Here is a 115,343-nt window from a genome sequence, read left to right as displayed (position 1 = left end):
TTGGCTTCGTCTTCGGTGATCGTGTGTTGCTGCGCGAGGGTGTAGTAGCGGTTGACGATGTGGTTCGCCTGGTCGATCAGTGAAGTAAGTTGATCGCGGCGGTCGGAGATCATCGCGGCGCGGTTTTGCCACGCGCCGAAGCCGCCGATCAGGATCAGGCCGGTCCAGAGGACGGCGATCATTGAGGCCAGTTTTTTGTTCAGAGTCATAGGCGGGGATTTGTTCCAGGTGGTCGGTCTGAGACTTTGTGATTCGCTTGCAGCAACGGGCCTGTCGATGACTGTGTTTACGGCTTTGATGCGCGATGGGTAGAGGGCGGGGAAACCCTTGTGTATTTGTCTGATTTTTTGCCTGCGCGGCGCGCGGCGCTCGCGCAAGCGGCGAGCCGCACGTATTACCTGGATCTCGGGACGGCGTGTCGTATCCGCAGTTGCACGACGCATTGAAGGCGCGCGGTTTCGTCATTTATGCCGGTCAGGGCGGCCTGTCGGCCGAACTGTTCCGTATCTCGACAATGGGCAACATTCACGCGGCCGATATCGACCGCCTTCTCAAGGCTTTACCGAACTCACGCGCTGATCGTCGGACCGGCGTTCATGACGGTGTTCAAGACAATGCTCATGAACGCGCGGCTCTCACACCGGATCCTTGTCCGGCGGTCCCTCCGGCCGCTGCGGTTCCTCGGTGTGATGACCGGGCGACGGCGGCACCAGCGGATCGCCTTCCGGGTCGCGGGTCGGGTCGGCGTGCGGATCGGGAATCGGACTGGTATGCATGTCGTAGCTCATTGCATCACCTTGAAGTAGAGAAGTGGGCCAATACTGCGGGCGGCGGTTGAGTACGTGCCTGCCGTTCTTTTCAAGCGTAGGCGATTCGACACGCGCCGGGCGGCTACTTTTTCGGCCGGCGGCAGACGCTGAGTTGCCAGTAACGTTCGGCGGCGAAAACGTCCTCGTAGTTGCCCGCGCCGAAGGCGCGCAGCTGGCTTTCGTACGCGTTGACGGCTTCGCGTTTGAGCAGCGCCTGGCGCTCCGGATCGATCGTGTGATGCGCGCCCGGATGCGCCGGCGTCGCGACGATGCCGCGCCGCGCCAGATCGGCGAGCCGCGCTTGCACGACGCCGGGCGTGCGCCGGCGGATCGCCTCCTCGTAGCCGAACCACTTGAGATGCGACAGGCGCGGCAGGATTTCGCAGCAGGCTTCGTACACCCGCTCGTGGTCGGCGTGATTCAGGCCGAGCGGCATCAGCAGCGTGTTGGCGGTCGAGCGGTAAATGATTTCTTCGAGCGCCGCCGCCAGCGTGGCGATCGACGGCGAGTCGAGGTACTGGCCGTCGCGAAACGGCATGCGCAGCGGAATTGCGTCGAGCACCTCGAGCGCGCGGTTGTCTTCGAGCGTGCGTGCGTGGACTGCCTGATGGGCGTCTTTGAACCCCGACTTTTCATCCCATTCGGTATGCATTGCCTGCTCGGGCGGGGCGGCGAATACCGTGCAGACCGCGGCATCGGGATGCGCGGCGAGTAGTGCGCCGCAACTGAACACGGCGTCGTCGAAATGGGGCGAGACGATGAAAAGGCGCGGGCTGGTTTCGCTCATGGATAGTGTGGTGGGGTGGGCGCGCAGGCCGCATTCGACGCTTGGGCGTTGCGCTCGAAATCGCGGTGTCACATCAGCTTAGGCGGAATCGGAACGGCTTGCGTGACAGTCTTGGCGCGCAAGCGGCATGCCCGGCCGCAGCGATCCGGCACTTGCCTCCGCAGACGCTCACCGTTGCGGTTTTGAGGTCTCCCGAACTTCCTCACCTTCGAGCGGCGTACGGCGTTCGGCAAATTGTTGCCTGGGACGCAACGCTGTCGGGTTCGCTGAGTTCGCTGGCTGTTCGTTCTGGCTGTTCGTTCCGCCTGTTCGTTGTTTGGCTGGCCGGTTGGTCGTTAGCGCGGGCTAAAGAAGCTTTTACGCGGCTCTTTTACGCGGGGCTCGCCATTCCGGGTTGGCGGGCGCGTGGCGCGCAGGTTCGTTCGCGCGGTTCATGTGGCTTCGGGCGGCTTCGGGCGCGGTGCTCTCAGCCGTCCGCCAGTTTCGCCGCGCGGCTGAAAGCCGTCACGATCGTCGCCTCGATGTCGGCGCGCAAGCGGGCGTCGGCGGTTCGCAGCGCATACGCCGGGTGATAGGTCGGCACGACCAGGCGCCCGCCGTGAAAGATCGTCTGACCGAGGTATTCGGACAGATTGACGTGCGCGCCGGTCAGCGCCTTCAGCGCGGTCGCGCCAAGCGTGACGACGACGCGCGGCGCGATCCGCGTAAGTTCTCTTTCGAGCCAATACTGGCAAGCTTCGACCTCGCGCCGCGCAGGCGTACGGTGGACGCGCTGCTGGTCGATCAATTCCCACTTGTAATGCTTGACGGCATAGGTCAGATACAGCGTCGCGCGTTCGACGCCCGCGCGCGCGAGCATGGTGTCCAGCAGCTGGCCGGCCGGTCCGGTGAAGGGTTCGCCTTGCCGGTCTTCGTGCTCGCCGGGCTGTTCACCGACCACCATGATCGCCGCATCCGCCGCCCCGGCGCCCGCAACCGCGTGCGTCGCATTGCGCCATAAAGCGCACCGCCTGCAGGCGGCGAGCGGCCCGCGAGGCTCGAGCAACGGCGGCGTCAGCGCCGAATACTCGACCGGCGGCGCGTCCGGTACCGTAATAGGGGCGCTTTGTGCGCCAAGACGGCTGCGCGCCCGTGCGAGATGCGCGGGTAACGGCGGACCAGCCGGCGGCGTTCGCCAGTAGCGCAGCGGCACCGGGGATGGCGCCGCATTGAAAGCGCTTGCGTAATACGCGAGCCAGAGCGCTTCAGTGGGCTCGCTGGTGATGGCTTCGCCGGTCATGGCGCTCGCGGCCGACGCCTGAGTGGGGGCCTGATCTGACACCGGAGCAGACGCCTGAGCAGACGCCTGAGCAGACGCCGGAGCAGACGCCGGAGCAGACGCCGGAGCAGACGCCGGAGCAGACGCCGGAGCAGACGCCGGAGCAGACGCCGGGGCGGCGTATTCGGCCTCGTCTGGGAGCGGCCGCCCGATGCGCAGCAGTATTCCATTCCAGAATGCCGCGCCGTGCGGGGTGACCAGCGTCCACGTGGAAGCGCCCATGCGGGGGGCGAACCGCGCGGCGGCGCGCTCCAGCAAATCATGATGCGGTTCGTACCAGCCGACGAACTCAGGCGGACCCATCGACGGATCGCGCCGTCTGAACAGCGTAAGCGTGAGCAGATCGTCCGTTTCGTGCTCGATGGCCCGGATGCGCTGATCGAGCAGCGCGCCGTCGGCGTCGTTGAGATCGAGGACGTTGCGCTCGCCGTGCGTCCAACGCCACAGGACGCGATACAGCAGCGCCCAGCGGTCCGGCGCCCGAAAGCAGCCAGCCGTTTTCAGCCAGGCGAGCAGTTCGCGAGGAATCGCGGGGACGGCCGCGGCAGTGGTGGCGGTGCCCGAAGTGTTCTGTTCGGGCGCCGCCGCGCCGTCAGATTCGATCCACTCGATCTGCCCAGGCTCGACACCTTGCCGCAACAGCGTTCGCGCGGCGCGCCGCCACGCGGCAAAAGACGGTTCGATCGGAATGCGTTTCATGCTGATGCGCCGTGGATGTGCGCACCGCGTTATGCGCCGATCCATACGGCCAAAATACTGTATGGATATACAGTGTGCGCCTAAACGTACGCCTGGAGCAAGCGTGCCGTCCGGGAGCCCGCGTCGACCGCGCTAGACATGACGCAAGTCCTCCGGTGTATCCACGTCGCGCAGAATCCCCGGGTCGTCGACATCCAGCCGTGTCACATGCTGCGACATCAGCAGCGAGCGCGCACCGGTGTCGCCGTCGAGCGTCATCAACGCTTCGCGATGTTCGACGCCGAAGCCAACCGGATGGCCGCGCTGTCCCTGATAAAACGGTGCGACCAGCGAAGCGCCGCCATCGAGCGCGCGAGCCACGGCTTCGATCGTCGTGACGGCGATGCGCGGCATGTCGGCGAGCGCGACGATCCAGCCTTCGGCGTCCTCGCTGGCCTCGATGCCGGCGGCGAGGCTCGCGCCCATGCCGCGCTCCGCTTCGGCGGCAAACATCACGTCGCAGCCGGCGTCGTTCAGCAAGCGCGCGAGTGCGTCCGAGCCCGGCCGCACCACGGCCAGCACCCGCGTGACGACCTTCAGCAGCCGATGCGCGGCTTCGTGGGCGACCGGCGTGCCGTCGGGCATTCGCGCAAGCAGTTTGTTGTGCAGGCCGTCCGGGTCGAAGCGCGACCCTGAGCCTGCGGCGAGCAGCACGCCTGTGGCGAGCGAGGCGTAGGCCATGGGCGGGCACCGGTAGAAAGGATGGGGTCGATTGTGCGATGCAACGCAGTTGCAGGCAAGCGCGAATGCATGGGCTAACGTGTGCCGCGATGCGCGCCCGTGCTCGTACAATGAGCCGCTTACCTCACATCAAAGCGGACCTTCCTCGCCATGAAGCGCCTCGACGACAACGCCGCGCTGATCCTGATCGATCTGCAAAAAGGCATTCAGCATCCGAAGCTCGGCCGCCGCAACAACCCGGACGCCGAGCGTAATCTCGCGGCCTTGCTCGCACATTGGCGCGAGACCGCGCGGCCGATAGTCCACGTGCGCCACATTTCCCGCGAGCCGGAATCGGTGTTCTGGCCGGGGCAGAGCGGAGTCGGGTTTCAGGCGGCGTTCGCGCCGGGCGGCCACGAGCATGTTGTCGAAAAGAACGTGCCGGATGCGTTCATCGCGACCGCCCTCGAACGTTGGCTGCGGGTGCGGCAGATCGCCGAAGTGGTGATTGCGGGTGTCATCACGAACAACTCGGTTGAATCGACCGCGCGCACGGCTGGCAACCTGGGCTTCAAGACGCTAGTGGCAAGCGACGCGGCCTTCACGTTCGACATGCACGACCTGAACGGCCGCATGTGGGCAGCCGAAGACGTGCATGCGCTTTCACTTGCCAATCTCGCGGCGGATTACGCGGAGATCGTCACGACGGTCGAGATCGTGAGCCGCGCTGCCGGCGCTTAACGGCCCACTCAGCGGCCCACTCAGCGGCCCACTCAGCGCGCCCACTCAGCGCGCCCGTCTCAAACCCGCACCGCGCCCATCACCTTATCGAGCGTTATCGGCAGATCGCGTACGCGCACGCCGGTCGCGTGATACACCGCGTTCGCAATCGCCGCCGGCACGCCGGTGATGCCGATCTCGCCGATGCCGCGTACGCCGAGCGAGTTGATATGCGGATCGGGCTGATCGAGGAAGGTGATATCGAGCGAGCCGATATCCGCATTCACCGGCACGTGATATTCAGCGAGATTCGCGTTGGTGAAGCGCCCAAAGCGCACATCGAGCGAGGTTTCTTCCTGCAACGCCGCGCCCACGCCCCATACGATGCCGCCCATCAACTGACTGCGCGCGGTTTTCTGATTCAGCACGCGCCCCACGTCATACACGCCGACCACGCGCGGCACGCGGATCGTGCCGAGTTCCGCATCGACGTGGACCTCGACGAACACCGCGCCGAACGAGTGGAACGAGTACTTCTGCTTCTCGTCGCCTGGCTTGACGCTCGCGCTGGCTTCGATCGGCTTGCCTCCCGCGCGCGCGATGATCGCCGCCGCCGGATCGCGCCGTGCCGGTTGCGAGCGGCTCATGACCCAGCCGTTTTCGACGCTGATGTCGTCGGGCACGATACCGTGCACGGGCGACGCAGTATCGGCGAGCGCCAGCGCGATCAGCTGATTGCGCGCTTGCGTCGCGGCATCGCGCACGGCCGGCGCGACGCTCGCCGCCGATTGCGAGCCGCCCGACACCGGCGCCCTCGGTAGCGACGAATCGCCGAGCGCGAAGTGGATGTTTTCCGGCGCGAAGCCGAGCGCATCGGCGGCGACCTGGGTCATCACGGTGTACGTGCCGGTGCCGATATCCTGCGTGCCGGAGGCGACCAGCGCGGTGCCATCCGGCAGAATCCGCGCGATGGCCGCGGCTTCGCTGCGATTGGCCGGATAGGTCGCGCTCGCCATGCCCATGCCGATCAAGGTGTTGCCGCTGCGCATCGAACGCGGCGCGCTCGTGCGCCGCGCCCAGCCGAATTTTTCGGCGCCGATCTGATAGCACTCGCGCAAGGCCTTGTTCGACCACGGCTTGTTTTCCTGCGGATCGGCGTCGGCGTAATTCTTCATACGCAGCGCGAGCGGATCCATCTTCAACGCGGCCGCGAGTTCGTCCATCGCCGATTCGAGCGCGAACGAGCCGGTCACTTCGCCGGGCGCGCGCATGAAGGTCGGCGTGCCGACATTGAGCGGCACGATCCGATGCGTGGTCGCCTGATTCGGCACTGCGTACAGCATGCGCGTGACCATGCAGCAGGTCTCGGTCCAGTCTTCGATCATCGACGTGTTCGAGATGCTGTCGTGGCGGATCGCGGTCAACGTGCCGTCGCGGCGCGCCGCGAGTACGAGATGCTGCTCGGTGAGCGGACGTCCGCCGACCGGGCCGAACATCTGCGGCCGCTCCAATACGAGCCGCACCGGACGTCCGGTCTGTTTCGCCGCCATCGCGCACAACGACACATGCGACCACGACGAGCCCTTGCAACCAAAACCGCCGCCTACGAACGGCGAAATCACGCGCACGTCGCCGGGTGAGATGCCGAGCGTTCTGGCGACGGCCTGCGCCGCGCTGCTGACACCTTGCGTCGAGTCGTAGAGCGTCAGTTGCGGACCGTCCCAGTGCGCCATCGTCGCGTGCGGCTCCAGCGGATTGTGGTGCTCCATTGGCGTCGTGTAAGTGGCGTCGACGTGCACCGCGCCGCTGCGCAAGCCGTCCTCGAAGCTGCCGCGCTGCGTGTCGGTTTGCCGGCCTTGCGGTCTGTCCGGCGCATGTCCGTTCGGCTTGGCCTGCGCGAAATCCAGCGTTGCGGCCGTGCTTTGATAGGTGATGCGCAGTTGTCGCGCTGCGTCGGTGGCATGTTCCAGCGTATCGGCGACCACCACCGCGACCGGTTCGTTGCTGTAGTGGATCTGGTTGTCCTGCAACAGCGACAAACGGCGGCCGGCCGGCGACGCCACAGCGGGCTGGCCGCCATTCGGCAGGCGCAGCGCGTTCTGATATGTCATCACCAGCAGCACGCCGGGCAGCGCCTGCGCACGGCTCGCATCGATCGACGCAATGGTGCCGCGCGCAATCGTGCTGGTGACGAGCACCGCGTGCGCGAGCCGCGCTTCGGGAAATTCGGCGGCATAACGGGCTTCACCAGTGACCTTTAGCAGACCGTCGGTGCGGTCGAACGGTTGACCGATCAGATTCATGCGACATCTCCCGCGCGGCCCGTGGCCAGGTTGACGGCGCGCACGATCGCGCGTTGCGCGAGCTGCACCTTGAAGCGGTTGTCGTGCTGCGGCCGCGCATCGCTTAACGCAGCCGCGGCGGCGCTTTGCAGCGTCGCGTGCGTGAGCGGCCGGCCCTCGAGCATCTGCTCTGCAACGCTCGCGCGCCACGGTTTGTGCGCGACGCCGCCTAGCGCGATGCGTGCCGTCTTCACGCGCTCGCCGTCGAGTTGCAAGGCGGCGGCGACCGACACCAACGCGAATGCGTAACTGGCGCGGTCACGCACCTTCAGATAGTGAGAATGCGCGCTGAATAGCGGCGGCGGCAGATCGACGGCGGTAATCAGTTCGCCGGGCTGCAAGGTGGTATCGACGTCGGGCCGATCGCCGGCCAGGCGATGAAACTCCGCGAACGGAATCGCCCGCTCGCCGCCGGGGCCGTTCACGCGCACGATGGCATCGAGCGCCGCCAGCGCCACACTCATGTCCGACGGATTGACGGCGATGCACTGCGGACTCGCGCCGAGAATCGCGTGTGTGCGGTTGTGGCCGTCGAGCGCCGCGCAGCCGCTGCCGGGCAGGCGCTTGTTGCATTGCGTGAAGGCGGTATCGTAAAAGTAACCGCAACGGGTACGCTGCAACAGATTGCCGCCAACGGTCGCCATATTGCGCAACTGCGCCGACGCGCCTGACAACAATGCTTGCGACAACAACGGGTATGGCTCGCGCACGAGCGCGTGATTGGCCGCATCGCTATTGCGCACCAGGGCGCCGATGCGCACGCCGCCGTCGGGTAGCGTCGTGACCGTATCGAGTCCGCCGATGTGCGTGATATCGATCAGCCGCATTGGCCGCGCTATGCCGCCCTTCATCAGATCGAGCAGATTGGTGCCGCCGCCGATGAACACGGCGCCGGGTTGCTGCGCGGCGCGCAGTGCGCCGGCAATGTCGCCGGCGCGTTCGTAAGAAATCGCATCCATGCCGGTCGCTCCGTCAGGCGTTGCCGTTGTTGCCGCTGCCTTCATGTACCGCGCGCACGGCAGCGACGATGTTCGCGTATGCGCCGCAGCGGCAAATATTGCCGCTCATGCGCTCGCGGATCTCGGCGTCGGAAAGTTGTGGCGGGCGGCTGCGGACATCGGCGGTCACGGTGCTGGCCGCGCCATTGCGAAACTCGCTCAACAGGGCGGTCGCGGAACACAACTGCCCGGGCGTACAGTAGCCGCACTGGAACGCGTCGAGTTCGATGAACGCGCGCTGTATCGGACTCAGCGTGCCGTTGGCGGCGAGTCCTTCGACCGTGGTGATCGACTCGTCTTCATGCATCACGGCGAGCGTCAGACACGAGTTGATACGGCGGCCATCGATCAGCACCGTGCACGCGCCGCATTGCCCGCGGTCGCAGCCTTTCTTGGTGCCCATCAAGCCTGCGTATTCACGCAGCGCATCGAGCAAGGTCACACGCGGCTCGAGTTGCAGCGTATAAGCGCGGCCATTGACGGTCAACGTGACCGGACGCGGCGGCACCGGTACATGAACTTCGGCGGGCGGCGCGGAGGGTGTTTGAAGCGGCGCTTGCGTCTGCACTTGAGTCTGCGCCCGCAGATGCGGTGCGGCGCCGACGGTGGCCGCGGCAGCGGCCGATTGCAGAAAGCGGCGGCGCGATGGCCGGCGTGGAGTGGCGGCGGTCCCGTCGCCTGAGCCCTGACGATCGTTATTCGTTGACATGACGTTCTGCTTGCTCCATGAAAGGTTCATGCAGGCTGGCGACATGCGGGTAACCGACGTGCGGGTATCCGACGTGCGGGTACCCGATGCGTCGGTATCCGAAGCGGTGCGATCCAGCGAATGACAATGACGCTCAGCAATTTCGATGCCGCGGCAAACGCAACGGCATTTGAACGCGGCGCGTCAATTCATCGTGAATTGGAAGTGAGTCAGTTCGAATCGTGGAGAGCGCAACCCATTCCGCGACGACGCGCGCCGACTACGGAAATTGCGCTTAACGACCTGGAAAGTAAAGACGCTGAAGCGCCTTCTTTCTGGCTGCGAAAAGAAAGACTGTTTTGCGCGGGATGAGGAGTCCGCCGTTTCAGCTCACTTCACGCATCAGCCCAGCGGCGCAGCAGATTGTGATAAATGCCGGTGAGACTGACCACCGTTGCATCGTTTGAACCTTTCTCCGCGGCAAGGCGCTGCACGTCGTTGTCGAGTTGGAACAGCAGCGCGCGCTCGCCGTCGTCGCGCACCATGCTCTGAATCCAGAAGAACGACGCGATCCGCACGCCGCGCGTCACCGGACTCACGTGATGCAGACTCGAAGCGGGGTAGAGCACCATGTCGCCGGCCGGCAGTTTCGCGCGATGCACGCCGTAGGTGTCTTCGATGCAAAGCTCGCCGCCGTCGTAGGTGTCCGGCTCGGCGAGAAACAGCGTGGCCGACAGATCGCTGCGAATCCGAAAGTCGGTGCCGCGCAACTGACGGATCGCGTTGTCGACATGGGTGCCGAAGCCGTTGCCGCCTGCGTAGCGGTTAAAGAGCGGCGGAAACACCTTGAGCGGCAACGCCGCGGAAAAGAAGCGCGGATTGCGGCCCAGCGCGTCCTGGATCGCGTCGCCCACCGCGCGCGCGGCGGGCGATCCTTCGGGCAACTGCTGGTTGCGCTTGGCCTGCGCCGACTGTTCGCCGGAGGTCGCATTGCCGTCGATCCATTGCGCCGCGTCGAGGACTTCACGGCATTGCGCGACCTGCTGTTTGCTGAGCACGCCCTGCAGATGCAGCATCATGCGCGCGACTCCTGCGCCGTGGTGATGGCCGAGCTGATATCGTCAGCCAGCGCGCGAAACGCGCTGACCGGCGACGCGGCGAGCCACGCCTGCATCTTCGCGACGAAGGCCGCGGTTGCCGTATGCGGCACGCGCCGCAACCATCCGAGCGCGGCCTCGATCTCGCCGCGCTCGGCGAGCAGGCGCGCATAGTTGAATTGACCGCGAAAATCGCCGCCTTGCGCCGCACGCCGGTAATAGTCGAGTGCGATGTTTGCATTCGCATCGACTTCCCAGCCGTCCTCGTAGAAGCTGCCAATGAAATTGATCGACTTCACGTGACCCAGATCGGCGGCGCGCCGAAACCATTGCAGCGCCTCTGCGCGATCGCACTCGATGCCGTTGCCGAGCGCCAGCGCCGACGCATAGTTGTACATGCCCCAATCGAGCCCGGCCTGCGCCGCGAGCCGATACCAGTACACGGCCACCGGCGCGCATGCGGCAGTGCCCCAGCCGTGTTCGTAGCAACGGCCCAGCATGTTCATCGCCATCGGATGATCCCGCCGAGCCGCGTGCCTGAACCATGTCAGCGCCTCTGCGGCATCGCGTTCGACACCGTGACCGTCGAGCAGATACTGGCCATATACCGCCTGCGCTTCGACGATGCCGTGATGCGCAGCCGCCGTCACCCATGCGGCGGCTTGGGCGGGCGGACCGGCAAGAATCGCGGCGAGTTCGTCATGCGATACGCTCGCCAGCGCTTTCACGCTTACGTGTTCCATTTCGCCGTGCTCAGTAGTGCGCGTTGAGCGTCAGGAACGCGGAACGTCCCGGCGCGATCGACGCGTAATGCGCCGGATACGCCTGGTCGTAATACGTGCGGTTGAAGATGTTCTGCACGTTCAGTTGCAGATCGACCTTCTTGTTGATCCGGTACGTCGCCATGCCGTCGAAGCGCCAGTACGACGGCACCGCGCGCAGATTCGCCGTGTCGCCGTACACCTGCGACATGTAGAACGCGCCGGCGCCGAGCGTGAACTTCGGCAGCACGTCGTAGTGGGTCCACAGGCTGATGCTGTTCTTCGGCGTGTTCGGGAACTGGTGGCCGTTGTCCGAGGTGGTCTTGCCGTTGTCGCGCAACTCGCTCTTCATGTATGTGTAGCCGCCGAACACTTGCCACTTGCTGGTCAGCTGGCCGGCCACGCCGAATTCGAAACCCTGCACGCGCTTGTTGCCGACCATCGCGTATTCGTTGTTCGGCAGCGTGACGCGCGCGTTGGTCGTGTCGATCTGGAACAGGGCGCCCGTCAGCGACAGGTGGTTGTTCAGCACATTCCATTTGGTGCCGATTTCATAGCTGCGGTTCTTTTCCGGCGCGAGCTGATCGGCATTGGCGCCGACGCCGCCACGGCCCGGCGTCAGCGACTGGGTTTCGCTGCCTTGACCGAGGAGCGATCCGGCCGGCGTCGACGAGGTCGCGATCGACGCATAGATGCTGCCGTTCGAAGCCGGTTTGAAGACGAGGCCGAACTGGTAGTTGAACAGCGTGTCGTCGCGCGAGACGCGCTTGCCGCCGTTGGCCACCGTGTTGCGGAAGTCCGTCGAGTAATCGTCGACGCGCAGGCCGACGTTGGCTTGCCAGCGCCTGGTGAACTCGATCGTGTCGAACGCGTACAGCGATTTGGTGACGGTGCGCTGCTCGCCCGGATCGTTCGCCTGGCTAACCGAACCGGCCCACGGGTCGTTGGGATTCGGCGACCACAAGCTTGTGCAGTTGTAGCCCGATGCCGGGCCGATGCCCTTGGTCTTGCAGATCGCGCCGGTCGCGGCGGCCACGTTGTACGTATCGTTCACGCTGGTTTCGCGTGACAGCTCCAGCCCGGTGGTGAAGCTGTGCTTCAGGAAGCCGGTCTTGAACTCGCCAAACAGTTCGGTCTGGTTCGCCAGACTGTAGACGTCGCTCGCCCGCGTATTCGCGCGGCGCCACACCATGCCGTTGACCACGTTGCCCTGGCTGTCGTCCGGCTGGGTCCAGATGTAGTCCTGTGTCGATTTCGTATAGCGCGTGGTATTGCGAATCGTCAGGTTGCTGTTGATGTCGTGCTCGATGCGCACCGTGCCCACGTCCGAGGCCGTCTTGCGGAAGTCGCGGTCGATCAGGCCGTAGAAGTTGTGACGGTCCACGTTGGCCGGATAGATCGTGCTGACGTTGGCCGGCTTGTTGGTGGTCGTGTAGAAATACGGAATGCCGCTGTCGGGCAAGTCGTCGGTCGACAGGTGGTAGTAGCTGGCCGTCACGCGAGTCGGCGTGCCGAGGCCGTACGTGAACGACGGCGCGATGCCCCAGCGCTCGTTGTTGAGCGCGTCGCGGCCGGCCACGTCGTTGTTGTGGCTCATCACGTTCAGGCGGAAGGCCGCGTGATCGGCCATTTGCCAGTTGCCGTCGGCGGTGAAGCGGCGGTAACGGTCGGTGCCGAGGCCTGCGCTGCCGGCGGCGGAGTTGCCCAGATGCGGCGTCTTGCTGATCAGGTTGACGCTGCCGCCCGCGCCGCCGCGGCCGCCGTATGCACCGTCGGAACCCTTGGTCACCTCGACGCTTTCGATGTTGAACACCTCGCGGGTGGTCGCGCCGATGTCGCGCAGGCCGTCGACAAAGGTGCTGCCCTGCGCGTCGTAGCCGCGGATGAACGGCCGGTCGCCGAGCGGATTGCCGCCTTCGCCGGCGCCGAAGGTAATGCCCGGCACGGTGCGCAGCGCTTCGGTCAGCGTCGAGGCGCCGGTGCTCTGGATCAACTCCTGCGGAATCACGGTCACCGATTTCGGCGTATCGACCAGCGGCGCGGTGAATTTGACCGACGCCGAATGGTCGGTCTTGAAGCCGTCATCGGCCTGGCCTTGCACGGCGATCGGCGCCAGCTGGCCCTCCTTGTCGGGTGGCGGCGTGCCGGCGGTGCCCTGGGCGAGGGCGGGGCCGGCAGCCAACATGCTGCACAGCGTCGTGCTGATTTTGCCGAACCTGGGTTCGTCGGATCGCAACTTCATCTTTATCCCTCGTCGTGAATTTGATGACCGGGCGGACAGTGCAATCCTTACCCGGATATTTCATGTGTATTACAAAGTGTTTGCGGCGTGCATTCTATGCAATCCAAGTGTAATTGAGAAGCGTTCTCAATAAGCGGGTTTAAGGCGGAACGGGAGTTTTACGAGGCTTTGGGGTGAAATTTCCGATAAATCGCCGAACTTATCAGGATAAAGAGCGACTTTGACGACTGAGTCGGATTGCGGCGAGTGGCTTTCGATCCCGGCTAGCGGGACCCTTTACGACGTTTTGGGCGTGAGTTTTCCGCTAAAAGCCTGAACCGCGGGCTGCCGGCTTCTCGTCGTCTCGTCGGCTTCTCGTCGGCTTCTCGTCGGCTTCTCGCCGATTCCTTACAGTTCGGCCAACTCCGCCAGCGTGTCGCGCAACCACACGAGCGCCGGATCCGCCTGATTGCGCGGGTGCCAACCCGCATACAGCGTGAAGCCGCGCGCTTCGAACGGCAGCGCAAAAGCGTCGAGCCGGTCGAGATAACGCGCGGCGAAGCGCGACGGCAGCGTCGACACGTAGTCGGTTTTCGACAGCAACTCGGGCACCAGCGTGAAATGCTGAACCGATAGCGCGACGCGCCGTTCGCGGCCGAGCGCGTCGAGATGCTCGTCCATGAAACCGTGGAAGCTGCCGCCGCTGGTCGACACCAGCACGTGATCGAGCGCGCAGTAAGTGTCGAGATCGAGCGGCGCGGTGCCGCGCGGGTGCCCCTTGCGCTGCACGAACAGGAAGTGCTCGTCGAACAGCTTGCGGGCTTTCATCGACGGCGGAATCATCCGCTCGGAACCGAGCAGCAGGTCGACCTCGCCGCTTTCGAGCCGTGCCGCGGCCACCGGCTGTTCGCCGATCACAAACGCAATCCGCACGCCGGGCCCGGCCAACGCCGGCAAGCGCTCCATCAGGCGCATGCCGAGCACGGCGGTGGCGTTGTCGTGCGCGGAAATCACAAAGCGCCGCGTATCGGTGCGCGGATCGAAGGCGGGTTGATGGCGCACCACCGCTTCGAGATTCTTCAGCGCCGCGTGCAGCGGCTCCATCAACTCGAGCGCCCGTGCGCTGCGTGTCATGCCGCGGCCGGTTTCAGCCGGAAGCAGCAGCGGATCGCCGAAAATCTGCCGCAAACGCGCGAGCTGCGTGGAGACGGCCGGTTGCGTCAGATGCAGCCGCTCGGCCGCGCGCGTGACATTCGACTCGGCGAGCAACGCGTCGAGCGACACCAGCAGATTCAGGTCGATACCGCGTAGATCAATCATGTTGATGGGTCGCATATGGGTAATTGATTTCCAGAATACGTACCCCGCATCTACAGTTCAAGCACCGAAACGAACTGAGGGTCGACAACATGAAAGCCTGGATGCTCGATGAACCCGGCATGCCGCTGGCGCTGCGCGACGTGACGCAGCCGCAGCCGCGCCGCAATGCGGTGCTGGTGCGGATGGAGGCGGTGCCGCTGCTGAGTTATACGCGTGACTATGTCGAAGGGAAGTTGCCGTATGCGTATCCGCCGGGACCGTTTTCGCCCGGCACCAACGGCGTGGGCCGGATCGTCGCGCTCGGCGACGGCGTGGTGGCATTTCGCGTGGGTCAGCGGGTCGCCGTGAATCCTTACTGGGTCGCCGACGAAACGGTGCGGGAGCCGGCTCAGGCGCTGCTTGGCCTGACCGCCATCAGCGCCGACAGCGGCGCCGTGCTGGCGGAATTTCCGCACGGCACCTTACGCGAAATGGCCGAATTCCCCGCCTCGACGCTGATCGCGCTCGACGGTCTGGACGATATCGAAGCCGCCCGTCTTGCCGTGCTCGCCAAATTCGCTGTGCCGTTCGGCGGCTTGCGGCGCGGCCGTCTCGCGGCGGGCGAAACGGTGGTGGTCAACGGCGCCGGCGGTTACTTCGGCTCGGCGGCGGTGCTTGCGGCGCTGGCGCTCGGCGCGAGCAAAGTCGTCGCGCTCGGCCGGCGTCTGGAACCGCTGCAAGCGCTGGCCGAACTGGGGCGCGGGCGCGTGGTGCCGGTGGTGTTGACGGGCGACGCCGCGCAAGACGTGAAGGCAATCCGCGACGCGAGCAGTGGCGGCGCGGACCTCGCGTTCGACATGGTCGGCCAGGCCGCCGACGCGAACGCGACCCTCGCCGCATTGCGCTGCCTGCGCCGTGGCGGGCGGCTGGTGCTGATGGGCAGCATGCGGGTGGACTTGCCGATTCCGTACAGCGAGATGCTGCTGAACAACTGGGAGTTGATCGGCCACTTCATGTACAGCCGCGCCGACTATCTCGCGCTGGTTTCGCTGGCGGCGTCGGGGCAGATCGCGCTCGATGCGGTCGAGTTGAAGTCGTATCCGTTTGCCGAACTGGAAGCGGCCATCGACGCAGCCGGCCGCATGTCGGGTCTGCAATGCACGGTGGTGGAGGGCAAGGCGCCGCACGCCTGGGGTTGATCGCGCGGCGGGTTGATCGCGGCGGCATGAAAAAACGGCCTTGCTGATTCACAGCAAGGCCGTTTTGCAGCAGCGAATACCAATCAATCAGTCGATCAATCGATGCCGTGAAACACTGCGTCGTCCGGACCGAGATAGGCGGGCGGGCGCCACGCGGCGTCGCGCATCGAATGCTGGACCAGTTTTTCCACGCCCAGCAGTACCGCGAAAATCGCCATCCGCACCGGAATGCCGTTGTCGGTTTGCCGGAAAATCGCCAGCCGCGAATCGTGATTCAGATCGACGCTCAGATCGTTCGCGCCCGGGCGGCTGTCGCGCGGCAGCGGGTGCATGATCAAGGTGTCGCTGCCGCACACGCTATCCACCAGCGCCTGATTGATCTGGAAGTCGGGCGTGTAGCCTTCGAACGATTCGTCGGCGAAGCGCTCCTTCTGGATGCGCGTGGCGTACACGACGTCCGCGCCGCGCAGCCCGGCGGCGAGATCGTGGGTCTGCTCGATCACGTGACCGTTGCGCGAGATCTGCTCGATGATGTAGCCCGGCATTTCGAGCATCGGCGGCGAGATCAGCGTGAACTTGATGCCGCGATAGAGCGCCAGCAGCTTGACCAGCGAATGCACGGTGCGCCCGTACTTCAGGTCGCCGACCAGCGCGATATGCGCACCGTCGACGATCTTGCCCAGGCGCGAGAATTCCCGCTGGATCGTGTACAGGTCGAGCAGCGCCTGGCTCGGATGCTCGCCGGGACCGTCGCCGCCGTTGATCACCGGCACGTTGGTCGCACGCGCGAATTCGGCCGCCGAGCCTTGCTCCGGATGGCGGATCACCAGTGCATCCACGTAGCCGCTCATCACGCGGCTGGTGTCGTAGATCGACTCGCCCTTGGCCATCGACGAAAACGTGAAGCCGGTGGTGTCGCACACCGAGCCGCCCAGCCGGCAGAACGCCGCGCCGAAGCTGACGCGGGTCCGTGTACTGGCTTCGAAAAACAGATTGCCGAGCACCGCGCCTTCTAGCACGCGGGAGATTTTCCGGCGCCGCGCGATCGGCTGCATGACGTCGGCGACGCGAAACAGCGCCTCGACCGACTCGCGCGAGAACTGGTCGACCGACAGCAGTTGCGGCTTGCCCTCGAACAGCATCTGGCTCGCTAGCGACTGCGCGTCTACGCTTTGCGTATACTTCTCGCCCGGCTCGCCGTGCACGACGATTTCCGACACGAAACGCTCGACGATCTCCGGCATCGCCCGCGATTCCTGTGAGTCGTCCGGCAGCAACCACGTGTCGAGCGCCCGGCGCGAAACGCCGATACGGCTCGCAAAGGTGTCGCGGGTCATGTTCAGGCGACGCATCGCATCGCGTAGGAAGGCTTGTTGCGGGACGCTCATGCGCTCACCTGTCGAGAGTGGATTTCGTACTGGGTTATGTACGCGGTGCGTATATTAGTTTGCCCGGCGTAGAAGTCAAGTAATTTTGCGATGGGCTTTGTCAAGCGGCGCCCAAGCCGGTTACACTGCGCTTCATGCATCCCGGCCAAACGCTCCGACTCCGCTCGTCACGCACCGCACGTTTCGTTCTTGCGAACGTCGTCGCGATCGCATGCGCGGGTTGCGCGAGTGTTAGCGCCAAAGCCAAAAAACAGCCGCTCATCTGACCGGAGCACGCTGTTGCCGTCAGATGTGCGACGGCAACAGCCGGTCAACGCCCGCCTTCGGCATGACCTGTCTTACCTTCCTCGCACGCTCTACGGAATCGATACGGTCGCGTTCGAGGTAAAGACATGTCTATTTTTTCGGGTATCTGGATTCCGCTCATCACGCCGTTCGCCGACGGCGAAGTCGATCACGCAGCGCTGCGAGGTTTGGTGCGCCGTTATGCCGAGGCCGGCGTTGCCGGTCTGGTCGCGCTCGGCACGACCGGCGAACCGGCCGCGCTCGACGCTGCGGAACAGGACGCCGTGCTGGCGACGATTCTCGACGAAGCGCGGGCCGTGGCCGACAGCACCGCGACTGCGCAAGCGCTGCCGGTGCTGGCCGGCGTATCCGGCAATCACACGGCGAGCATGCGCGAGCGCATCGTGCAACTGAATTCGTTGCCGATCGCCGGCGTGCTGATGGCCGCGCCGTACTACATCCGGCCTTCGCAAGCGGGCATCGTCGGCCATTTCACGACGCTCGCCGACGCCAGCGAAAAGCCGGTCGTGCTGTATGACATTCCCTATCGAACCGGCGTGCGGCTCGAACTCGATACGCTGCTCACGCTCGCCGCGCATCCGCGGATTCAGGCGGTGAAGGATTGCGCCGGTTCGCTCGACACCACGCTCGCGCTGATTCGCGACGGCCGCTTGCAGGTGCTCACCGGCGAGGACGTCAATATCTTCAACACCTTGTGCCTTGGTGGAAGCGGGGCCATCGCGGCGTCCGCGCATCTGCGGCCCGAACGGTTTGTCGCGTTGTATCGCGCGCTCGCAGCGGGCCGGCTCGAAGAAGGGCGGCGCATTTTTCACGCGCTCGCGCCGCTGATTCAGGCGCTGTTTGCCGAACCGAATCCGGGGCCGGTGAAGGCGCTGCTGGCTGCACATGGCCTGATTCGCAACGAACTGCGCATGCCGATGACGCGCGCCGGCGATGCGCTGGTCGAGCGGCTCAAGGCGCTGGACGGGCTTGCGCGAGTTCAAGTTCGAGCCCTTCGTCAAGCCAGCCCGTGATGCCGCCGATCATCAGCTTGACCGGGCGCCCCAATTGCGCGAGGCGCAGCGCGCCGCGCGCGGCGCCGTTACAGTGCGGACCGGCGCAGTAGGTGACGAACAGCGTGTCCCGCGGGTATTGCGCGAGCTTCGACGCGACGATCTTGCCGTGCGGCAGATTGAGCGCGCCCGGCACGTGGCCCTGTGCGAACAGCGCCGGGCCGCGCACGTCGAGGAGCACGAAACCGGGCGAGCCGCTGGCGAGCGCCGCGGCGACATCCGAGCAATCGGTTTCGAATTGCAGCGACGCCTGGAAGTGGGCGAACGCGGCGGCGCTGCCGGCGGCGGGGATGGCGGTGACGGGGTTGCTGGTCGGCATGGTTCGGGCTCCGGTGAATGTCATGAACCTTCATTGTCGCGATGAGACGCGCATCGGATAAGTGGCGCAATCGTCAATCTCCGGTAACATCGCGCCATGCACAATCATCTCGTCGTCGCGCTGGTTTATGACCGGCTGTGCACTTTCGAATTCGGCTGCGTGACCGAGCTGTTCGCGCTCGAACGTCCGGAGCTCGGCGTGGATTGGTATCGCTTCGCGGTGTGCGCGAGCGAGCCCGGCCCGATTCGCGCGGCAGGCGGTATTACTGTTGCCGCGCCGTACACGCTGAAGTTGCTGGATCGTGCGGACACGATCGTGATCCCCGGTTGGCGCGACGCGGACGAATTGCCGCCCGAAGCGTTGCTGAAAAGAATTCGCGCCGCCTATGCGCGTGGCGCGCGGCTCTGCTCGATCTGCTCCGGCGTGTTCGTGCTGGCGGCGGCAGGCGTGCTCGACGGCAAGACGGTCACGACGCACTGGCGCTATGCGGACAAATTGCAGCAGCGTTACCCGCAGCTTCGCGTGCAGCCGGATGCGCTGTATGTCGACGAAGGGCAGATCATTACTTCGGCGGGGTCGGCGGCGGGACTCGACATGCTGCTGCATCTGGTGCGGCGCGATCATGGCAGTGCGGTGGCGAACCGCGTCGCGCAACGGCTCGTGGTGCCGCCGCATCGCGAGGGCGGCCAGGCGCAGTTCGTGCCGCGTCCGATGCCGCAGGACGAAAGCGGGCGTCTGGCGAAGCTGATGGATTGGGTGCGCCGGCATCCTGCTGCGCCGCACACGTTGCGCTCGCTCGCCGAGCGGGCGGCGATGAGTCCGCGCACGCTGCAACGGCAGTTTCACGACGCCACCGGCATGGCGCCATACGAATGGCTGGTGCGCGAACGTGTGGCGATCGCCCGTGAGCTGCTCGAAGCGCAAACGCCGGTGCCGATGGCGCGTGTCGCGGAACGGGCGGGCTTCGGCTCGGAAGAATCGCTGCGCCGGCATTTCCGGCGTATCGCGTTGACGAGCCCGGGCGCGTACCGTAAGAAGTTTGGCGCAGTTTGATGCGTGTCGCACGACGCGCTGCATGGCCCGATCCAAACGTTTTTGCGCCGTGTCCCGCCGATGCCGATACAGTGCAAAGCACCGCGCGCGGGTATGGCGGTTGATCGGACCATTCGCCGAGCCGCTCATCGTGTGCTTCGATCACCTCGAGAGGTTCGCGCATCCGCAAAATCTCCACGCGCTCGTGGATTCGTTTCGAGCGCCTTGAGCGTTCACACCAGGGGCTCGTACAGATTGAACCGTTACTGAGCTCGCATTGAAGGGGAATTCGCATGCACGATATCGCGCAGACCATCGCCAGTTTCAACGCAGGTCGCGAGCCCGAACGGCTCGCGATGAAATACAAGCTCATGCGCAGTTCGCCGTTCGTGTTTCTGCGCGGCACCTGTCATCTGTTCTATCAGCGTTTGCCGCGCGACAACATGCTCGACGACGCGCCGCCGGTCTGGATCTGCGGCGACATGCATCTGGAAAATTTCGGCAGCTACAAGGGCGACAACCGCCTCATCTACTTCGATAACAACGATTTCGACGAGGCCTGCCTCGCGCCGAATCTGTACGAACTGCTGCGCCTTCTGACGAGCGTGCTGGTCGGCGCGGCCGATCTCAAGCTCAGCCGCGCGCAGGCGCTCGCACTCTGCCACACCGCACTCGACGCATACAGCGCGGCATTGGTGTTCGGCAAATCGCGCTGGATCGAAGCTGAAACCGCGGCCGGCATGGTCCGCGAATTGTTCGATGCGCTGGCAAGCCGCTCGCGCGCCGCGCATCTGGACCGGCGCACCACGCTCAAAGGCAAGACCCGCACGCTGAAAGTGGACGGCAAGAAAGCGCTGCCGGTCAGCGACAAGGCGCGCGCCGCGGTGACGGCGTTCATGAACACCTTCGCCGCGGGAGAACCGAATCCGGATTTTTACCGCGTCATCGACGTGGCGCGGCGGATCGCCGGCACCGGCAGTCTGGGCGTCGACCGGTACGTGATGCTCGTCGAAGGCAAAGGCTCACCGGACGGCAACTATCTGATCGATCTGAAGGAGGCGCTGCCTTCGTCGGTGCTGCCGTATGTGCGCACGCATCAGCCGAAGTGGCGGACCGAGGCGCAACGCGTGGTCGAGGTTCAGCTTCGCAATCAGGCGGTCTCGCAGGCGTTCTTGCACGCTGTGGAATTCAATCAGCGCTCGTATGTGCTGCGCAGTTTGCAGCCTTCGGAAGACCGGGTGGCGTTGAGCGGCTGGGACGGCAAGCTGCCGCGGCTCGAAGAGGTGATCAACAGCATGGCGGAGCTGAGCGCGTGGGCGCATCTGCGCAGCGGCGGACGGCAAGGGTCTGCGATCGCCGACGAGCTGATCGCGTTCGGCGGCCGCAAGGACTGGCAGTTGCGGTTGATCGAAATCGCGGTGCAATGCGAGGCGCAGGTGAGCGCCGACTGGAAAGCGTATTGCGAAGCCTACGATGGCGGGGCGTTCAATTTGCCGGCCAAGCCGTGAGATTCGTGAGGCTTGGCGCTCGGCCGGGCGCCAGTCGCACGGTGTTCCATGCTTTCTCTCGATGCACGGCGCATGGTGCGCCGCGCATGCCAGCGACTCATCCAGACAAACCCTGATTGCTGCGATGAATTCGCCGCTGATATCGTTCGCAGGTCTTGTGGAAGCGCTTCCACCCAGGCTTCTGCCATACCCGGTTCAACGACCTCAGCGCAGGAGAATCCGTGGCAAACGACACATCTGCTGTTTCTGACGCGGTATCCCATCACTCGCTCTCCGATCCCTTTACGCCACCTGCCGACTCTTCGCTGTGGCGCAGGAACTTCCTGTTCGGTGCAGCCACGGCTTCTTACCAGATCGAAGGCGCGGTCAATGAAGATGGCCGCCTGCCGTCGATCTGGGATACCTTCTCGGCGATTCCCGGCAAGGTGCTGGCGGGCGACACCGGCGCCGTCGCGTGCGATCACTATCATCGTTGGGAGGCGGATGTCGAGATGCTGGCGGGGCTCGGCCTCGAAGGCTATCGGCTGTCGATTGCCTGGCCGCGCGTGATGGACGCGGCCGGCGCGCCGAATCGTAAAGGGCTCGACTTTTACAAGCGGCTGTTGAACCGCCTGAAAGAGAAGGGCATCACGACCTTCGTGACGCTGTATCACTGGGATTTGCCGCAGCGCCTGGAAGATCGCGGCGGCTGGCTCAACCGCGAGACCGCCTGCCGTTTCGCCGATTACGCCGAGCTGATGAGCCGCGAACTGGCCGGCACGGTCGACGCATGGGCCACGCTCAATGAGCCGTGGTGCTCGGCCTATCTCGGCTACGGCAACGGGCATCACGCGCCCGGTCTCGCCAACCATCGCTTCGCGACCCAGGCGATGCATCATCTGTTGCTCGCGCACGGTCTCGCGATGCCGGTGTTGCGTGCCAACGATCCGGCTTCGCAAAAGGGTATCGTCGCGAATATCGGCTGCGGCACGCCGGATTCGGACAGCGCAGCGGATCGGCGCGCGGCGCATCTGTTCGAAGTCCAGCACAACGCGTGGATTCTCGATCCGTTGCTCAAGGGCACTTATCCGCAGGACCTGTTCGAACTGTGGCCGGGCACCGAGCCGCTTGTGCTGGACGGCGACATGCGGATCATTGCGTCGCCGCTGGATTTCCTCGGCATCAACTATTACTTCCGAACCCAGGTCGCGGGCGACGGCGCGCAGGGTTTCAGGGACGTGCCGCTCGAAGGCGTCGAGCGCACGCAGATGGGCTGGGAGGTTTATCCCGACGGTCTGCGCGATCTGTTGACCGGTTTCAAGGACACGTACGAGAACTTGCCGCCGATTTACATTACCGAAAACGGCATGGCGTCGGACGATAAGGTGATCGACGGGCGCGTGGACGATACGCAGCGGATCTCGTTCCTGAAGCGGCATCTGGCCGCCGTCGACGCTGCGATCAAGGCGGGCGTCGATATTCGCGGCTATTTCCTGTGGTCGCTGATGGACAACTTCGAATGGGCGTTCGGCTATGAGCGGCGTTTCGGCGTGGTGCACGTCGACTACAGCACGCAAAAGCGCACGGTCAAACGCAGCGCGGAGCTGGTGGCGAAGTTTTTGAGGGAGCGTAGAGAAGGAATTTAAATACGGAAAGAATTTAATGCGGCAAGGGTTCAATGCGGTGTGGTGTGAGCTGGTTTGTTTGTATGTCGACCTGAAACACGGGCGCCAAGCCTGGCGCAACTATCTTGCATGGGACCGGAGTAAGCGCTATGGGACCGGAGTAAGCGCTATGGGACCGGAGTAAGCGCTATGGGACCAGAGTAAGCGCTAAAGCGCCAACTCTGGTCGACACACTAACTCTGGTCGACACACTAACTCCGATCGACAGGAGACGGAATGAACAGCAGAAAAACGGCCGTGGCGAGTGTCGTTGCAGCACTGGCGTTGTATGGCGTCGTTGTGCATGCGGAGCCCTTGAAGGCCAACGTGATTCATTGGTGGACCTCCGGCGGCGAATCGGCCGCGATCCGCCAGTTCGCCGATGCGTATAACAAGGCCGGCGGCCAGTGGGTCGATAACGCGGTGGCCGGCGCCGATCAGGCGCGTTCCACGGCGATCAACCGTATCGTGGGCGGCGATCCGCCCACGGCCGCGCAGTTCAATACGTCGAAGCAGTTTCACGACCTGATCGATCAGGGCCTGCTGAACAACGTCGACGATGTTGCCGCGAAAGAAAACTGGAGCGGCGTATTTCCGCAATCGATCATCGACAGCATCAAGGTGAAGGGGCATTACTATGCCGCGCCGGTCGATATTCACATGCCGGCATGGTTCTTCTACTCGAAGCCGGTGTTCCAGAAAGCCGGCATTGCCGCCGAACCGAAGAACTTCGACGAATTCATCGCCGACCTCGTCAAACTGAAAGCTGCAGGCGTGATACCGCTCGCGTTCGGCGGCCAGCCGTGGCAGGAAAAAATCACTTTCGATGCGGTGTTCGCCGACGTCGGCGGCCCCGATCTTTATCTGAAGATATATCGCGATCGCGATATGAATGCGGTCAAGTCGGATGCGTTCAGGAAGGTGCTCGCGTCGTTCAAACGCTTGCATGATTTCGTCGATCCGGGTTCGCCTGGCCGCAACTGGAACGACGCCACCGCGCTGGTGATTTCCGGCAAGGCGGGCATGCAGATCATGGGCGACTGGGCCAAGGGCGAATTTTCGGCAGCCAGTCAGAGCGCCGGCAAGGACTTCGGCTGCTTCCCGGGTTTCGGTCCGCACTCGCCGTATCTGGTCGCGGGCGACGTGTTCGTGTTTCCGAAGACCGACAACGCCGCCGCGATCAAGGCGCAAAACCTGCTCGCCACGGTGATGACTTCGCCGTCTGCGCAGGTCGCGTTCAGCGCGAAGAAAGGCTCGATTCCGATTCGCCCCGATGTGGATGCCGCCAGTCTCGACATCTGCGCGAAGGAGGGCATGGCGATCATGAAGGACAAGTCGCGTCAGTTGCCGAATCCGGAAATGCTTTTGTCGCCTGACACGCAGGGCGCGTTGATCGACGTCATCACGAACTTCTGGAACAAGAACCAGTCGGTCGACGATATGCAGAAGGCGTTTGCCAGCGCGCTGAAGAGCTGAGCGCCGCCATGCACGCGCTCGAGCTGCAAGCCGCCCGAACCAGGCCGCGGCAAAAACCGCTTCAAAGGCGATTACCGCTGGCGGCATGGCTGGCGTTGCTGCCGATGGTTCTGACCGTCGTGTTCGCGTATCTCGGCACGATGGTCTGGACCGCGCGCGTGTCGCTCAGCAATTCACGCACATTTCCGTCCGGCGACTTCGCGGGCTTCACGCAATACGCGCGGCTTTTTCATAACGACCGCTGGCTGCTGTCGCTGCAAAACATCGTGATCTACGGCGCGTGCTTTATCGTCGCGTGCATGGCGATCGGTTTGCTGCTGGCGATTTTCATCGATCAGCGCGTGGTGGCCGAAGGCGCGTTGCGCACGGTGTTTCTCTATCCGTATGCCATGTCGTTCGTCGCGACCGGCCTCGTCTGGCAGTGGATTCTCAATCCGGAGCTCGGCGCGCAGGCCGTGTTGCACAAGCTCGGCTTCGTGCATGCGCGCTTCGACTGGATCGTCGACCAGGACTGGGTGATTTACACCATCGTCATCGCGACGGTCTGGCAGGCGTCGGGTCTCGTGATGGCGTTGCTGCTGGCGGGCTTGCGCGGCATCGACGACGAGCTGTGGAAAGCCGCGCGCATCGACGGCATTCCGCGTTGGCGCGTGTATGCCAGCATTGTCGTGCCGATGCTGGGACCTTCGATGTCCACCGCCTTCGTGCTGCTGTTCGTGATGGTCGTCAAACTCTACGACGCCGTCGTGGCAATGACGCAAGGCGGACCCGGCACCGCGAGCGAGGTGCCGGCGAAATTCATCATGGACTATCTGTTCGGCCGCGCCAACATCGGCCTCGCGTCCGCCGCGTCGATCCTTTTGCTGGTGACGGTATTGGCGATTCTCACGCCGTTCTTCTATGTCCGCAGCCGCGCCGCGCTGCGCAAGGACGTTTGATGAATACGCTCAGTTCTCCGTTGAAGCGCGGCACGCCGGGCCGCATGCGCCGCCGCACGAAATTTACGCCGGCGCGTCTCGGCGTCTACGCGTTTCTGCTGACGGCCGCGCTGTTCTTCCTGCTGCCGTTGTATGTGATGCTGGTCACGTCGGTGAAGCCGATGAGCGAGATCCGGCTCGGCAATCTGCTCGCGTTCCCCGCGCATTTCACGCTCGATGCATGGAGCGCCGCGTGGCAGTCCGCATGCACGGGGCTCGATTGCAACGGCATTCAGGTGGGTTTCTGGAATTCAGTGCGGATTGTCGCGCCGAGCACGGTGCTGTCGATCCTGATCGGCGCGGTGAACGGCTATGCGCTGTCGTTCTGGCGGCCGCGCGGCGCCGGCGTGCTATTTGGCGTGCTGCTGATGGGCGCCTTCATCCCGGTGCAGGTGATGGTCTATCCGCTGGTGCGCGTGCTCGCGAGCGTGCACCTGTTCAGTTCGCTGCCGGGCATCGTGGTGATTCACACGATCTTCGGCATGCCGGTGATGACGCTGCTGTTTCGCAACTACTATGCGTCGATTCCGCAGGAGCTGTTCAAGGCGGCGCGCATCGACGGCGGCGGTTTCTGGCGCATTTTCGTGCAACTGATGCTGCCGATGTCGACGCCGGTCATCGTCGTCGCGATCATCATGCAGGTGGCGGGGATCTGGAACGACTTCATTCTCGGCCTCGTGTTCGCCGGCACGAAAAATCTGCCGATGACGGTGCAATTGAACAACATCATCAACACCACGACCGGCGAGCGGCTCTATAACGTCAACATGGCGGCGACCATTCTGACTTCGCTGGTGCCGCTTGCGATCTACTTCATTTCGGGCCGCTGGTTTGTGCGCGGCATTGCGTCCGGCGCCGTCAAGGGATAGGGCATGACCAATCTGGCAAACGTGGCGAACATGGCCGATGCGGCTGATACTGCCGACACGGCGAATGCGGCGAATGCGGCGAATGCGGCAAATGCGGCGAATGCGGCGAATGCAAACAACGCCGCCAACGTTTCAGTGCGCAATCTGAAGATCCAGCTGGGCGCGAACACGGTGATCGAGGATCTCGATCTCGATGTGCGGGCCGGCGAGTTCGTCGTGCTGCTCGGGCCGTCCGGTTGCGGCAAATCCACCTTGCTGCACAGCATTGCGGGTTTGATCAACGTGACCGGCGGCAGCATCGAAATCGCCGGTGCGGACATGACGTGGGCCGATCCCAAAGACCGCCGCATCGCGCTGGTGTTTCAGTCGTATGCGTTGTATCCGACCATGAACGTCGAACGCAATCTGTCGTTCGCGTTGCGCGTCAACGGTACGCCCAAGGCGGAAATCGAGCGGCGCGTGGCGCGGGCGTCCGACATGCTGCAACTGGGGCCGCTGCTCAGGCGCAAACCGGCGCAACTGTCGGGCGGACAGCGGCAACGCGTGGCGATCGGCCGCGCGATCGTGCGCGAAGCCGACGTGTTTCTGTTCGATGAACCGTTATCGAATCTCGACGCCAAGTTACGTACTGAACTGCGCCGCGAACTCAAGCAACTGCACCAGCGGCTGGGCGCGACGATGATCTACGTCACCCACGATCAGGTCGAAGCGATGACGCTCGCCACACGCATGGCGGTGATGCGCGGCGGCGTGATCCAGCAGTTCGGCACGCCCGCCGAAGTCTACGCGCGGCCCGACAATCTGTTCGTCGCGACTTTTCTGGGCTCACCCGCGATGAATGTGCTCAAGGGCACGCTGGAGCGGCACGACGGCTCGCTATACTTTTGTACAGCGCATTTGCGGCTCGACGTGTCGCAGTATCCGTTCAAAAGCGTGCCCGCGGATCGGCTGCGCTGCGTGCTCGGCGTGCGGGCGGAGGACGTGCGCGTAGGCGACATACGCGTGGGCGACATGCGCGTGGGCGACATGCGCGTGGGCGAAGTGGGAGCGGGCTCAGGCGAGCGCGCCAGGATTTCGCTGGTTGAGCCGATGGGCAACCACCGTGTCATTTGGCTCGACTATCATGGAGAGCAAATCGCGTCGATTGATCAGACGAAGGCGCCGATCGCGGTAGGCGACGTATCGGCATTCTCGGTCGACTGCGCACATATTTCGTTGTTCGACGAGGCGGGCGGGGCGCGTCTATAGCGACGGCGTGCCGCGCCGGTAAAGCAACATGGTTTGACGGAGAACCGCGTGGCAACACTCAAAGATGTCGCGGCGCTGGCCGGCGTCGGCATGTCGACCGCATCGCGCGCCATTTCCGGCAAAGGACCCATTTCGGCCGATGCCGCCGCGCGCGTGCAGGCCGCCATCGAAGCGCTGAATTTTCGGCCGTCGTCGATCGGCCGGGCGATGGCGACGCAATCGCTCGGCATGATCGGTATTTTCGTGCCGACTTTCTTCGGCTCGTATTACGGCACGATTCTCAAGCAGACCGACGCCGAACTGCGCGCGGTGCGCCGCCACGTGGTGGTCGCAACCGGCTGCGGGGAAGTGTCGCCGCGCGAGCAGGCCATCGAGGCGGTGCGTTTTCTGATTGGCCGCGATTGCGACGGCGTGGTGGTGATCAGCCACGACCTGCACGACGACGACCTGAACATGCTGCATCGGATGCACCCGAAGATGGTGTTTCTGAATCGCGCGTTCGACCAGTTGCCGGAGGCGTCGTTTTGCGCCGATCACCGGCGCGGCGGCGAGCTGGCGGCGCGTACGCTGCTCGACCACGGGCATCGGCGAATTGCGGTGATTTCCGGGCCGTTCAGCGCCTCGGACAATCAAACCCGGCTCGAAGGTTTCTTTGCCGAACTGGCGCGTGACGGCATCGCGCGCGACGACGTCACGCTGATCGAGTCGGATTTCTCGCCGGAAGGCGGCTATGCGGCCGCGCAAAAACTGCTCGATACGAAGCGGCGCTTCACGGGTCTTTTCTGCGCGAACGATACGATGGCGGTGAGCGCGCTGGCGCGCTTCCACCAGGCGGGCATTGCCGTACCGGACGAGATCTCGGTGATCGGCTACGACGACGATTACTCGGCCGCCTATGCGGCGCCGGGGCTCACGTCGGTGCATATCCCGACCGCGGAGCTGACGCAGAACGCGGTGCGCTGGCTGGTCAATCAGTGCTACCGGACCTCGTGGGAAATTTTCCGCGAATTTCCGGTGAGCGTGACGATGCGGGAGTCGGTGGGGCCGGCGCCGGTTGCGGCGAGGTCGTCGAGCGAGACGGCAGGGTGCGGGAGCGCGGCGTAGCTTCCAGGCGGCGGCGCCCAAGTGCTGCTTTTTTGCCGCCTGGTTGCCCCGCAAGTGCCCCGCAAGTGCCCCTCAAGTGCCGCTGCGCAGCGACTGTTCGTAGCGTAGGCGCGCTTCTTCGTCGAGCCGCGTATCTTCGAGTTCCTGTAGCACGGCCTCCAGGTCGATCGGCGTGGTGTCCAGTTCGACGCGGCCGGTCAGCTCGGCATCGACGTGCAACGCGCCCGCTTCGAACAGCGCCCAGATTTCCTTGCCATAGCTCGCCTCGAGCAAGGCCGGTGCAAAACGGCCGAAATACGCGGCGAGATTGTTCACGTCGCGCTCCAGCATTGCAGGCGCTTCGAGATTGCCCGCGGCATCCACGGCTTGCGGCAGGTCGATGATCACCGGCCCATCGGCGGCGAGCAGGATGTTGTATTCGGACAGGTCGCCGTGAATCACGCCGGCGCACAGCATGCGCACCACCTGGTTGAGCAGCAGCGCGTGCAATTCGAGCGCGCGCGCTTCAGTCAGCTCCACGTCGTTCAGACGCGGCGCGACATTGCCGTCGGCGTCGGTGACCAATTCCATCAGCAGCACGCCGTCGGTGCAAATGAACGGTTGCGGCACGCGCACGCCTGCGTTGGCGAGCTGGAACAGCGCATCGACTTCGGCGTTCTGCCACGCCTGCTCCTGCACTTCGCGGCCATAGCGGCTGCCTTTTTCCATCGCGCGCTGCTGGCGGCTGTTCTTGACCTTGCGGCCTTCGCGATACGACGCCGCCTGGCGGAAACTGCGCTGGCTGGCGTCCTTGTAGACCTTCGCGCAGCGTGTGGCGTCGCCGCTGCGCACCACGTAGACGGTGGCTTCCTTGCCGCTCATCAACTGGGAAATGACTTCATCGATCAGGCCTTCTTCGACCAGCGGGAGCAGACGTTTCGGCGTTTTCATGCAGCCGCCGGGAAGCGGTGGGCGGCGACGCGGCCATGCGTGACCGTTGGCGAGGGGAGGCAGTGCGGGGTTTGGATCATGCCGGATTATAAGGGGTGGCGGAAATAGTCCCCGCCGCCGGATGCGCGAAGCCCGCGTCGCCGTACGTGCGCAACACTTCGGCGATGATCACCTGATAGCCATCGAGCCAGTTCGCCTGCGCGGCTTTCGCTTCCAGATGGGCCGGATGCTGCATTAACGCCTGCAACGCGTCGAGCGATTCCCAGTAGTACACGTTCGACGTCAGGCCGGTCGCCGCGTTTTCCCACGTTTCTTCGCCGAGATAGCCAGGAATGGCCTTCGCAGCAGTGGCGATTGCGCCGTCGAGGCGATAGAAGCGTTCGTCGAATTGCTTCGTTGCGAAGATGAAAGTGGAGGTGTACATGGCGGATTGTTTTGTACGATTACAAAGGTTTGCGCATCATAGCGCACTGCGGCGCATACGGTTTCCACCGCTATTTCCAGCGTTTTTCTCCGAATTTTCACGAGCGAAAATCCCCGCGCCAATGACGTGCACGTAATCCACTGCAACACTGTTTTGCGGTTTTCCCTCGTTCTTTTCAGACGGCTATCACTTAAACTGCCAGTAACATTTTGTTACGGGGGGTGCGAGATGTTGGCCGTATTCATCATTGCCTGTCCTATTTGCATCGCTGCGCTGTTCGGTTTTGCGCGGCGCGTGGATCCGTTGACAGGACAGTTCAAGCGTTAAATCCGAGCTTCAGGCGATTCCGTCGATTCCGCCGACTCACGAGCGGAGTGCGGGTCCGCCCGGTTTTCGCCGGCTTATTTAGCCGATTCATCTCCTGAGTCTTGCTTTTGTGTGCCGACTCGCGGCACGATGCGCGATAAACCTGAATGGGGGCTGCATCGCGCATGCGAGATTCTCTGGCAAACATGGCCGCGCGCCTTGGCGTACTGAAAGGCGTCTTTCCTCTGGACCGAGCTGCGGCGGCGCGCGATGCGCTGGCCGGCGTGGAACTCGCGTCGATGGATATTCCGCAAGTGCTCGGCTATGCGCGCATTGCCGGCATGCCTGCGGTGACCGGCCTTTACACCGTCTTTTTGCCACTGATCGCGTTTGCGTTTTTCGGCGCATCGCGGCATCTCGTGGTCGCCGCCGACTCGGCGACGGCGACGATTTTCGCGAGCCGGCTGTCGACCATGGCACCGGCTGCGAGTGCGGAGTATGCGGCGCTCGCCGCGATGGTCGCCTTGTTCACCGCCGCGTTGCTGCTCATCGCGCGGGTTTTCAAACTCGGTTTTCTCGCCGACTTCCTGTCGCGCACCGTACTGGTCGGTTTTCTGGCCGGGGTCGGCGTGCAGGTCGGCATTGCGATGCTGGGCGATATGCTCGGTTTGCCCGGGCATGCCGCGCGCAGCATCGATCAGCTTGCTCTGGTGGCGCATGACGTGGCGCGGACCAATCTGGCGACGCTCGGCATTTCCGTGCTGGTGGTCGTGTCCACTCTGGTGTGCAAGCGGATCTTGCCACGCGTGCCGGTGCCGTTGATCGCCGTGGTGACGGGTATCGCCGCCAGCGACCTTTATGGTTTCGCGGCGCACGGTATCGCTGTGCTCGGCCCGGTGGAGGGCGGACTGCCGCGGCTGCGCATGCCGTCGATAACATGGCAGCAGGCGCTCGATCTGCTGCCGGTCGCCGCTTCGTGCTTCGTGATGATCGTCGCGCAAAGCGCCGCGGCGAGCCGCGTGTTCGCCGAGCGGTATCACGAACCTGTCGATACCAACGCCGATCTGCTGGGCCTCGCCGCCGCCAATGCGGCGGCCGCGTTCACCGGCGCGTTCGTCGTCAACGGCAGTCCTACGCAAACGGCAATGGCCGACCGCGTCGGCACGCGCAGCCAGTTCGCGCAACTCGTGTTCGCGGTGGTGGTGGTCGCGGTACTGCTGTTCTTCAGCCGGTTCTTACAGTATTTGCCGCACTGCATTCTGGCCAGCATCGTCTTCACGATCGCCCTTGGCCTGATCAATCTGAAGACGCTGTTTTCGATTCGCCGCGAGAGTCCGGGCGAATTCACGCTGGCCGTGTTCACTGCCGCGGCGGTGGTGCTGATCGGCGTCGAGCATGGCATTCTTGTGGCGGTTGCGTTTTCGCTGTTGAGGCATGTGCGGCACAGCTACCGGCCGCACACCATGGTCCTCGTACCCGGCGACGACGGCATCTGGGTGCCGGTGCCGGCCGTGCCGGGCGAGCAGACTGCGCCGGGACTGCTCATCTATCGCTTCGGCGCCGATCTGTTCTATGCGAACGACCACTTTTTCGTCGAAGATGCGCGCCATCTGATCGCACAGGCGCCGAGCCCGGTGCGCTGGTTCGTGATCGACGCGAGCGCGATCACGGACCTCGACTATTCGGCGGCGCGCTCGGTGGGCGAGCTATGCCAGACGCTGAAGCAGAGCGGCATTGAAGTGATCTTTGCCCGCGTGAACCGTTATTTGCGTTCGGATATGGACCGGCATGGCATCACGCCGATCGTCGGCGTGAGCTGCATTTTCGGCACGCTGCACGAAGCGCTGCGTATGGCCGGGGTGCATCAGCCGGGCGATCAGCTGAAAGACGCGCTATAGCGGCATGGACGGTATTGCAGGGCGGTAGGCGTGGCAGCCTCTAGATTCTCGAGGTCAGCAGCTTGATGCCGGCAATGCCGAACATGACCGCAAGCGAACCGTCGAGCCAGCGGCGGATTGCGGCATAGACGCGCCGTGCGGACGCGGTTGAAAACAGCACGGCATAGCTGCTGAACACGCACACGCCGATGCACATGCAGCCGAGCACCACCGGCGCGGTATGCGACGTGCCGGCCGCAGGCGTTACCGCCAGCGACACGATCGACAGCCACACCAGGATCGCTTTCGGATTGGTGAGATGCAGCAGCAAACCGCGCAGATAGAGCCGTTTGAGCGGCTCGCCTTGCCGTGCGGCGCCCGCGGGCAGTGGTTCGGCGCGCAAGGCGGAGCGCGCGGATTTAAAGCCGAGCCACAGCAGATAGAGTCCGCCGGCGATCTTGATCGCCACCAGACATTCCGAGTAAGCCGCGAGTACCGCCGACAAACCCAGCGACGCCAGCAACGCCCAGAAGAACGAACCGGACACCACGCCGAGCGCGAAGGTGAGCGCGGCTTTTCTGCCGACGCTCATCGCCAGCGACATGATGGCGAGGTTGCTCGGCCCCGGGCTCGCGGTGCCGACGAAGTAGGCGCTATAGGCGATCAGGACGTCTGCGGTCAGAAAGGTGCTGGCGGTCATGGGCGATACCTTGGAGGAGACCGCGCGAGGCGGCGCGGCCGGAAGCGCGAAACGACACGCGAACAGGGATTCTGCCGGGCGGCGCGCGATTGTCACAGATACAGTTGAGGTCCTGCCCGGCAGGACAATCGGGTTCGCCGAACGTGATCTATTGATCGATTCTGGTGCTGGTCAGGGCAAATATATATCGTTATTCAACACTTTTACTCGTGGTTAAACTTGCCGTTGCGCGCCCCGATGCGCGTCTCCACTTTCTTATCCGTGAGTTCTTCCACCATGAGCGTTGCCGAAACCGTTTTGCCGCCGTTCCATCTGGCGTTTCCTGTTCACAGCCTCGCCGCCGCGCGCGAGTTTTACGGCGACCTGCTGGGCTGTCCGGAAGGGCGCAGCTCGGCGGACTGGGTGGATTTCAATTTCTACGGCCACCAGATCGTCGCGCATCTCGCGCCGGAAGAGGCCGGGCATCGGCAGACCAGCGAAGTCGACGGCCACGCGGTGCCGGTGCGCCACTTCGGCGCGGTGCTGTCGATGGAGCAATGGCAAACCGCGGCGGACAAGCTGCAGCAGGCAGGCATCGACTTCATCATCGAGCCGTACGTGCGCTTCAAGGGCGAAGTCGGCGAACAGGCGACGATGTTCTTTCTCGATCCGTCGGGCAACGCGCTGGAGTTCAAGGCGTTTGCCGATATGTCGTCGTTGTTCGCGAAGTAAGTCTGGCGGCACCAGCTGGTTCAAATCAAAAGGCCAGTCAACTGAAGGGTTGACCGGCCTCAGAACAGGAACGGGCTTGTGCATTGCTGCCGGAGTCGCGGTATCGTTCGACCGTCGCGCCCGCCTCAATCTGAGAATTGCTGATGGTGTTCGTGCTCACGACTGCACGCACCTCATTTCCCCCTCCGTTGCGCACAGTCACTTTCATGGCGTGTACTCAAAAAATGATCGCAGCGCAGGCGCGATGAAGCCGACAGGCGCGGCGGGGTGCCGATGCCTCGAATATCAGCGCCCCTCACACTTTTCAGATATCTCCGATTTACGTCAGTAACAGACAAAACCAATCTCCCTTCAGAAGTTTGTTCAACCCTGAAGGAGACTGGCGCATGAAAAATAGCGCAATCAACGAAACAACCTATCTGTTCGCGACAATCGGTTCGCTGACCACTCGAGGCGGACGGGTTACGACCGCAACCGGTGGCTACGCTATCGCCGGTCTGAATGTCGCACGGGTCGGTGATGTCGTGACATACCCGGACGGCAGTGAGGCGGTGATTATGGACGGGGCGGGTTTCGCGCTGGTGATCGGCAACCGGCCCGCTGCAGTGGTCGGCAGCAGCCTGAGCAATGGCGACCGGATCATCGAGACGCTGGTGAAGGACCACGGCATCGTCGTGCGTGCAGGCGAAACAATCGACGGGCTTTTCGATGCCAGCTACGTGCCGCCGCCATACACCGGGACGACATATCGTTTTGCCGTCAAAGGAGCGACAACCCGGCTCGGCGGTGTGCTGCGGGAAGCAACGAGCGACCACCCTATCCGCGAGATTCACCGTAATGCGGCCTGTGTCGGCGATTTCATCGAATATGCAGACGGCACGCGGGCACAAATCGTCACGGCCATCGGCCTGCCCGACAGGTCAGGTTTCCGGCCACTTGCTGTCGTTGGCAGCCTGCTCGATAACGGCGATGCGATTACCGACAGCCCCGATCGCGAAAACCATGCTGTGAGCCTCGTTCCAGTCCCGCCCGATGTTCCGGTTCACGGATCTGACGACGCTTTAGCACGACCTGCGGGAGCCTGACCCAATGGCGATTTTCTATAGCGTTGTTGAAGATGATCCGCTCGACAGTGGAGAAAATAGCCGCGTCATAGATGGGCTCGCTAACTGCACGATCGAAGGTCAGGACGGACGCCACAGACGAATGACGTTTCTTGGCCATATGGCGTGGTGCGACCGGTGCAAGAGTGCCGGTGAGATCGTTGCGGCTGCCGGATGCCTGGACAACCGGCGCATGTTCGATGCCACCTTGGGTCGATACCAGGCGCTAGGCGGCGATAAGGTGCTCTGCAAATGCGCGACGCCCCCGCGCATCATTCCGGTCTATGGCCGAAGTTGGATGGTCTTCGACGACATGGGTGGCGTCAGCCATGCAGCCGCCGCGTTTCCGTCCGGTGCATCGTCCCAGATGGCAGGAAGCTTTGACGAGCAATACGTGTTGCGCGACGCCATGACGTCCCGCCCTCTGGCAAACATGCGCTATCGGATACGCACGGCGGCTGGCAGAACGTTTGACGGTGTGACCGATGCTGAAGGTCATACGAAACGTGTGACAACAGACGGAACGGAAACTCTCAAACTCGAAGTGAAGGAGACGAGCAGAAATGCCTGACTCAGACTATGTAACGGTTCACGATGGCGCTGTGACGAACACCACACCGGGTTCGAAAGTATACGTAGACATCTGGACGGATAAGCCCCCGATCTGTCCGAATATGGCGGACAAGGAATTTCGAGCACTTGTGCTGAAATTGCGGGATCACGCTGTTTCGCTTGTTGACGTGCGGATTTCAGCGCTGACGAAGTGGTCCTCAGCCGAGAAATCCCGAGTCTTTGATTGGTTCGGCGTAAGTGACGAAGCAACTAGGACGCATTTGCTCACGGGCCTGGCCGCGGTGAACCGCATACTACGTGGACTAGGACCGAAGAACTTTATAAGGTCCAGCGATGACGGTGATCGAGCGATAGGCTGTCTGCCTAACGTGACCAATCGGGTCCAGGAGGCGGCGCACGTCTGCGCTCCCGACACTGCAACACACACAATCTCTATTAGCGAAAAATTCTGCCTTATGCGCGACTGGTCAGCGTACGCAGATTCAAAAATATCGACACTCATTCATGAGGTCACGCACTTTCAGGACACGATGGCAACAATCGATCAAAAATATACAATCGTTCCGCAACTGAAAGATTGGGGACAAGCGCACCCTGACTTGGCAATTTCGAATGCTGATAGTGTCGCGGGGTACGTAATCTATGGTGACTAAAATTATCGGATTGCTGTTCGCAACGCTCTGTGTTTCGGCTCACGCATGTTCCGGCTCCCAAAATCTACCCGGTCAGAGTATCGACGTGGTTTTCACGAAGAATTCAAGTGCCGTGAACGGCCTTGAGTTGCTGAAGCTGGCTAACTGGGCGGCTGATATGAAACTTGAATTTCCCATTCACGACGGGCTTTACATTGGGGGACTTGCGGAAGCGTCGGAGAATTCGCCTGTTAAGCTCGCGGCGAATCGGGCGGAAGAAGTAAAACTTGCACTTGTTCAGTTCGGTCTTGTGCGAGCGCCGATCCATATCAGCAGTCGGATATACAAGCCGCTCGCCCCTAATGATATTGACCAGAACGGGCGTAGGGTCGAAGTTGAGTTGTCGCCGGGTTGTCCAGACAGTTGCTGCGATAGTCGATAACGCCGACACGCGCAGACTGAGTGTCGCGCAACAGATCTCGCCCTCTTTACGGTAACGGGGCGAAGTGGACGCCACGCTCAGGACCGGAAGACTCGGAGTGTGTCGGCCCACCGTATCGGCCACCCTTAAAAAACAGACCCGACGCCACGGAAAACGTGGAGTTGCTCAGCAGTCTGGGGCCGGTCAACGGAAGGGTTGGCCGGCCTTCTGTTTCAGCACTTAAACAACACCGATCTCCCGCCGCCAAACGTTTGCCAATCGCTAAGTAGCGTACCGCAGGATCAGCCCCATACTCCTACATTAACCTTCCTGACGATTCCGCCATTTTCGCGCCATGCAGGCGTTGGTGCTACCGATCTAGCATTAGCACTGATTCACCGGGAGAGGTGCGTGGCATAGGCTCCGGCAACATGGGCTCAGGTCATGTCACGTCTGCCGGTTTTGGCATGTCATAGGCTGAAGCAGCGCGACCGTCCAGTCACGGCGATTCAGTTTCTTACCTGCATTCTCTCGGGCGCGTTTCAATGTGGATCGTCAACGTAGCGCTAAAGCGGCCATACACGTTCATCGTGATGGCTATCCTGATCCTGCTGGCGACGCCGTTCGTGCTGTTGACCACGCCGGTCGACGTGCTGCCGGAAATCGATATTCCAGTGGTCAGCATCATCTGGACATACACGGGCCTGTCTGCCGAAGACATGGCCAATCGGATGACGTCGGTCAACGAGCGCAGCCTGACCACCACGGTCAACGACATCGAGCACATCGAATCGCAGTCGCTCGCCGGCATCGCGATCATCAAGGTGTTCCTGCAGCCGAACGCGAACATCCAGACCGCGATCGCGCAGACGGTGGCCATCGAACAGGCGCAACTCAGGCAGATGCCGCCGGGCGCCACGCCGCCGCTGGTGATCAGCTATTCGGCGTCGAGCATTCCGGTGATCCAGCTCGGCTTGTCGAGTCCGAAGCTCTCCGAGCAGGCGCTCAACGACACCGCGCTGAACTTCCTGCGCCCGCAACTCGTGACGATTCCGGGCGCCGCCGTACCGTATCCGTACGGCGGCAAATCGCGTCTGATTTCGGTCGATCTCGACACGCGCGCGCTGCTGGCCAAAGGGCTGACGCCGTCCGACGTGGTGAGCGCGTTCAATGCGCAAAACCTGATTCTGCCGACCGGCACGGCCAAGATCGGGCCGAAGGAATACACGATCAATATGAACGGCTCGCCGCCCACGGTGGAAGGGCTCAACGATATTCCCGTGCGCACGCTCAACGGCGCGACGACCTATCTGCGTGAAGTCGCGCACGTGCGCGACGGTTTTTCGCCGCAGACCAATATCGTGCGGCAGGACGGCCATCGCGGCGTGCTGATGTCGGTGCTGAAAAACGGCAGCGCGTCGACGCTGTCGATCGTCAACACGCTGCACGGCTTGCTGCCGACCGCGCGCGCGGCGCTGCCGCCGGACCTGAGCATCACGGCGCTGTTCGATCAGTCCGTGTTCGTGAAAGCGGCCGTGCAGGGCGTGGTGCGCGAAGCGCTGGCCGCCGCCGGGCTGACGGCCGCGATGATTCTGCTGTTTCTCGGCAACTGGCGCAGCACCTGCATCATCGCGATATCGATTCCGCTATCGATCCTGTCGTCGCTGATCGCCTTGCATGCGTTAGGACAGACCATCAACATCATGACGCTCGGCGGCCTCGCGCTGGCCGTCGGGATTCTGGTCGACGATGCGACGGTGACGATCGAGAACATCGAACGGCATCTGCATATGGGCACGAATCTGCACGACGCGATTCTCGAAGGCGCCGGTGAAATCGCGGTTCCCGCCCTCGTGTCGACACTGTGCATCTGCATCGTGTTCGTACCGATGTTCTTCCTGACCGGCGTCGCGCGATATCTGTTCGTGCCGCTCGCCGAAGCGGTGGTGTTCGCGATGCTCGCCTCGTACGTGCTGTCGCGCACGCTGGTGCCGACGCTGGCCATGCTGTTGATGGGTCACGCGCACAAGCCCAAAGCCGCCGCCGGACCGAACCTCTTCATGCGGCTCTACCATCGCTTCGACGCGGGCTTCGAGCGCATGCGCGGCGCGTACATCGTGATTCTCAGCAGTCTGCTGGTGCGCCGGCGTTTCTTCGCCAGCGTATTCCTCGGCTTTTGCGTCGTGTCGATGGGCCTCACGTTCGTGCTCGGCGAAGACTTCTTTCCCAGCGTCGACGCGGGCGACATTCGTCTGCACATGCGCGCGCCGACCGGCACCCGCATCGAGGAAACCGCGCGTCTGGCCGACCGGGTCGAAAAGGTGATTCGCGAGGTGGTGCCGGGCAAGGAACTCGGCACGATCCTCGACAACCTGGGCTTGCCGTACAGCGGCATCAACCTCTCGTATAGCAACGCGGGCACGATCGGCACGCTGGACGGCGAGATTCAGGTGGCGCTCAAGCCGGAGCACAAGCCCACGCAAACCTATATGGACAGATTGCGCGCGCTGCTGCCGCAGCGCTTTCCGGGCGTCGAATTCTTCTTTCAACCCGCCGACATCGTCACGCAGATTCTCAACTTCGGCTTGCCCGCCGCGGTCGACGTGCAAATTTCCGGCACGGACCAGCAAGGCAACTTCGACATCGCCCGCAAGCTGCTGAAACAGGTGCGGATGATTCCGGGCACCGTCGATACGCACATCCAGCAAAAGCTCGACGAACCGGCGATCAATCTTCAGATGGACCGCACCCGCTTGCAGCAACTCAATCTGAGCGCGAGCAACGTGGCGCAAAACGTGCTCATTTCCTTGTCGGGCAGTTCGCAGACGTCGCCGGGCTTTTGGTTCAACAACCGCAACGGCGTCGAATACAACGTCGCGGTGCAAACGCCGCAATATCGGATCTCGTCGATCGACGAACTGTTGCGCACGCCGGTGTCGGGTTCGGCCACCGGACCGACGCAACTGCTCGGCAACCTGGTGCGCGTCGCGCCGCAGAACCAGTTCGCGGTGGTCACGCACTACAACATCAGGCCGGTGATCGATCTGTACGTGAGCGTCGAAAAGCGCGATCTCGGCAGCGTGGCGAATGAAGTCGACAAGCTGGTCGATAACGTGCGGGCTTCGCTGCCGCGCGGCAGTCAGATCACCGTGCGCGGCCAGGTGCAGACGATGCGCAGCTCGTTCTTCGGTTTGGGGCTCGGCGTGGCGATGGCGATCGTGCTGGTGTACCTGCTGATCGTGGTGAATTTCCAGTCGTGGGTCGATCCGCTCGTCATCGTCAGCGCGTTGCCGGCGGCATTGGCGGGCATCGTGTGGATGCTGTTCCTCACGGGCACGCACCTGAGCGTGCCGGCGTTGACCGGCGCGATCATGACGATGGGCGTGGCGACCGCCAACAGTATCCTGATGGTGTCGTTCGCGCGCCATCGGCTCGCGGCCGGGTCGCCGCCGCTCACCGCCGCGCTCGAAGCCGGCGCGAGCCGGATCCGGCCGGTGCTGATGACTGCGTTCGCGATGATCATCGGCATGATTCCGATGGCGCTCGGGCTCGGCGAAGGCGCCGAGCAGAACGCGCCGCTCGGCCGCGCGGTGATCGGCGGTTTGCTGTTCGCCACCGTGTCTACGCTGTTTTTCGTGCCACTCGTGTTCGCGGGCATTCATGGCCGCCTCGCCCGGCGCCGCGGCAACGGCAGCGACGGTGGCAATGACGGCAATGACGGCAATGACGGCAATGGCGGTGCCGGCGGCGGCGCACATCACGACGGCTCCGCGCCGGATCACGGCGGCGACGGCAAGCACGCGTAACGTTAAATGACGGCTGACTGAGATGACCGAAAAAACTCATGCATCGCTAGCGATCCCTTCGCGAGAAACCGAAGGTGGCCACGCATTGCCGCCGCGCAATCGCGAGTGGAAGCGCGCCAGGATCGCTGTCTGGATCGTCCTCGCATTGCTCGCCGTAGGCGCGCTGCGCACGGTAGTCGTGGATGTTCTGCAAAGCCGGACGGTGGCCGAGACGACGAGGCAGAACGCGGTCCAGTACGTCAATGTGGTGAGCCCGACGCAAACCGAAGGCGGCGGCAATACCTTGCTGCCGGGCACCTTGCGCGGCAACGTCGAATCGCCGATCTACGCGCGCTCGACCGGTTATCTGCTGCACTGGTACGCCGATATCGGCACGCGGGTGAAGCAGGGGCAATTGCTGGCCGATCTCGATACGCCGGAAATCGATCAGGAACTCGCGCAGGCCTTGGCGCAGCGCCAGCAAACCAGCTCGAGTCTCGGTCTCGCGAAGAGTTCGCTGGAGCGCTGGCAGCAGTTGCGTCAGCGCGATGCGGTCTCGCAACAGGAACTCGACGAACGGCAAAGCGCCTACGCGCAGGACCTCGCCAATCTCGCCGCCGCCGACGCCAACGTGCAGCGCTTGCGGCAGCTCGAATCGTTCAAGCGCATCGTCGCGCCGTTCGCGGGTGTCGTCACGCAGCGCAATGTCGACGTCGGCGATCTGATCGACGCGGGCAGCGGCACGAGCCGCGCGTTGTTCGCGCTCGCGCAGTCGGACCCGCTGCGGGTTTATGTGCAACTGCCGCAGGCGTACGCGCAGAACGTCGCTGATGGACAGAACGTGGTCGTGACCCAGGCGGAACTGCCGGGGCAGCAGTTTCACGGCGCGATCACGCACATCTCCGGCGCGATCGACGTGCCGACCCGCTCGCTGCAAGTCGAAGTGACGCTGCCGAATCCCGACGGCAAGCTGCGCCCCGGCGCGTATGTGCAGGTTGCGTTGCCGGCCGCCGCCCATGCGCGCCTGATGGTGCCGGGCAATGCGCTGCTGTTTCGCGCCGAAGGTCCGCGGGTCGCCGCGGTCGACGCGAATGGGAACGTGCAGTTGCGCAAGATCGTGATCGCGCAGGATCTGGGGCAGTCGCTCGAAATCGAAAGCGGGATCGAGGCGAGCGACAAGATCATCGTCAACCCGAGCGATTCGATCGCGGATGGCGATCATGTGCAGATCGCGCAGCCGCAGACAAGCGGCAAGGAGGCGCCGTGAATCCGGCGGCCACTTGCCCTTGCCGCGCGGCAGCCATGCTGACGGCCGCCGCGAGCGCCGCGTTGCTGGCCGCGTGCACGGTCGGGCCCGATTATCAGCGGCCGCAAGCCGAGGTGCCGCCGGCGTGGCAAACCGATTCCTACTGGCGCGTGGCCGCGCCTTCGCACGCGCCGATCGCGCCTGACTGGTGGAACGGCTTCGGCGATGCGACGCTCGCCACGCTGGAAACACAGGCGCTCGCGCAGAATCAGACGCTGGCCTTGGCCAGCGCGCACTATGCGCAGGCCAAGGCGACGCTCGCCAATATCAGCGCGCAACGGATTCCCGAGGTCGATCTGGCGGCGTCGGCGTCGCGCTTCAGGATTTCGAAGAGCCGCCCGCTCACCAACTACGCCACGCCGACGCAGTCGACGGTACAGGACAATCTTCAGCTCGGCGCGTCGATCAACTACGACACCGATCTATTCGGCCGGATACGTCGCCAGGTGGAGGGCGCGACGGCCTCGGCGGAGCAATCGGCCGATGACCTGGCCAACGCGCGGCTCGTGCTGAGCACCGACCTCGCCACCAGTTACTTTTCGCTGCGCGAGCTCGACGCCGAGATCGACGTGCTGAATCAATCGGTGCAGTTGCAGCAGAAGGCGCTCGATTACGTGACGTCCCAGCATGACCTCGGCGCGGTGTCCGGGTTGAACGTGTTGCAGCAGAAAGCGCAACTCGATTCGACTCGCGTGCAGGCGCAATTGCTGTTGAATCAGCGCGCGCAATTCGAACACGCGATTGCCGCTCTGGTCGGCGTGCCCGCGCCGCAGTTCGCGATCGAGCCCAAGGTGCTCGACGCGCAGGTGCCACCGATTCCGCTCGGCTTGCCGAGCGACGTGCTGCAGCGCCGTCCGGATGTCGCGTCGGCAGAACGCGCGATGGCCGCCGCGAATGCGCAGATTGGCGTCGCCAAAGCGGCGTTTTTTCCGAGCCTGACGCTGACGCCGGGCATCGGTTGGGAGAGCACGCAGTTCGCCAGTTTGCTGAGCGCGCCCACCTTGATGTGGACGCTCGGCGCGGCGGTCGGCCAGGTGCTGTTCGACGGCGGCCGGCGGGCGGCGAACCTCGACTTCGCGAGCGAAGGCTACAAGGCCACCGAGGCGAACTATCGGCAGACCGTGCTCAACGCATTCCAGCAGGTGCAGGACGGCATCACGGGCCTCTCGGTGCTGGACGGTGCGGCGAAGCAATCGCAGGAAGCGGTGACCGATGCGCAGCATCTGCTGTCGCTCGCCAACGACCGCTATTCGGGCGGCCTCGTCGCCTACCTCGACGTCATCACCGCGCAGCAGCAATTGTTGACGAGCGAGCGTCAGGACGTGCAGATCCGAGGCCAGCAGATGACTTTGTCGGTCGCGCTGGTGAAGGCGCTCGGCGGCGGCTGGGAGGCCGCCTTTGGGCCGGCCGGCAATCTCGCCAGCCGGCCGGCGCAGGATACGAAGGAGGCGATGGCTCCCGCAAAGTGAGCCGCATACAGGATGGCACGGGCAGACAGAAAAGAGGGTGGCGAAGCGTTTCGTATAATGCAGACACAAGGGGACGCGCATGAAATTGCTGATCGTTGAAGACGAGCACAAGGTGGTGGACTACCTGCGCTCCGGTTTGACAGAGCAGGGCTGGGTCGTCGACGTCGCGCTCGACGGCGAGGAAGGCATGCATCTGGCGACCGAATTCGATTACGACGTGATCGTGCTCGACGTGATGCTGCCCAAACGCGACGGCTTCAGCGTGCTGAAGGCGCTGCGCATGCGCAAGTCGACGCCGGTCATCATGCTGACCGCGCGCGATCATGTGAACGACCGCGTGCGCGGCCTGCGCGAAGGCGCGGACGACTACCTCACCAAACCGTTTTCCTTTCTCGAACTGGTCGAGCGCCTGCATGCGCTCGCGCGCCGCACGCGTTCGCAGGAATCGACGCTGATCTCCGTCGGCGATCTGTTCGTCGATCTGATCGGCCGGCGCGCGACGCGCGACGGCGTGCGTCTCGACCTGACCGCCAAGGAATTCCAGTTGCTCAGCGTGCTGGCGCGCCGGCACGGCGACATCCTGTCGAAAACGGCGATCACCGAACTGGTGTGGGACGTGAATTTCGACAGCCATACGAACGTGGTCGAAACCGCGATCAAACGCTTGCGCGCCAAACTCGACGGCCCGTTTCCTTCGAAGCTGCTGCACACCGTGCGCGGCATGGGCTATGTGCTCGAAGTGCGTGAAGAGGCCGAGCAGCCATGAACCGTTCGATCGCCCGCCGCCTCGCGCTGATGTTCGCGCTCGTTGCGCTGTTCGTGTTCACGCTGGTAGGCACGGGGCTGTTTCTGGTGTTGCGCACGCAACTCGAGAGTCACCTGCGCGAGTCGCTCGACGGCCGCACCGAGATCGCGCGCATCATCGTCTATCACGCGGTGACGCCGGAAAAATGGCGCATGGCGCGCGAGAAACTCACCGACATGACGCCGCGCGACGGCAGCACCGTGTATTCGGTGGCGAGCGCCGATCCGTATTTCCACTACGGCAAGCCTGTCGAGGGTCCGGTGGTGAGGAGCTGGCAGGGCGGCTATACGCGCATTTCGCCGGCCGGCGGCGGCTCGGACCTGCTCACCATTACGAAGACGATACCTGCTTACGGCGCGCGTCCGCCGGTGCAATTGCAAGTCGCCGCCAGTTGTTCGCCCAACGTGATCACCATGCGCGTGTTCGGTTTGGCGCTCGCCGCGCTGTCGGCGTTGGGCAGCCTGGCCGTGCTCCTGCTCAGTTACTCGGTGACGCGGCTCGGCCTCGCGCCGTTGACGCGCCTGACGAGGGAAGCCTCCGAGGTGAGCCCGAACAACCGCTCGCAGCGCCTGAATACCGCGTCGCTGCCGCACGAGTTGAATGACCTGGCCAATTCGTTCAACGGCGCGCTCGAACGGCTGGACGGCGCGTATGGCCGCCTCGAATCGTTCAACGCGGACGTTGCGCACGAACTGCGCACGCCGGTGACGATTCTGATCGGGCAGACCGAAGTGGCGTTGACGCGCAACCGTTCGGTCGACGATCTGCGTCACACGCTGCAATCGAATCTCGAAGAGTTCGAACGCATGCGCACGATCATCAACGACATGCTGTTCCTCGCCCGCGCCGATCAGGGCGAGCGGGCGACCGGTCTGGTCGAAGTGTCGCTCGCCGCGGAAGTCGCGCATACGCTGGAGTTTCTCGAGATTCCGCTCGAGGAAGCGCGCGTGCATGCGCAACTGCACGGCGATGCGATGGCGCGCGTGAACCGTTCGCTGTTCGGCCGCGCATGCACGAATCTGCTGATGAACGCGATCCAGCACTGCGCGCCCGGCACGGCGATCACCGTGACGATCTCGCGTGACGCGGATCGATTGCGGGTAGCGGTGGCCAATCCCGGCGAGCCGATCGAGCCCGCGGTGCTCGAACATCTGTTCGACCGCTTCTATCGCGCCGAGGCGTCGCGCACCAATAGCCGCGAAAACCACGGGCTGGGTCTGGCGATCGTGAAGGCGATTGCGGAGATGCATCGCGGCATGGTGTCGGTGGAAAGCGCGCACGGCATCAACACGTTTGCGTTTTCGATTGCGGTGTCGCGCACGGAGAGCGACATGCCGGCGGCGCGCTCGAATGCTGGCGTGCCCGCTGAAACTGCGAGTTACTCGTCGCTGGTAAAGGGCAAATCGGCCTGAACAGGCAAACGTTGCCTGACAGGTTGCGCATTGGCCGGCGTCAAGGCGCTCACGCGCACGCCTAGCAGCCGCAGCTTGCGGTTCAGTTCCACCCGCCTCAGACATTCGGTTGCCGCGCGCCGTATCTCGACGGCATCCGCGGTCGGTTCGTCCAAGGTCAGATCGCGCGTGACCGTGCGGAAGTCGTCGTAACGCAGCTTGATGCCCACGGTCCGGCCCACGTAACCCTTGCGCACGAGGTCTTCCGCGACCCGCACGCACAAGCCGGTAAACGACGCGGACAATGCCGGCCGGTCGTGACGCGGATGCAGATCGCGTTCGAAAGTCGTCTCGCGGCTCATCGACTTGGGCTCGGATTCGACCACCACCGGCCGCTCGTCGTAGCCTTGCGCGACTTGCGTGAGCCACGCCGAATAGCTGCGGCCGAAGTTGTCCTGCAACAGCCCCAGGTCCGCCGCCGCCAGATCGCCTACGGTGGCGAGGCCGAGCGCGGTCAGCTTGTCCGCCGCCTTCGGCCCGATCCCGTTGACCTTGCGCACCGGCAGCGGCCAGACCCGCAGCGGCACGTCGGCGGGCGTCAGAATCGTGAGGCCGTCGGGCTTGTCGAGTTCGGAGCCGATCTTCGCCAGCAGCTTGTTCGGCGCCACGCAGATGGAGCAGGTGAGGCCGGTTGCCTGATTGACCGCCTGTTTGATGCGCGCGGCAATCTCGCGCGGCTCGCCGGGCAGGTCGGTGAGGTCGATGTAGATGCCGTATGGCGAACGTGGGAGGCGTAATTCTGGCTTCTTTGGTTGTAACTATTTGATTTGTATAAAATAACTAGTCAATTTTTTCTTGATAAAAAGACATTCGTCACGGTCAGTGTCGCCCAACCTGCCTGTTTTGGTCGTGTTTGGTGGGTTAGGATACATTTGCTCGGTAAGGTGGTACGCGCATTAAAAATCCAACGTGAACTGAGACGACGCCTCGCTCTCCGTCGTTCCCGCACGTTGGAGGCCGCCCGCCTTGACCCCCAGCAGCCTGATGGATTTAACAAGTTCGACCCGTTTCAGGCACTGGGTGGCCGCGTGACGCAGCGCCTTAGCGTCCGCAACAGGTTCTGGGAGCGTGACGTCACGCGTTACTGTCTGAAAGTCGTTGAAGCGAAGCTTGATCCCGATGCTCCGCGCGAGATAGCCTTTACGCTGCAAATCTAGCGCCACCTGCTCGCATAAACGGGTAAATGCGGTACCGAGTTCCTGCCTGTGTCGTGCGGCGTGCAGGTCTTGCTCGAATGTAGTCTCTCGGCTCATCGAGACAGGCTCGCTATGAGTCACCACTGGCCTATCATCGAGCCCATGGGAAACTCTGCGAAGCCATGACCCATAGCTTCGTCCGAACTGTTCGATCAGCCATTGCTCGCTGCATGCGGCAATTTCACCGATGGTCGTTATCCCTAGAGACGTCAGCTTGGCGTTGGCCTTCGGCCCAATACCGTTGATTTTTCCGGCAGCCATTGGCCAGATCCTAGCTTGCAGATCCTCAAGCCGCAAAATTGTGATTCCGTCTGGCTTTTGCATGTCAGAACACAATTTTGCCAGGAGCTTATTTGGCGCAATTCCAACCGAACATGTGAGGTTGGTCGCCTCGAAGACGGCGGATTTCAGGTTCCGCGCAATTTGCTCCGATTTGTCATTCAAGAGCGATAGATCGGCGTAGACCTCATCTATTCCCACGTCCTCGATTGTCGGACTTACGGATCGAACTGCGTCCTTGAACAGTCGTGAGTATGTTCGGTAGAGGTCAAAGTTCACCGGAAGGAGAATGGCATTCGGCGCCAGTCGGGCCGCCTTCATCGCCGGCATCCCAGAGTGAACTCCGAGCGCTCGTGCTTCGTAGGTTGCGGTCGTCAAGACGCCCCTGCCCGTATAGTCGCGTAACCGCGAGAATTCACGCGTGCCGTCCGCGTTCGTTCGGGGCGCATCTGAACGACGGCCGGCAACCACCATGGCTTGGCCTCGCAGTTCTGGATACTGCGAAAGTTCACAGGACGCAAAGAATGCGTCCATGTCAATGTGGGCTATGCGCCTATGATCTGGCATGCCTTGATACTCAAAAATAGCGTTCAGTGTCTAGCTTGGCCAACGCGGCGCTCATGAGAGCCCCCGGTAATGAACGTCGAAACAGCGAGAAATCGCGTTCTGCGTCGCAAATGCCTAGACTGTACATTCATACAGTATTTTTGTCAGGTCGTGGACCCGTTTTGTAATGCAAATGGGGAGTTTCGGCGAGGACTGGACTGCTTCCTCATGCCTATCCGGGGGCGAAGGAGGAGCCGCGCTCCGACCCGGCTGCACAGGAGGCGTGCTACTTCGGCGGCTGATATGAAGCGTCGATCAGCGCTCGATTGGAATCGACTGCCCCGCCGGCCAGTTCTCCTTGGCATCCGAACGCCAAACGCGCGCCAAGATGCAGGTTTGATGAGGCGCCTCTGGTCTTCGGCTTGATGGCGAACTGGAGTGCATTGGGAGGCGCAACCACACGAAAATGTACGCCGGCTTACGTCGGGAAGCAGACTAGAAACTATGCCTCGTCGGTACTAGGAAGCAACTTTCACATCGGTGATATTCGACGGAATCATCGTGATACAACGACTGCAGACATCGCAGCCGCGCTATATACGTTCGAACAGCCCGCTGCGGGAACCTTGACCGACGGGGTAGTTCTTGTTGTTTTGGCCGGATGCCGATTCACCAACGGTTTCGCATAGAGCGAATGCAGGGGCGTCCATTCCATCGCTTACCGCGCTTAAATGTCTTAAAACCGTTAGCGGGCAATTAAGTGTCAAACACGAGCGCTCCCTTGTCGGCCTTTGCCGACATTCATGTATCGGCGTTGGTCGGGCGGCTACAAGGTGCTTTCCGGACATTCGCATCCCACCAGCCGCGAATGTCCGGTTCCACTACAAGCGGATGCGTACTTTCGACCCGTTGCCGACGTTCGAAGTGGCGTCCCGCCAACGGCAGATCACAAAGACAACCGGACGTCCAGCCGCTCTGCTTCCCGAAATAACGCGACATTGGTTTGCATACCTTGCAGTCCTATGCGACGACCCAGTCGTGGCCAGCAATCGGACCCCCCGCTTGCTGCATGCGACCGCCCGAAACCAGACCGCCAAGATCCACTGGTGCGTAGCCAAAATCGTTGACGAGTCCGATCACCACCGCCTTTGCGTCCTTGTCGTCACCGGAGACGAAGATGACGCGCTTTCCGTCATGAAACTTCGGGCCCTTGTCGTAGTGCTCCATGCGGATAGCATTGAACGCCTTGACGACGCGAGCCTCTGGCGCGTGTGCCGCGACGATCTCGCTGGCGCCCGTGCCCCCCAAGTCCGCCAGAACGAGCTCAGGCTCGAGTTGCGTAAAAGGGTTGGTGGTATCCACCAAAATGCGACCCGCCCAATTGGGCAGCCCATCCAGGGCCGACGGGACTTGAAGCCATGGAACGGCGAGCATGACCAGCTCGAGCCGGGCCACCTCCTGGACCGTATCTGCCGACGCGTTCGGACCGAGTCCGGCCACGATATCGCCCAAAGCCTGCGGCCCACGACGAGCGCTCAAGACAACCTCATGTCCTGCTTGAATGGCACTCCTGGCGATGGACTGCGCTACAGCACCGGCTCCAATAAAACCAATCTTCATTTCGACACCTCAGCGGCAACGTAAGTCAACGAAGCCATGCTCGTCCAGGAGCACGGCACTTGGGAGAACAGCCAGGTCAGTTCGATGAGCGCAAGTCGAGCAGCACCTTGCCACCCTTGATTGCGTGAGCGACGGCCTTCTGGTAGTCCGCAAGCGGATAGACGGCGGCCACAGGCAGGTCAAGCTCGCCGCGAGCCATCAGTTCGGCGGACTCCTTGATTGCGTCCATGATGTACGGCAGGTATTCGGGAAGGTCGATGTATATGCCGCGCACGACGATGCCGCGCAGATGCAGGTCCACGACCTTGAGCGGCGTGACCAGCTCGCCGCTTGTGAACGCATAGCTCACCAGCGTACCGTTTTGCGACAGCACGTCGATCAGGCGCACCGCAGCCGAACCGCTCAGGCCGTCGATGGCCAGACGGACGTTGCCCGGACCGACCGCGGCCCTGGCTTTGTCGATGGCGCCTGGCTCATCGACGAGAACGACGTCCCCACCAGCTTCTTCCAGTTCCTTGACCAGTTCCGGACGACGTACGAAGTTGATGGTCCGCAGGCCACGCTTCTTCGCCAACGCGATCACCGTGCGGCCGATGCCGGAGTTGGCCGCGTTTTGCACGATCCAGTCGCCTTCCTTGAGGTCAACGAAGCGCCCGAGCAGAAGTACGGCCGTGGGAGGATTGATGCGCAGCATGGCCAGTTGACGTGGATCGACGTTGGCAGGCAGCGCAATCAGCCCCTTGGCCGGGATCACCAGGCGCTCGCGCCAGGTCAACGCATAAAGCGGGGGCAACACGCGGTCGCCGACCTTCACGTTGGAGACATTCGAGCCTACCTGCAGAACTCGCCCGACGCCTTCGTTGCCCACGATCGAGGGCAGTGGAGTCGAGTAGACGAAGCGATTGGTGATGACGGCCAGGTCATTGCCGTTGATGGGGGCATACTCCATCGCGATCAGGACTTCATCCGGGCCGGGGTTGGCCGGCTCCGGAAGGTCAACGAGTTTCAGAGTCTCGACGGGGTCGCCGAAAGCGGTGTTCTGGATAGCACGCATGGCTTACGTCCTTTCATAAGATGCTTAGCTGGAAAGCCGAGAGGCAATACTTCGGCACTCGGGGCTCATTTCGAAATCGTGCAAAAACCGGGGTGAACGCTACCAAGCCGCCCCTCACGACGAGGAGCGCCTCACATTGCGCAGGACGCGTAGCGCTAGAACGCGAGCAGCACCATGCCGGTCCTTCCCCTGCGGTACGTATGTTCGAGCGCTCCCAGGTAGTCGCTCGCCTGATATCGTTCCGCTACGGGGAAAAGGCTCGGGAAGTTGCGTGCGAGCTCGAGCGCCTTGGCCACGTCTGCATCGTGCACCGCCGCAGGTTCGAATTGCCAACTGAACAACGACACACCCTTGATGGTCAGCGCTCGAGGGGCGATGGAACGAATGTCCGTCGTAGCGCCGCCCAGGGAGCCGTAGCTAACGATCGTTCCACCGCGAGCGAGGAAGCTCGCTACGTCGGGCAATAGCGCGCCGCCGACGCCATCGAACGCCACGTAGACGGGCTTGTTCGCAAGCGCATCGCGAAGCTCGTCCTTCCAGCCCTGGTTCTCCGTGACGATGACAGAAAGGCTGGGGCGAGCAGCTTTAAGCGCTTGCGCGCTCGCCGCGGAGCCGACGAGCAGGATCGGATTGACGCCCACTTCGACGAGCAGATGAGTGAGCAGCTTTCCGACGGCGGAATTGGCAGCCGTCTGAATAACCGTGACATCTTCGCGCTTGTCTTCAGGCAACGCGTTGTGACCAGCCCGCATCGCAAGGCGTGCAGTCAACGTGTTGACCAACATCTGCGCTGCGACCTCATCGCTCACTTCGTCGGGCACGGCTATCAGCGACTGGACAGGCGCGGCGATCCTGGAGCTCCAGGCGCCGTTGACGGGAAAGAAGGCCACACGTGTGCCGACCTGAATCCGGTGTGAAGGGTCGATATCAGCGGCCAGCGCTTCCACCACCCCTACACCTTCGACGCCGGGCACTCGACCTCCCCTCGGGATGAGGGGAGCCGCCCCGAAGGCGGGGGAAGCGGAGACGCCCAGCAAGTCGCCCGGATGAATCGGTGCGGCGGACACACGCACAAGCCCCGCTCCGCTCACAAGAGAAGGGGCATCGGAAAATGCTTCCAGCGTGAGCACCTCGGCGGGCTCGCCATGGTTGGTGTGAACAATTCGCTGCATCACAGACTCCTTCCGCAATGATTTGATTATTGGAGCGATCGCTCCGTTATGGCAGAATAGGTTCATCTCTACAGCATGTCAATTATTTTTGGAGCCATGACTACAAAAACAGATACGCAACCCCGGCGCAGCCGCGGCAGGCCCTCAACCTTTGATCGTACGGAAGCTCTGAACCGAGCCATGAAGCTCTTCTGGGAGCAGGGATACGAAGGAGCCTCCTTCGACCGGTTGATCCAGGCCATGGGGATCAGCCCCTCGAGCTTCTATAACTCGTTCGGCAGCAAGGAGCAGCTCTACAAGGAAGCGACTGACGCATACCTGAGCATGTCCGAAGTCTGGTTCGCTGGCAGACTGTTCGGCACGGCCGACACGCGAGAAGCATTCAAGAAGCTTCTCGATGCTACCGTCGTGGAATTCACTCGAAACAGCCACCCATCGGGCTGCATGATCTCTCTGGCCGGCACTCACCTGCCCCCCGAACTCGCTTCTATTCGTGAGACGATGGCCGAGCACCGCGCAAACGCTGAAGAGATGATGGCGCAGCGGTTGCGCAAGGGGGTCGAAGACGGCGACTTACCGCCTGCCACCGACGTGCCCGCACTTGCTGCCTTCTACAGCGCCGTGACCCGCGGAATGGCCGTCCAGGCACGAGACGGAGGCGGCCCGCAAAAGCTGAAGGCGATCGCAGATGTCGCCATGCAAGCATGGCCAGCTCAAAGCGGTCGGGTAAGATCTGCAAGGCCCCGGGGGACTCGCGTTGTCTGACCGGCCGTGCTGCACGGAGTGGTCCAGCACCGGCGCCCGCAGGGCATCGATTTGGAGCGTCATGCTCTGCTTCCTTTCGTGGACTGACGCAGCATCGGCACGCCGTGGGTGAGTGCGTATCCTTCGGTGCTCAGAATCCAGTCGGAGGTAGGTCCGGGTTATGAAGCTCACGCTCGACCACAATGTCATCATCGACTTAGCAAGTGGCTCTATCAATATCGCCCGCCTTCGCGAGATCCTTGCAAAGAGCGAGCAACGTAACCTGTCAGAAGTCGCTGCCCGTAGTCAGTAAGACTGGAATGTTCGCCGATTCAGACGATGGCGACGCGAGTTCGAGTGACGACTGAAAGTCCGCTATCCGGGCGGAGCCGACGCTTGAGTGTCCGTCTGAGCGCGCAAACGAACGACTGGAGATGGCCGCAGGACTAAACCGCTCGCGCGGTAGGGGCTACGGTCTGACGCTGGAGGTCAGGGAGAGGCCGGTCACGCGGCTTTATGTTGGCGAATGAGGCAATCCGCCTCGTTCTTCAACAGGAGCCGAATCATGACCTCCTTACCGGCAAACGCCAGCCCATTGCGCCAGCGCATGATCGACGACATGCGCATGCGCCAGCTTGCCCCCAAGACGCAGGACATCTATCTGCACATCGTGCGTGAGTTCGCCCGGTTTCTCGGGCGCTCACCTGACATGGCCACCGTCGAGGACCTGCGCCGCTACCAGCTCTATCTGGTCGACCACGGCACATCGGCCGTGTCGCTGAACCACGCGATCACCGGCCTGAAGTTCTTCTTCACAGTCACGCTCGACCGGCCCGAGCTGATGGTCAGGATGCAACCGGTGCGCGTGCCCCGCATATTGCCCGTCGTGCTCAGTCCCGATGAAGTGCGGCGACTCATCGAGGCGGCCGGCAACCTGAAGCACCAGACCGCGCTGTCGGTCGCGTACGGCGCGGGGCTACGCGCCAGCGAAGTGGTAGCGCTGAAGGTCACCGACGTCGACAGCGAACGCATGACACTGCGCATCGAGCAGGGCAAGGGTCGCCGTGACCGCTACGCAATGCTCTCGCCGGTGCTGCTCGAGCGTCTGCGTGTGTGGTGGCGCGTGGCCCGTGCGCAGGGCAGGATGCCCGATGGTGGATGGCTGTTTCCCGGGCTCGATCCGCTCGATCAGTTAAGCACGCGACAGTTGAACCGTGCCATTCATGCCGCCGCCGAGGCTGCGAACATCGACAAGCGCGTGTCCATGCACACGCTGCGGCATAGCTTCGCGACACACCTCCTTGAACAGAAGGTGGACATCCGCGTGATCCAGGTGCTGCTCGGCCATGCGAAGCTCGAGAACACCGCGCTCTACGTCCAGGTGGCCACCAACCTGCTGCACGAGGTCACCAGTCCGCTGGACCGTCTGCCCTCCGAGTAGGCCCGCGCGCTGTAGCGCCTCATGCTGGAGGTTGCGGACATCTTCCGCAGCCACGGGCCAGCGTGGCGAACCACGACACACCTGAGCCTGGGGCAGCTGAAGGTCATGTCGGCCATCGAACGGTGCCGCACGGCGGCACTGGGCGGACATGTGCTGCGCTGTTCAGGCTGCACAAGGACAGAGGTGTCCTTCAACTCGTGCCGGGACCGGCATTGCCCGAAGTGCCAGGCCAGCGCCGCACACCGCTGGCTGGAGGCACGCCAGGCCGATCTGCTACCCGTCGAGTACTTCCACGTCGTCTTCACGCTTCCCGCGCCGATCAGCGCAATCGCCTGGTATAACAAACGGATCATCTACGGCCTGCTGCTCGACATCGCCGCTGACACGCTGCGCACGATCGCCGGGGATCCCAAGCATCTCGGCGCCCAGATCGGCGCCACGCTCGTACTGCACACCTGGGGCTCGGCGCTCACGCATCACCCGCATGTGCACGGCATCGTCCCCGGTGGCGGGCTGTCGCCTGACGGTGAGCGCTGGATCGCCTGCCGGCCCGGCTTCTTCCTGCCCGTGCGCGTCCTGTCACGCCTGTTCCGGCGCCGCTTCCTCGAGGCACTCCAGTCGGTTCACCACCGTGGCCACCTGCAGTTCTTCGGCGAGTACACCGGGCTCGCTGACCCCTCCACCTTTGCCCGGTGGCTTGCGCCGCTGCGCACCTGCGAATGGGTGGTCTACGCCAAGCGCCCGTTCGCCGGACCGAAGGCGGTGCTCGAGTACCTCTCACGCTACACGCACCGCGTCGCCATCTCCAACCAGCGCCTGGTCGCCTTCGATAAGCGTGGCGTGACGTTCCGCTGGAAGGACTACCGTGCGAAGGGACGCACCCGCTACAAGACCATGACCCTCGAAACCGGCGAATTCATGCGCCGCTTCCTGCTCCATGTGCTGCCCGGTGGCTTCCATCGCATCCGTCACTACGGGCTGCTCGCCAACCCGGTGCGCCGCACCAGTCTCGCGAAGGTGCGCGATCTGCTGCACGTCGCACCCGAGATCAGCCCCTCACCGGACGACGCCGTCATCGAAACCCGCCCCGTCTTCATCTGCCGGCACTGCGGTGCACCGATGATCGTCATCGACATCCTCGCGCGCAGCGCCCCGATCCGCGCACCGCCGATGCGCCGGAGTCAGACATGAGCGCAACAGTTGCTCGATCTGCCTGTCGAACGTCGGCTCTGCGGCAACGCGGCCCACGAGCGGACGTTTGCGCGTGTCGCTTCGCGCAGTCCCTCGCACGTCCGCTTCGCCACCACAATTGCGCCACTGCACCGCTTCATCACTGCGTCAGCGCGCATCAAGCATCCCGCCTGGCCGCGCCGCATCCGGCACCGCTGAGCATCCTGACCGATCAATCGCCATAGCCGCGAAGCTCCAACCGCATCGGGGCACTCCGCGGTTTCCTCCATCGAGGCTTATTCGACGCCTGCCAACACGCGCAGAGGCACCGTCACATTCCTGTGGCCGATGGCAGGCATCGAATAACCCTTAACGAACCTTGCCGATCGTCGTGCGATCGACCTGTGCCTTGCCACGAGCGGCAGCACGCGACACCCTTTACAGACAGACAGTTCGCGATTCCGTGGTGACTGTTCACCAGCGGATACTCTTGAAAAAGTCGCTGCGCGTAACCTGGCGAGAAAGACGGTCAGCGACTTTTTCAACAGCATGCAGCGGTGAGCGGACATTCACCATGCTCAGTGGGTATCGCACGAAAGTGCGATCACTTCGCGGCGTCGAACAAGGCGACGAGATGCGCCTGCATCGCTTCCCGGCATCCCAGGAAATCGTCCATGATCTCCACGACGCTGGAGAACCGCACGTAGGTGCGCGGATCACCGAACTGTTTGATATTCCCTTTGACCAGCAGCAGGTTCCAAGAGGGTTCGGTGGTGTCGAGGGCCAGATAGAACGCGCCGACGTGCGCGATGAAGTTGCGGGCGCTGGCCAGCCGGTTAAACCACTTATAGGGTCGACGCCACGCTCGTTCATCCACGAATTGATCATCTCGATGCGCTGCTTGTCCGTGATGTGTTGGCCAACATGGTCGTGTAGCGTTTCCATGTAAACCTTCATCCGGTCGATACAGGCGTCGACCTCCGAGATTATGGAGTGGAGGTCGGCAACCATCAGGTATTTCATGTGATCGTCGACGCGCAGCGCGATGCCTTCGTGGTCCGTTGTGTACTGGTGCTCCTTAGTTACGTGGGTGTCGACCTCTTTCACCAGCGCGGACAAGTCCCGCCGCAGACGACGCACCATATGGCTAACCAGATTCAACCGGGTGGTGATGTGTAATCCCGCCTCGTTGACTGCGTCCGGCCGCACCGCCACACGGTTCTCGGTAACGGCTTTGTTCCACGCCGCATAGATTGGTAGCACCCATGGATCGCTGCCGAGCTCGCTGAGATGAAGCCACTGTGTGATCGCCATGGTTCTGCTTCCCCTTTCGTGGGCACCCACCTTCAAAACAGGCTGTGCATCGACCGGCGCGCTGCGGTCCAATCAAAGTAATATGTCCCCTAAATCGTCCCAAGGGGGTCAGAATGGTCGCACTGTTAACAGCACTATTCACAGCATGCATCGCGGCGGTCGGCGCGTGGATCGCCTACAACCAGTATGAAATCTCCCAAGCCAATTTGAGGTTGGCCCTCTTCGAAAAGAGATACGCCGTTTACCGAGCAGCGCAGGAGTACGTTCTGCACATAACTCAGAACGCCCGCGTCGACCTTAACTCGTCGAATGCCTTTTGGCGCGAAACTTCAGACGCACCTTTTTTGTTTGGCGATGAAATCGTCCAGTACCGCGACCGAATGTATAAGAACGGGACCGAGCTCTATACCATCGATACGATTCCTGATGATGGGCGCCAAGCCGCCGCAGAGCGCCATCAAGAGCTTGTGAACTGGTTCGTTGCCCAGTACGAAGAGATGCGGGTGCTATTCCGGCCATATCTGACCTTCCACAACTGGCGCGCGCAAGCATCGATCATCGCGCGACTTGTATCGGCTTTCAGGTCGCTCGGCTGAGTTTGGCTCCCGGTGGTCGCAACCGCCATCAATGGCTTGGCCAGTGCCGAACGACCAGCCACACGATCCACAGGAAGAGCAGCCCGAACATGAGCCAGACGGTGCGCCGGCTGACGTCGCGCGAGCCGCGCCGGGCGCCGCTGATCTTCTGCCGATAGCTCAGGCCGCTGCCTGGCAGGCCAACGTCGGCATATGTGCCGCGCTTGCCGACGTTGATGGTTGCACCCCTGCGCCCGAATGACCAACTCGTGCCGCTCTTGCTGACGTTGAGGCGCACGCCGGGTGCAATCTTGAGGGAGCGGCCGAAGCGGAAGCCCATGGCAGTCACCAACTTATTCCCGATATGGGGCCATCATTCGGCATCCATCCCTTCGGCTACTTGCCCTTCAGGAGCGCCGCAAACGCGATGATCACCGCAATCATGGACACAAACAGCGCCCATCTTGATAAATAGAGTGACTTTCGATTAATTGCAACCTGCTCTGCTGCTGCGGAGGCTCCCGCCTCGGCAGCGGTCGTTCGTCTCTCGGAAACAGCTGCGGCAGTTTCAGCCTGTTTGCGCTCGCGATATGCAATCGCGTTCGTCAATCTACGACCTCCAAAACGGCGATAAGTGATATTTGATTCAAAAGCCTCCTCGCCATTTTCCGCAATCCACGCTTCGATCTCATCGTCTGTCTCGAAGTTAGCCATCTTCGCTCGCCTTCATTGAATTTTTAGCGAATGGTACCGTGCCGGCGCCAATTCTACGAACGGGTAACGGCGTGGGTAGGGGCGGGGCGCCCGGTGAGCCTCTACAGGAGCGCAATTCGGCGGAACACCGATCCGCCGATGCGATTCGGGATCCGCTTGTGTGGCCGCATTGCGACACGAAGCGGTCATAGACGGCGCGCTGGCGAATGACGGTTGATGGCCGGCTACTGCCGTATACGCGATCCGTATCGTCGGCGGGTGTTTGTATCGTAACCAGCAGAATCAAGCGCGCATCTTTGGCCGATGGAACGGTTCTCCATGCAGCTCCGGGCTACCCGCTTTTTGTCATCGTCGCTACGGAGTCAACCTCGACTCTCAACAAGTCGCGGCTTCACGACGACTTGCGCTACGTGAACGCGAGCACGAAATCGAACCGGGCTGCCTTTTGCTCGCCGTCGTCGTGAATCGTCATCAGCAGCCGGCCATCGAACAGGGAATCGCGAGCATTGCGTCGCTCGCCAGGAAAGTACAGTTGGGTGGTGAGGATCGGCCCGTTGGGCGGCTGCACCGTCACATGGAAGTGTCGTGTGCGTCCCGGATATAGCCCCGGCACGATGGTCTCAAGGCGGTAGCGTCCCTCGCTGTCGGCGAATTGATGGCCACGCAGCCGGAACCCCTCGACGTCGTACTCCCCGGCGTCATTGGCGTGCCAGAAATCGAGCAAAGCCCCGGACACCGCCCTGCATCGCGTCGACCACACCCGTCCGGTCAGGACGATCTTCGTTCCATTGATGCCCGGTTCGAGCAGCGATACCCGTTGCGGCGAGTGCGGCTGGAAGAACGGACCTGCCGTCTGCTGCCGGGTCGGCTCTTGTTCGTCGGTGCAGGCGGGTGTAGCTGAAACTTCGTCGGCCCGGCCATAGTTTGCTTTTCCGAGGGCCAACAGCAGCAACGTGGACGGCACCGCACCCGACCTGCGAAGAAAATCGCGCCGCCCCTGGCTCACACTTCGTGTCCGCATCGTGGTCGCTCCTTGCTTCCCGCTCGATCGGCACGCTGCGCTGTGCACGCTGCCGAGCCGACGAGCGTCCGTGCTGGCGCCGTTGCGGCTAACCGGAGCCAGCATCCTATGCCAACCATGGTAAGCCGAAACTTCAGGTCGGGTGAGCCGTAAGAGACGTAACTGGCGAATGACTGGTCGTCGGCGGCCTTCGCATGCCGTTCATGCCATCGCCGTCACGGCCGCTCCACAATGGCCGCTTCCGAGCAATTCGACTAGGCACTATCGACCCGTTGCCGTCATTGGCGCCGCCGCCACCTCAGCGGCAGCTTCCGGAATACTAGCGGTCGTTAACGCCAATATCCGGCTCAAGACGTTGGCGTTGACGCCGACGAAGCGCAGCCAGCTCACGTCGACGATCGTTTCAAACGAAGCGTCTTGAACGTCTGATGCCGCCAAGGGATTCAGGTACGCGTAATCGATGCGCCGCCATCGACTAGCGAAGCGGTACCGGTCACGAAGGACGAATCATCGGACGCGAGATATAGCACCGAGCGGGCGAGTTCTTCCGGCCGTGCGACCCGCTTGAGCGCATGCAACCCAGTCACGAAGGCCTGCGACTCGGCCGTGTCATTCATGTCCCGGTACATTGGCGTGTCCACCGCGCCGGGCAGAATGGCGTTGACGCGCACCCCTTGCGGTCCGTATTCGGCAGCAAGCGCCTGCGTCAGTCCAATCAACCCGGCCTTGCTCGCAGCGTATGCCGCGGTGCCCGGGAAAGCGAATGAATAACCGACGAACGTCGACGTGAAGATGATTGATCCACCGCATTGCTTCAGCATTTCGGGGATTTGATGCTTCGCACCCAAAAAGGCGCTCGTCAGATTGGTCGCCAATGCGGCCGACCAGCCAGCCTCCGACACGCCCGTGGTCGGGCCCATTTCGCCCAGGGTGCCGGCGTTGTTATAGGCGATGTCAAGACGGCCGAAGCGGCTGACTGCGAGCGCGACCAGCGCTTTCGCGAAGTCCTCTGACTGCACGTCGCCCGCCAGAAACGCGGCCTCACCGCCTGCGCTCACGATCTCGGCAGCGAGCGTTTCAAGTTCAGCTTCGCGGCGCGCCGCGATCACCACTTTTGCGCCTTCCGCGGCGAATAGTTTTGCGGTGGCACGGCCAATTCCCGCACTGGCGCCGGTCACGATGGCGACTTTTCCTGTCAAGCGTTGCATGTTCAATCTCCTGCTGCAGTTTGTTGGCCAGTGCCCAATGCCTTGGTCCATGTGAAGCAATATAGGCTTCAGCGACTAGTGCAGGAAGGCGCAAAACATGGGTATATCATTCAGCATTTATGAATGATCGAGGGAATGCATGGATCGGCTGCGCGCTTTTGAAGTCTTCGTGACCGTGGTGAGCCGGGGCAGCTTCACGCGTGCAGCCGATGCGCTCGAGACGTCGCCCGCTAACGTGACTCGTTACGTGAATGAGCTGGAAGCGCATCTCGGCACGCGCCTGCTGAATCGGACCTCACGCAGGCTTTCGCTCACCGAGGGCGGCGAGACCCTTTACACACGCTGCAAATCCATCCTTGACGACGTCGCCGAGACTGAGGGGCTCGTGTCATCCGCGTCGGTCGAACCGCGCGGTCGACTGCGCATCAATGCGCCTGTAAGCTTTGGCATTCTGCATCTGGCGCCGCTGTGGCCCGAGTTCATGCGGAAGTACCCGGAGGTGGAACTCGACGTTGCGCTGAGTGACCGGGTCGTCGATATGGTCGAGGAAGGTTACGACCTCGCCATTCGTATCTCACGCGCCGGTTCGACGAGCCACGCAGCCCGCAAGCTGGCTACGTCGCGAAACATCCTGTGTGCGTCGCCAGCCTATCTGGCGCGCTATGGATACCCCGCAGCGCCAGCCGATCTGTTTGAGCATCGATGCATCGGCTACTCGTATGCGGCCACCGGCGACGAGTGGCAACTGATCGACAGTGAGAGTAAGGCTCACACCGCGAAGGTCAACTGTCACATGCATACCAACAATGGCGACACGGCGCGCGCAGCGGCGCTCGCGGGCCAAGGCGTGATCTGGCAACCCACGTTTCTGGTTGGTAACGATCTACGCGCCGGCACGCTCGTTCAGGTACTGTCTGAGTATCGCTTGCCTGACATCGACGTACTCGCTCTGTACCCGAGTCGTCGACACCTGAGTGCCAAGATGCGCGCGGTGATCGATTTCCTGGTCGATGCGTTCGGTGGACTGCCTCCGTGGGACCGGGATGACGGAGGTTGAGCGGGTGTCACGCCGGCTACGAGCTGAAGGCGCTTTCAAAACTGCGTCCAGCGCGTTCCAACCGTGCGGTTCGGGCCGCGGGTGATCCATCCGCGTTTTCGGAAGCGGACGTGTAGATTGCCGTGCCGGTCCGCCTCCGCTCGCGACCCGCGACCGTCTGGAAAGGCTGAAAGATGATGGGACGACCTTGTTCGATATGTGACGGTCAGCTATCTGGGCAGGAGCCGACGTTCGAGTGGCTCGTACAAGGATTGGACGAACGGCCGCAGGTGGCCGCACTGAGTCCGATGGTGACCGGCTCAGGTCGACCCGTTGCCGCCGTTCGGTACGTGGCAGTCGCAACGACTGCTTCAAAACCTACTGCGGCCATAGAAGCGGGCGAATCTCAAGACGAGTTATTGGCCGTTCGCGGTCACTTGCGCGACCGGTGGGCGCAATATGATTGGCGCGCCCCAAGGAAGTCCGGTGGAAAGAACAGCTTATGCTTGAGCGGCTTATTGGCATATTCGACCAGGCTTCGCAGCACTGTCCGGGCAGGGCGTGCCGACTGTCGAGCGGCGGATGTCCGCGCTGGTCGTCCTGGTGGTTTGCAGTTGCGAGCTTTGGGTCATGCGATGACGCGCCGGCGACCGAAACCTTCGACAGCCCAATGCGCAGCGCCATCATTTCAAATGGTTGTTGCGCCAGTCGCGCGGTGTCACGCCGAAGCGCGAGTTGAACCAGTTCGTAAAGGAGCCCTGCTGTGAATATCCCAGAAGTGCCGAAACGCGCCCAATCGGATAGCGTGGGTTGCTCATGTAGCGCACGGCAAGTTCGCACCTGACCTCCTCGACCAGACGCGAGAAGCTGGTATGCGCCAGTTCAAGCTGGCGCTGCATGGTGCGAACGCTCAGACGTAAATGGCGGGCTATCAGTTCGACGGAGGCCTGCTCGAGGGGCAGCAGCAGGTAGATTGCCTTGCGCACTTCCAGCGCTGTCGAATCGGCACCTGTCACATTGAGTGGATCAGCGAGGCTCTCTGCATATCGCACCAGTTCCGGGTCGGCGGCGGGATTCGGGTAGTCAAGATCGGCGGCCGCACACACGAAGCCATTGAAATCGCTGCCGAACTCCAACGGACAGCCGAAGAAGCGTCGATGAAACGTCAGCTCTTCCGGTCCCTGATGAACGAAATGGACCGAGCGCGGTTTCCAGTGATCGCCGAGCAGGGCGCTGGAGTGGCGCCAGAGAACACCGACCGCGAGTTCGATCGCCTGATTCGTCGGGGTGCCCGGTTCGACGACCAGTTCCTCCCGGATGGTGACCGTTTCGCCCGCGTCCTCGACGTACACAGCGAGGGCTTCGTTCAGCAGATGCCGGTATTCGGCTGCGGCCAGCAACACCTCGCGCAGCGTGCGCTTGTGCGCGAGCAGGACATTGACCACACCCGTACCGAACTTCTGCCGGGTCTCGGCCATCTGCAGAGCAAAAGTCGGACACGACGCCTTCCCGGCGGTAAGTTCCAGCAACCGGCAGGCGGCGGCCGCGGGAACGCGATCGTCCGGATTCGCAAGCGCTGCGGTATCGATCCCGACTTGCTGCGCAAGCTCGACGGGGTTCAGTCCGACCCGCCGCGTCACATCGAAATAGCCGCTCATGGCTACCGAGCGCAGCATCGTTTCCATCGCTGTGTCTCCGCACACATCTCGCAGGCGGCGTCCCTGCGTCTGGTATTGAAATGCCTACCGCACGCACTGGTGTTAACACGTACTGGCATGAAATGCTAAAAGAATGGCGCCAAATCATAGAAGTGTAACGCAGGATTGCCGTATCGTGGGATCTCAACGGTTCATCATGTTCCGACCAGTCTTCATGCGGCCAGCCATGTCGCGAGCGTCGGAATACCGTACTCATATTGGAGAACACGATGCAATTCCTCGACGATTCGCTGCACCCTGAGAACCAGGACAAGGTTGTCATCACGACCGCTCCGTACGGACCGGAATGGATGCCCGAGGACTTTCCGGAAGACATTCCGCTGACGATGGAGGAGCAGATCCAGAAGGCCGTCGACTGCTACGAGGCCGGCGCGACCGTCCTCCACCTGCACGTGCGCGAACTGGATGGCAAGGGCTCCAAGCGCCTGTCGAAATTCAACGAACTGATCGCGGGTGTGCGCGCGGCCGTGCCGGACATGATCATCCAGGTGGGCGGCTCGATCTCGTTTGCACCGGAGGACGACGGCCAGGCCGCAAAGTGGCTGTCCGACGACACGCGTCACATGCTGGCCGATCTCGACCCGAAGCCCGATCAGGTGACGGTCGCGATCAACACCACGCAGATGAACATCATGGAGTTGCTCTATCCGGAGTACCTGGAAGGCACGTCGCTGTCCAATCCTGCGCTTATGGCCGCCTACAGCGAAATGACGGTGCCCGCGGGTCCGGCCTGGGTTGAGGAGCATCTGCGCCGCCTGCAGGCCGCGGGCATCCAGCCGCACTTCCAGCTTACTGGTATCCATGCGCTCGAAACGCTCGACCGCCTGGTGCGCAAGGGCGTCTACAAGGGGCCGCTGAACCTGACGTGGATCGGCATCGGCGGTGGCTTTGACGGTCCGAACCCGTTCAACTTCTTCAACTTCGTCCATCGTGCGCCGGATGGCGGCACGGTCACGGCCGAGTCGCTGCTGAAGAACGTCCTGCCGTTCAACATGATGGCGATGGCCATGGGCCTGCACCCGCGCTGCGGCATCGAGGACACGATCATCGACCAGCACGGCAATCGCATGAGTTCGGTGCAGCAGATCGAGCAGTGTGTGCGCGTGGCGCGCGAACTGGGCCGTGAGATCGCGAGCGGCAAGGAAGCGCGCGAGATCTACAAGATCGGTGTGCAGTACAAGACGGTCGACGAGACACTTGCGGCCAATGGCATGGCGCCGAACCGCAAGGCGGGCGTGAAGAACCTGCCGCTGCGCGCGGCGTAAGGGATTGGAGCGCGGCTGACGTTTCGCGGATGTCGGGCTTCAAAGGTAGGGCTTTCCGGCATGCCGGAGAGGATTGCGCGGTACCCATAAAGGCCCCCCTTTGCCCTCCAGGGCAAAGGCGGTCGCCAACGAGCTGGACACGAAGGAGACGACTCATGTTCACGCATGCCGAGCCCACCACGGCCGATGTTTCGACTACGCAAAAAGACGTGCCCGCGTATGCATGGGTGGTATTTGTCCTGACGGTGGGATTGCTGCTCTCCGACTATATGTCGCGGCAGGTGTTGAATGCGGTGTTTCCGATGCTCAAGGCCACATGGAACCTTTCGGACACCCGGCTGGGTTCGCTCAGCAGCGTGGTCGCGCTGATGGTCGGCGTGCTCACCTTTCCGCTGTCGGTGCTCGCCGACCGCTGGGGCCGCGTGAAAAGCATTGTCCTGATGGCGTCGTTGTGGAGTCTCGCGACGCTCGGCTGTGCGCTCTCGACGAACTATAACGAGATGCTGCTCGCGCGCGCCTTCGTCGGTATCGGTGAAGCCGCCTATGGCAGTGTCGGCATTGCGGTTGTCCTCAGCATCTTTCCGGCACGGCTGCGCGCTACGCTCACCGCCGCGTTCATGGCCGGCGGGGCGTTCGGTTCAGTGCTGGGCATGGCGCTAGGTGGTGCAGTCGCGGCTCACCTGGGCTGGCGCGCGGCGTTCGGTGCCATGGCGGCCTTGGGGATCATGCTGGTCGTTTTCTACCGGTTCGCCATCACCGAAAAGCGGCTCGCGCCGCTGCAGCCGGCAAACGCGGGCCGTCAGGCGCAAGGCGCCGGTGTGCGCATGAGCTTCCGCGCGCTGATGCAAGGACTCTTTTCGACAAAGTCGGTTGTCTGTGCCTACATTGGCAGCGGCATCCATCTGCTGGTTCCCGCAGCGGTATGGGCGTGGATGCCCAGCTTCCTGAACCGCTACTACGGCATGCCCGCCGGCAAGGCGGCCATGAGCGCGGCCGTGTTCGTGCTGGCCACCGCTTTCGGCATGGTGGTGTGCGGAAATCTGACTGACCGGCTCAGCAAGCATGCGCGGGAAAGGACGTGGAGCACAGCCGTCGCCTTCTGCCTGATCTGCTTCGTGCTGCTCACGATCGGTTTCCGCATGCCGGCGGGTCCGCCACAGCTCATCGTAATCGGCGCCGGCATGTTCTTCTGCGCCGGCGCAACCGGCCCCTCGGGTGCGATGGTGGCGAATCTCACCCCACCGTCGATCCATGCGTCGGCGTTTGCCACCCTGACGTTGGCGAACAACCTGCTGGGGTTGGCACCCGCTGCCGTCCTGACGGGCATCGTGGCCGACCGGATTGGGCTCCTAGGTGCGTTGCAACTCGTGCCGTTTGCGCCTTTGGTCGCGGCAGTCGCTTTCTTCATCGGCAAGCGGAACTATGGCGTCGACGTTGATCGCGTGACTGCTCTGCGTGAACAGGCCGGGAGCTGACCCGACGGTCACCCGCGAGCTTTAGACCTGGCAAGTGCGCCTGAGAGCAAATTGGGCAGCCCATCACAGGCGAAATAAATTTGCAGTTCGAGTAATGAATAGGAGATTTGACATGGCAAAAGCAGTGCGCTTCCATGAAACCGGCGGTCCCGAAGTCTTGCGCTATGAAAACGTTGAAGTGGGCGACCCCGGCCCCGTACAGGTTCGCTTGCGCCATGAGGCAGTGGGCCTGAATTTCGCCGACACCTACTTCCGCACCGGCCTGTACCCCGTGCCGCTGCCTGCAGGCATGGGTGTCGAGGCTGCAGGTGTGGTCGAGGCAATCGGCTCCGACGTGACCAACGTCGCGGTCGGCGATCGCGTGACCTACACGGGCTTTCTCAACACACTCGGTGCCTACAGCACTGAACGCCTGGTCCCGGCGGCGCCACTCATCAAGCTGCCGGATGCGATCTCCTGCGAAACGGCTGCCGGCATGACGATGCGAGGCCTGACCTCGTCGTACCTGATGCGCCGCATTCATGACTTCAGGGCGGGCGACACCATCCTGCTGCATGCCGCCGCCGGCGGTGTCGGTCTGATCGTGTCGCAATGGGCGAAATTGTTGGGTCTCACCGTGATCGGCACGGTATCGAACGAGGCCAAGGGCGAGGTGGCCCGCGCGCATGGCTGCGATCACATCATCTACTACAGCCGGGAGGATGTCGCGAAGCGTGTGCGCGAACTGACCAATGGCATGGGCGTGGACGTCGTGTTCGACAGCGTCGGCAAGGATACCTTCGAGGCGTCGCTCGATTCGCTCAGGCGCCGTGGCCTGATGGTCTGCGTCGGCACGGCGTCCGGAGCGATCCCGCCGTTCAATCCGCAGATGCTGGCGATGAAGGGCTCGCTCTACCTGACGCGGCCCGCGCTGGCGGACTACATTGCCGACCCCGTCGAGAAAAACGAACTTGCTGGCGAACTCTTCGGGCATGTCGCCGCAGGCCGCATCAAGATCGAACTCAACCAGCGTTACGCGCTGGAGGACGCGGCGCAGGCCCACCGCGACCTCGAAACGCGCAAGACGACCGGCTCGTCGGTCTTCGTTATCTGAGGAGTAGGTCATGCGAGTCGAACAATTGACGTGTGCCATCGGTGCCGAACTGGTCGGGGTGAATCTCGCCGATGCCATCGACGATGACGGCCTGTTTGCCGAGATCCGCGCGGCACTGCTCAAACACCGGGTGCTATTCCTGCGCGACCAGAGCATCTCGCGCGCCGAGCACGTCGCATTCGCGCGCCGTTTCGGCGCGCTGGAAGACCATCCCGTCGCCGGCAGCGACCCGGAACATCCGGGCCTCGTGCGCATCTACAAGAACCCGGATCAGCCCAACGACCGGTATGAAAACGCGTGGCACGCGGATGCCACCTGGCGCGAGGCGCCGCAGTTCGGCGCCGTCCTGCGCTGCGTGGAGTGCCCGCCCGTCGGGGGCGACACGATGTGGGCGAACATGGTCCTCGCCTACGAGAACCTGCCGGACCACATCAAGACCCAGATCGCGGACCTGCGCGCCCGCCACAGCATCGAGGCGAGCTTCGGTGCTGCGATGCCGATCGAAAAACGTCTCGCTCTTAAAGCGCAATTCCCGGACGCTGAGCATCCGGTCGTGCGCACGCACCCGGAGACCGGAGAGAAGGTGTTGTTCGTGAGCGCCTTCACCACCCATTTCACCAATTACCACACGCCGGCGCGCGTGCGCTTCGGGCAGGACGCCAATCCGGGCGCGGGTGACCTGCTGCGCTATCTCATCAGCCAGGCCTACATCCCCGAGTACCAGGTCCGCTGGCGCTGGAAACCGAACAGCATCGCGATCTGGGACAACCGCAGCACGCAGCACTATGCAGTGATGGACTACCCGCCGTGTCATCGCAAGATGGAGCGCGCGGGAATTATCGGTGACAAACCGTACTGATGGGCCAGGAGGCCGCTTCATGATTCGCAATACAACACCGACCATCCTGATGGTGCCGGGCTTGCGCGACCACGTCGCGGAGCATTGGCAAACGCTGCTGGAGCAAAAGTTGCCCAAGGCGGTCTCGGTGCCGCCGCTCGAGCACGACAAACTCAGTTGCGCGGCACGCGTCGCGGCGCTCGATGCTGCCCTCGCGAAAATCGATGGCCCAGTGATTCTGGTCGCGCATAGCGCTGGCGTGATGATCACGGTGCATTGGGCCCAGCAGCACAGCCGCAAGATTCACGGTGCACTGCTCGCCGCTCCGGCCGACCTCGAGACGCCGCTACCGGCAGGCTATCCGGCCTTCGATGCGCTCGCTCAGAACGGTTGGCAGCCGATTCCACGAAAGCCGCTGCCGTTCCCGAGCATTGTCGGTGCGAGCCGCAACGATCCGCTCGCGCAGTTCGAGCGTGCCGCGGCGATGGCGAAACACTGGGGCAGTCGGCTCGTCGACCTTGGCGAAGTCGGTCACCTGAATCCGGCCGCAGGGTTTGGTGAATGGCCTATGGCGGAGACACTGATCCATGAACTCGTCTGATCAGATACCGGTTGGCGCGGTCGATGAACTCGGACCAGGCCAGCGAAAACTGGCCTTCATCAATGGCCGCGGAGTTGTCCTTTTTAACATCGACGGCACGATCCACGCGATTGACGACTCGTGTCCCCACCAGGGGGCCTCGGTCGCAAACGGTCATCTCGACGGGTGCGTGCTGAGCTGCCCGGCGCACGGTCTGCGCTTCGACCTCCGCACCGGTTGCATGCCGGGTGCAAGTGGGTTGAGCCTGACGACATTCCCAGTCCGGGCCATCGACGGAAAGCTATTCGTGAGTCTTGAGGATCCAGTCGCCAGTCCCGCGCCGGCACCGGCGTGCAATGCGGCATCGTGATCCGGGCCGCGCGGGAACACAAAGCCATTCAGGGGAACAAGGATGCAAGGTTTGATGATGCAGCAACCGCTGCTGATCGCTTCGCTGCTCACGCATGCTGAACGCCATCACGGCGGACAGGAAATCGTGTCGCGACGGGTCGAAGGCGACATTCACCGGTATCGGTACCGGGATCTTGCGCAACGCGCGCGCCGCATGGCAAACGCCCTCGCAAGCCTCAGCATCCAGCCGGGCGAGCGCGTAGGCACGCTGGCGTGGAATGGCTACCGGCATATGGAGCTGTACTTCGCCGTGTCCGGGGCCGGATCCGTGTTGCATACGCTTAACCCGCGTCTGCATGTCGATCAGCTCGCGTACATCATCGAGCATGCGGGAGATCGCGTCGTGTTCTTTGACCTGACGTTTCTGCCGCTGATCGAGAGCGTCGCGCCGCGGGTCAAAAGTCCGAAGGTCTTCATTGCAATGACAGATCGCGCGCACATGCCTCGAGACCATGGCCTGTCCACGATGCTGCTGTGCTACGAGGATCTCGTCGACGGTCACAGCGACGCTTTCGACTGGCCGCTGCTGGACGAAAACAGCGCGTCATCGCTGTGCTACACGTCCGGGACGACCGGCAATCCGAAGGGGGTGTTATACAGCCACCGCTCGACCCTGCTGCACACCTACGCGGCGGCGCTGCCGGATTCGCTGAACTGTTCGGCGCGCGATGTGATCTTCCCAGTCGTGCCGATGTTCCATGTGAACGCGTGGGGACTGCCGTATATCGCCTGCATGGTGGGTGCGAAGCTGGTGTTTCCGGGGCCGGCGCTGGATGGCAGGTCGCTCCATGAACTGATCGAGGACGAACAGGTCACGCTGTCGGCCGGCGTGCCGACAGTCTGGCAAGGACTGCTTGCGCATGTCGACGCGATCACGGGTTCGTTTTCGTCGATGAAGCGCACGATTATCGGCGGCGCTCCCTGCCCGACGGCGATGACGACAGTGTTCCAGGAGCGTCATCGCGTCGACGTCGTGCACGCATGGGGCATGACGGAATTGAGCCCGGTCGGAACGATCTGCAGTTTCAAGGCGCATCAGGTGTCTCTGCCCTTGGAAGAGCGCTATGCGCTTCAGGCGAAGCAGGGACGCCCGGTGTTCGGCATCGACATGAAGATCGTCGATCTGGACGGCAACGCGTTGCCGTGGGACAGCACCGCGGCCGGCGATCTGCTGGTGCGCGGTCATTGGGTCACGCGGGCGTATTTCGGCGGTGACGACACATCGCCGCTGCGCGACGGCTGGTTCCCGACCGGCGACGTGGCCAGGATCGATCCCGACGGCTTCATGCAGATTACAGATCGCAGCAAGGACGTCATCAAGTCCGGTGGCGAATGGATCAGTTCGACCGACATCGAAAACGTCGCGTACCTGCACCCCGAAGTCACGACGGCGGTATGCATCGCCGCGCGGCATCCGAAGTGGGACGAGCGGCCCCTGCTGCTGATCGTGAAGAAACCTGGCAGCGCGCTCGTCGCGGACGAACTGCTCACGTTCTTTGACGGCCGGCTTGCGAAGTGGTGGAAGCCCGATGCCGTTGTGTTCGTCGACTCGGTTCCGTTCGGTGCAACGGGCAAGGTGCTCAAGAACCGGTTGCGGGATCAGTTCGGCGATTACTACCTGTCGGCCTGAGACACCGGCGCGGCTGCAACACAGTTTCATTCGAGTAACAAACCATAAACTGCCGGGTCCACCCGGCACGCCTCAAACCTGGAGGAGACACAATGAAATTGAAATCAAGCAGCCTGGCAGTGCTGATAGTTTTTTCCACCGCAGCCCATGCCCAGTCTTCGGTCACGCTCTATGGCGTACTCGACAGTGGACTCCTGTATCAAAGCACCTCGGCGGCAACTTTCCTGCCGACCGCGCGAAACCAGGGGCATGTCTATCAACTCAAGGACGGCGGCATCTATGCCAGCTACTGGGGCCTGAAGGGAAGCGAAGACATCGGCGGCGGCTACAAGATCACGTTCAAGCTGCAAGGCTCGTTCAACACCACGAACGGCAAGTTCGGGCTGTCCGACACGCCGGGCACGACCGCGCTCTTCAACCAGTACGCAACGGTCGGGGCAACCGGGCCGTTTGGCACGTTCGACGCCGGTCGGCAGATCATCCCGATGATCTACGCGATGGCGGAAACCGACGTACGCGGCGCACAGTATTTCGGCAGTATCCTGACTGCGTGGCTCGGCATCAATCAGGCGGCCGGCTGGCCCGGCACCAGCACGAATGCTCCAATCGGCGCCCTCTATGACAGCAACGCGCTGGTCTACAATTCGCCGAAATTCTATGGTGCATCGCTTGCGCTTGAGTACGCGCCGGGTGGCGTCGCGGGACAGTTCCAGGGCGGCACGCGCGAGTCGGCTGTGCTCAAGTATTCGAATTACGGTCTGAACCTGTCCGCTGTGTACTACAACGGACATGACACCAATCCGTTCCCGCTGAACTATCCGACGGCTCCGGCTGCGCCTGCGACAGGCCAGAGCAATAACCGCTTCTACTATTTCGGTGCGATGTATACGATCAGCGGGTTTTCGATATCCGCCTCGTACGGGATCGGCAAGAACCTGGCGAAGAGCAGCAGCGTTGACTTCGAAATGGTGTCGGGTGGTCTTGGCTACCAGTTCAATCCGCGCTTCAAGATCACGTCCGGTTACTACTACCTGAAGGACCGGAACCATTCAGCGAATCACTCGAGTGAATTCGCAGTGGGTGCGGAATACAACCTGTCCCTGAGGACCAGGGTGTACGCGCAGGTCGGGTATGTCAATAACAAGGGGACGATGAACCAGACGATCATCTATGGAGCCCCCGTTGCGCCGGGTGTCTCCACTACTGCGGCCATGGTCGGCATTCGCCATAGCTTCTGATTCCGTCACCCTCATGAACCGGAGTAATCCATGAAAACAATTAAGGCACTCGAGCTGGCGGTCACCGCATGGCTCGTTGCAGCGTCCACGACGGCGTGGTCCCAGACCGGTGAAGCAGCCAGTGCACCGGTCAGTGCGCAAGGTGCGTCCGTGACGGCGGCATCGGGCGCTGTGGCACCCGCGGGCAGGAAAGCGGACCGTGCCCTGCGCCGTAGGGTTTATGCCGCCATCGGGAAGGACAAGGAAATCAGCGCCGGAGACATCAGTGTCATCGCGAAAGACGGCACGGTGACACTGAATGGCACAGTCACGGAAGCTGCCCAGATCGGCAAGACCGAGGCGATCGCCAGGGGCGTTCCCGGAGTAACGTCGGTGACCAACAAGCTGACGGTGAAGAAACCGTTTGGCGGCATGTAAACTGCCGTAGTCAGGCACGGAGTGCGGCGAGGCCGAACACAACTGGCCACGCCGACTTCTACCCATCAGTGGCGACGCCCGATGAGGCGGCCTCGCGCAGCCACTGCCTCATTGCGAGACTGAAGCAGACACTCAAATGTCTTGGGTTGCCTCTCGCCCAACGTCTGTTACTGGCCGAAACCCGTCCACGACGACGGGCTCAGCTCGACCCACAAGAGATTAAGGCAACTTGGAGAAAGGCAACGGCGTGCGCGGCGAGGCGATGTATGTCATCGCTGGCAAGCGTGCGTTCGGGGTGCGCCCGTAATTAATGGTACGCCGTCGTAGACGACTGTAGCTTCGTCAGCACGCCGCGTTTGAACCGGAACCAGCCTTGCGAGCTTTGCATCACGACTTCATCGCCTTGCCAGAATACGCGCTTGACCGTCATGCGCTTACCCGAGCGCTGCACAAGTGGCGGACGGTGGCGAAAGTCGTACAGCACCGGGCCGGAATCGGTCTGCACGAGCGTGCGCGTGACGGTGTCATTTGCGTTGCCGACGTCATCGAAATGCGTGAGCGTGTTCGCGCCGAAGCGATCGAAAATTTCCTTGTCGAGCATCCCCACAAAATCGCGGTCGACGCGCACGAATTGCAGTTTGCCCGAGGGCGTGACAAGCGGGCCGGCCGCGTTGCTTTGCGCATGAACGCAAGTCACCAAAAAGGTGGCTGCAAGCGCAGCGAGAAACAGTCGTCTCATGTTTTCTTCTAGATTCAGCGGCATCCCCGACGACGGAGCACGACCCGCAATCGTTCCTTGGGAACATTGTCGTCAATTTTGGTCGACACGTCGAGGGGCTTTAACTGGCCGAACTCGGAAGCCCAGTCAAGCCGGGGGCCCTGCTTTCGCCTCCGTCAAACTGGGTGCAGTAGACGCGAGAACAGAGCCCAAAAAAGTAGCTCAGTTTTGGATGTTTTCCTCGCAATCTTCCCAGTACCGCAGCGGGGCGCGATGTTGTGGATAGTGTAAATCGAGCCACGCCGACAGCCTGGTCCAATCTGGATGGTTGGTACCAGTTTGGGCAGACCAGATCGACGACCTCTCAAGAATTTGACCGTTCACGCGATCACGGACAAGCAAGCTGCCTAGTCCGCTTGAACTGTTCGCCTGTGACTCAACCAGATACCGCGGCAGAATCCTGAGCTCAGCATCCTCGGCCCACCCGTATAAGGCGCGGACCACGCCGGAGGGATCTCGCAACTCTACGGGTCCGCTTTCCGGGCGAACGGCGGTCCATCCTTCAGGAAACTCCGCGACAACTTCGCTTTTACCTTCCCTCACCCACTTCACGCGCCATGCCCTCGCCATCGACTCGCGCATGCGAGATACCGACTCGTAACCAGCAGGCAGCTCGATCGCCATCGGAAGAGAAATGAGGTTGTCTTTCCAGAGTTTGGTTTGATCGTCGACGCGCTCGACCACGTCGAACACCCCTGCTTCGAATGGGTTCTCGGGCCGGCTCGATACTCTCACGTTCCCGTCAGGCAGTCCCAAAATCAAGGTCGTTCGGCAGAGTCATGCGAAGTTCATCTCTTTGTCATATTTGCGGCCTGCTCCTTATCGGATCGCCTGATCTTTTCTGCTGGAGTCGTGTAGTGGCCTAATTGCCTCGGACAGGCCGATCGTAAGCGTAAGCGCTTTGAGGATTAATCGGATCAACTACGACTGCCGTCTAGGCTCTTCATGATCGATCGGCATGGCGCCTGGTAAAAGTCCGGTGTCTGGACGGAGCCGACGTCCGAATGTCCGCATGCCAGCGCCGACCAACGGCTGGAGGTGGCCGCATGCCGACCCAAAGAAATATCGGCAAGTCAACCCTTCTTTCGTCTTTCGATTTCTTGTTTCACACGTTCGATTTCAAGCCGTTTGGCTTCCTTTGTTCCCCATCGTGGTGCTCTGTTCTGGGTGGCTTCGGCGGCTGCACGAACGCGTGCTTTGGCAGCAAGTTGATTGGCTCTGCGTTCGTCCAACTCCCTCATTTTGGCCGCTTGCCGCTCGGCGAAGCGTTCAGCCGCGATGGGTGTGGTTCGTTCAGGTAGTCCGGCAAGGATCACAAGCTTGTCAATATTGTCCCAGGTGCTGATCCAGCCGTCGTTGTAGGCAAACTCGCTAATCAACGGGAGGTTGAGTGCCGTGTAGATCGGGATCCAGTTTTCTTCTTCGCCCTGGCGGCGACGCACAGAGAGTTTGGGATTGAACTGGTACCGCCCGGTGGATACGCGCAGAAACAGGGATCTATTGTAGGCATAGTCTCTGTCGATTTCGTTCCTCGCCAGCACGCCAGAAAGATGCTGGCGCTTGTTGCGCTCTGGCCGCACTATGTTAGCGGGTAAGTGTTGCCAGGCATCGAGGATGATTTGGGTCTGGAACGCGCTGTCTGCATTGCGTCGTATCTTGCTGAATCGGGCTTTGAACAATACCCACAGGGTCTGGAACAGAAAGTATTCAGACAGATGCCGGTCGATGCGGACCAAGCGATCACCCGCTCTGACATCAATGCAGGGCGGAGCCAAGCATTCATAGATTGCCGCCAGCGGGCCAGCAGCGAACTTTGCATCGCCAAATGCCTGACGCAAAGCCCAGTGGAGTGCATTGTGACCATAGTGATCGACGGCATCGCGGTCGGCGCCGCGCTCCAGCAGGGCTTCCACCAGCGCCACATTTCCTGCAGCAGCTGCGGACATCAGTGGCGTCTGGTTCATTGGCAGGCGATGATCGACGCCATGCTGGTCACACTGCCTGAGGATGTCCTTGAAGTGGTTGGCGAAGAAAGGGACGTAGCTCTTGCGGGCGAACACCGCGCGCTGCTGATCAAAGGTTCGTGCCTGCTCGAATTTCGCCGCAACTGCCAGCCACTCGGCGAGCTGCGGTTCATCGAAGCAGGTGGCATAGTCAAAGAGTTGCTGCTTGCCCCTGTTGCCCGGAGACTGCTCGCGGAAGACCTTGATCAGCAGTTCCCTGACCTTGGCCTCATCGAACACCGGCCATGGCACCGGGACCTGCTTCAAGATGGTGCGGCGGATGGCCTCCGCCTGCTCCTGCTTGCCCTGCAGTTCGAGTTTGCGTGCTTCCTTCTGCCAGTCTTCGAGCGTGGATTGCTTGGCCTCGATCTTGGTCTGGCCGACGATCAGATCCAGCAACCCGAACAGATCATGCCCTGTGTCCGACTCGATCATGTAGATGTTCTTGATGGCGCGCGTCAGCGCTACATACAGGGCATTGACGAAGAACTTATAGACTTCGAGCGACTTGTCACTCTTGTCTTTGGCGCGTTTGTAATCCAGTGTCTCGACCGCCAGATCGGTCTTGGCGATGCCCTCGACGATGTCGTTGAACTCGCCGCGGTGATCCGAGATGAAACGGTAGAGCACGATGTTCTCGTATTCGAGACCCTTGGCTTCGTGGATCGAGAACAACAGCGGCGTGGCAAAGTGCTTGCGGGCGTCGGCCTTGTCCTCATCGCGCATTACCAGGACGGCGAACTGGATGGATTGGCGAATCTTCTGGTCCAGTTCGCGCTTGGTGGCGTCCTTGTCGGGTATCAGCGTAACTTGGCCGGTCTCGCCGCCGACGGCCTGGACCAAGAAGTTGCTCTCGCGGTCGATGGAGCCGAAGCGCCGCTGCTTGATCTTGAGCAACTGATTGGCGACGCGAGTGGCCTCCAGGCCGTTGCGAAAGTTGGCCTTTAGCACGCGCAATTCCTGCCGCTCGGCCAGTTTCGGGTCCTTCCAGAACAGGCTCTTGACTTGGCTCCAGGAAAAGAAATTGGGATGGACAATCTGGTTGGAATCCCCGCAGAGCATGAAATGGCCAGGCTTCTTCAGGGTTTTCAGCACGAGCGCGAGTTGCACGGTGGTGATGTCCTGCACCTCGTCAATAACCACGCAGTCGTAGCGCGGCGCAGCCAGCGCTTGCCAGTCCTGTGCGACAAGATTCAGGTCGTAGAGCTTTGCCTCGGCCAGCCAGGCGCGATACTTCTCAAACAGATTGTAGAGTTGGTCGCGCCGTTCTACGGGAAAGATCGATTGACGCACCCCCAGTGCTTGATACTCGTCGCGCGACAGGACACCGCCCGACCCGGCAGCAATCACGCCGCGAATCTCCTCGAAAGCCTGGTGGGCTTCGACATCCTTGAAGTTCTGCCGTATACGGGAGTACCAGCCCGCAAAGTCGCGCCAGCTAGCCTCGCGTCCTGCCGGAACGCGGATCGACTCGACAAACTCCCGGTAGGACAGAAATACGGCATCCTGACCGCCATGCTCGAAACCGTTGGCGTAATAAAGGTCGCGGGCGCTCTGCGCCAGGAAGGCGGAGTGAGTGACGTAGAGGACCTCACCTTCGGCATGCTTGAGCTTTTCAAGCGTCAGTGCGGTCTTGCCGCTGCCAGCGCTGCCGACGACAACCAAGGGAGGTGGCTGTCGGTAAATGGTCTCCTGCGTGTCATCAAACGAGATCGGTTTGTCGAGCAGGTGAATGCCGGTACGCTCGGGATGAAGGTAGCGTAGAGCTTGCGCCTCCCTGATGGCGTCATCAGCGCTGATGTCTGGAATTTTGCTCTCGTCAATCGCCGCGCCGCGCAGGAAACGTGACTTATCGTAGGCGTGATTGGCGATCACTTCCAGCATCAGTGCGCAGACTTCATCCCCGTGGCGTACCAGCGAGAACAACAGCCGGTCGGCGTCATCCAGCTTCGCCCGGTAGAACTTGCCGTGGCTCAGATTGGCGAGCTTCTTGACTTGGGCAGCACGGAAGTCGTGGCGAGCGATGGCCGCGGACACCTTGTCGTAGCTGGCCTTGACGCGTGAGGTGTCGAGGCCTGTGTATTCGAGAATCTTCATGAGGCGATGAGGTTGACGACAAGAGCAAGAGCAAGAGCAAGAGCAAGAGCAAGAGCAAGAGCAAGAGCAAGAGCAAGAATTCTCTCATGGCCGTCTGGCCTGCCAACCTCTATAGCAAGTTTTCCGGTCATTCTTGAACGGCAGTTATCCGACCTGAACCGGACGCCCTATGAGAGAGTATTTCTTCATGCTGAATGACGGGTTTTGGCCGAGAGCCGCGGTTCCCAATGTTCGCCGAAAGCGGTCGTCGGGTAAGCTGCGCATTTCGGTGAAGGGCCGCTTTGCGGCGCCAGCGCCCACAGGCAGCCGTCGGCCACAAGCCGCCGATCACATGGGTCGCCGGTTGGACATTCAGCCGTCGGCTCCGCCCCGTAACCGTCCATCCGATTGTCAAAGACGAACGCTCCTTCATCGGCCGGAGCGGTCATTCGAGCAACGGGGTTGACGTGCCCGCTATGGACCACTGACCGGACGTTCGCCACTCAGCAGCCGCGAGCGTCCGGTTCCAACTTCAGCGAAGGCGAATACGAGCAAACCGAGGCGGCGATTCGGGCTCTGCGCACGAAAGGGGAGTCGGCTTCAGGCCGCCCACGCTGACATGCGTGCGTTGCGACGAAATATTTGCGGCGGTTCTCCGAATGCACGCAGGAACGCCTCGCGCATGCGCCGCGCATCGGAGAACCGGGTCGCGCCGGCAATCTGATCGATAGTGTGCCGGCTTTCCTCGAGCATCAGGCGCGCTGCTTCGAGACGCAGTCGCTCGACGGCCTTCGCCGGAGATTGTCCCGTCTCCGCGCGAAACGCACGGCTGAACTGACGCGGGCTCAGTCGTGCCACCTCGGCCAACTGCCCTAACGATAGAGGCTGGGCGAGGTTCTTCTTGGCATAGGTTAGCGCGGACTGAATGCGATCCGATTTCGGCTCAAGTTCGAGCAGCGCCGAATGCTGCGACTGCCCGCCCGCGCGCCGATGGTAGACAACAAGCGATGGTGCGACCCGGCGCGCGACCTCGGCGCCAAGATCCTTTTCCACCATGGTAAGCGCGAGATCGATGCCTGCCGTCATGCCGGCCGACGTCCAGATCCGCCCGTCCTGGTATGAAACCCGCCCAATTGCTCGCTCTTGCCGTTGCCCTCGCCACCCCGTTCACCTCGTTTGCCCAGTCGAATGCACCCGTGACGCGCGAGAGCGTACGCGAGGAACTCATTCAACTGGAGAAGGCGGGCTACAACCCCGCCAGTGACATACGCAATATCCGCGCAACATCGAAGCAGCTGAGGCGCGCCGGCACACTCTCGGTGTGGCCAATTCACATGGCCCTGCGCGCGCCGCCGCGTGAATTCACATGGCCCTGCGCGCGCCGCCGCGTGAATATAATAGCGTTCAGTGCCCGTCACGGCGGTGGCCATGGCCTCTTCGTCAGCCCCTTATCAGTTCAAACCGCATGAGCGTTCGCTCTTGCCCGGCTCACCTGCGTCGCCCGAGCATCCGCTGGCGCGACGCATCGGGTATTTCTGCGTCGCCATACTGGTGGGACTGACCGGCGGGTTGGGCAACGCGCTGATCTCGACCAATCTCACCAACATCCAGGGCGTGTTCGGCGTGTACAGCGACGAGTCAGCGTGGCTCAACACGGTCTACGTGATGACGAACGCCGCCATGAGTCTGATGCTGATCAAATTCCGCGCGCAGTTCGGGTTTGACCGGTTCACCAGGCTCTTCCTGACCGGCTACGTGGCGATCACCCTTGCCCATATCTTCGTCCACCGGTTCGAGACGGCGCTGCTTGTCCGGGCGGCGAGCGGCATTACCGCCAGTGCCCTGAGCACCCTGGCGCTTGTCTATATGATGCAGGCGATGCCGCCCGCGCACCGGCTCAAAGGTATCGTCCTCGGCGTCGGGATCCCGCAATTGGCAACACCACTCGCGCGGACGTTTTCTTCCGGCATGCTGGAACCCGGTAATTGGGAATCGCTTTACCTGTTCGAGCTGGGCATGGCGATCCTGTCGCTGTGCGCGGTGACGCTGGCGAGGCTGCCGCCGAGCGAGAAAATCCGCGCGTTCGAGAAGCTTGATTTCGTGACCTTCGCACTGTTCGCCCCTGGGCTGGCGTTGCTTTGCGCCGTGCTTGGGGAAGGCCGCATCGTATGGTGGACAGAGGCACCCTGGCTGGGCTATGCGTTGTGCGGCGCTATTGTGCTGATCTGCGCGGCCGTGCTGATCGAGCACGACCGCGCCAATCCGCTGCTCAACACGCGGTGGCTCGGCAGCGGCAGCCTGATCAGGTTCGCGCTGATTGCTACCTCCGTCAAAGTGCTGCTGTCCGAGCAGACCTACGGCGCCGTCGGCCTGCTCACCGCGCTCGGCCTGATCAACGACCAGTTGATTACGCTGTTTGTCATCGTGTCAGTCGCGACTGTTGCGGGGATCGCTGCCAGCGTGCTGACCTTGGACCTGTCAAACCTCGGACGGCCTATCCGGATCTCGCTGATCCTGATCGCGATCGGGTCATTCATCGACGCCTTTGCAACGAACGAGACTCGACCGGTCAACATGTACATCAGCCAGGCGCTCATCGCGTTCGCGGCGGTCTATTACCTGGGACCCTCACTGCTGATCGGCCAGGTGCAGGCGCTGGCGAAGGGCATGAGCCACATCGTCAGCTTTTCGGCGCTGTTCAACATGACCCAGTCGATTGGTGGTCTTGCCGGCTCGGCTCTGCTGGGTACCTTTCAGATTGTCCGGGAGAAATTCCATTCGCATGAACTGGCACAGTCCATCACGCTTGCGTCCCCGCTGGATGCGTCGCGTATCCAGTCCCTGGGAGCGGCGTATGGGCGTGTCCTGGGAGATTCGGTGCTGTGGCAGGCCGAAGGCGTCTCCTTGCTCACACAGCAGGTCACCCGTGAAGCCAACGTGTTGGCGTACAACGACGTCTTTTTCGCCGTTGGCATCCTCGCCGTTCTGACGTTCTTGTGGCTTCTGGCCCTTTATGTGAAATTCCGCATTCGAGGGCACAGCCCGGTGACCGAGGCATTGAAGACGCTCGCACAAAGGAGGCCGCAGTGACCGAGGATGCCGGCAAACCGGGCGAGCCGCGAACGGCAGGGGGCGAGGCGCCTGCCAACGAGAAGGTGCGCCTGAACGATCCCGTCGAGGTTGGGCAGGACCCGGCGCGTGCGCCAACGGGTTGGGCCCCGCCGAAGGGCAGTCGCAGAACGCACGTCATCGTCGCTGGCGTCGCGATCGCGGGCGTCCTGCTGGTGCTTTACGCCTGGGGGCTGCCGCCTTTCACGAACCGGATCGAAAGCACTGACAATGCCTACGTGCGCGGGCTGACGACTGTCGTCAGCCCGCAGGTCAGCGGCTACGTGGCCACCGTGCCCGTGCAGGATTACCAGATCGTCGACGCTGGTCAGATCCTGGTGACGATTGAAGATCCCATCTTTCGGCAGCGTGTCGAGCAGGCGCAGGCCAGCCTCGATGCGCAGATCGCGAATCTGAACAATTCGGAACAGTCGGAACGCTCGCGCGAAGCGACGGTCCTCGCCCAGCAGGCTAGCCTCACCAATGCACAAGCACAATTGTTGCGTGCCCAAGCCGACATGCGGCGAGTGGACGAACTCGTCGCCGATGGTTCTGTTTCGCTGCGCGAGCGGGATCAGACTCGCGCTGCGTTGCGGCAGGCCGAGGCAGCGGTCGAGCAAGCGCGCGCGGCAAAAGAAGTCGCACAGCAGGAATTGCGAGCGGTCAGGGTCGGCCGCGCGGGGCTGCAAGCGTCGGTCGAAGCCGCGCGCGCCAATTTGCATCTGGCTGAAATCGATCTCGGCCACACGGGGATCCGTGCGCCTCAGAGGGGACGGTTGAGCGAGACCGGAGTGCGGGTCGGGCAATATGTCACGGCCGGCACCCAACTCATGTTTCTTGTGCCGTCGCGCGTGTGGATCATTGCCAATTACAAGGAAGCGCAGACGGCCTACATGGCCCCGGGCCAACCCGCCAGGATTCGGGTCGACGCGCTGGACAATGCACGTCTGACCGGCCGCGTAGAGCAAATGTCTCCCGCGGCGGGCTCGGAGTTCTCCGTGATCAAGCCCGATAACGCCACGGGCAATTTCGTGAAGGTCGCCCAGCGGATTTCGGTGCGCATCGCGCTGGATCCAGATCAGCCCCTCGTCGAGCGCTTGCGTCCCGGCATGTCGGTCGAGACGGAGGTCGATACGCGCGGCGGCACAAAAGCCGGCAAGCCGTGAAGCCCCGATTAATCGTAATGCTCACTGTTGCATGGCTCGCCGGATGCGCGAGCCGTGAGTCCGGCATACCGCCGGGCGCGCAAGTGACGCCTCCCGTCGCATGGCGAGTGCAGGCCGGGCCCTCCGCGCGCATCGAGCGCGACTGGTGGCAACGGTATGGAGATCCGGTCCTGACAACGCTCGTCGAGCGGGCGCTACGCAATAACACCGAGGTCGCGATCGCTATCGCGCGCGTCGAGCAAGCGCGTGCGCAAGAGCGCATCGCCCGAGCACAGCTGTTTCCCAGCCTCGATTTCAGCACAGCGGCGGCGCGCTCGCGCAGCGTGAATGCGTTCGGAATGCCTCGCGTGATGAATTCGGTCGAGCCAGAGTTCGTCGCTTCATATGAGGTCGATCTGTTCGGTCGCGTCCATGACCTCACTCGTGCAGCCGGCGCCAGTCGCCAGGCGACGGAGGCGGCGCGTGATGCAGTCATCTTGTCGGTCGCATCGTCCACAGCCCAGTCCTACATCACGCTTAGAGCGCTCGATGTCCAACTGGATGTTCTCAAGCAGACACTGACGTCGCGCGAAGCAGCGCTGCGCCTGGCGCGATCCGAAGCGGCCCACGGCTATTCCTCAGCGCTCGAGTTGGCGCAGGCGCGCGCCGAATATGAAGCGACTGCCCAAGCCGTTCCGCAGACCGAGCTTGCCATCGCCCGTCAGGAGAATGCGTTGAGCGTGCTGGTCGGCGACGGGCCGCGGGCCATCGAGCGCGGCGCGGCGCTTGATGATCTGCGCATGCCTCCCGTTCCGGACGGCCTTCCGGCCGATGTGCTGCGCCGGCGTCCTGACATTGCCCAGGCGGAGTACCAGCTGGCGGCTAGTGACGCTAATTTGGCCGTGGCTCGGAAATCGTTTCTGCCTCAGTTGCGGCTGAGCGGATCGGCAGGACTGCTGGCCGCCACCGGTCTGAACAACCCGGTGACGATATGGTCACTCGGCGGGAGCATCCTCAGCCCCATCTTCGAAGGCGGCCGCCTCGCCGCCGGTGTCGACAGTGCTGCGGCCCAGCGCGACGAGGCGGCTTTTGCCTACAAGCGCACTGTCCTGGCAGCGTTTCGCGAAGTCAACGACAATCTGGCTGCGCTGCACACGCTCGACGATCGAGTCCGTCACATACAGGAGCAGCGCAACGCGCTTGCCGACGCATTGCGTCACGCCACCAAGCGGTACCAGGCAGGCTATTCCCCCTATCTCGAACAGCTGGATGCGCAGCGGGGGCTGCTGAATGCGCAACTGTCGCTGATCCAGGCACGCGCGGATCAGTTCGCCGCCAGCGTTGCGCTCTATCAGGCGATGGGCGGAGGGTGGGGAGCGCCCGGCACGCAAGGCACCGGCGGCGGCTAGCAACCACCGAGGCGCGGTGTCACCGCTGTATCAGTTTTTGCCGATTGTTTGAAACGTGGGGTGAGCTCAGAAGACGGCTGGAAAAAAGATACTGTTCCGGCTTCAAGTGGGTCTTGTCAACCCATGCGAACACAGCGGACCGAGTTAGCTCGGTCAACTCGAATTGCACCGGCCGCTGCGTTTTACGTTGCACGATCATAGCTCGCGGCAACACCTGGCTGGCGTGCGTAACGTCGCGAACATGAAGATTGGCGAGATCACAGCCGCGCAGCTTGCTGCCGATTGCGATATTGAACAGCGCCAGATCGCGAACTGAATGCGCATTCTGGAGGTGAATCCGTATAGCCCAGATGTCCTTCAGCTTCAGCGGTAGCTTTTGCCCGACCAGCTTGCCTTTGTTCCAGGGCTCCCGAGTATGCCTGGTTTCCATGTCAGACTTCAATTGGTTGATCGGAGTCTGATTATGTGCCGGGAGCGTAGGACCGCTTTCGGCCGGAGCGCACGTCGTAGGCGTGCAACCGACCAGAAACTGACCGCCGTCGTGACGTGGTAGGCCAGGCCATATCGCGAACCGCGTCGGGCGAACCCTGGAATGGCAGTCACCCACACTCGACGGAAGCATCGGTAGCGGGTGAAACTTATCGGCGCCTATGGGTTTTTCCTGGTCTCAACCTATGTCGATACCGGCGTCGCCGAATCGTCGTAGGAGTATGTCCAACTTCTCTAGAGAAAGGCGAGCACACCATGACTACCGGAACCGTCCATCTCCAACGCGTCTTGCGCGCTACTCCCGAACGCATCTATCGAGCCTTCCTCGAACCCGATGCGATAGCGAAGTGGCTTCCTCCCTACGGGTTCACCTGTCAGGTCCACCACATGGATGCCCACGTTGGCGGCACTTACAAGATGTCCTTCCGTAACTTCAGCACCGGCAACAGCCACTCGTTCGGCGGCGAGTACGTCGAACTGGTGCCGTTCGAAAAGATCCGCTACTCGGACCGATTCGACAACCCGAACCTGCCCGGCCAGATGCACGCCACCATTTCATTGCGGCAGGTGTCCTGCGGAACCGAGCTCACCATTGTGCAGGAGGGCTTGCCCGAGGTCATTCCTGTGGAGATGTGCTACCTCGGCTGGCAGGAGTCGCTTGTTCAGTTGGCAAAGTTGGTCGAGCCCGAGATCCCTGACTGACGACGCCGGCACAGGCGTGCACTCCGTTGCTCGAGGTGCCGCCATCGACGGGGTGCTTGGCGCGCCGGGGCGTCGTTCACGTCTGCGCATCGCAGCACAGCGCCATCCCTTTATGGGTCGCCTCTCGCGCTGCCGCCAGCGGTCAGCTTTGGGTCGAAAGTTCGCATTCGCTGAAACGGGAACCGGACATTCAACGCTGCTGGCTGGCGAGCGACCGGTCAGCAGCTTCGAGCCGACACCTCCACGCTAACGGGCAAATGACAGCTTCGGCCGAACTCCCGTCTCCCGATGCGAGTCGACCAGCGGCCGTTGTACCCCGAAAAGCCGACCTCGATGCCGCGCTGGGTCGACGGGCCGCAAAGGGTCGAAAGTACGCATCCGCTTGTAGTGAAACCGGACATTCGCGGCTGGTGGGATGCGAATGTCCGGAAAGCACCTTGTAGCCGCCCGACCAACGCCGATACATGAATGTCGGCAAAGGCCGATGAACCGTCAAAGCAACGACGCGGGATAATTGCAAAGCGATTGGGATCGACATCGAACGCGAAGGCGCACTGGCATTTTCGTCTTAACCATCTGCGGCTACTTTGTTTGGGGAAAACTTCCCTCCACGAACCCGCGCGTCTGTGCCAGATCGGTCTTCGCATACGCAGCCGTCGTCTGCACCGACGCGTGCCCGAGCAGCGTCTGCGCAACCGGCAGCGGCACCGCGTGATCCACCACCAGTGCGCGTGCATAGCCATGCCGTAACCAGTGCGTGGAGGCTGCGCGCAACATCGTGAGCGTCGCGAGATCTCCGGGGGCCACCTGCGCTTCGGCGGCCAGCAGCACGGCCTTGACCTCGTCGTACAGTCCGCTGTGGCCCAGCGCGTCACGCTTCTCGCTGTGGATCAGTCCGATGCGTTCAAAGGGCGACGGGCGCTCCGGCAGGGCGCGCGCGACACGGTACGCGCGTAGCGCCGGCACGCAGACCGAGGGCAGCGGAATCGACCGGCGCCTGCTGCCTTTTCCCAGCACGTGGAGTGTCCATTGGGCCTGTGGGTCGACGTCGAGCCGGGGCAGACCGTCCGCTTCGGACCATACCAGTTCTGCGAGTCGCACGCCCGCGAAGCGGTACAGCGACCAGATCGCGCCGCGACGCTTCCACATCAGTGCGGACATGGTGTCGGGCGCGGCGCCGCTGACCACCGCGTCGCACAGCGCCAGCACCTTGGTTGGCATGATCCGGGACGGCGTCCAGCTGTCACGGGTGGCTGCGCTGCCGGACAGTTCGGCGGCGGGATTGGCGATCACATAGCCGGTGCGCAGCCAGTAGCGGAACAGGCTGGACACGACCGCGAGCGCCCGCGCACGGGTGGTGGCCTGCAGACCGGCCGGGCGGCCCGGCGTTGTGCCGGTGGCCGCGGTGGTGCGCTCAGTGCGCCGGGTGCGTTCGAGCGCCGTCCGGTACGTGAGCAGGTTGTCCCGGGCCAGGTCGGAGAGTGGCCCCAGCTGATGGCGGTCGCACCACAGGATCAGGCGCCGCAGTTCCGCCAGGTAGGCGCGCAGCGTATGAGGCGAGCGGCTCGCGCGCTCGCGCAGGAAGAGGGCGACGGCCTGGGCGTCGTCGGCGACCCCCAGCGTATTGGTAATTGACGACGGATTGGCGAAGCGGCCCGCGCGCGCCAGCCACGCGCGGCGGGCTGGATCCGGTCCGGGCGCGAGCGCTGCCAGCCAGACGGCGGGACCGGCCGACGGGCTGCTGGTTTCCGGTACGGCGATGGCGGTCATGGACGCGTCTGCGACACCGGCCGTCGACGCCGTTGGCGTGGCCGGATCGTCCGGGGCGAACTGGAACCGCCGGTGCTGCTTCAGCAGACGGAGCAGCACTGCGGCGGGCTCCGGTGCACGATCCGGGGCGACCACCCTGAGCCGTCCGCGCTCCCAGTACTCGATGGCCGCATCGTGATCGAGCAGCAGCGCGAATACCACCGGATGGTCACGTTTCGCATCGGCGAGCGACGGGCAACCGCGCTTGAGTAACGTGAGCGTCCAGCGTTTATAGACCGGGTGGCCCGTGGCATCGGCCACATACGCGAGCGCTTCGTCGATGCCGTCAGGCAGGCGCTGCGGCGGCGCGGTGGCCGTATCGACCCAGCCGGCGAAACTGGCTGGCCCGTTCATCTCGGGCGCCGCCGGTTGCTGGCGCCCGGCGCCGGTGACCCGTTGGACGCCTTCCGGTGCCGGGATGGCCCGGAAGTGCCGGCGCGGCTGTCCGGGATCCGCAGTAGCGCACGCTGTTCCGCGACGAGCGTGGTGAGTGCGGCCGCCTCCGCGGCCGACCGCTGGTGCGCGTCGCGCTCGGCGGCCAGATCGGCCAGCAGGCGATCGCGCAGCCCCTCGAGCGCTACCGCCCGCTCCTGCGCCCGGGCGATCTGCTCCGTCAGCCGTTCGCGTTCGGTCTGCAGCGCCTGGCGCTGATGTTCAGTCTCCAGGAGTAGTTGCCTCGAGAGGCCTTCGTAACGGGCGTGAACAGCGGCAACCGCTGCCGCGTGGTCGGTGCGCGCACTTTCGATGGCGGCGTTGGCTGACGCCAGCGTTGCGCGCAATTCCAAAGAGGCTGTCTCCATGGCTTTCATCTGTTCCGACGCCGCCCGCCAGTCCGCCCGGGCGGTGGCCAGATCAGTATCGCGTTGCAAGATCTGGTCACGCAGCGCAGCGAGTTCAACCCTCAGCAGTTCGACTCGCAGATCGGCGTCATGTCGGGCTGTCTCCGCCGCTTCCTTGGCCTGCGTCGCCTCATCTTTCAGTGCAACGACCTCGGTGAGTTGCACCGTCACGGCGGCCTGCCAGAGCGCGCGCATCTGCTCGGCGATCGGGTCGGGCAGGCCGGGAAGGGCGACGCCGGCCAGACCGGCACGGACCACCTCGGCTTCGATGTCGTTAAGCACACGCGACAGCGTGGAAGGATCGCCGGCGCCCAGGCGTGCGCGCAGTTTGCGCACCGACACGACCTTGCGGAAGCGTGTGCCGGAGGGTGGGTCAGGGTCACCCGCCTCGGCGAGCATCGCAAGGACGGCAGACCGGATGTCATCACGGGTGACGGCAGCAGGGCGCGGCATGGCGGGTCTCCAGCGCGCCGGGCAGAGGTGCCGGGAAGGCGCGTGCGCACAACGTAGACGGGAAATTCCACTTTAGATTACGCACACGTCTTACGCCAGAAGACCGTTTTCCGGCCGGGAATGGAACCGGTTGCCGCGATAACTGCCCTTATCGCGGCAAACCGCAGTCAACGCTCGCCGACTGGCGAAGGACATTGGTGCACTATCTGCGGGAAACCGCCACTTGGACCTGCCAACGATACGAGTCCGGGCTGGAACGCGCGTAGATCAGGACCTGCAAAGCGGTCCGATCGGTCAAGGGCTGCCCGTGCCGGTGGACTCGTCCCAGCTATGTCTAGCGAGCCATAGTGGCCGGGTGCGCAGGAGGGCGGCGGTCTGTTCCACTTCGGCTGGCGTCAACCGGTCCATTTAGGCGGCAACCGGCAGCGTGGGGAAGGGGGCGCGCCCGGCACGCCGGCCGTCTGCTCAATCTTGCCAAGCGTAGAGGACTTCAGTTCAAGACTCGCGATCGACTCCATGAGGTCGCGTGGGGAATCTCTTTTTCAGGGAGAACGGGCAAAGGGCCACTAGACCCATAGTTCCCGGGGACTGTCAGGTGGCGACCTTCGCTGGCAACGGAGTTTGGACTTTCGGACGTCGGTTGCGCCCTGGGAAGCAGCCGTTGAGACCGCGGGAATGAAAGTCGCTTCGTCGGCCATTGCCGACATTGGTAAGAGCTGGGTTCTACGTCAGCAATGGGGCGGATTGCTGACAGTGGCGGCATCGAGCAGTCGGACGGCAGCTTCCTGCATCAGCGAACTCACACTCCCGACCCGGAGCAGCCGGTCGAGCCGTCAGAGGTTCAACGGCCGGTATCAAACGTCGAGCAGTCGCACGGTACGATCACTCACGGACAATAGGTCTGCCTACGCATTCCGGGCGGGCGTCGGCCCTTGTGACGACGCCCGCTGTCAAGCGGGCCGCCGCGACTGTCAATGCCGCACTTGCACGTCCTCGCCGCGAACGAGGTCACTCAGGGTTTCAAGGTGCTCCTCCGCGCACGGGCACCCCGCCATCGTGAGACAGCGCCAAAGCGGGGGCTGAAGTCTGACCTGTGAATATGGCCGAGGGGAGCAGCTATAGTGGGTCGATGTTCGGCGATTCTTCCCAAACCACTTCCGTGCTCCAGTTGCGAATCAGTCTGCGGGGCGTCAGCCCGCCGGTCTGGCGGCGCCTGCTGGTTCCCGAGCAGATTACGATCGCGCAACTGCATCATGTGATGCAGCTCGCCATGGGCTGGAACGACGAACATCTGCACCAGTTCGTCATTCGGGGCTGGCGTTACGGCGGGCATCGCGACGGCGCGCTGCAGTTCTTTGACGGTCCAGACACCTTGTCACTGGCGGCGTTCGGTTTGCACGAACATGAGCGCTTTGCCTACGTGTACGACTTCACCGCGTGGTGGTTACATGACGTGCGCGTCGAGCGGCGAACGCACAGCCTGCGGTCGAAAATGCTACCGCGCTGTATTGCGGGCGCCGGACGGTGCCCGCCAGAACACGCCGGAGGTCCTGAGCGGTTTATGAAGGCCCTGGAAACTCATGGCGAGCACGACTTTCTTGAGTGGCTTGAGGCGCTACGCGACAACTGCATGGAGGTGAATGATCTGCGCGCCGAGGTCGACGAATGGCTCGTCTGGCTTGATCGGTGTTTCGACCGCCCGGCAGCGAACGAGCGGCTGCAGAAGTTTGCGCGGTAAGCTGACTGCCCAGGCGATGTGCCGGGGTGGAGGCTGCCATGCAGATCAGCGTGCAGATTGTGGTCCAGACGGAAATCGACGAGCAGGCGAGCGTCACGGAGATTGCGCACTTTGAACGGGAAGGCTTCGATGCCGGCTCGCTCGGCTTGCACCTTGACGAGGCGAAGGCGCTGCTGGGACGACTGCAGCGTTCGATGGTTGACGCCCAGGCGGCTGAAGCGATCGCGCGGCTGAGCGTGTGCCCAGACTGCGGCTCCCGGCTGGCCCGCAAGGGCCACCATCGGCTGGTCTACCGCTCGGTGTTTGGCCGGCTATCGATCGACAGTCCGCGGTTGTACCAATGCCGGTGTTCCGGACCGGGGCGGCGGTCCGTCAGTCCACTGGCCAGTTGCCTGTGCGACCGGACGAGTCCCGAGCTGCAGTATCTCCAGGCGAAATTTGCCGCGCTGATGTCGTACGGGCTGACCGTCCGGGTACTGGAGGAGGTGTTACCGCTCGGGCATGTGCTGGCGGCCACCACGATCCGGCGCCACGTCGCCAGACTGAGCCACCGCCTCGAGAGCACTGACGCCGACGCGATCGCGGTTGAGCAACGGCGACACATCGATCCCAGCGCCGGCCGGTGCGATATTCCTCAACGCAGTTCGGTGCGCGCCGTCGGGATCGACGGCGGCTATATCCGACTCGCCGGGCACAGAAGCCGCCTTGACGGCTGGTTCGAAGTCATTGTGGGTAAATCACTGCGAGATGACCGTCGGGGACACAGCTTCGCGTACGTTCACAAGCTCGAGGACAACCCGGCCGATCGTATGCTGGCTTTTCTTACGCGGGAAGGCCTCGCGTGCGATCAACCAGTCACTTTCCTCTCCGATGGCGGCGACACGGTGCGCCGTGCCCAGATCGATTTTGGCGATTGTGGCGAGAGTGTGCTCGACTGGTTTCACGTCGCCATGCGGGTACAGAATCTCGAACAGATGATCGGGGGGCTACCGGAATGCGACGACAGGCCTTGCGCCGACGGGGAGACCGCGCCAAAGCGGGGGCCCTATGCCGCAATACCTTGGGCGCGGTCGGCATTAGGCACGGGTTCCGCTCGCAGCTATCAGCAACGCTACACGCTGATCGCTGCTGCTGCCTTCGCAACAGCTTTCCCCCATTCTTCGAGGCGCTCGGGCTCATAGCGGGATTCGGGCATGGAGATGCAGATGCTGCCCACCGGGGCGCCGTCTGAATCGATGATCGCGGCACCGATTGCGCATACCGCGCGCCGGTATTGCGACAGGTTGATCGAATATCCGCGTTGCCGGATCCGTTCGAGTTCGAGTCTTATCTCTGCGGGGTCGCACGGTGTTGTCTCGCTGAATTTTGGCAGGTCGCGGCTCAAAATCTCTTCCACCTCCGCTTCGCTCATGTACGCAAGCACCGCAAGGCCCGTTGCCGTTGCGTGGAACGGACTGAGATCGCCGATCGGACTGAACGTCCGAACCGTTTGCGTGCAGTCCGCGCGATCGATGAGCACCATCGACTTGGTGCTGTCCGGAATCGACAGGTGAATCGTCTCGTTGGTCAAGTCGCGCAGTTCACGCATCGGCTCCCGGGCAGCGGCGTACAGCGTGCCACCGCGGAGCGCGGCAGGGCGCACGCCGAGGATTCGCGCGCCCACTTCCCAGCGCGTCAGATCGCCACCGGTCTGACGCAACCAACCCGCTTCGAGAAAAGTTAACAGCACGCGCTGCACGCTGGATTTCGGCATGTCGAGCAAACGCGCCAACACGCCGACGCTGACCGGTTGGTTCTGCGACACAGCCTCCAGGATCTCCAGGCTCTTCAACAAACTCTTCATGCACGTCTCCGATGACTTGCGGCTACAGGCGAGCGCGCGCGTTGTCTGCTTGCAACGAAAAAAAGCGCGTGTTACTTTGCACCTGCTTATTGTGGAACGACGTGCCGTATTGTGGCACACCCTGAAGAAATTTTGAAGCACGGAGAACAACTTTGCGATGGCAATTTCTGCTCACCCGCTCGCGCCTTTGCCGGTAATCGACGCCAACGGTGCACGCATCCCCAGGATCGGGCTGGGTACGTGGCAATCCACCCACGACGAAGGTGTACGTGCCGTTCGCGCAGCGCTTGAGGCAGGGTATCGGCATATCGACACGGCTGCGCGTTATGAAAACGAGCAGGCGGTCGGCCAGGCGCTCGCAGCGAGCGGTCTGACACGCGACGACGTGTTTGTCACCACCAAGGTCTGGCATACCGAATTACGTGCGCGCGACTTTCGCCGCGCGGCGCAAGCGAGCGTCGCAAGGCTTGGACTCGATCACGTCGACCTGCTGCTCGTGCATTGGCCCAATCCCGAGGTGCCGCTCGAGGAGACGATAGGCGCGCTCTGCGATGCGCAACGCAGCGGCCTGACGCGTCATATCGGCGTATCGAACTTTCCAGTGGCGCTGCTCGATCGTGCCGTCGCGCTGTCGTCGTTGCCGCTGGTCGCGAACCAGTGCGAATACCACCCGTACCTCGACCAGACCAAACTGCTCGAGGCCTGCGCGCGGCACGGCATGGCGCTGATCTCGCACTCGCCGCTCGGCAGCGGCAAGCTGCTTGCCGACCAGGTCATCGCGGACATCGCCCGTCAACATGACCGCAAACCTGCACAGATCATATTGCGCTGGCTGATGCAGCAGCCCGGCGTGGCGGCAATTCCGAAATCATCGAATTTGGTGCGTATCGGTGAAAACCTCGCGGTATTCGATTTCGAACTCGATGCAGTGTCGATGGCGCGCATCAGCGCGCTCGCCCGTGCCGACGGCCGGGTAAGCAAGCCGGCTTGGCATCCGGAGTGGGACATCCCTGAAAACGCCTTAGTGGCAGCGAAACCATGAACCTGATCGACACAGTTATGATCCCGGCCGTCGACGCGGCCACGACCACGCTGAGCGACGCTACCCTCGCGGCGGACCGGCGCCACTTCATGCACCCCGGAACGCACGCGTTCGACCATGCGTCCGGCGAGGTGGAAGGGTGTCTGATGACGCGTGCATCGGGCATCCGCATCGAAGATCATGCAGGACGCTCCTACATTGACGCATTCGCGGGTCTCTATTGCGTGAACATCGGCTATGGACGCGAGGAGATGGCCGAGGCGATCGCGGCACAGATCCGCAAGCTATCGTTCTATCACACGTATGCGGGCTTCTCGAATGACCCCGCTGTCGAGCTGTCGAGACGTCTGATCGAGGACTGGTCACCGCCGGGAATGAAGAAAGTGTTCTACGGGATGTCCGGCTCGGATGCCAACGAGACCCAGGTGAAACTGGTCTGGTACTACAACAATGTGCTCGGGCGGCCGCGCAAGAAAAAAATCATCGCGAGGCGTCGCAGCTATCACGGGTCCGGCATCGCAACCGGCAGCCTCACCGGGCAGGCGAAGTTTCACGCCGGATTCGATCTGCCCATACCGCAGGTGCTGCACACGGCCAGTCCCGACTTCTATCGCGATGCCAGGCCTGGCGACAGCGAATCCGAGTTCGTGGCGGATTGTGTCGAACAACTGGAACGACTGATCGCGAGCGAAGGGGCCGACACGATTGGCGCATTCTTCGGCGAACCGGTCATGGGCTCGGGCGGCATTGTGCCGCCGCCGGCAGGATATTGGCCGGCCATCCAGGCCGTGCTGAAACGTCATGACATCCTGTTCGTCGCCGACGAAGTCGTCTGCGGTTTTGGGCGGTTGGGTTCGCGCACGGGCAGTGAGCATTACGGCATCGAACCGGACCTGATCTCGGTCGCGAAGGGACTGACGAGCGGGTACTTGCCGCTGTCCGGCGTGATTGTCAGCGAGCGGGTGTGGGAGGTGATCGAGCGCGGCTCACGCGAGCAGGGCGCGATGAACCACGGCTGGACTTACTCGGGCCACCCGGTGTGTGCGGTCGCCGCACTGATGAACCTCGACATCCTCGAACGCGAGCAGTTGACGAGCAATGCGGCGGACGTCGGCGGTTATTTCCTCGAGCGTCTGCATGCCGAGTTCGATGATCATCCGCTTGTCGGCAATGTGAGGGGCGCGGGGATGCTCGCGGCGCTCGAACTGATGGCCGACAAAACTGAACGTAAGCCGTTTGCGCCCGCACTGAAGGCCAGCCAGAGGGTTGCGCAGGCAGCGCTTGCGCGTGGCCTGATTGTCCGTCCGCTCGGCACCAACGACATCATCGGATTCGCGCCGCCGCTGATCGCTACGCGAGCCGATATCGACGAGATCGTCGACATTACGCATCAGGCGTTGCACGCCGCGAGCGACGGGTTGCCTGTGTCTAACTGATGCCTCGCCGCGACTAGCGGCGCGCCGAAACCTCGCGGCTTCGACGCCGCCCACGTCTCCTTTTACCGCCCTCGCCAGCCAGGCGAGCGTGGCGGTTCATTGCCGGCTTTCCGGTCGTCCTGCGCATGTGCGACGACCTGTTTTTTCCGATTTTCTGAATGCTTGCACGCGCTAAATACGCGTGATAATTTGCGTTTCAACAATCATTTGGAACGACGTTCCACCATGCGGCACGAGTTGAAAACCGTGCATTGCTGATCCGTAGTCCAACGCAACCAGAGGCCCCACCGTGCCGACGCGCAACCAAGTGTTTTCCTCCGATTTCACCGACACCCCGTTCTGGTGGAAAGACTGGCGCCCGCACGACGAACTCATGTCCGAGGTTCCCCGCGACGTGGACGTGGCGATCGTCGGCGCCGGCTATGCGGGATTGTCGTGCGCGCTCGAATTCGCGAAGCATGGCCTGCGCGTGGCCGTGCTCGAAGCTGACGTGCCGGGCATCGGCGCGAGTACGGTCAGCGGCGGCCAGGTATCGGGCGGGGTGAACGTGGGCAAGGCGCCATCGGGCAAGAAGCTGGACAGCACCATATCGCAGCAGCGTCAACAGGCGCTGCTGCGCGAAGCAGCCGCGTCGTATGGCGTATTCGAAAGCATCCTCCGGGACAACGCCATTGAATGCTCCTATCTGAAGGCCGGACGCATTAACGCGATGTGGACCGACGCGCACATGAGCGCGTGGAAGAAGCGCATCGTCAACCTGAACACTTACGCGTCGGCGGGCGCAAGGATCCTCTCGCGCGAGGAACTGCGCAGCGAACTGGCGAGCGATATCTATGCGGGCGGCGTATTGCTCGAGCGCGCGGGCCAGGTCCATCCGTCGATGATGTTTGCCGGCCTGCTTGCCGCCGCACGCGGCGCGGGCGCGACGGTATGCAGCGAGTCCGCGGTCAAAAGCATCGCGCGCTCCGGGGCTGAATATCGGATCGAGACGTCGCGGGGGACGCTCGCCAGCCGGCACGTGGTGGTCTGCACCAACGGTTACACGGACGAATCGATGCCCGATCTGCAACGTCGCGTGGTGCCTGTCGTGTCGCACCAGATCGCCACCGAAGAACTTCCCGCCGACCTGCAGGCGTCGCTGATACCGAAGCGCCGCGGTATCTCGGAGACGCGCCGCGTCGTCAACTACTACCGCTATTCGCCCGACGGCAAGCGCCTCCTGTTCGGCGGCCGCGCGCGCTTTTACAACCTCGGCCGGCGCCAGTCGGCCGCGGTCCTGCACGCGCAGATGGTCGAGCGATTCCCGCAGATGGCCGACGTCAAAGTGGCGTACAGCTGGGGCGGCACGGTCGCGCTCACGCTCGATTTCCTGCCGCATCTGGGCCGCACCGCCGATGGCATTTACTACGCGCTCGGCTGCAACGGCAGCGGCGTCGTGATGATGACTTACCTCGGCTACAAGGTCGCGCGCGTGATCATGGAAGGGCAAGCGCCCGAGAGCAGCGCCTACGGCACGCCGATGGTTACGCACGCCCTTTATCGCGGCAAGCCGTGGTTCATGCCGGCTCTCGGGAGCTATTACCAGATTCGCGACGTCATCGACAAACGCAGGCAGCGCGCCTGAGCGGCACGCACTAACCGGACTTTCCATGATGGCAAAAGCGCCCAGATCAACTTCGCAAGGTAACGCCGAACGTAGCGGACGCTCCGGGCGTCTGCTTCTCGACGGGGTGAGCAAGCATTTCGGCGCCGTCACCGCGCTCGAAACGATGACGCTCGACGTGTACCCGGGTGAACTCCTTGCGTTGCTCGGGCCATCGGGTTGCGGCAAGACGACCACGCTGAGGTTGATCGCCGGATTCGATCAGCCCGATACGGGGACGGTTTGCATTGGCGGTCGCGACGTCACTGGTTTGCCGCCGAACAAACGTGGCTTGGGCATGGTGTTCCAGAACTACAGCCTGTTTCCGCATCTGAGCGTAGGCGCGAATATCGGCTTCGGGTTGCGCATGGCAGGCGCACCGAAGGGTGAGATCGTAGCGCGCGTGAAGAAGATGCTGGAGACGATCCGCCTGCCTGGCATCGAGGCACGCAATATCGCGCAACTGTCGGGCGGCCAGCAGCAGCGTATCGCTCTGGCGCGGGCGTTGATCACCAACCCGTCCGTACTGCTCCTCGACGAACCGCTCGGCGCGCTCGACAAGAACCTGCGCGAAGGTATGCAATTCGAACTGCGCCAGATACAGAGCGAACTGGGCATTACGAGCGTGATGGTGACGCACGACCAGGAAGAAGCGCTGACCATGAGCGATCGTGTAGTCGTGATGGATCGCGGGCGGATCCTGCAGCAGGGCAGTCCGCGCGATGTCTATGAGCAGCCGCGCACGCGCTTCGTAGCGGAGTTTCTGGGCACGGCGAACGTGATCGAATGCGATGTGATCGAGCACCGGGCGCAGGCCGTTAAGCTCCGGCCGCACAGAAGCACAGCGGAGGTCGTGGTCCCGGTGCGCGATGTCAAGCTTTCCGGCGCGCGCGGTGAATTTGCGATCCGCCCCGAGAAAGTCGTGCTCGACGCGCCGCAATCCCATCATGTCCGCTTCGACGGCCGTATCGCGCAGCATGTGTTTCGCGGCGCGCACCACGCCTACCGGGTCGACGTAGCGGCGCTCGGGCGGCCGGTCTACGCGTACGAAATGGCGACCTCGTCCTCGGGCGGCGGTGCGCGTCCCGCGGGCGCTCAAGTGATTGTTTCATTCGACGCCGAGAACGCCGTGTTGCTGGATGCCGACGTCGAGCCTGCTTTGGCGAAGGCGGCGTAAATGCAAACTTTCGACGCCATCGCGGCGCAACGGATCGAGACGAAGGTCACGCAACGGCGCATGCGCGCGAGCCTGCTCTATGTGCCCGCACTCATCTTCCTATGTGTGTTCTTCCTTGCGCCGCTGATTGAAAACGTACTTCGCAGCGTGGCGCCCGCGCGTGAGAGCGGCGCCTTCAGCTTGCGCTTCTACACGAAGCTGCTGAACGATGCTTATTACCTCGGCGTCATTGGCGACACGCTCAAGGTCAGCTTCGTGACCACGGCGATTTGCGCGGTCGTTGGCTATCCGGTGGCGTATTTTCTCGTACGGCGCGCAGGCCGCTTCGGTCCGGTGCTGTTGTTCCTGCTCGTCGCGCCGCTGCTTACGTCGATCATCATGCGCACCTTCGGCTGGCGCATCCTGTTTGCGCGCCACGGCATGGTCAACGAGGCGCTTCAGGCGCTGCATCTGATCGAGCGGCCGCTGAACGTGCTGAACAGCGCGTGCTCGGTTTACATGGGACTGGTCCACGTGATGACGCCGTTCATGGTGCTGTCGATTACGCCCGTGCTGCAGGGTGTCGACCGGCGGCTCGAAGAATCCGCGCGCATCCTCGGCGCCGGTGCGGTACGCACCTTTCTCAACGTGACGCTGCCTTTGAGCATCGAAGGCGTGGTGACCGGGTGCATTCTGGTGTTCATGTTGACCAACGGCAGTTTCGTCACGATGCTGCTGCTCGGCGGCGGCCAGGTGGTGACGCTGCCCGTGTTGATCTTCCAGCAGTTCAGCCTGACACAGGACATCGGCTTTGCGGCGGCGATGGGCAACCTGCTGCTTTTCATCGTGCTGGTTTGCCTCTTCGTGCAGCAGCGGTTCGTGAGCGGCTGGGGAGCGCGGCCATGATCGCCGCGCTGCGCAGAGCGGGCGTCACGCGCGTGCCGCTGGCGCTCTATAACCTCCTGTTTTTCACGTTCCTGATTGCGCCGATCGTCGTGGTCGTGGTTGCGTCGTTCACGGCCGGCAACGCGATTACGGTGCCTTATCACGGGGTGTCGTTGCGCTGGTATCGGCGACTGATCGAATATCGCCCGTTCATCGATTCGCTGTTGACGAGCGTCTATCTCGCGCTCAGTTCGGCGTTCGTCGCGATCCTGCTGGCCGTACCTGCCGCCATTGCGCTCGGCCGCAGTCGCAGCGCCGTCGCCGCGGCGCTGACGACCTTCCTGCTCGCGCCTGTCGCGATTCCCGCGTTGGTCATCGGCTTCTCGCTGCTTTATTTTCTGTCGAGCCTCGGCATCGGCGTGTCGTTTGTCGCGCTCCTGATCGCACACGCGGTGATCTCTGTGCCGTACGTGATGCGCACCGTGCTCGCGGTCTATCGCAACGTCGGCATCAACTTCGAGGAAGCCGCCGCGGTACTTGGTGCGAGCCGTTTGCAGCGCTTTTATTTCGTGACGCTGCCGCTCATCAGTCCAGGCGTATTCGCAGGTGCGCTGTTCGCCGTGCTGATCTCGCTCGACAACCTGCCGGTTTCTTACTTCTTCGGGACGGCCAACGTGACGACGCTGCCTGTCGTGATGCTGTCGTACCTGCAAAACCAGCTCGATCCGGCGATTGCCGCGATCAGCACCGTGCAGATGCTGATTGCAATTGGCCTGTTACTGGTAGTCGAACGCACCTACGGACTGCGTGCGCTCAATGCATGAAGCCACCGCATGAATCTACCTTCACCGCTTTCACCGCTTGCCACGAGGCACCAATGAGATCGAGCCGGACTTTCACCTTAAGCGCCGCATTCGCTATCGCCGCAGCCTTGCCACTATCCGCGTGCGCCGCCGACCTGACCGTCACCGCATTCGGCGGGTCGTGGGAAAAGGCGTACCGCACCTGCTTCGTGCAGCCGTTCGAGAAGGCGACCGGTAAGTCCGTCGACGTCGTGCTTGGCAATCCGCTGCAATGGGTCAACCAGGTGGCGGCGAATCCCTCCAGGCCGCCTATCGATGTGATCGTCAGTACGCCAGAGGCTGCGTACAAGGCGATGTCGCTGAATCTGCTCGACCCGGTGACGGCCGCCGACGTGCCGAACGTCGCCCAACTCGATCCGCGCCTCGTGGCCTACGGCAAGGGCTACGGCTTTCCCATCACCTTCGGCGATTTCGGCCTGATGTACAACACGAAGACCGTGAAGAATCCGCCGAAGACGTGGAAGGAATTCGTCGACGGAACCGTGGCCGGCAAGTGGCAGGCGGCGCTCCCCGGCATTGCGTATGTTGCAACGCCGCCGGGTCTGATCGCGCTTTTCACGAAGATCTATGGCGGATCGAGCACGAACATCCAGCCGGCGCTCGACCAGATCAAGCGCATGTCGGCGAGTGGCAACGCGACGTTCTACAGCGACCCGAACACGCCGCTTATGTCGATGCGCTCAGGCGATGTCGATATCGCGATGTACTACGACGGCCGGGCCTGGGCCGAGCATGACGCGAACAATGCCGACATCGGTTTCATCAGTCCGTCGCCGGGCTCGGTGGCATTCCCGAACATGGCGCAGAAGGTGAAGAACGGCTCGCCGCTCGGCCGGCAGTTCCTGAATGAACTTGCGTCCGCCGACGGTCAGAGCTGTTTTGTCAACGCGATGCAATACGCGGCATCGAACCGTAATGTGAAGTACGACGCGCGCGTGGCGCCACGCATTGCCACAAAGGACAAGTCGATCTGGGTGGAGTTCGAGCAGGTCTCCGAGCATTCGCCGCAATGGATCGAGCAGTGGAACAAACAGATCGGCCACTGACAGGCCTTGTGACGCGCGACTGTCAATGCAGTCCACGCGTTCAGACGCATCATCATTTTCGACAGGCAAGGACAAGGCAATGGGTTTGAGAATCGGAGTGGATATCGGTGGCTCGTTCACCGACTTTGCGGTGCTGGACGAAGCGACACGAACCATACGGACCCTGAAGGTGTTTTCGCGTCCGGACAGTCCGGGCAGCGAGGTGCTCGCGGGAGTGGACGGGCTGCGGGAGCGCTACGGCATCGAGCCGCGCGAGGTGGTCTACTTCACACACGGCACGACGGTTGGCGTGAACGCGGTGGTGCAACGCAAGGGGCTGAAGCTCGGTCTCGTCACCACGCGCAACTTCGAGGACGTACTCGACATCGCGCGGCTGAAGATCCCCGACATGTACCACCTGATGTCCAACCGGCCTGCGCCGCTGATCCCGCGCGACCGGGTGTTCGGTGTGGTTGGTCGACTGACGGCAGAAGGCGACGAGGAAACGCCCGTCGACGCGACAAGTGTGCTCGATGCGGTACGCGGCATGCAGGCGGCAGGCTGCGAGGGCGTGGTCGTATCGCTGCTGCATTCGTATCGCAACCCGGTGCACGAGCAGCAGGTGAAGGCGATCATCCAGCGCGCGATGCCGGGCCTGTTCGTCTCGTGTTCGCACGAGGTCTGGCCGATCATCCGTGAATACGAACGTACCGTGACGGCGACCATCGGCGGTTACGTTCAACCGCGCGTGTCGAACTACCTGACCAAATTGCAGGCGGCGTTGGCCGAGAGCGGTATCGGCGCCGACCTTAAGGTCACCAAGTCGAACGGCGGCGTGATGAGCGCCGAGCACGGCAAACTGAACTGCGTGCAGATGATCCTGTCCGGCACGGCCTCAGGCGTGATCGGCGCGGCGTATCTAGCGAAGCTCTGCGAGGTGAAGGACTGCATGAGTCTCGACATCGGCGGAACGACAGCGGATATCGCACTTATCGTGGATGGCAAGCCGCAGTACGCGACCGGCGAATATATCGGCGACTTCCAGATTCATATTCCGTCGGTATCCGTGTCGTCGGTCGGCGACGGTGGCGGTTCGATCGCCTGGGTGGATGAGTTCGGCGTGCTCAAGGTCGGACCGGAAAGCGCGGGGTCGAGCCCGGGCCCGGTTTGCTATGGTCGCGGCGGAACCCGCCCGACTATTACAGACGCATTTGCTGCGATCGGCGTGCTCGGCAGCGCGGCACTCGGCTACAACGCGGTGAAGGTGGACGTCGACGCGTCGCTACGTGCGATCGAACCGCTTGCACGGCGCCTGGGACTCGGCGTCTATCAGACCGCGGCGGCGATCATCGAGGTGTCGGTTTCCGGCATGTACGCAGGCGTGAGCCGCTTGAGCTCGCGTTTCGGTATCGATCCACGGACCTTCTGGCTGATGCCGTTTGGCGGCGCGGGACCGATGCTCGGCTGCTTCCTCGCACGCGCATTGAACGTACGCAATCTGCTGGTTCCCACCACGCCGGGTGTGCTGAGCGCGCTCGGCGGTCTGATCGCCGACACGAAGAACGACTTCGTACGGACGACCTACTACCCACTCGAGCGCACCTCCCTCGCATTGCTCGAGCACGACCTCGCGCTGCTCGAAGCCGATGCGCGCGCCTGGGTGATTCGCGAAACCGGTACGGACGCAACGGCCGAAATCGTGGTCTCGGCCGATATGCGTTATCGCGGGCAGTCGTTCGAAATCGATACGCGGCTTGCGGCAGAAGCGATTACCAACGGCGATATCGAAGCGATTGCACAGGCCTTCCATCGCGAGCACGAACGCCTTTTCGGCCACAGCGACGACAAATCCGCGATTCAGGTGGTCGCGCTCAGGCTCGTCATTACCGCGCCCACGCCCAAGCCCGAACTGCCGAACATCGCGGTGGGCGAGGGTGCGCCGCAAGTGGACTCTGAGATCGATGTCTACCTCGACGGCGCGTGGCGCCGCGTACCGCTTTACCGGCGCTCCGCACTGCTGGCGGGACATCGGTTTCCGGGTCCCGCGATTGTTGCGCAGGACGACACCACGACCTGCGTGCTGCCGGGTTTCAACGGCTGCGTGGACGAATACGGCAATCTTTTTCTTGAAGCCGTTTGAATGGCCGACTGACCTTGGAAACGTACCATGACATTCGATAAATCCGTCCTCCAGATCTTCGCGAACTACTGTGTCGCGGCCGCTGAAAGCATGGCCTATACGCTCGTGCGCACCGCACATTCCGCGTTCGTGAAGGAAACGGAAGATTTCTCCTGCACGTTGATGAACACTCGCGGCCTTACGTTCGCCTCACCGAAAACACTGGGCGCAACGTGGTATCCGGGACTCGACTTCGGCGCGGTGATCGACATGATCGATCACTACGAACCGGGCGACATCTGTATGACCAACGACGCGTACAGCGGCTATGTCGCGACGCACACGCCCGACGTGATGATGTGGAAGCCGGTGTTTTTCAATGGCGAGATTGTCTGCTATGTCGGGGGGCATATTCACAATACCGACATGGGCGGCGCGGTGCCGGCGTCGCTGTCGCGCACGCTGACCGAGATCTATCAGGAAGGGATCCGCTTTGCGCCGACCAAGATCGTTCGCGCGGGCGTGCTCGACGAGACGCTGCTCGAACACATGGCCATCAACGTTCGCGCACCGGAGCAGAATCGCGGCGACCTGAAGGCGCAGATCGCGATGCTGATGACCGGCGAACGCCGTGTACTGGAGATTATCGAGCGTTTCGGGCTCGATCAGTTTCGCGCCGGTACGGACGCACTGCTCGACTATTCGGAGGAGCAGGCGCGCACCATCGTGCGAAGCATGCCGGACGGCGAGTACTTCTTCGCCGAATACGCCGATGAGGATTCGGTCAACGGCAAACCGCTGCGCGTGGCGCTGACCTTGACGGTGAACGACGGTTCGCTCGTATTCGACTTCACCGGCAGCGACCCGCAATTGAATTCATCGCTGAATATGCCCACAGGCGGTAAGGAACGCCATGTCCTTGCACTCGTCGGGCTCAACTACGTGCTGTATTCGCTCAATCCCGATCTGCTGCTCAACGCCGGGATGTTGAAGGTGGCGCGCTGCATCATGCCCGAAGGCACGATCATGAATTGCGTTCCGCCGGCTGCGGTCGGAATGCGCAGCCTGACCGCGAAGGTCGCGCAGTACGTCACGTTCGGCGCGTTCTCCATGGTATGTCCCGACCGCTTGCCGGCCTGTCCGGCCGGTGGCATGTCGATCCTCAACGTGAAGACCGTGGACCGCCACGGCCGCACGGTGATCGCATCGATCGGGCCGGTGGGCGGCGGCGCGGGCGGCATGATTTCGGCAGACGGGTCGGATGCGTCCGGTGCGAACGTCGCGTTCCTGCGCAACACGCCGGTCGAGATCAATGAAGCCGAAGTGCCGATCCGTATCACCAGGTATGGTGTCGTCCCCGCCAGCGCGGGCGCCGGCAAATACCGTGGCGGGCTGGGAACCGTGATGGAATTCAGAGTGTTCTCGCCCGGCACGCTGGTGACGGCGCGCAATCGCGACCGTTCGCGCTTCGCCTCGTGGGGGGTGCTCGGCGGCAAGGCGGGCGCCGTGTCACGATTTACCCGCAATCCCGGACTCGATAGCGAGGAAGATCTCGGCGTGACGGACCTGGTGACGTGCGGTCCCGGCGATGTCATCCGCCTCGAAGGATGCGGCGGCGGCGGCTACGGTCATCCTCACGAGCGCGATGCGCAGAAAGTGCTCGAGGACGTGCGTCGCGGCTATCTTTCCGTCGAACAGGCCCGCGAACTGTATGGCGTCGTGCTGACCGACGGAGCGATCGATTGCACGCTGACGGCGCAGTTGCGCGACCAGGCGAGAAACGTATCGGAACAGACCGCGGCGTCTCACTTCGACTATGGCGTGGAGCGCAACGCCTATGAAGCGAAATGGACCCGCGAGCGCTATGACGTGTTGACGGGCATTCTCGCGCGTGCGCCGGTGGTATGGCGTCATTTCTTGAAACACAAGATCTTCGATGCGCTCGACGCAAGGGAAGCTGCTGGGACGCTGACGGCGGGCGCGGGAATCGTCGATGAACTGTATGACGAAGTCCTGCGGCGCTATCCGCAGTTGCTCGACGTACAGGTGCCGGTCAGTGCCTGATGCGGATAGCAAACGCGGACGTCTTCAGCGCCTCATTGACGACCATGCAAATTGCAGCGTTGGCGATGCAAGAACAGGTGATTTATGCCGTCTGGCAGTTTTTGTCGGCGTTTTTCGCGGATTCTGCAAGCATACGATGCTGCTAAAGAGACGCGAAAAATGTTGCCTCGCCGCGTCCCGAACGTTCTTTTCGATCCTTTACCACTGCGGAGCCATTCACGTGAAAGATGAAACGAAAAACGGCGGCATCAGCCGCCGCGACATGATGCGAGCGTTGGCCGGCACTGGCTTGATGGCCGTCGCCGGCGGCGGCCTGCTCACGGCCGCGTCTACCGCGCTGGCCGCCGACGTGCCGAAGAAGGGCGGCAGCATCCGCGTGGCCTACGACGCGGGTTCCGTATCCGACACGCTTGATCCGGCGGCGGGCTCGACCGGCAGTGACTACATACGTTTCTTCATGTTCTATAGCGGCCTGACCCAGCTCGACGAGAGCCTGACGCCGCGCATGAACATCGCCGAGTCCGTATCGAGCACGGATGCAAAGACCTGGATCATCAAGCTGCGTCAGGGCGTCACGTTTCACGACGGCAAGCCGCTCGCGCCCGCCGATGTCGTCTATTCGCTGATGCGTCACAAGAACCCGCAAACGGCTTCGCGAGTGAAGACGCTGGCCGATCAGTTCGCCAGTATTACGGCGAGCGGGCCGAACGAAGTGACCATGACGCTCGATGTGCCGAACGCGGACCTGCCGGTGATTCTTGCGACGCCGCAACTGGTGATCGTCAAGGACGGCACGACGAACTTCAGCTCGGCGATCGGAACCGGCCCATACAAGCTCAAGAGTTTCAAGCCGGGCGCCGGCACGATCGGCGTGCGTAACGACAACTATTGGAAGTCGGGGCAACCGTACCTGGACCAGATCGAGCTGATCAGCATCAGCGACAACGCGGCCCGCGTCAATGCGCTGCTCGCGGGCGACGTGCACCTGATCAACTCGGTCGACCCGCGTTCGACGCGGCGCATCGCCTCGACGCCGGGATACGCGGTCCAGGAGACCAAATCCGGCCTTTACACGGACCTGATCATGCGTCGTGACAATACGCTCACGGGCAATCCGGATTTCGTGAAAGGCATGAAGTACCTGTTCGACCGCGAGCAGATCCGCTCGGCCGTGTTCATGGGCTACGCGGTGATCGGCAACGACCAGCCGATCCCGCCCGGTCACCGGTACTTCAACGCTTCCTTGCCGCAACGCAAGGTCGATCTCGACAAGGCCAAGTTCTACATGCAAAAAGCGGGCGCCGTCGGACCGGCCTTGCCGCCAATCTACGCGACCACTGATGCGAACGGATCGATCGAAATGGCGCAGTTGATGCAGCAAACGGCTGCAAAGATCGGCGTGAACCTGACCGTGAATCGCGTACCTGCCGATGGTTACTGGTCGAATCACTGGATGAAGCATCCGCTCGGTTTCGGCAGCATCAATCCGCGGCCTAGTGCGGACGTGCTGTTTACCCAGTTCTTCAAGTCCGACGCACCGTGGAACGAGTCGGCCTGGAAGGATCCAAAGTTCGATCAGTTGTTGCTGAGCGCGCGGGCTGAGACGGACGATGCCAGGCGCAAGCAGATGTACGGCGAGATGCAGGTGCTGGTGGCCGATGAAGGTGGGATCGGCATTCCGGCGTTCATCAGTCTGCTCGACGCGAACGACAAGCGCTTGAAAGGGCTTGGTTCGATCCCGACCGGCGCGATGATGGGCTTTTCGTTTGCCGAACATGTGTGGTGGGCCGCCTGACGACCGGCGTCACCAGGACGGGCCGCTCCGGCTATCGTGGCGCTCGTGAGGCCGGCTCGCGGCGCCACATTCAATCGAAATTTCAATGAAGCTTGATTCGTACTGGCTGGACACTGCTCCCGTATTCAAAGACGGTGCCCAAGGTCCCGTGGAAGGGCGCGCCGATGTCGTTGTCATCGGTGGTGGATTCACGGGTTTGTCGGCTGCCCTTGAACTCGCGGTTCTGATGCAAATAGGCTCGGCGATTCAGCTAAAGTAGTCAGCCTAACAAACTGGTGGCAGGCGATGAGCAAGCGGAAAGATCTGGAGGGGTTGTTCGATGGGTGGCATTTTGATCGGGAGATCATCATTCTATGCGTGCGCTGGTACCTTCGCTACAAGCTCAGCCTGCGCGATTTGGTCGAGATGATGGCCGAACGGGGTTTGTCGCTGGTGCATACCACGATCATGCGTTGCGTGAAGCGTTTTACGCCGGAGTTTGTCAAGCGCTGGAATCGCTTGGGCGTGCCCACAGGGCGGTCATGGCATGTTGACGAAACCTATCTGAAGATTCGTGGCAAATGGGTTTATCTGTACCGGGCGGTGGATCGGGCCGGCCAGACGGTGGACTTCATGCTCAGGGCAAAGCGCGACGTGAGCGCGGCCAAAGCCTTTTTCAGAAAGGCGATCAAACATCAGGGCCAGCCGCGCGAGACGATCACGCTCGATGGGTATGCCGCCGCGCACCGGGCGATGCGTGAGATGAAGGCCGATGGTCTGCTGCCTGAGTGCACGAAGGTCCGGTCCTCGAAGTATCTGAACAATCTGATCGAGCAGGACCATCGAAACATCAAGTCCAGAACGAACGTGATGCTCGACTTCAAACGATTCAGGAGCGCCGCGACCACGATTTCAGGCATCGAGTTGATGCATCGCATTCGCAAGGGGCAGTTCAATCTCTCCATTCCCGGGCTCAAAGATACCGCTGCGCCCGCCGTCTGGAATGCTGTCCTGTTCGATCAATAAGGTATCCATACCTATAGGAAACGTCTCGGCCAGTTCACCTATTTGCACCAAAGCCGGCACGGTCGTATCTCGGGACATCCCTTGCTCTGAAACGATACGACCCGCGAGTTCGGGCGCCAGGGACGTGGGGCACCACTATAATCAAGAAGCACGGGGGGCGCTCCCCCTTGATGGGAGGCTATTTTCCCTCGTGTGTCTGCCGCGCCCAGTTGTGGGTCAATTTTTTGTACGGAGGTATTCCATGGCCACGTACGTCATCCTTAGCCGTCTGTCGCCCGACGCGTTCAAAGATCCCAAAGACCTGAAACAGCTCGCCGCCACAGTCGCCGAGAAAATCAAGGCCGAATGCCCTGCGGTCACCTGGAAAGACAGCTATCTGACACTCGGGCGCTTCGATGTGGTGGACATCGTCGAGTCTGACGATCTGAAACAGCTCGAGAGAGCGGCATTGATCATCCGCGCCTGTGGACACGCCACCACCGAGACCCTGCAAGGGACCGCATGGAAGGAGTTCATCGCGACCCTATAGCGCGCCGGCCGAAAGCCGGCGGAACTTCCTCCCGGTGCGCACCCCCTGCCGCAAGCCACGCTCGACAGCAGTCTCCCGCCGGGTACGGCTGCCATGCCGCGATTCGCCTGCGCAATGCCGCTCGGCAAGCAATCCCGTGGAATGGCGGCGTCCCCGATGTTCATCGCGACCCGACCCCATAGCGGGTGCCGCTTCCCGTCACCGCCCAGGCAATCCCTATAGCACGAAGCGGACGGTGATCGAGGCCAGGGGCGCGCCTACAGGGCGCGCTCATGCATGCCGCCATGCGCGTGCGCCTTGGTCCCGTGCGTGCAGGGAAGCGTCGGCCAGCAACCCGCCAGCCGCGCACTTGCACAGCGCACGGCTCTGCGCGACATTTATCATGACGACCGGCGCGTAAGCCCGGCTGGAGACCGCCATGACAAACCGCCTCGCCGCCGAAACCTCCTCTTACCTCCGGCAACACGCCGAGAACCCGGTGGACTGGTATCCATGGAGCGAAGAGGCATTTCGCCGCGCCCGCGAGGAAGACAAGCCGATCCTGCTCTCCGTGGGCTACGCCGCGTGCCACTGGTGTCACGTCATGGCGCACGAATCCTTCGAGAATCCGCGTATCGCCAGCCTGATGAACGAGCGCTACATCAGCATCAAGGTCGATCGGCAGGAGCGTCCCGACATCGATGACATCTACCAGCAAGTCAGCCAGATGATGGGACTAGGAGGCGGCTGGCCGCTGACCGTGTTCCTCACGCCGCAGGGAGAGCCGTTTTTCGGCGGCACCTACTTTCCGCCGGACGATCGCTATGGCCGCGCCGGGCTCGTGCGCGTGCTGATGAGTCTGAGCGAAGCCTGGCGGCATCGGCGAGAGGCGCTGCGCGACACCATTGCGCAGTTTCAGGAGGGGTTCCGACAGCTCGGTCAAGCGAATCTGGACGGCGCAGCCGCCGGCATCGGAGATCTGCCGGCAGAGGCAGCCCGCGCCCTGGCACGGAACACTGACCCGGTCCATGGCGGGCTGGGCGGCGCCCCCAAGTTTCCCAACCCGAGCTGCTATGACCTCCTGCTGCGCGTCTATCATCGAAGTGGCGAGCCCGCGCTGCTTGACGCGGTGGAACGCACGCTCGACCACATGGCGGCCGGCGGCATCTACGACCAGCTCGGCGGTGGATTTGCCCGCTACAGTGTCGACGCGCGTTGGGCCGTGCCGCACTTCGAGAAAATGCTCTATGACAACGGCCAGCTCGTGAAGCTGTACGCGGACGCCTACCGGCTGACCGGCAAAGAGGCCTGGCGCCGCGTCGTGGAGGAAACCATCGCCTACGTCCTGCGCGACATGACGCACCCCAGCGGCGGCTTTTATGCCGGCGAAGATGCCGACAGCGAAGGACAGGAGGGCAAATTCTATGTCTGGACCGCCGCCGGGATCGAGGCAGTCCTTGGCGATTCCGACGGTGCAATGGCGTGCCAGGCCTACGGTGTGACAGAACACGGCAACTTCGAACACGGTACTACGGTGCTCCACCGTGCGGTCGAGCTGGATGCGATGCAAACAGCGCGTCTGGCGGGCTGGCGCGAGCGGTTGCTGGCGGCGCGCGGCCGACGCGTGCGCCCGGCGCGGGACGACAACATTCTCACCGGCTGGAATGGTCTGATGATCGAAGGGCTCTGTGCCGCTTTCCAGGCGACGGGCTGCGTCGAGTATCTCAGCGCAGCACAGCGTGCCGCCCATTTCATCCAGAGCGAGTTGACTCTGCCCGACGGCGGCGTGTACCGTGCCTGGAACGACGGGAGAGCCAAGGTGCCGGGGTTTCTCGAGGACTACGCCTTCCTGTCCAATGCGCTGCTCGACCTGTACGAGTCATGCTTCGATAAGCGCTACCTCGAGCGTGCCATCGAACTCGCGGCACTCATCCTCGACAAGTTCTGGGAGGACGGGCTGTATTTCACCCCGTGTGACGGCGAGCCATTGGTGCACAGGCCGCGCGCGCCGTACGACAACGCGTGGCCGTCGGGCATCTCAACGAGCGTGTTTGCGTTTTCGCGCATGTATGAGCTCACCGGCAATGATCTCTACCGTGACCGCGCCGAGCACGAATTCCGGAGATACGAGGCCGCAGCCGCCAAGGCGCCAGCCGGCTTCGCGCACCTCCTTGCCGCGTGGGACTTCGCACAACGCAGCCCGCTCCAGATCATCTTTGCGGGCGACAAATCGGGCGCCGCCGCGCTGGTCACAAGTGTTCACCGCGCATACCTCCCCGCACGCGTGCTGGCCTTTGCCGAAGACGTGCCGATCGGCCGGGGGCGCCGCCCGGTCAAGGGCCGCCCCACGGCCTACGTGTGCCGAAACCGCACGTGCGCCGCACCGGTGGCGGACGGCAAGGCGCTCCTTGAGCTTTGTGCATCCTGACGGCAGCCCGGCGCTATCACCACACTATCGGCCTCCCATATTGAACGCTCGACGTTTCCAGGTTAGCGCAAGCGTCAACGCCATGGCGGTGAGGCGCACGTTCAGGTGTGCACCGCAGCGTGACGAACCTCTCGTGGAGGTGCCTGGTTGGACCGGGCTTGCGGCGTGCGGAGGAACCATTCGTCACGCGGCACCAGGTCATGGTGACGGCGGCATGAGCCGGCTGCAGGGGCCGCCTGCCTTCAGCGTGCACGCAGCGCATCGACGATGTTCATGCGCGCTGCACGCATCGCAGGAAGAAACCCGCCGATGAGACCCATTGCTACCGAGAACGCAAGCGTTTTCACCACGATTGCCGGGGTGAGAATGAAGCGGAACGAAAGGTCGGCAAAGGTCTGGAAGTTGGTGGTGGAAAATGAGGCGAACTGCATCAACGCCGCGCAGCCAAGCCCGGCCGCACCCCCCACGAGGCCGAGCAGCATGGCCTCGACGAGAAACGCGGCAAGCACGTTGACGCGTTTGAAACCCAGTGCGCGCAAGGTACCGATTTCCGTAACCCGGTTGGCCACCGACGCATACATCGTGATCATCGCGCCGATCATCGCAGCGATCGAAAAAATCATCGATAGCGTAAAGCCCAGAATGTTGATGAACGTCGATAGCGCCTTCGATTGATCGCTATAGAACGCCTGTTCGCGTTTAGCCTCGTCGGCAAGCCGTGGGTCGACATCGATGTCCGCCTTGAAACGGTCGAAGAGATGGGTCTGCGCGAGGCGCACCACCATCGACGAGTAACTGGTGCGGCGAAACGACTGCATCAGCTGATCCACATCGCCCCAGATTTCCGAGTCGAAGCCGCTGCCGCCCGCGTCAAAGGTTCCGACGACGGTCCAGTCGCGCTGGGCAAAACGCAAATGCTCGCCGATCTGCGTCCCGCTGAAGCCCTTCGCAACGCTGCTGCCGACCATGATCTCGGACGACCCGGCTTTGAACATGCGTCCCGCCACCAACTTCACCTGTGGACGCAAGCCCAGGCCCGTCGGCGAGACCCCGCGAATGACCACGTTCGACGGTTTGTTCGAGCCGCTCTTCACGAGCGAGATGAGCACCACGGCTTCTTTCGACGCCAGTGGCCGCCCGTCGGCGCCCATGGCCACCGACGGATGCATTTCCATGATGCTTGCCTGGTTGCGGTCGATCGCGCTCTGCACCTCGGTTTCCGCACCCTTGCGGATCACCACCACGTTGTCGTGTTCACCGGTGGACACGAGTGTCTTCTTGAGGCCCGCGTCGAGCATCAGCACCGTGGCGAACACGAACACGACCAGCGCCAGCCCGCCGGCCGTGAGCATCGTGGTCAGCCGGCGTGTCCACAGGTTGCGTGCGATGTAAGCGAGCGGAATCGCCACAGGCGCCTCTAACCGATTGCCCGCAGGCCTTCGACAATACGAACCCGCGCCGCGTGCAGCGCCGGTACGATGGCGGCGGCGAATCCGACGGCGAGCGCGCAGGCTGCCTGCAGCTCGATCGTTTCGACGGATACGTTGAAAACCGGGAACACGCCGCCCGTGGCTTGCTTGAAAAAGCTCGCCGCCGGCGGCGTGGCGAGAATGCCGAGGCTGCCGCCGATCGCGCAGATCGCGATCGACTCCCCGAAAACCAGCAACGCCAGAAACGTGGGCCCGAAGCCGAGCGCCTTGAGCGTTGCGTACTCGACCGTACGCTCGCGCGCACTCATGGCCATTGCATTGGCCATCACCGCCATGATGATCACGATCACCACATACGACACGACGCGGATCGCCGCAATGATCTGATTCGACATGGCCACAAAGCCAAGCTGAAATGCCTGCTCGGTTTCGGTGAGGGTTTCAGCAAGGGAATTCTTGAAGACGCTATCCACGCTGCGCGAGATCGCCGCAGCATCATCGGGGTTCGAGACGCCCAGGACGTAGACACCGACTTGATCCGCCTGCCGGGGTGTCGTCTTGCGCACGGTTTCATTCAGGTATTCCCAGTGGAACAGCAACTGACGCGTAATCGTCGTTTCGTCCCGTCCGTCCAGAATGCCGCGAACGACGAATTCCCAGGTGCCGGGGTAGATCGTGCCTTTGATCGGAATCACGTCGCCTACCGTGAATCCGAACTGACTCGCGAGCTGCCGTCCCACGAGGCACCCCTTGCGGTCGCGCAGGTAGTCGGAGCGCTGCTGCGCCGGCAGGACCAATTCCGGGTACAGGTCGAGATAGTTGTTCGATACCGCGAACTGCGCAAAGAAGTTCCTGGGCTCTCGATAGATACCCCCGAACCAGTTGGAACGGGCCACGAGTGTCACCCCGTCGACGCCTCGAATACGGTTCTCATAGCTCAGAGGCAAGGGGAAGACGAGCGAGATGGCGTTGCGTGTCACGAGCCGTCCATTCGAGGCCGCGGCGACCCCCGCATACCAGGCGTCCACCACCGTGTGCAGCAACCCGTAGGCGAGCACCGCGATGGTCAGCCCCACCACGGTCAGAATGGTGCGCAGCTTGTGTCGCAGCGCGTTTCTCGCGATCAGCTTCAGCAGGTACATGGCGCAGCACCACAACTCCGTTCAACGGATCTTGCCATCGCTCAGCTCCCCCTTCTCCAGATGCACGAGCGCCTTCGCCGCGCCGGCAGCGTGAGCGTCGTGGGTCACCATGATGATGGTTTTGCCGAGCTCCGTGTTGAGCCGTTGCATCATCGAAAGAACTTCCTCCGCTGACGCACGGTCCAGGTCGCCGGTCGGTTCGTCTGCCACGATCAGCGTTGGATCGGTGATCAGCGCGCGAGCGATGGCGACGCGCTGCTGCTGGCCGCCGGACAGCTCGGAAGGGTAATGGTGCATGCGGTCGGTCAGGTTCACCATGTCGAGCACCAGCCCAACGCGCTCATGCCGCTCTCTGCGGGTCAAATGAGTCAACATCAGCGGCAGCTCGATGTTTTCGAAAGCGGTGAGCACGGGCATCAGGTTGTAGAACTGAAAAATGAAGCCGACGTTGGCCGCGCGCCATTCGGCCAGCGCCGCTTCCGGAAGTCGCGTGATGTCGAGCCCACCGACGCGCAGCTCGCCGCTATCCGGCCTGTCGATGCCGGCAATCAGATTGAGCAGCGTGCTCTTGCCCGATCCCGACGGGCCCATCAGTGCGACGAAGTCGCCCTTGCCGATCCCGAGCGTGATGTCGGCCAGGACTGGCACGGTCTGGACTCCGCGTCGGTAGGATTTCGCGACGTGGCTAATTTCGACGAGCGGTGCGGTACTCACGCTATTTCTTCGCCAAAGTTACTTTGGCGCCGTCCGTGATCTTCTCGTTCGGAGCCAGTACGAGCGTGTCGCCCGGGTTCACGCCATTGACCGCGACGAGCTCGCCGATCCTGGCGCCCGTCGTGACCGCGACCTCCCGCACCTTGTCGTCCTTGACCACGTAGACCACTTTCTTGCCGTCGCGCTCGACGATCGCGGCGGGCTGCACCGCGACAACGGGCTGCTTTTCCTGCGGCGGAACCGGTCTCGCGAGGAACGCAATCTTTGCGCTCATGTCGGGAAGCACACGCGCATCGCGGTCCACGAAACGCACTTTGACCAGCACGGTCGCTTTCGAGCGGTCCACCGTGGGCACGATGCGCGAGACCCGGCCCGCCAGTCGCAGATAGGGCAGCGCGTCGAGCTGGATCTCGCACGGCTGATCCACATTGATTCCGGCTATGTTGGACTCCGCCACATCCGCTTCGACTTCAAGCGTTTCCATGTCGGCGATCGTCACGACCGCCCCCTTGCTGTCGGATGCCTGCGAAAAGGGGGTGATGTTGTCGCCCACGTTCGCATGCTTTTCGATCACCACGCCATCGAATGGCGCACGAATCGCGGTCTGATCGACAGCGACTTGAGCGGCACGGGCGTTGGCCTGCGCCGACAAGATGGCGGCCTTGCTGTTGTTGATCGAAGCCTTGGCTTTGTCGTAGCGGGCAAGATCGGCATCGTATTGCGTTGCCGGGATAGCCCCCTTGGGCGCGAGTATCGCGGAGCGGCGCAGATTGGCTTCGGCGTTCTTCAGCTCGGCAACCTGCAGTTCAAGATTCGCCTGCGCCACTGTCACTTGCGCCAACGCCTGAGCCCGCGCTGCCTCGACATCCGCGCTTTCGAGCCGGGCAATCACCTCGCCTTTTTTCACGTGAGTGCCCTCCAGCACCCCGAGCCACTCGAGGCGGCCCTGCGCCTTCGATGCAACCGCGGCCTTGCGCTGCGGCACGACGTAACCCGTGGCGTTGAGCAGCGTGTAGCTCTGCGACGGGTAAGCGGATGTCACGGTTGCCGTTTCGACCGCCTGCGGACCGGCCAGCCTGGCGGCCACGCCGAGCACCGCGGCGATGATGAGCGCGATGACCGAGTAACGGATCCAGCTGCGCCGCCGCCGCGGGACGGTGCCGACCGACGGTCGGTCGATTCTCAGCCTTTTCAGATCGTGATCAGCCAATTTTCGGGCCTTGCGCCGGCAAGTGGTCACATTCGTCAAGCGCCGTACAGGAACGCCGTTACGACGTATCGCCACGCCGCCTTGTGGTACGGTGAACGGGCCCACAGTATAGCGCCGTGCCCAGTCCGCGCTTACGCCACGGTGGCGCCGCCGTGGCGTTCGGCCCGGACCTGCTCATGCGACTCGCCGATTGCAATGCGGGCAGTATTGTCGTCGCCGCTCGAAGCGGCGCGCATTCGAAATATGAATCGCGGCTGGCGTTACGCTCGCTGGTAGCCGTTCCCTGCTTCAATGGCGGTATTCGTTCGCGAACGGGTGGAGAGAATCGCATGCTGACTGCGCACGTCCCTGACCTGGCTAAGGCGTTGGAGCGCCATGTGAAGGTTCTTGCCGAAGACATCGGCGAACGCAACGTGTTCCGGCCGGATGCGCTGCACGCGGCGGCCGACTATATCGTGCAGCAGTGGACGAGGTGTGGCTGTGCAGTGACGCGTCAGGACTATCGGGTGCGAGGGGTCCCCTGTGCCAATATCGAAGTTGCGCTCGCAGGCTGCGTTGAGTCTGACGAAATCATTGTGCTGGGCGCGCATTACGACACCGTGCGCAACAGCCCCGGCGCCGACGACAACGCCAGCGGCGTCGCCGCGCTCCTCGAGATCGCGGGCATGCTTCGGGCCCTCTCGCCTCGGTACACCGTGCGCTGCGTTGCGTTCGTGAACGAGGAAGCGCCGTTTTTCTTCCGCGGCGACATGGGCAGTCTGAGGTACGCGAGAGCCGCGCGGCTGCGCGGGGATCGCATTCGCCTGATGCTTGCGCTCGAGATGCTCGGTTACTACCGGGACGAGCCGGGTACGCAAAGGTATCCGCCTTTGCTGCGTTACTTCTATCCGGCATGCGGCAACTTTATCGGCTTCGTTTCCAATCTTCGCTCGGCGCGCCGATTGCGATGGTTCGTCGACGCGTTCCAGGCGTCGTCCAATTTTCCGCTCGAAGCAGCGGCGCTGCCGTGGTGGGTGCCAGGGGTCGCGTTGAGCGATCATTCTTCGTTCTGGCGCCACGGCTATCCGGCCGCCATGGTGACGGACACTGCCTACCTGCGCAACCCGCACTACCATACCGCTCACGACGTCCCAACGACGCTCGACTATGGGCGCATGGCCGCCGTGACGCGCGGGTTGGCTGCGAGCGTGGCATCGCTGGGGCCGGGTGGCGCGAATCCCGGCAAGATCCAGGCCCCGGAAAAGGGGTAGCTGTGACCGTGGGCGGCCGCTTTCGACGCGAGGACTCTGTCAGTTACCGACCCCTTTGCAGACCTTGGCCTTTCCTACCGGCAGCCATTCAGGGCTCGATTTGACGAATGCTTCACTGCTGCAGCCAATCGAAGCGCCCGTTAGATTCGGGCGGGCGCGGACGCGAGGTGAAATACTGTCTCGACGGCCACCGATATGGACACCTGTGGAGCAGCAATGGGTCATATATTCAAGATTCTTTCCGGGGTTGATGCGGGCAAGGGCATGTATTGCTTCTCGTCCGACCTGTTGGATGGGTGTCTCGCGTTTGCGCGCATGGCAGAGTCGGCAGAAGATCCGGATCAAGTCTTGCACGCGAACACTGCGACAATTTTTTTGCCGGCTCCCTTATCGAGGCACGATTGAACGAACTGATCGAGCAAATGTCCTCGGACACAGGCAGCGAGCCGAACGTTCCTATCGCATTCTGGCGAACACTGAACGATGGGAAAAGGTCTTATGGCACCCGCGACAAATGGAATCTCATAGCGTCTGCAAGCGGCGGCCAAGTATGGGATTCAAGTATCGAACCGTTCCAGTCACTGGACATTGTGACAGCGTTGCGCAATGAACTTGTCCATTACAAAGGCGAGATCGAGGAGGGGACGAAACCGCGCATAAAAAACTGCAGCACTTAAGCGACAGGTTCAAAGGCCCGGGCAATGACGTTCTTCGGGCGATGAAAGTCGGTAGCTGGACGCACGACCTGCTGACGTGCGGAGGCCTCGGCCAATGGGTCTGTGAAGTCATTGCGCCGGTCGCTAGGGAATTCGACGAGCTGCTCTCGGGTAAGCGGCAGCTGAAACACGACATTACTAAAAAGCGCCTACATCCAACATGTTGATTCTTGGCACCTAGGGCGTCGTGTTGCGAAGGTTTGTTCTTCGACTCTTCCTTTATTTATAGCGGGGAAGTTATCCACAGGCGCCACTATTCGGAGTTCGTAACGAACCGACAGCAAACCGAGAACAACCGCGACGAGGCCAGGCATCGATCCAGCGGCGCGCACAGCAGGTTGAGCATGGCAAGCGCAAGCAAGCCGAAGCTCAAACGACGGCGCCGAACATAAATCTCAAACGCCCAATGCGCCTCAAACCACGGGACAGCGCGTCTGATAAGCGTCAGTCGCGAGGCTGCTGAAGAGCAGTCAGCAGAAGCCGGCCAAGCGCCGGCTTTTTTTGTCTGGCGTACGAGAAAAATGGCCGGAACCGAAACGGAGCGGGCTGACTGCATGCGACCGCCGAGCGAGAGAAACGCTGATCTGTTCCTGATCCTGGAATCGAGTGCAAGGCGCATTGCCCGCTTTCAGTTCCATTGTGGCGAGCGCGCTCAACAATCCGCCCTCTTGTATTTTTTTTGCCCGCCCCCATCTATCCATTGCATAGGTCGGCCACCATACGCCTTCTCGTCCAGCGTGAAATTTGAGTGACTGCCCTGGGTCGCCTTTCGGCGAAGCTGCCGAGGGGCGCACTCGCCTGCGAGGTGATAGATGAAAGGAGATCCAGCCATGAAGGGTTCATTCACGAGGTTTTCTTCCGACGTATTTCCGGACTTCGAGCGGCTCCAGGAGCAGATGGACGCCGTCGTTCGAAACTTTGGCATTTCGTCCGGTATCCGTGCCGGCGCTCGGGGTACATTTCCCCCGATCAACATCGGGAGTACGGCGGACGCCATCGAAGTGGTCGCATTTGTGGCGGGCGTCGACCCGCAGGCGCTGCAGGTGTCCATCGACAAGGGCCTGCTTATCCTGAGCGGCGAAAGGCCGGCCGCCGTTGCGGACGCCGGCGAGCGCAAAATCGTCTATGCGGACGAACGGTTTGCCGGCAAGTTTCGCCGCGTCGTCAGCCTGCCTGACGATGCCGACCCGGCTCGCGTCGAGGCAAAATATGCGGACGGTTGTCTGCGCGTCACCGTGATGAAGCGCGAGTCGTCCAAGCCTCGCCTGATTGAAGTCCAGTAAAGGGAGACTGCCATGAGCGAAGAAACCCAAGTCGCCACGCGTGAACCGCAAAAGGTGTCGGCCAAGAGCGCCACCGCGGCGTTGATCCCGCCCGTAGACATCGTCGAAGATGAGACGGGAATTACCATCACGGCCGACCTGCCGGGCGCCTCGAAGGACCGTCTCGAGATCAAGATGGAAGGTGAACACCTGCTGATTGAAGCAGAGGCTGCCATCGCGGTGCCGGAAGGTCTGCAACTGCTTCACGCCGAAATTCTTGAGCCGCGCTACCGCCGAGCTTTTAGATTGAGTCGCGAACTGGATGGCTCGAAGATCGAAGCAAGCTTGAAAGACGGCGTTCTAACGCTACGCATTCCACGCATCGAACAGGCGCAGCCGCGACGCATCGAGGTGCAGGTAGGGTAATGACAACGAGCAGTACCGGGGGCGGC

General features: G+C 62.6%; 100 protein-coding genes and 5 pseudogenes (1 of these 105 running past the window's edge). 65 read left to right on the top strand and 40 right to left on the bottom strand.

All coding sequences use genetic code 11. The annotated features are described in order from the left end of the window. A protein-coding gene (locus AC3WLT_RS08815) for a methyl-accepting chemotaxis protein (RefSeq protein ID WP_492591498.1) crosses the window boundary here: on the bottom strand, positions 1-209 show its 5' portion. Its footprint begins 1,333 nt before the window's first position; the window shows 209 of its 1,542 coding nt (coding positions 1-209); its start codon is at positions 207-209; the stop codon falls past the left edge of the window. Positions 210-409: 200 nt separating this feature from the next. On the opposite strand from AC3WLT_RS08815, the pseudogene AC3WLT_RS08810 reads away from it, so the two are divergent. Beyond that, positions 410-579 (top strand): annotated as a pseudogene (locus AC3WLT_RS08810) (2-aminoethylphosphonate aminotransferase); the annotation flags it as partial. A gap of 56 nt (positions 580-635) precedes the next feature. Here AC3WLT_RS08810 and AC3WLT_RS08805 read toward each other — a convergent pair. The 4 genes from AC3WLT_RS08805 to AC3WLT_RS08790 form a co-directional block, all read right to left on the bottom strand. Further along, a complete protein-coding gene (locus AC3WLT_RS08805; RefSeq protein WP_492591522.1) occupies positions 636-776 on the bottom strand; it encodes a hypothetical protein in 141 nt (46 codons plus the stop codon). Between the two features lie 115 nt (positions 777-891). Continuing rightward, positions 892-1,596 (bottom strand): PIG-L deacetylase family protein, encoded by a 705-nt coding sequence (locus tag AC3WLT_RS08800; RefSeq protein ID WP_492591497.1) that lies wholly within the window; start codon positions 1,594-1,596, stop codon positions 892-894. 466 nt (positions 1,597-2,062) lie between these two features. Beyond that, positions 2,063-3,613 (bottom strand): UdgX family uracil-DNA binding protein, encoded by a 1,551-nt coding sequence (locus AC3WLT_RS08795; protein ID WP_492591496.1) that lies wholly within the window; start codon positions 3,611-3,613, stop codon positions 2,063-2,065. Positions 3,614-3,745: 132 nt separating this feature from the next. Continuing rightward, positions 3,746-4,333: a nucleotidyltransferase family protein gene (locus AC3WLT_RS08790; RefSeq protein ID WP_492591495.1), complete on the bottom strand. Its 588-nt coding sequence runs from the start codon at positions 4,331-4,333 to the stop codon at positions 3,746-3,748. Between the two features lie 150 nt (positions 4,334-4,483). Here AC3WLT_RS08790 and AC3WLT_RS08785 point away from each other — a divergent pair, with 150 nt between their 5' ends. Next, complete coding sequence (locus AC3WLT_RS08785; RefSeq protein WP_492591494.1) at positions 4,484-5,053, top strand: cysteine hydrolase family protein; 570 nt, start codon at positions 4,484-4,486, stop codon at positions 5,051-5,053. A gap of 59 nt (positions 5,054-5,112) precedes the next feature. Here AC3WLT_RS08785 and AC3WLT_RS08780 read toward each other — a convergent pair whose 3' ends face one another. The 3 genes from AC3WLT_RS08780 to AC3WLT_RS08770 are packed head-to-tail and all read right to left on the bottom strand — an operon-like array spanning position 5,113 to position 9,081. Continuing rightward, positions 5,113-7,335 (bottom strand): xanthine dehydrogenase family protein molybdopterin-binding subunit, encoded by a 2,223-nt coding sequence (locus AC3WLT_RS08780; RefSeq protein WP_492591493.1) that lies wholly within the window; start codon positions 7,333-7,335, stop codon positions 5,113-5,115. Next, the gene (locus AC3WLT_RS08775) at positions 7,332-8,333 is read right to left on the bottom strand and encodes an FAD binding domain-containing protein (protein WP_492591492.1); all 1,002 of its coding nucleotides are present in this window, start codon (positions 8,331-8,333) and stop codon (positions 7,332-7,334) included. Before AC3WLT_RS08775 ends, AC3WLT_RS08780 begins: the two co-directional genes overlap by 4 nt. A gap of 13 nt (positions 8,334-8,346) precedes the next feature. Beyond that, entirely contained in the window at positions 8,347-9,081 is a 735-nt protein-coding gene (locus tag AC3WLT_RS08770) for a (2Fe-2S)-binding protein (RefSeq protein WP_492591491.1), read from the bottom strand. A gap of 120 nt (positions 9,082-9,201) precedes the next feature. On the opposite strand from AC3WLT_RS08770, the gene AC3WLT_RS08765 reads away from it, so the two are divergent. Further along, on the top strand, positions 9,202-9,432 hold the full coding sequence (locus AC3WLT_RS08765) for a hypothetical protein (RefSeq protein ID WP_492591490.1): 231 nt from the start codon (positions 9,202-9,204) through the stop codon (positions 9,430-9,432). A gap of 23 nt (positions 9,433-9,455) precedes the next feature. On the opposite strand, the gene AC3WLT_RS08760 is transcribed toward AC3WLT_RS08765, so the two are convergent. The 4 genes from AC3WLT_RS08760 to AC3WLT_RS08745 all read right to left on the bottom strand — a co-directional run bounded on the left by AC3WLT_RS08760 (position 9,456) and on the right by AC3WLT_RS08745 (position 14,459). After that, complete coding sequence (locus AC3WLT_RS08760) at positions 9,456-10,139, bottom strand: Fe2+-dependent dioxygenase (RefSeq protein WP_492591489.1); 684 nt, start codon at positions 10,137-10,139, stop codon at positions 9,456-9,458. After that, positions 10,136-10,900 carry a tetratricopeptide repeat protein gene (locus AC3WLT_RS08755; RefSeq protein ID WP_492591488.1) on the bottom strand — a complete coding sequence of 255 codons (765 nt, stop codon included), beginning with the start codon at positions 10,898-10,900 and terminating at the stop codon, positions 10,136-10,138. Before AC3WLT_RS08755 ends, AC3WLT_RS08760 begins: the two co-directional genes overlap by 4 nt. Positions 10,901-10,910: 10 nt before the next feature. Then, positions 10,911-13,160: a TonB-dependent receptor gene (locus tag AC3WLT_RS08750; protein WP_492591487.1), complete on the bottom strand. Its 2,250-nt coding sequence runs from the start codon at positions 13,158-13,160 to the stop codon at positions 10,911-10,913. A gap of 387 nt (positions 13,161-13,547) precedes the next feature. Then, entirely contained in the window at positions 13,548-14,459 is a 912-nt protein-coding gene (locus AC3WLT_RS08745) for a LysR family transcriptional regulator (protein WP_492591486.1), read from the bottom strand. Between the two features lie 89 nt (positions 14,460-14,548). On the opposite strand from AC3WLT_RS08745, the gene AC3WLT_RS08740 reads away from it, so the two are divergent. After that, the gene (locus AC3WLT_RS08740; protein ID WP_492591485.1) at positions 14,549-15,637 is read left to right on the top strand and encodes a zinc-binding dehydrogenase; all 1,089 of its coding nucleotides are present in this window, start codon (positions 14,549-14,551) and stop codon (positions 15,635-15,637) included. Between the two features lie 95 nt (positions 15,638-15,732). Here AC3WLT_RS08740 and AC3WLT_RS08735 read toward each other — a convergent pair whose 3' ends face one another. After that, positions 15,733-17,025, bottom strand: coding sequence for an aspartate carbamoyltransferase (locus AC3WLT_RS08735; protein WP_492591484.1), 1,293 nt, complete (start codon positions 17,023-17,025; stop codon positions 15,733-15,735). Positions 17,026-17,417: 392 nt separating this feature from the next. On the opposite strand from AC3WLT_RS08735, the gene dapA reads away from it, so the two are divergent. Continuing rightward, a complete protein-coding gene (gene dapA / locus AC3WLT_RS08730; RefSeq protein WP_492591483.1) occupies positions 17,418-18,344 on the top strand; it encodes a 4-hydroxy-tetrahydrodipicolinate synthase in 927 nt (308 codons plus the stop codon). Here dapA and AC3WLT_RS08725 read toward each other — a convergent pair. Further along, positions 18,283-18,702, bottom strand: coding sequence for a rhodanese-like domain-containing protein (locus AC3WLT_RS08725; RefSeq protein WP_492591482.1), 420 nt, complete (start codon positions 18,700-18,702; stop codon positions 18,283-18,285). The genes dapA and AC3WLT_RS08725 overlap by 62 nt on opposite strands. A gap of 96 nt (positions 18,703-18,798) precedes the next feature. Here AC3WLT_RS08725 and ftrA point away from each other — a divergent pair, with 96 nt between their 5' ends. The 8 genes from ftrA (at position 18,799) to AC3WLT_RS08685 (ending at position 28,559) form a co-directional block, all read left to right on the top strand. Next, positions 18,799-19,755 carry a transcriptional regulator FtrA gene (ftrA, locus tag AC3WLT_RS08720; RefSeq protein ID WP_492591481.1) on the top strand — a complete coding sequence of 319 codons (957 nt, stop codon included), beginning with the start codon at positions 18,799-18,801 and terminating at the stop codon, positions 19,753-19,755. A 272-nt stretch (positions 19,756-20,027) separates the two neighbouring features. Further along, positions 20,028-21,242 carry a DUF2252 domain-containing protein gene (locus AC3WLT_RS08715; protein ID WP_492591480.1) on the top strand — a complete coding sequence of 405 codons (1,215 nt, stop codon included), beginning with the start codon at positions 20,028-20,030 and terminating at the stop codon, positions 21,240-21,242. A 221-nt stretch (positions 21,243-21,463) separates the two neighbouring features. Next, a complete protein-coding gene (locus AC3WLT_RS08710; RefSeq protein WP_492591479.1) occupies positions 21,464-22,867 on the top strand; it encodes a GH1 family beta-glucosidase in 1,404 nt (467 codons plus the stop codon). Positions 22,868-23,122: 255 nt separating this feature from the next. Continuing rightward, positions 23,123-24,361, top strand: a complete 1,239-nt coding sequence (locus tag AC3WLT_RS08705; RefSeq protein WP_492591478.1) for an ABC transporter substrate-binding protein — start codon at positions 23,123-23,125, stop codon at positions 24,359-24,361. An 8-nt stretch (positions 24,362-24,369) separates the two neighbouring features. Further along, the gene (locus tag AC3WLT_RS08700) at positions 24,370-25,299 is read left to right on the top strand and encodes a carbohydrate ABC transporter permease (protein ID WP_492591477.1); all 930 of its coding nucleotides are present in this window, start codon (positions 24,370-24,372) and stop codon (positions 25,297-25,299) included. After that, the gene (locus tag AC3WLT_RS08695) at positions 25,299-26,207 is read left to right on the top strand and encodes a carbohydrate ABC transporter permease (RefSeq protein WP_492591476.1); all 909 of its coding nucleotides are present in this window, start codon (positions 25,299-25,301) and stop codon (positions 26,205-26,207) included. Before AC3WLT_RS08700 ends, AC3WLT_RS08695 begins: the two co-directional genes overlap by 1 nt. A 30-nt stretch (positions 26,208-26,237) precedes the next feature. Next, a complete protein-coding gene (locus tag AC3WLT_RS08690) occupies positions 26,238-27,455 on the top strand; it encodes an ABC transporter ATP-binding protein (RefSeq protein WP_492591520.1) in 1,218 nt (405 codons plus the stop codon). Positions 27,456-27,503: 48 nt separating this feature from the next. Then, entirely contained in the window at positions 27,504-28,559 is a 1,056-nt protein-coding gene (locus AC3WLT_RS08685; protein WP_492591475.1) for a LacI family DNA-binding transcriptional regulator, read from the top strand. 72 nt (positions 28,560-28,631) lie between these two features. Here the strand turns inward: AC3WLT_RS08685 and AC3WLT_RS08680 are convergent, their stop codons facing one another. Together AC3WLT_RS08680 and AC3WLT_RS08675 are read right to left on the bottom strand one after the other, a co-directional pair. After that, complete coding sequence (locus tag AC3WLT_RS08680) at positions 28,632-29,489, bottom strand: PA4780 family RIO1-like protein kinase (RefSeq protein ID WP_492591474.1); 858 nt, start codon at positions 29,487-29,489, stop codon at positions 28,632-28,634. A gap of 76 nt (positions 29,490-29,565) precedes the next feature. Continuing rightward, complete coding sequence (locus AC3WLT_RS08675) at positions 29,566-29,913, bottom strand: antibiotic biosynthesis monooxygenase family protein (RefSeq protein ID WP_492591473.1); 348 nt, start codon at positions 29,911-29,913, stop codon at positions 29,566-29,568. A gap of 491 nt (positions 29,914-30,404) precedes the next feature. On the opposite strand from AC3WLT_RS08675, the gene AC3WLT_RS08670 reads away from it, so the two are divergent. Then, positions 30,405-32,117, top strand: a complete 1,713-nt coding sequence (locus AC3WLT_RS08670; RefSeq protein ID WP_492591472.1) for a SulP family inorganic anion transporter — start codon at positions 30,405-30,407, stop codon at positions 32,115-32,117. A gap of 40 nt (positions 32,118-32,157) precedes the next feature. On the opposite strand, the gene AC3WLT_RS08665 is transcribed toward AC3WLT_RS08670, so the two are convergent. Beyond that, positions 32,158-32,796, bottom strand: coding sequence for a LysE family translocator (locus AC3WLT_RS08665; protein ID WP_492591471.1), 639 nt, complete (start codon positions 32,794-32,796; stop codon positions 32,158-32,160). Between the two features lie 276 nt (positions 32,797-33,072). On the opposite strand from AC3WLT_RS08665, the gene AC3WLT_RS08660 reads away from it, so the two are divergent. The 10 genes from AC3WLT_RS08660 (at position 33,073) to AC3WLT_RS08615 (ending at position 45,013) form a co-directional block, all read left to right on the top strand. Beyond that, positions 33,073-33,507, top strand: coding sequence for a VOC family protein (locus AC3WLT_RS08660; RefSeq protein ID WP_492591470.1), 435 nt, complete (start codon positions 33,073-33,075; stop codon positions 33,505-33,507). 386 nt (positions 33,508-33,893) lie between these two features. Then, entirely contained in the window at positions 33,894-34,592 is a 699-nt protein-coding gene (locus tag AC3WLT_RS08655) for a PAAR domain-containing protein (RefSeq protein WP_492591469.1), read from the top strand. 4 nt (positions 34,593-34,596) lie between these two features. Continuing rightward, positions 34,597-35,181 (top strand): PAAR domain-containing protein, encoded by a 585-nt coding sequence (locus tag AC3WLT_RS08650; protein ID WP_492591468.1) that lies wholly within the window; start codon positions 34,597-34,599, stop codon positions 35,179-35,181. Next, entirely contained in the window at positions 35,174-35,836 is a 663-nt protein-coding gene (locus AC3WLT_RS08645; RefSeq protein ID WP_492591467.1) for a M35 family metalloendopeptidase, read from the top strand. Before AC3WLT_RS08650 ends, AC3WLT_RS08645 begins: the two co-directional genes overlap by 8 nt. Beyond that, a complete protein-coding gene (locus tag AC3WLT_RS08640) occupies positions 35,826-36,257 on the top strand; it encodes a hypothetical protein (RefSeq protein ID WP_492591466.1) in 432 nt (143 codons plus the stop codon). The genes AC3WLT_RS08645 and AC3WLT_RS08640 overlap by 11 nt, the downstream gene beginning before the upstream one ends. A 524-nt stretch (positions 36,258-36,781) precedes the next feature. Further along, a complete protein-coding gene (locus tag AC3WLT_RS08635; RefSeq protein WP_492591465.1) occupies positions 36,782-40,042 on the top strand; it encodes an efflux RND transporter permease subunit in 3,261 nt (1,086 codons plus the stop codon). Between the two features lie 22 nt (positions 40,043-40,064). Continuing rightward, positions 40,065-41,288, top strand: a complete 1,224-nt coding sequence (locus AC3WLT_RS08630; protein WP_492591464.1) for an efflux RND transporter periplasmic adaptor subunit — start codon at positions 40,065-40,067, stop codon at positions 41,286-41,288. 35 nt (positions 41,289-41,323) lie between these two features. Continuing rightward, complete coding sequence (locus AC3WLT_RS08625; RefSeq protein WP_492591519.1) at positions 41,324-42,796, top strand: efflux transporter outer membrane subunit; 1,473 nt, start codon at positions 41,324-41,326, stop codon at positions 42,794-42,796. Positions 42,797-42,875: 79 nt separating this feature from the next. Next, positions 42,876-43,562, top strand: coding sequence for a heavy metal response regulator transcription factor (locus tag AC3WLT_RS08620; RefSeq protein ID WP_492591463.1), 687 nt, complete (start codon positions 42,876-42,878; stop codon positions 43,560-43,562). Further along, positions 43,559-45,013, top strand: coding sequence for a heavy metal sensor histidine kinase (locus AC3WLT_RS08615; protein WP_492591462.1), 1,455 nt, complete (start codon positions 43,559-43,561; stop codon positions 45,011-45,013). Before AC3WLT_RS08620 ends, AC3WLT_RS08615 begins: the two co-directional genes overlap by 4 nt. Here AC3WLT_RS08615 and AC3WLT_RS08610 read toward each other — a convergent pair. The 5 genes and pseudogenes from AC3WLT_RS08610 to AC3WLT_RS08590 all read right to left on the bottom strand — a co-directional run. Next, positions 44,980-45,762 (bottom strand): annotated as a pseudogene (locus tag AC3WLT_RS08610) (Y-family DNA polymerase); the annotation flags it as partial. The gene AC3WLT_RS08615 and the pseudogene AC3WLT_RS08610 overlap by 34 nt on opposite strands. Before the next feature lie 186 nt (positions 45,763-45,948). Then, entirely contained in the window at positions 45,949-47,094 is a 1,146-nt protein-coding gene (dinB, locus tag AC3WLT_RS08605; protein WP_492591461.1) for a DNA polymerase IV, read from the bottom strand. 999 nt (positions 47,095-48,093) lie between these two features. Next, a complete protein-coding gene (locus AC3WLT_RS08600) occupies positions 48,094-48,693 on the bottom strand; it encodes an NADPH-dependent F420 reductase (protein WP_266238688.1) in 600 nt (199 codons plus the stop codon). A 76-nt stretch (positions 48,694-48,769) separates the two neighbouring features. Then, positions 48,770-49,747 carry a zinc-dependent alcohol dehydrogenase family protein gene (locus AC3WLT_RS08595; RefSeq protein ID WP_492591460.1) on the bottom strand — a complete coding sequence of 326 codons (978 nt, stop codon included), beginning with the start codon at positions 49,745-49,747 and terminating at the stop codon, positions 48,770-48,772. 155 nt (positions 49,748-49,902) lie between these two features. Next, on the bottom strand, positions 49,903-50,919 hold the full coding sequence (locus tag AC3WLT_RS08590) for a zinc-binding dehydrogenase (protein WP_492591459.1): 1,017 nt from the start codon (positions 50,917-50,919) through the stop codon (positions 49,903-49,905). A 180-nt stretch (positions 50,920-51,099) separates the two neighbouring features. Here AC3WLT_RS08590 and AC3WLT_RS08585 point away from each other — a divergent pair, with 180 nt between their 5' ends. The 4 genes from AC3WLT_RS08585 (at position 51,100) to AC3WLT_RS08570 (ending at position 54,295) form a co-directional block, all read left to right on the top strand. Next, positions 51,100-51,684, top strand: a complete 585-nt coding sequence (locus tag AC3WLT_RS08585) for a TetR/AcrR family transcriptional regulator (protein ID WP_492591458.1) — start codon at positions 51,100-51,102, stop codon at positions 51,682-51,684. 160 nt (positions 51,685-51,844) lie between these two features. After that, positions 51,845-51,976: a hypothetical protein gene (locus AC3WLT_RS08580; RefSeq protein WP_454743288.1), complete on the top strand. Its 132-nt coding sequence runs from the start codon at positions 51,845-51,847 to the stop codon at positions 51,974-51,976. Positions 51,977-52,228: 252 nt separating this feature from the next. Beyond that, on the top strand, positions 52,229-53,104 hold the full coding sequence (locus AC3WLT_RS08575; protein WP_492591457.1) for a site-specific integrase: 876 nt from the start codon (positions 52,229-52,231) through the stop codon (positions 53,102-53,104). A gap of 21 nt (positions 53,105-53,125) precedes the next feature. Then, positions 53,126-54,295, top strand: a complete 1,170-nt coding sequence (locus AC3WLT_RS08570; protein WP_492591456.1) for an IS91 family transposase — start codon at positions 53,126-53,128, stop codon at positions 54,293-54,295. 583 nt (positions 54,296-54,878) lie between these two features. Here the strand turns inward: AC3WLT_RS08570 and AC3WLT_RS08565 are convergent. Next, positions 54,879-55,151: a hypothetical protein gene (locus AC3WLT_RS08565; RefSeq protein ID WP_492591455.1), complete on the bottom strand. Its 273-nt coding sequence runs from the start codon at positions 55,149-55,151 to the stop codon at positions 54,879-54,881. 116 nt (positions 55,152-55,267) lie between these two features. On the opposite strand from AC3WLT_RS08565, the gene AC3WLT_RS08560 reads away from it, so the two are divergent. Both AC3WLT_RS08560 and AC3WLT_RS08555 read left to right on the top strand, forming a co-directional pair. After that, positions 55,268-55,453: a hypothetical protein gene (locus AC3WLT_RS08560; RefSeq protein WP_492591454.1), complete on the top strand. Its 186-nt coding sequence runs from the start codon at positions 55,268-55,270 to the stop codon at positions 55,451-55,453. Positions 55,454-55,701: 248 nt separating this feature from the next. Beyond that, positions 55,702-56,184 carry a hypothetical protein gene (locus AC3WLT_RS08555; protein WP_492591453.1) on the top strand — a complete coding sequence of 161 codons (483 nt, stop codon included), beginning with the start codon at positions 55,702-55,704 and terminating at the stop codon, positions 56,182-56,184. A 28-nt stretch (positions 56,185-56,212) separates the two neighbouring features. On the opposite strand, the gene AC3WLT_RS08550 is transcribed toward AC3WLT_RS08555, so the two are convergent. The 4 genes from AC3WLT_RS08550 to AC3WLT_RS08535 form a co-directional block, all read right to left on the bottom strand. Beyond that, positions 56,213-56,503, bottom strand: coding sequence for a DUF4236 domain-containing protein (locus tag AC3WLT_RS08550; RefSeq protein WP_492591452.1), 291 nt, complete (start codon positions 56,501-56,503; stop codon positions 56,213-56,215). 56 nt (positions 56,504-56,559) lie between these two features. Next, positions 56,560-56,877, bottom strand: coding sequence for a hypothetical protein (locus AC3WLT_RS08545; protein ID WP_492591451.1), 318 nt, complete (start codon positions 56,875-56,877; stop codon positions 56,560-56,562). Between the two features lie 406 nt (positions 56,878-57,283). Then, positions 57,284-57,883, bottom strand: a complete 600-nt coding sequence (locus AC3WLT_RS08540) for a dioxygenase family protein (RefSeq protein WP_492591450.1) — start codon at positions 57,881-57,883, stop codon at positions 57,284-57,286. Between the two features lie 458 nt (positions 57,884-58,341). Then, positions 58,342-59,106 (bottom strand): SDR family oxidoreductase, encoded by a 765-nt coding sequence (locus tag AC3WLT_RS08535; RefSeq protein WP_492591449.1) that lies wholly within the window; start codon positions 59,104-59,106, stop codon positions 58,342-58,344. Between the two features lie 139 nt (positions 59,107-59,245). On the opposite strand from AC3WLT_RS08535, the gene AC3WLT_RS08530 reads away from it, so the two are divergent. After that, a complete protein-coding gene (locus AC3WLT_RS08530; protein WP_492591448.1) occupies positions 59,246-60,163 on the top strand; it encodes a LysR family transcriptional regulator in 918 nt (305 codons plus the stop codon). A gap of 662 nt (positions 60,164-60,825) precedes the next feature. On the opposite strand, the gene AC3WLT_RS08525 is transcribed toward AC3WLT_RS08530, so the two are convergent. Then, positions 60,826-61,827, bottom strand: a complete 1,002-nt coding sequence (locus tag AC3WLT_RS08525; protein WP_492591447.1) for an AraC family transcriptional regulator — start codon at positions 61,825-61,827, stop codon at positions 60,826-60,828. Between the two features lie 242 nt (positions 61,828-62,069). Here AC3WLT_RS08525 and AC3WLT_RS08520 point away from each other — a divergent pair, with 242 nt between their 5' ends. The 9 genes from AC3WLT_RS08520 to AC3WLT_RS08480 all read left to right on the top strand — a co-directional run bounded on the left by AC3WLT_RS08520 (position 62,070) and on the right by AC3WLT_RS08480 (position 70,807). Further along, positions 62,070-63,125 carry a beta-keto acid cleavage family enzyme gene (locus AC3WLT_RS08520; protein WP_492591446.1) on the top strand — a complete coding sequence of 352 codons (1,056 nt, stop codon included), beginning with the start codon at positions 62,070-62,072 and terminating at the stop codon, positions 63,123-63,125. A 155-nt stretch (positions 63,126-63,280) separates the two neighbouring features. Then, a complete protein-coding gene (locus AC3WLT_RS08515) occupies positions 63,281-64,600 on the top strand; it encodes an MFS transporter (protein WP_492591445.1) in 1,320 nt (439 codons plus the stop codon). A 112-nt stretch (positions 64,601-64,712) separates the two neighbouring features. Beyond that, entirely contained in the window at positions 64,713-65,693 is a 981-nt protein-coding gene (locus AC3WLT_RS08510; RefSeq protein WP_492591444.1) for a quinone oxidoreductase family protein, read from the top strand. Positions 65,694-65,703: 10 nt separating this feature from the next. Further along, the gene (locus AC3WLT_RS08505) at positions 65,704-66,552 is read left to right on the top strand and encodes a TauD/TfdA dioxygenase family protein (RefSeq protein ID WP_492591443.1); all 849 of its coding nucleotides are present in this window, start codon (positions 65,704-65,706) and stop codon (positions 66,550-66,552) included. Positions 66,553-66,571: 19 nt separating this feature from the next. Beyond that, positions 66,572-67,132, top strand: coding sequence for an RBBP9/YdeN family alpha/beta hydrolase (locus AC3WLT_RS08500; RefSeq protein WP_492591442.1), 561 nt, complete (start codon positions 66,572-66,574; stop codon positions 67,130-67,132). Further along, a complete protein-coding gene (locus tag AC3WLT_RS08495) occupies positions 67,119-67,481 on the top strand; it encodes a Rieske (2Fe-2S) protein (protein ID WP_492581564.1) in 363 nt (120 codons plus the stop codon). Before AC3WLT_RS08500 ends, AC3WLT_RS08495 begins: the two co-directional genes overlap by 14 nt. Positions 67,482-67,523: 42 nt before the next feature. After that, positions 67,524-69,152 carry a 3-(methylthio)propionyl-CoA ligase gene (locus AC3WLT_RS08490; RefSeq protein WP_492591441.1) on the top strand — a complete coding sequence of 543 codons (1,629 nt, stop codon included), beginning with the start codon at positions 67,524-67,526 and terminating at the stop codon, positions 69,150-69,152. 92 nt (positions 69,153-69,244) lie between these two features. Further along, entirely contained in the window at positions 69,245-70,390 is a 1,146-nt protein-coding gene (locus AC3WLT_RS08485; RefSeq protein WP_492591440.1) for a porin, read from the top strand. A gap of 30 nt (positions 70,391-70,420) precedes the next feature. Then, entirely contained in the window at positions 70,421-70,807 is a 387-nt protein-coding gene (locus tag AC3WLT_RS08480) for a BON domain-containing protein (RefSeq protein WP_492591439.1), read from the top strand. Positions 70,808-71,114: 307 nt separating this feature from the next. Here AC3WLT_RS08480 and AC3WLT_RS08475 read toward each other — a convergent pair whose 3' ends face one another. The 4 genes and pseudogenes from AC3WLT_RS08475 to AC3WLT_RS08460 all read right to left on the bottom strand — a co-directional run. Next, the gene (locus AC3WLT_RS08475) at positions 71,115-71,546 is read right to left on the bottom strand and encodes a hypothetical protein (protein WP_492591438.1); all 432 of its coding nucleotides are present in this window, start codon (positions 71,544-71,546) and stop codon (positions 71,115-71,117) included. Positions 71,547-71,747: 201 nt separating this feature from the next. Continuing rightward, positions 71,748-72,347, bottom strand: a complete 600-nt coding sequence (locus tag AC3WLT_RS08470; protein ID WP_492591437.1) for a hypothetical protein — start codon at positions 72,345-72,347, stop codon at positions 71,748-71,750. Positions 72,348-72,658: 311 nt separating this feature from the next. After that, positions 72,659-75,685 carry an ankyrin repeat domain-containing protein gene (locus tag AC3WLT_RS08465; protein ID WP_492591436.1) on the bottom strand — a complete coding sequence of 1,009 codons (3,027 nt, stop codon included), beginning with the start codon at positions 75,683-75,685 and terminating at the stop codon, positions 72,659-72,661. A gap of 579 nt (positions 75,686-76,264) precedes the next feature. Beyond that, positions 76,265-76,792, bottom strand: a pseudogene (locus AC3WLT_RS08460) (GlxA family transcriptional regulator); the annotation flags it as partial. Between AC3WLT_RS08460 and AC3WLT_RS08455 the strand changes: the two are divergent. The 4 genes from AC3WLT_RS08455 to AC3WLT_RS08440 are packed head-to-tail and all read left to right on the top strand — an operon-like array spanning position 76,783 to position 81,326. Next, positions 76,783-77,133, top strand: a complete 351-nt coding sequence (locus tag AC3WLT_RS08455; RefSeq protein WP_492591435.1) for a DUF4148 domain-containing protein — start codon at positions 76,783-76,785, stop codon at positions 77,131-77,133. The pseudogene AC3WLT_RS08460 and the gene AC3WLT_RS08455 sit on opposite strands and share 10 nt — an antisense overlap. Continuing rightward, positions 77,093-78,754 (top strand): MFS transporter, encoded by a 1,662-nt coding sequence (locus AC3WLT_RS08450; protein WP_492591434.1) that lies wholly within the window; start codon positions 77,093-77,095, stop codon positions 78,752-78,754. Before AC3WLT_RS08455 ends, AC3WLT_RS08450 begins: the two co-directional genes overlap by 41 nt. After that, positions 78,751-79,938: an HlyD family secretion protein gene (locus tag AC3WLT_RS08445; RefSeq protein WP_492591433.1), complete on the top strand. Its 1,188-nt coding sequence runs from the start codon at positions 78,751-78,753 to the stop codon at positions 79,936-79,938. Before AC3WLT_RS08450 ends, AC3WLT_RS08445 begins: the two co-directional genes overlap by 4 nt. 17 nt (positions 79,939-79,955) lie before the next feature. After that, the gene (locus AC3WLT_RS08440) at positions 79,956-81,326 is read left to right on the top strand and encodes an efflux transporter outer membrane subunit (protein WP_492591432.1); all 1,371 of its coding nucleotides are present in this window, start codon (positions 79,956-79,958) and stop codon (positions 81,324-81,326) included. 19 nt (positions 81,327-81,345) lie between these two features. Here AC3WLT_RS08440 and AC3WLT_RS08435 read toward each other — a convergent pair whose 3' ends face one another. After that, positions 81,346-81,756, bottom strand: a complete 411-nt coding sequence (locus AC3WLT_RS08435; protein WP_492591431.1) for a site-specific integrase — start codon at positions 81,754-81,756, stop codon at positions 81,346-81,348. Between the two features lie 314 nt (positions 81,757-82,070). Between AC3WLT_RS08435 and AC3WLT_RS08430 the strand changes: the two genes are divergently transcribed. Then, positions 82,071-82,517 (top strand): SRPBCC family protein, encoded by a 447-nt coding sequence (locus AC3WLT_RS08430; protein WP_492591430.1) that lies wholly within the window; start codon positions 82,071-82,073, stop codon positions 82,515-82,517. Between the two features lie 582 nt (positions 82,518-83,099). Here AC3WLT_RS08430 and AC3WLT_RS08425 read toward each other — a convergent pair. Then, entirely contained in the window at positions 83,100-84,680 is a 1,581-nt protein-coding gene (locus tag AC3WLT_RS08425; protein WP_492591429.1) for a tyrosine-type recombinase/integrase, read from the bottom strand. Then, positions 84,677-85,618, bottom strand: a complete 942-nt coding sequence (locus tag AC3WLT_RS08420) for a DNA-binding protein (protein WP_492591428.1) — start codon at positions 85,616-85,618, stop codon at positions 84,677-84,679. The genes AC3WLT_RS08425 and AC3WLT_RS08420 overlap by 4 nt, the downstream gene beginning before the upstream one ends. Before the next feature lie 1,099 nt (positions 85,619-86,717). On the opposite strand from AC3WLT_RS08420, the gene AC3WLT_RS08415 reads away from it, so the two are divergent. After that, a complete protein-coding gene (locus AC3WLT_RS08415) occupies positions 86,718-87,356 on the top strand; it encodes a plasmid pRiA4b ORF-3 family protein (RefSeq protein WP_492591518.1) in 639 nt (212 codons plus the stop codon). 38 nt (positions 87,357-87,394) lie between these two features. Further along, positions 87,395-88,375 (top strand): annotated as a pseudogene (locus AC3WLT_RS08410) (ISKra4 family transposase); the annotation flags it as partial. Between the two features lie 92 nt (positions 88,376-88,467). On the opposite strand, the gene AC3WLT_RS08405 reads toward AC3WLT_RS08410, so the two are convergent. Continuing rightward, positions 88,468-89,199: an IclR family transcriptional regulator gene (locus tag AC3WLT_RS08405; RefSeq protein ID WP_492591427.1), complete on the bottom strand. Its 732-nt coding sequence runs from the start codon at positions 89,197-89,199 to the stop codon at positions 88,468-88,470. Positions 89,200-89,356: 157 nt separating this feature from the next. Here AC3WLT_RS08405 and AC3WLT_RS08400 point away from each other — a divergent pair, with 157 nt between their 5' ends. From AC3WLT_RS08400 to AC3WLT_RS08335, 14 genes and pseudogenes are all read left to right on the top strand, one after another. After that, a complete protein-coding gene (locus AC3WLT_RS08400; protein ID WP_492591426.1) occupies positions 89,357-90,241 on the top strand; it encodes an aldo/keto reductase in 885 nt (294 codons plus the stop codon). Then, positions 90,238-91,677, top strand: coding sequence for an aminotransferase (locus AC3WLT_RS08395; protein WP_492591425.1), 1,440 nt, complete (start codon positions 90,238-90,240; stop codon positions 91,675-91,677). Before AC3WLT_RS08400 ends, AC3WLT_RS08395 begins: the two co-directional genes overlap by 4 nt. Before the next feature lie 373 nt (positions 91,678-92,050). Then, positions 92,051-93,301 (top strand): NAD(P)/FAD-dependent oxidoreductase, encoded by a 1,251-nt coding sequence (locus AC3WLT_RS08390; protein WP_492591424.1) that lies wholly within the window; start codon positions 92,051-92,053, stop codon positions 93,299-93,301. A 25-nt stretch (positions 93,302-93,326) separates the two neighbouring features. Continuing rightward, the gene (locus AC3WLT_RS08385) at positions 93,327-94,496 is read left to right on the top strand and encodes an ABC transporter ATP-binding protein (RefSeq protein ID WP_492591423.1); all 1,170 of its coding nucleotides are present in this window, start codon (positions 93,327-93,329) and stop codon (positions 94,494-94,496) included. Then, positions 94,497-95,381 carry an ABC transporter permease gene (locus AC3WLT_RS08380; RefSeq protein WP_492591422.1) on the top strand — a complete coding sequence of 295 codons (885 nt, stop codon included), beginning with the start codon at positions 94,497-94,499 and terminating at the stop codon, positions 95,379-95,381. Then, positions 95,378-96,184 carry an ABC transporter permease gene (locus AC3WLT_RS08375; protein ID WP_492580974.1) on the top strand — a complete coding sequence of 269 codons (807 nt, stop codon included), beginning with the start codon at positions 95,378-95,380 and terminating at the stop codon, positions 96,182-96,184. The genes AC3WLT_RS08380 and AC3WLT_RS08375 overlap by 4 nt, the downstream gene beginning before the upstream one ends. A gap of 53 nt (positions 96,185-96,237) precedes the next feature. After that, complete coding sequence (locus AC3WLT_RS08370; protein ID WP_492591421.1) at positions 96,238-97,269, top strand: extracellular solute-binding protein; 1,032 nt, start codon at positions 96,238-96,240, stop codon at positions 97,267-97,269. A gap of 79 nt (positions 97,270-97,348) precedes the next feature. After that, complete coding sequence (locus AC3WLT_RS08365; RefSeq protein ID WP_492591420.1) at positions 97,349-99,388, top strand: hydantoinase/oxoprolinase family protein; 2,040 nt, start codon at positions 97,349-97,351, stop codon at positions 99,386-99,388. 27 nt (positions 99,389-99,415) lie between these two features. Beyond that, on the top strand, positions 99,416-101,431 hold the full coding sequence (locus AC3WLT_RS08360) for a hydantoinase B/oxoprolinase family protein (RefSeq protein ID WP_492591419.1): 2,016 nt from the start codon (positions 99,416-99,418) through the stop codon (positions 101,429-101,431). A 262-nt stretch (positions 101,432-101,693) separates the two neighbouring features. Then, positions 101,694-103,226 carry an ABC transporter substrate-binding protein gene (locus tag AC3WLT_RS08355; protein ID WP_492591517.1) on the top strand — a complete coding sequence of 511 codons (1,533 nt, stop codon included), beginning with the start codon at positions 101,694-101,696 and terminating at the stop codon, positions 103,224-103,226. A gap of 85 nt (positions 103,227-103,311) precedes the next feature. Beyond that, positions 103,312-103,446, top strand: a pseudogene (locus tag AC3WLT_RS08350) (FAD-dependent oxidoreductase); the annotation flags it as partial. A gap of 65 nt (positions 103,447-103,511) precedes the next feature. Continuing rightward, entirely contained in the window at positions 103,512-104,231 is a 720-nt protein-coding gene (locus AC3WLT_RS08345; RefSeq protein ID WP_492591418.1) for an IS6 family transposase, read from the top strand. A gap of 241 nt (positions 104,232-104,472) precedes the next feature. Continuing rightward, entirely contained in the window at positions 104,473-104,760 is a 288-nt protein-coding gene (locus AC3WLT_RS08340) for a GYD domain-containing protein (protein ID WP_492580978.1), read from the top strand. 418 nt (positions 104,761-105,178) lie between these two features. Next, entirely contained in the window at positions 105,179-107,167 is a 1,989-nt protein-coding gene (locus tag AC3WLT_RS08335; protein WP_492591417.1) for a thioredoxin domain-containing protein, read from the top strand. 242 nt (positions 107,168-107,409) lie between these two features. On the opposite strand, the gene AC3WLT_RS08330 is transcribed toward AC3WLT_RS08335, so the two are convergent. From AC3WLT_RS08330 to AC3WLT_RS08315, 4 genes are read right to left on the bottom strand one after another with little or no spacing between them, the layout of a single operon-like run. Beyond that, positions 107,410-108,576 (bottom strand): ABC transporter permease, encoded by a 1,167-nt coding sequence (locus AC3WLT_RS08330; RefSeq protein ID WP_492580980.1) that lies wholly within the window; start codon positions 108,574-108,576, stop codon positions 107,410-107,412. Positions 108,577-108,584: 8 nt separating this feature from the next. After that, positions 108,585-109,739, bottom strand: coding sequence for an ABC transporter permease (locus AC3WLT_RS08325; RefSeq protein WP_492591416.1), 1,155 nt, complete (start codon positions 109,737-109,739; stop codon positions 108,585-108,587). 21 nt (positions 109,740-109,760) lie between these two features. Next, complete coding sequence (locus tag AC3WLT_RS08320; protein ID WP_492591415.1) at positions 109,761-110,453, bottom strand: ABC transporter ATP-binding protein; 693 nt, start codon at positions 110,451-110,453, stop codon at positions 109,761-109,763. Position 110,454: 1 nt separating this feature from the next. Then, on the bottom strand, positions 110,455-111,663 hold the full coding sequence (locus tag AC3WLT_RS08315) for an efflux RND transporter periplasmic adaptor subunit (RefSeq protein WP_492591414.1): 1,209 nt from the start codon (positions 111,661-111,663) through the stop codon (positions 110,455-110,457). Positions 111,664-111,992: 329 nt separating this feature from the next. Between AC3WLT_RS08315 and AC3WLT_RS08310 the strand changes: the two genes are divergently transcribed. The 4 genes from AC3WLT_RS08310 (at position 111,993) to AC3WLT_RS08295 (ending at position 115,317) form a co-directional block, all read left to right on the top strand. Continuing rightward, entirely contained in the window at positions 111,993-112,913 is a 921-nt protein-coding gene (locus tag AC3WLT_RS08310) for a M28 family peptidase (protein WP_492591413.1), read from the top strand. Between the two features lie 401 nt (positions 112,914-113,314). After that, on the top strand, positions 113,315-113,590 hold the full coding sequence (locus AC3WLT_RS08305) for a hypothetical protein (RefSeq protein WP_492591412.1): 276 nt from the start codon (positions 113,315-113,317) through the stop codon (positions 113,588-113,590). Between the two features lie 935 nt (positions 113,591-114,525). Then, positions 114,526-114,912: an Hsp20/alpha crystallin family protein gene (locus AC3WLT_RS08300; RefSeq protein WP_492591411.1), complete on the top strand. Its 387-nt coding sequence runs from the start codon at positions 114,526-114,528 to the stop codon at positions 114,910-114,912. Positions 114,913-114,924: 12 nt separating this feature from the next. Further along, the gene (locus tag AC3WLT_RS08295) at positions 114,925-115,317 is read left to right on the top strand and encodes an Hsp20/alpha crystallin family protein (RefSeq protein ID WP_492580987.1); all 393 of its coding nucleotides are present in this window, start codon (positions 114,925-114,927) and stop codon (positions 115,315-115,317) included. Positions 115,318-115,343: the final 26 nt, after the last annotated feature.

The organism is Paraburkholderia sp. FW306-2-2C-D06C, from assembly GCF_058781505.1.
This window is presented reverse-complemented; position numbering and strand designations above follow the sequence as displayed.

Coding starts and splice junctions, on each gene's coding strand:
- AC3WLT_RS08665 (WP_492591471.1), bottom strand. CDS start 32,796: ATGACCGCCAGCACCTTTCTGACCGCAGACGTCCTGATCGCCTATAGC.
- AC3WLT_RS08660 (WP_492591470.1), top strand. CDS start 33,073: ATGAGCGTTGCCGAAACCGTTTTGCCGCCGTTCCATCTGGCGTTTCCT.
- AC3WLT_RS08510 (WP_492591444.1), top strand. CDS start 64,713: ATGGCAAAAGCAGTGCGCTTCCATGAAACCGGCGGTCCCGAAGTCTTG.
- AC3WLT_RS08760 (WP_492591489.1), bottom strand. CDS start 10,139: ATGATGCTGCATCTGCAGGGCGTGCTCAGCAAACAGCAGGTCGCGCAA.
- AC3WLT_RS08500 (WP_492591442.1), top strand. CDS start 66,572: ATGATTCGCAATACAACACCGACCATCCTGATGGTGCCGGGCTTGCGC.
- AC3WLT_RS08595 (WP_492591460.1), bottom strand. CDS start 49,747: ATGCGTGCTATCCAGAACACCGCTTTCGGCGACCCCGTCGAGACTCTG.
- AC3WLT_RS08780 (WP_492591493.1), bottom strand. CDS start 7,335: ATGAATCTGATCGGTCAACCGTTCGACCGCACCGACGGTCTGCTAAAG.
- AC3WLT_RS08645 (WP_492591467.1), top strand. CDS start 35,174: ATGCCTGACTCAGACTATGTAACGGTTCACGATGGCGCTGTGACGAAC.
- AC3WLT_RS08435 (WP_492591431.1), bottom strand. CDS start 81,756: ATGGAAACCAGGCATACTCGGGAGCCCTGGAACAAAGGCAAGCTGGTC.
- AC3WLT_RS08725 (WP_492591482.1), bottom strand. CDS start 18,702: ATGCCGACCAGCAACCCCGTCACCGCCATCCCCGCCGCCGGCAGCGCC.
- AC3WLT_RS08520 (WP_492591446.1), top strand. CDS start 62,070: ATGCAATTCCTCGACGATTCGCTGCACCCTGAGAACCAGGACAAGGTT.
- AC3WLT_RS08695 (WP_492591476.1), top strand. CDS start 25,299: ATGAATACGCTCAGTTCTCCGTTGAAGCGCGGCACGCCGGGCCGCATG.
- AC3WLT_RS08495 (WP_492581564.1), top strand. CDS start 67,119: ATGAACTCGTCTGATCAGATACCGGTTGGCGCGGTCGATGAACTCGGA.
- AC3WLT_RS08525 (WP_492591447.1), bottom strand. CDS start 61,827: ATGGAAACGATGCTGCGCTCGGTAGCCATGAGCGGCTATTTCGATGTG.
- AC3WLT_RS08620 (WP_492591463.1), top strand. CDS start 42,876: ATGAAATTGCTGATCGTTGAAGACGAGCACAAGGTGGTGGACTACCTG.
- AC3WLT_RS08385 (WP_492591423.1), top strand. CDS start 93,327: ATGATGGCAAAAGCGCCCAGATCAACTTCGCAAGGTAACGCCGAACGT.
- AC3WLT_RS08505 (WP_492591443.1), top strand. CDS start 65,704: ATGCGAGTCGAACAATTGACGTGTGCCATCGGTGCCGAACTGGTCGGG.
- AC3WLT_RS08740 (WP_492591485.1), top strand. CDS start 14,549: ATGAAAGCCTGGATGCTCGATGAACCCGGCATGCCGCTGGCGCTGCGC.
- AC3WLT_RS08635 (WP_492591465.1), top strand. CDS start 36,782: ATGTGGATCGTCAACGTAGCGCTAAAGCGGCCATACACGTTCATCGTG.
- AC3WLT_RS08325 (WP_492591416.1), bottom strand. CDS start 109,739: ATGTACCTGCTGAAGCTGATCGCGAGAAACGCGCTGCGACACAAGCTG.
- AC3WLT_RS08600 (WP_266238688.1), bottom strand. CDS start 48,693: ATGAAGATTGGTTTTATTGGAGCCGGTGCTGTAGCGCAGTCCATCGCC.
- AC3WLT_RS08450 (WP_492591434.1), top strand. CDS start 77,093: ATGGCCTCTTCGTCAGCCCCTTATCAGTTCAAACCGCATGAGCGTTCG.
- AC3WLT_RS08295 (WP_492580987.1), top strand. CDS start 114,925: ATGAGCGAAGAAACCCAAGTCGCCACGCGTGAACCGCAAAAGGTGTCG.
- AC3WLT_RS08670 (WP_492591472.1), top strand. CDS start 30,405: ATGCGAGATTCTCTGGCAAACATGGCCGCGCGCCTTGGCGTACTGAAA.
- AC3WLT_RS08300 (WP_492591411.1), top strand. CDS start 114,526: ATGGACGCCGTCGTTCGAAACTTTGGCATTTCGTCCGGTATCCGTGCC.
- AC3WLT_RS08745 (WP_492591486.1), bottom strand. CDS start 14,459: ATGATTGATCTACGCGGTATCGACCTGAATCTGCTGGTGTCGCTCGAC.
- AC3WLT_RS08555 (WP_492591453.1), top strand. CDS start 55,702: ATGGTCGCACTGTTAACAGCACTATTCACAGCATGCATCGCGGCGGTC.
- AC3WLT_RS08715 (WP_492591480.1), top strand. CDS start 20,028: ATGCACGATATCGCGCAGACCATCGCCAGTTTCAACGCAGGTCGCGAG.
- AC3WLT_RS08535 (WP_492591449.1), bottom strand. CDS start 59,106: ATGCAACGCTTGACAGGAAAAGTCGCCATCGTGACCGGCGCCAGTGCG.
- AC3WLT_RS08655 (WP_492591469.1), top strand. CDS start 33,894: ATGAAAAATAGCGCAATCAACGAAACAACCTATCTGTTCGCGACAATC.
- AC3WLT_RS08680 (WP_492591474.1), bottom strand. CDS start 29,489: ATGAAAACGCCGAAACGTCTGCTCCCGCTGGTCGAAGAAGGCCTGATC.
- dapA (WP_492591483.1), top strand. CDS start 17,418: ATGTCTATTTTTTCGGGTATCTGGATTCCGCTCATCACGCCGTTCGCC.
- AC3WLT_RS08550 (WP_492591452.1), bottom strand. CDS start 56,503: ATGGGCTTCCGCTTCGGCCGCTCCCTCAAGATTGCACCCGGCGTGCGC.
- AC3WLT_RS08770 (WP_492591491.1), bottom strand. CDS start 9,081: ATGTCAACGAATAACGATCGTCAGGGCTCAGGCGACGGGACCGCCGCC.
- AC3WLT_RS08775 (WP_492591492.1), bottom strand. CDS start 8,333: ATGGATGCGATTTCTTACGAACGCGCCGGCGACATTGCCGGCGCACTG.
- AC3WLT_RS08375 (WP_492580974.1), top strand. CDS start 95,378: ATGATCGCCGCGCTGCGCAGAGCGGGCGTCACGCGCGTGCCGCTGGCG.
- AC3WLT_RS08690 (WP_492591520.1), top strand. CDS start 26,238: ATGGCCGATGCGGCTGATACTGCCGACACGGCGAATGCGGCGAATGCG.
- AC3WLT_RS08310 (WP_492591413.1), top strand. CDS start 111,993: ATGCTGACTGCGCACGTCCCTGACCTGGCTAAGGCGTTGGAGCGCCAT.
- AC3WLT_RS08625 (WP_492591519.1), top strand. CDS start 41,324: ATGCTGACGGCCGCCGCGAGCGCCGCGTTGCTGGCCGCGTGCACGGTC.
- AC3WLT_RS08570 (WP_492591456.1), top strand. CDS start 53,126: ATGCTGGAGGTTGCGGACATCTTCCGCAGCCACGGGCCAGCGTGGCGA.
- AC3WLT_RS08440 (WP_492591432.1), top strand. CDS start 79,956: ATGCTCACTGTTGCATGGCTCGCCGGATGCGCGAGCCGTGAGTCCGGC.
- AC3WLT_RS08475 (WP_492591438.1), bottom strand. CDS start 71,546: ATGAGACGACTGTTTCTCGCTGCGCTTGCAGCCACCTTTTTGGTGACT.
- AC3WLT_RS08545 (WP_492591451.1), bottom strand. CDS start 56,877: ATGGCTAACTTCGAGACAGACGATGAGATCGAAGCGTGGATTGCGGAA.
- AC3WLT_RS08785 (WP_492591494.1), top strand. CDS start 4,484: ATGAAGCGCCTCGACGACAACGCCGCGCTGATCCTGATCGATCTGCAA.
- AC3WLT_RS08800 (WP_492591497.1), bottom strand. CDS start 1,596: ATGAGCGAAACCAGCCCGCGCCTTTTCATCGTCTCGCCCCATTTCGAC.
- AC3WLT_RS08585 (WP_492591458.1), top strand. CDS start 51,100: ATGAAGCTCTTCTGGGAGCAGGGATACGAAGGAGCCTCCTTCGACCGG.
- dinB (WP_492591461.1), bottom strand. CDS start 47,094: ATGCCAGATCATAGGCGCATAGCCCACATTGACATGGACGCATTCTTT.
- AC3WLT_RS08805 (WP_492591522.1), bottom strand. CDS start 776: ATGCATACCAGTCCGATTCCCGATCCGCACGCCGACCCGACCCGCGAC.
- AC3WLT_RS08575 (WP_492591457.1), top strand. CDS start 52,229: ATGACCTCCTTACCGGCAAACGCCAGCCCATTGCGCCAGCGCATGATC.
- AC3WLT_RS08370 (WP_492591421.1), top strand. CDS start 96,238: ATGAGATCGAGCCGGACTTTCACCTTAAGCGCCGCATTCGCTATCGCC.
- AC3WLT_RS08490 (WP_492591441.1), top strand. CDS start 67,524: ATGCAAGGTTTGATGATGCAGCAACCGCTGCTGATCGCTTCGCTGCTC.
- AC3WLT_RS08415 (WP_492591518.1), top strand. CDS start 86,718: ATGGCCGAGGGGAGCAGCTATAGTGGGTCGATGTTCGGCGATTCTTCC.
- AC3WLT_RS08790 (WP_492591495.1), bottom strand. CDS start 4,333: ATGGCCTACGCCTCGCTCGCCACAGGCGTGCTGCTCGCCGCAGGCTCA.
- AC3WLT_RS08425 (WP_492591429.1), bottom strand. CDS start 84,680: ATGAACGGGCCAGCCAGTTTCGCCGGCTGGGTCGATACGGCCACCGCG.
- AC3WLT_RS08650 (WP_492591468.1), top strand. CDS start 34,597: ATGGCGATTTTCTATAGCGTTGTTGAAGATGATCCGCTCGACAGTGGA.
- AC3WLT_RS08640 (WP_492591466.1), top strand. CDS start 35,826: ATGGTGACTAAAATTATCGGATTGCTGTTCGCAACGCTCTGTGTTTCG.
- AC3WLT_RS08700 (WP_492591477.1), top strand. CDS start 24,370: ATGCACGCGCTCGAGCTGCAAGCCGCCCGAACCAGGCCGCGGCAAAAA.
- AC3WLT_RS08705 (WP_492591478.1), top strand. CDS start 23,123: ATGAACAGCAGAAAAACGGCCGTGGCGAGTGTCGTTGCAGCACTGGCG.
- AC3WLT_RS08485 (WP_492591440.1), top strand. CDS start 69,245: ATGAAATTGAAATCAAGCAGCCTGGCAGTGCTGATAGTTTTTTCCACC.
- AC3WLT_RS08615 (WP_492591462.1), top strand. CDS start 43,559: ATGAACCGTTCGATCGCCCGCCGCCTCGCGCTGATGTTCGCGCTCGTT.
- AC3WLT_RS08420 (WP_492591428.1), bottom strand. CDS start 85,618: ATGCCGCGCCCTGCTGCCGTCACCCGTGATGACATCCGGTCTGCCGTC.
- AC3WLT_RS08630 (WP_492591464.1), top strand. CDS start 40,065: ATGACCGAAAAAACTCATGCATCGCTAGCGATCCCTTCGCGAGAAACC.
- AC3WLT_RS08515 (WP_492591445.1), top strand. CDS start 63,281: ATGTTCACGCATGCCGAGCCCACCACGGCCGATGTTTCGACTACGCAA.
- AC3WLT_RS08360 (WP_492591419.1), top strand. CDS start 99,416: ATGACATTCGATAAATCCGTCCTCCAGATCTTCGCGAACTACTGTGTC.
- AC3WLT_RS08405 (WP_492591427.1), bottom strand. CDS start 89,199: ATGAAGAGTTTGTTGAAGAGCCTGGAGATCCTGGAGGCTGTGTCGCAG.
- AC3WLT_RS08340 (WP_492580978.1), top strand. CDS start 104,473: ATGGCCACGTACGTCATCCTTAGCCGTCTGTCGCCCGACGCGTTCAAA.
- AC3WLT_RS08675 (WP_492591473.1), bottom strand. CDS start 29,913: ATGTACACCTCCACTTTCATCTTCGCAACGAAGCAATTCGACGAACGC.
- AC3WLT_RS08465 (WP_492591436.1), bottom strand. CDS start 75,685: ATGAAGATTCTCGAATACACAGGCCTCGACACCTCACGCGTCAAGGCC.
- AC3WLT_RS08365 (WP_492591420.1), top strand. CDS start 97,349: ATGGGTTTGAGAATCGGAGTGGATATCGGTGGCTCGTTCACCGACTTT.
- AC3WLT_RS08530 (WP_492591448.1), top strand. CDS start 59,246: ATGGATCGGCTGCGCGCTTTTGAAGTCTTCGTGACCGTGGTGAGCCGG.
- AC3WLT_RS08750 (WP_492591487.1), bottom strand. CDS start 13,160: ATGAAGTTGCGATCCGACGAACCCAGGTTCGGCAAAATCAGCACGACG.
- AC3WLT_RS08765 (WP_492591490.1), top strand. CDS start 9,202: ATGACAATGACGCTCAGCAATTTCGATGCCGCGGCAAACGCAACGGCA.
- AC3WLT_RS08390 (WP_492591424.1), top strand. CDS start 92,051: ATGTCCGAGGTTCCCCGCGACGTGGACGTGGCGATCGTCGGCGCCGGC.
- AC3WLT_RS08430 (WP_492591430.1), top strand. CDS start 82,071: ATGACTACCGGAACCGTCCATCTCCAACGCGTCTTGCGCGCTACTCCC.
- AC3WLT_RS08400 (WP_492591426.1), top strand. CDS start 89,357: ATGGCAATTTCTGCTCACCCGCTCGCGCCTTTGCCGGTAATCGACGCC.
- AC3WLT_RS08355 (WP_492591517.1), top strand. CDS start 101,694: ATGATGCGAGCGTTGGCCGGCACTGGCTTGATGGCCGTCGCCGGCGGC.
- ftrA (WP_492591481.1), top strand. CDS start 18,799: ATGCACAATCATCTCGTCGTCGCGCTGGTTTATGACCGGCTGTGCACT.
- AC3WLT_RS08335 (WP_492591417.1), top strand. CDS start 105,179: ATGACAAACCGCCTCGCCGCCGAAACCTCCTCTTACCTCCGGCAACAC.
- AC3WLT_RS08480 (WP_492591439.1), top strand. CDS start 70,421: ATGAAAACAATTAAGGCACTCGAGCTGGCGGTCACCGCATGGCTCGTT.
- AC3WLT_RS08455 (WP_492591435.1), top strand. CDS start 76,783: ATGAAACCCGCCCAATTGCTCGCTCTTGCCGTTGCCCTCGCCACCCCG.
- AC3WLT_RS08345 (WP_492591418.1), top strand. CDS start 103,512: ATGAGCAAGCGGAAAGATCTGGAGGGGTTGTTCGATGGGTGGCATTTT.
- AC3WLT_RS08395 (WP_492591425.1), top strand. CDS start 90,238: ATGAACCTGATCGACACAGTTATGATCCCGGCCGTCGACGCGGCCACG.
- AC3WLT_RS08380 (WP_492591422.1), top strand. CDS start 94,497: ATGCAAACTTTCGACGCCATCGCGGCGCAACGGATCGAGACGAAGGTC.
- AC3WLT_RS08735 (WP_492591484.1), bottom strand. CDS start 17,025: ATGAGCGTCCCGCAACAAGCCTTCCTACGCGATGCGATGCGTCGCCTG.
- AC3WLT_RS08590 (WP_492591459.1), bottom strand. CDS start 50,919: ATGCAGCGAATTGTTCACACCAACCATGGCGAGCCCGCCGAGGTGCTC.
- AC3WLT_RS08755 (WP_492591488.1), bottom strand. CDS start 10,900: ATGGAACACGTAAGCGTGAAAGCGCTGGCGAGCGTATCGCATGACGAA.
- AC3WLT_RS08580 (WP_454743288.1), top strand. CDS start 51,845: ATGAAGCTCACGCTCGACCACAATGTCATCATCGACTTAGCAAGTGGC.
- AC3WLT_RS08795 (WP_492591496.1), bottom strand. CDS start 3,613: ATGAAACGCATTCCGATCGAACCGTCTTTTGCCGCGTGGCGGCGCGCC.